At 60.4% G+C, this 113,350-nt stretch carries 110 protein-coding genes and 2 tRNA genes (2 of these 112 only partly in view); 56 read left to right on the top strand and 56 right to left on the bottom strand.

All coding sequences use genetic code 11. The features are described from left to right. From QQK16_RS15350 to QQK16_RS15460, 23 genes are all read right to left on the bottom strand, one after another. On the bottom strand, positions 1-998 hold the 5' portion of the coding sequence (locus tag QQK16_RS15350; protein WP_284197357.1) for a hypothetical protein. 439 nt of this gene lie to the left of the window's left edge; the window shows 998 of its 1,437 coding nt (coding positions 1-998); the start codon lies at positions 996-998; its stop codon lies beyond the left edge, outside the window. Continuing rightward, positions 983-1,660 (bottom strand): class I SAM-dependent methyltransferase, encoded by a 678-nt coding sequence (locus QQK16_RS15355; protein WP_284197358.1) that lies wholly within the window; start codon positions 1,658-1,660, stop codon positions 983-985. Before QQK16_RS15355 ends, QQK16_RS15350 begins: the two co-directional genes overlap by 16 nt. A gap of 44 nt (positions 1,661-1,704) precedes the next feature. Next, complete coding sequence (gene motB / locus QQK16_RS15360) at positions 1,705-2,616, bottom strand: flagellar motor protein MotB (RefSeq protein WP_284197359.1); 912 nt, start codon at positions 2,614-2,616, stop codon at positions 1,705-1,707. A gap of 28 nt (positions 2,617-2,644) precedes the next feature. Then, positions 2,645-3,499, bottom strand: coding sequence for a flagellar motor stator protein MotA (gene motA / locus QQK16_RS15365; RefSeq protein ID WP_284197360.1), 855 nt, complete (start codon positions 3,497-3,499; stop codon positions 2,645-2,647). 200 nt (positions 3,500-3,699) lie between these two features. Next, positions 3,700-4,281, bottom strand: a complete 582-nt coding sequence (gene rnhB, locus QQK16_RS15370) for a ribonuclease HII (protein ID WP_308447067.1) — start codon at positions 4,279-4,281, stop codon at positions 3,700-3,702. Between the two features lie 2 nt (positions 4,282-4,283). Further along, complete coding sequence (gene lpxB / locus QQK16_RS15375; protein WP_284197362.1) at positions 4,284-5,456, bottom strand: lipid-A-disaccharide synthase; 1,173 nt, start codon at positions 5,454-5,456, stop codon at positions 4,284-4,286. Between the two features lie 30 nt (positions 5,457-5,486). Then, a complete protein-coding gene (gene lpxA, locus QQK16_RS15380) occupies positions 5,487-6,263 on the bottom strand; it encodes an acyl-ACP--UDP-N-acetylglucosamine O-acyltransferase (protein WP_284197363.1) in 777 nt (258 codons plus the stop codon). A 7-nt stretch (positions 6,264-6,270) separates the two neighbouring features. Then, positions 6,271-6,816: a 3-hydroxyacyl-ACP dehydratase FabZ gene (fabZ, locus tag QQK16_RS15385; protein WP_439954241.1), complete on the bottom strand. Its 546-nt coding sequence runs from the start codon at positions 6,814-6,816 to the stop codon at positions 6,271-6,273. Then, positions 6,813-7,853, bottom strand: coding sequence for a UDP-3-O-(3-hydroxymyristoyl)glucosamine N-acyltransferase (lpxD, locus tag QQK16_RS15390; protein WP_284197364.1), 1,041 nt, complete (start codon positions 7,851-7,853; stop codon positions 6,813-6,815). The genes fabZ and lpxD overlap by 4 nt, the downstream gene beginning before the upstream one ends. A gap of 10 nt (positions 7,854-7,863) precedes the next feature. Further along, positions 7,864-8,355, bottom strand: coding sequence for an OmpH family outer membrane protein (locus QQK16_RS15395; RefSeq protein WP_284197365.1), 492 nt, complete (start codon positions 8,353-8,355; stop codon positions 7,864-7,866). Positions 8,356-8,396: 41 nt separating this feature from the next. Continuing rightward, positions 8,397-10,706, bottom strand: a complete 2,310-nt coding sequence (gene bamA, locus QQK16_RS15400) for an outer membrane protein assembly factor BamA (RefSeq protein WP_284197366.1) — start codon at positions 10,704-10,706, stop codon at positions 8,397-8,399. Between the two features lie 54 nt (positions 10,707-10,760). Further along, positions 10,761-12,104 carry an RIP metalloprotease RseP gene (gene rseP / locus QQK16_RS15405; RefSeq protein ID WP_284197367.1) on the bottom strand — a complete coding sequence of 448 codons (1,344 nt, stop codon included), beginning with the start codon at positions 12,102-12,104 and terminating at the stop codon, positions 10,761-10,763. Positions 12,105-12,182: 78 nt separating this feature from the next. Then, positions 12,183-13,370, bottom strand: coding sequence for a 1-deoxy-D-xylulose-5-phosphate reductoisomerase (ispC, locus tag QQK16_RS15410; protein ID WP_284197368.1), 1,188 nt, complete (start codon positions 13,368-13,370; stop codon positions 12,183-12,185). Positions 13,371-13,375: 5 nt separating this feature from the next. Further along, positions 13,376-14,194, bottom strand: a complete 819-nt coding sequence (locus QQK16_RS15415; RefSeq protein ID WP_284197369.1) for a phosphatidate cytidylyltransferase — start codon at positions 14,192-14,194, stop codon at positions 13,376-13,378. Further along, a complete protein-coding gene (uppS, locus tag QQK16_RS15420; protein ID WP_439954242.1) occupies positions 14,188-14,877 on the bottom strand; it encodes a polyprenyl diphosphate synthase in 690 nt (229 codons plus the stop codon). Before uppS ends, QQK16_RS15415 begins: the two co-directional genes overlap by 7 nt. Positions 14,878-14,953: 76 nt before the next feature. Next, a complete protein-coding gene (frr, locus tag QQK16_RS15425) occupies positions 14,954-15,511 on the bottom strand; it encodes a ribosome recycling factor (protein WP_284197371.1) in 558 nt (185 codons plus the stop codon). A 241-nt stretch (positions 15,512-15,752) separates the two neighbouring features. Beyond that, positions 15,753-16,472, bottom strand: coding sequence for a UMP kinase (gene pyrH / locus QQK16_RS15430; RefSeq protein WP_284197372.1), 720 nt, complete (start codon positions 16,470-16,472; stop codon positions 15,753-15,755). 136 nt (positions 16,473-16,608) lie between these two features. After that, positions 16,609-17,481 (bottom strand): translation elongation factor Ts, encoded by an 873-nt coding sequence (gene tsf, locus QQK16_RS15435; protein WP_284197373.1) that lies wholly within the window; start codon positions 17,479-17,481, stop codon positions 16,609-16,611. Between the two features lie 91 nt (positions 17,482-17,572). Further along, positions 17,573-18,295: a 30S ribosomal protein S2 gene (rpsB, locus tag QQK16_RS15440; RefSeq protein WP_284197374.1), complete on the bottom strand. Its 723-nt coding sequence runs from the start codon at positions 18,293-18,295 to the stop codon at positions 17,573-17,575. Positions 18,296-18,526: 231 nt separating this feature from the next. Beyond that, positions 18,527-19,312, bottom strand: a complete 786-nt coding sequence (locus QQK16_RS15445) for a hypothetical protein (RefSeq protein ID WP_284197375.1) — start codon at positions 19,310-19,312, stop codon at positions 18,527-18,529. After that, positions 19,309-20,271: an MlaD family protein gene (locus QQK16_RS15450; protein ID WP_284197376.1), complete on the bottom strand. Its 963-nt coding sequence runs from the start codon at positions 20,269-20,271 to the stop codon at positions 19,309-19,311. Before QQK16_RS15450 ends, QQK16_RS15445 begins: the two co-directional genes overlap by 4 nt. Further along, complete coding sequence (locus QQK16_RS15455) at positions 20,271-20,822, bottom strand: hypothetical protein (RefSeq protein WP_284197377.1); 552 nt, start codon at positions 20,820-20,822, stop codon at positions 20,271-20,273. The genes QQK16_RS15450 and QQK16_RS15455 overlap by 1 nt, the downstream gene beginning before the upstream one ends. Next, positions 20,819-21,529, bottom strand: coding sequence for an MlaE family ABC transporter permease (locus tag QQK16_RS15460; protein WP_284197378.1), 711 nt, complete (start codon positions 21,527-21,529; stop codon positions 20,819-20,821). The genes QQK16_RS15455 and QQK16_RS15460 overlap by 4 nt, the downstream gene beginning before the upstream one ends. 152 nt (positions 21,530-21,681) lie before the next feature. On the opposite strand from QQK16_RS15460, the gene trxB reads away from it, so the two are divergent. After that, positions 21,682-22,635 (top strand): thioredoxin-disulfide reductase, encoded by a 954-nt coding sequence (gene trxB, locus QQK16_RS15465; protein ID WP_284197379.1) that lies wholly within the window; start codon positions 21,682-21,684, stop codon positions 22,633-22,635. A 65-nt stretch (positions 22,636-22,700) separates the two neighbouring features. Further along, positions 22,701-23,333, top strand: coding sequence for a Smr/MutS family protein (locus tag QQK16_RS15470; RefSeq protein WP_284197380.1), 633 nt, complete (start codon positions 22,701-22,703; stop codon positions 23,331-23,333). Positions 23,334-23,359: 26 nt separating this feature from the next. Here QQK16_RS15470 and QQK16_RS15475 read toward each other — a convergent pair whose 3' ends face one another. After that, positions 23,360-23,761 (bottom strand): MAPEG family protein, encoded by a 402-nt coding sequence (locus tag QQK16_RS15475; protein ID WP_284197381.1) that lies wholly within the window; start codon positions 23,759-23,761, stop codon positions 23,360-23,362. A 128-nt stretch (positions 23,762-23,889) separates the two neighbouring features. Here QQK16_RS15475 and QQK16_RS15480 point away from each other — a divergent pair, with 128 nt between their 5' ends. The 3 genes from QQK16_RS15480 to waaF all read left to right on the top strand — a co-directional run bounded on the left by QQK16_RS15480 (position 23,890) and on the right by waaF (position 26,151). Beyond that, a complete protein-coding gene (locus tag QQK16_RS15480) occupies positions 23,890-24,810 on the top strand; it encodes a branched-chain amino acid transaminase (RefSeq protein WP_284197382.1) in 921 nt (306 codons plus the stop codon). A 67-nt stretch (positions 24,811-24,877) separates the two neighbouring features. Next, positions 24,878-25,081: a zinc-finger domain-containing protein gene (locus tag QQK16_RS15485; RefSeq protein WP_284197383.1), complete on the top strand. Its 204-nt coding sequence runs from the start codon at positions 24,878-24,880 to the stop codon at positions 25,079-25,081. A gap of 8 nt (positions 25,082-25,089) precedes the next feature. Further along, positions 25,090-26,151: a lipopolysaccharide heptosyltransferase II gene (gene waaF, locus QQK16_RS15490; protein ID WP_284197384.1), complete on the top strand. Its 1,062-nt coding sequence runs from the start codon at positions 25,090-25,092 to the stop codon at positions 26,149-26,151. An 85-nt stretch (positions 26,152-26,236) separates the two neighbouring features. Here the strand turns inward: waaF and QQK16_RS15495 are convergent, their stop codons facing one another. Together QQK16_RS15495 and QQK16_RS15500 are read right to left on the bottom strand one after the other, a co-directional pair. Beyond that, a complete protein-coding gene (locus QQK16_RS15495; RefSeq protein ID WP_284197385.1) occupies positions 26,237-28,432 on the bottom strand; it encodes a carbohydrate binding family 9 domain-containing protein in 2,196 nt (731 codons plus the stop codon). A 166-nt stretch (positions 28,433-28,598) separates the two neighbouring features. Beyond that, positions 28,599-29,084 (bottom strand): YajQ family cyclic di-GMP-binding protein, encoded by a 486-nt coding sequence (locus QQK16_RS15500; RefSeq protein WP_284197386.1) that lies wholly within the window; start codon positions 29,082-29,084, stop codon positions 28,599-28,601. Between the two features lie 104 nt (positions 29,085-29,188). On the opposite strand from QQK16_RS15500, the gene QQK16_RS15505 reads away from it, so the two are divergent. The 14 genes from QQK16_RS15505 to QQK16_RS15570 all read left to right on the top strand — a co-directional run bounded on the left by QQK16_RS15505 (position 29,189) and on the right by QQK16_RS15570 (position 48,211). Next, positions 29,189-30,685, top strand: coding sequence for a glycoside hydrolase family 13 protein (locus tag QQK16_RS15505; protein WP_284197387.1), 1,497 nt, complete (start codon positions 29,189-29,191; stop codon positions 30,683-30,685). 117 nt (positions 30,686-30,802) lie between these two features. Beyond that, positions 30,803-32,095 carry a GGDEF domain-containing protein gene (locus tag QQK16_RS15510; RefSeq protein WP_284197388.1) on the top strand — a complete coding sequence of 431 codons (1,293 nt, stop codon included), beginning with the start codon at positions 30,803-30,805 and terminating at the stop codon, positions 32,093-32,095. A 364-nt stretch (positions 32,096-32,459) separates the two neighbouring features. Continuing rightward, positions 32,460-33,458 (top strand): hypothetical protein, encoded by a 999-nt coding sequence (locus tag QQK16_RS15515; RefSeq protein WP_284197389.1) that lies wholly within the window; start codon positions 32,460-32,462, stop codon positions 33,456-33,458. Between the two features lie 159 nt (positions 33,459-33,617). After that, the gene (gene flhB, locus QQK16_RS15520) at positions 33,618-34,757 is read left to right on the top strand and encodes a flagellar biosynthesis protein FlhB (protein WP_284197390.1); all 1,140 of its coding nucleotides are present in this window, start codon (positions 33,618-33,620) and stop codon (positions 34,755-34,757) included. A 231-nt stretch (positions 34,758-34,988) separates the two neighbouring features. After that, complete coding sequence (gene flhA, locus QQK16_RS15525) at positions 34,989-37,070, top strand: flagellar biosynthesis protein FlhA (RefSeq protein ID WP_284197391.1); 2,082 nt, start codon at positions 34,989-34,991, stop codon at positions 37,068-37,070. 75 nt (positions 37,071-37,145) lie between these two features. Next, positions 37,146-38,729, top strand: coding sequence for a flagellar biosynthesis protein FlhF (gene flhF / locus QQK16_RS15530; protein WP_284197392.1), 1,584 nt, complete (start codon positions 37,146-37,148; stop codon positions 38,727-38,729). 6 nt (positions 38,730-38,735) lie between these two features. After that, the gene (locus QQK16_RS15535; RefSeq protein WP_284197393.1) at positions 38,736-39,626 is read left to right on the top strand and encodes a MinD/ParA family ATP-binding protein; all 891 of its coding nucleotides are present in this window, start codon (positions 38,736-38,738) and stop codon (positions 39,624-39,626) included. A gap of 348 nt (positions 39,627-39,974) precedes the next feature. Next, positions 39,975-40,721 (top strand): RNA polymerase sigma factor FliA, encoded by a 747-nt coding sequence (locus QQK16_RS15540; protein WP_284197394.1) that lies wholly within the window; start codon positions 39,975-39,977, stop codon positions 40,719-40,721. 75 nt (positions 40,722-40,796) lie between these two features. Then, positions 40,797-41,537: a flagellar motor protein gene (locus tag QQK16_RS15545; RefSeq protein ID WP_284197395.1), complete on the top strand. Its 741-nt coding sequence runs from the start codon at positions 40,797-40,799 to the stop codon at positions 41,535-41,537. 122 nt (positions 41,538-41,659) lie between these two features. Then, positions 41,660-42,403: a lysophospholipid acyltransferase family protein gene (locus QQK16_RS15550; protein WP_284197396.1), complete on the top strand. Its 744-nt coding sequence runs from the start codon at positions 41,660-41,662 to the stop codon at positions 42,401-42,403. A gap of 11 nt (positions 42,404-42,414) precedes the next feature. Continuing rightward, positions 42,415-43,341: an isoaspartyl peptidase/L-asparaginase family protein gene (locus tag QQK16_RS15555; RefSeq protein ID WP_284197397.1), complete on the top strand. Its 927-nt coding sequence runs from the start codon at positions 42,415-42,417 to the stop codon at positions 43,339-43,341. Positions 43,342-43,612: 271 nt separating this feature from the next. Beyond that, positions 43,613-46,060 (top strand): DNA translocase FtsK, encoded by a 2,448-nt coding sequence (locus QQK16_RS15560; protein ID WP_284197398.1) that lies wholly within the window; start codon positions 43,613-43,615, stop codon positions 46,058-46,060. A 352-nt stretch (positions 46,061-46,412) separates the two neighbouring features. Beyond that, complete coding sequence (locus QQK16_RS15565; RefSeq protein ID WP_284197399.1) at positions 46,413-47,297, top strand: sensor histidine kinase; 885 nt, start codon at positions 46,413-46,415, stop codon at positions 47,295-47,297. Positions 47,298-47,431: 134 nt separating this feature from the next. Next, the gene (locus tag QQK16_RS15570; RefSeq protein WP_284197400.1) at positions 47,432-48,211 is read left to right on the top strand and encodes a LytR/AlgR family response regulator transcription factor; all 780 of its coding nucleotides are present in this window, start codon (positions 47,432-47,434) and stop codon (positions 48,209-48,211) included. A gap of 47 nt (positions 48,212-48,258) precedes the next feature. Here the strand turns inward: QQK16_RS15570 and QQK16_RS15575 are convergent, their stop codons facing one another. After that, positions 48,259-48,732, bottom strand: a complete 474-nt coding sequence (locus QQK16_RS15575; protein ID WP_284197401.1) for a nuclear transport factor 2 family protein — start codon at positions 48,730-48,732, stop codon at positions 48,259-48,261. A gap of 99 nt (positions 48,733-48,831) precedes the next feature. Between QQK16_RS15575 and QQK16_RS15580 the strand changes: the two genes are divergently transcribed. Both QQK16_RS15580 and alaS read left to right on the top strand, forming a co-directional pair. Next, positions 48,832-49,800 (top strand): GlxA family transcriptional regulator, encoded by a 969-nt coding sequence (locus QQK16_RS15580; protein WP_284197402.1) that lies wholly within the window; start codon positions 48,832-48,834, stop codon positions 49,798-49,800. 173 nt (positions 49,801-49,973) lie between these two features. Beyond that, positions 49,974-52,592: an alanine--tRNA ligase gene (gene alaS / locus QQK16_RS15585; protein WP_284197403.1), complete on the top strand. Its 2,619-nt coding sequence runs from the start codon at positions 49,974-49,976 to the stop codon at positions 52,590-52,592. A 215-nt stretch (positions 52,593-52,807) separates the two neighbouring features. On the opposite strand, the gene QQK16_RS15590 is transcribed toward alaS, so the two are convergent. Genes QQK16_RS15590 through QQK16_RS15600 form a run of 3 tightly spaced genes read right to left on the bottom strand, consistent with a single transcriptional unit; the run spans position 52,808 to position 55,331 of the window. Next, positions 52,808-53,887, bottom strand: a complete 1,080-nt coding sequence (locus tag QQK16_RS15590) for an enoyl-CoA hydratase/isomerase family protein (protein ID WP_284197404.1) — start codon at positions 53,885-53,887, stop codon at positions 52,808-52,810. 30 nt (positions 53,888-53,917) lie between these two features. Next, complete coding sequence (locus tag QQK16_RS15595; RefSeq protein ID WP_284197405.1) at positions 53,918-54,598, bottom strand: hypothetical protein; 681 nt, start codon at positions 54,596-54,598, stop codon at positions 53,918-53,920. Then, complete coding sequence (locus QQK16_RS15600; RefSeq protein ID WP_284197406.1) at positions 54,555-55,331, bottom strand: enoyl-CoA hydratase; 777 nt, start codon at positions 55,329-55,331, stop codon at positions 54,555-54,557. The genes QQK16_RS15595 and QQK16_RS15600 overlap by 44 nt, the downstream gene beginning before the upstream one ends. Positions 55,332-55,446: 115 nt before the next feature. Between QQK16_RS15600 and QQK16_RS15605 the strand changes: the two genes are divergently transcribed. Next, positions 55,447-55,770, top strand: coding sequence for a hypothetical protein (locus QQK16_RS15605; protein ID WP_284197407.1), 324 nt, complete (start codon positions 55,447-55,449; stop codon positions 55,768-55,770). A gap of 101 nt (positions 55,771-55,871) precedes the next feature. Here QQK16_RS15605 and QQK16_RS15610 read toward each other — a convergent pair whose 3' ends face one another. From QQK16_RS15610 to QQK16_RS15630, 5 genes are all read right to left on the bottom strand, one after another. Then, complete coding sequence (locus tag QQK16_RS15610) at positions 55,872-56,495, bottom strand: GNAT family N-acetyltransferase (protein WP_284197408.1); 624 nt, start codon at positions 56,493-56,495, stop codon at positions 55,872-55,874. A 254-nt stretch (positions 56,496-56,749) separates the two neighbouring features. Beyond that, the gene (gene tldD, locus QQK16_RS15615; protein WP_284197409.1) at positions 56,750-58,201 is read right to left on the bottom strand and encodes a metalloprotease TldD; all 1,452 of its coding nucleotides are present in this window, start codon (positions 58,199-58,201) and stop codon (positions 56,750-56,752) included. A 46-nt stretch (positions 58,202-58,247) separates the two neighbouring features. After that, entirely contained in the window at positions 58,248-59,033 is a 786-nt protein-coding gene (locus QQK16_RS15620) for a substrate-binding periplasmic protein (protein WP_284197410.1), read from the bottom strand. Beyond that, positions 59,033-59,890 carry a carbon-nitrogen hydrolase family protein gene (locus QQK16_RS15625; RefSeq protein ID WP_284197411.1) on the bottom strand — a complete coding sequence of 286 codons (858 nt, stop codon included), beginning with the start codon at positions 59,888-59,890 and terminating at the stop codon, positions 59,033-59,035. The genes QQK16_RS15620 and QQK16_RS15625 overlap by 1 nt, the downstream gene beginning before the upstream one ends. Positions 59,891-60,055: 165 nt before the next feature. Then, positions 60,056-63,889, bottom strand: a complete 3,834-nt coding sequence (locus QQK16_RS15630; RefSeq protein WP_284197412.1) for a YhdP family protein — start codon at positions 63,887-63,889, stop codon at positions 60,056-60,058. 112 nt (positions 63,890-64,001) lie between these two features. Between QQK16_RS15630 and glnE the strand changes: the two genes are divergently transcribed. After that, positions 64,002-66,704, top strand: coding sequence for a bifunctional [glutamate--ammonia ligase]-adenylyl-L-tyrosine phosphorylase/[glutamate--ammonia-ligase] adenylyltransferase (glnE, locus tag QQK16_RS15635; RefSeq protein WP_284197413.1), 2,703 nt, complete (start codon positions 64,002-64,004; stop codon positions 66,702-66,704). An 8-nt stretch (positions 66,705-66,712) separates the two neighbouring features. Here the strand turns inward: glnE and QQK16_RS15640 are convergent, their stop codons facing one another. Next, positions 66,713-67,003, bottom strand: a complete 291-nt coding sequence (locus QQK16_RS15640; RefSeq protein ID WP_284197414.1) for a hypothetical protein — start codon at positions 67,001-67,003, stop codon at positions 66,713-66,715. On the opposite strand from QQK16_RS15640, the gene QQK16_RS15645 reads away from it, so the two are divergent. Next, positions 67,002-67,505, top strand: a complete 504-nt coding sequence (locus QQK16_RS15645; protein ID WP_284197415.1) for a hypothetical protein — start codon at positions 67,002-67,004, stop codon at positions 67,503-67,505. The genes QQK16_RS15640 and QQK16_RS15645 overlap by 2 nt on opposite strands. Before the next feature lie 63 nt (positions 67,506-67,568). Here QQK16_RS15645 and cysS read toward each other — a convergent pair whose 3' ends face one another. From cysS to surE, 5 genes are all read right to left on the bottom strand, one after another. Further along, positions 67,569-68,948, bottom strand: a complete 1,380-nt coding sequence (cysS, locus tag QQK16_RS15650) for a cysteine--tRNA ligase (protein WP_284197416.1) — start codon at positions 68,946-68,948, stop codon at positions 67,569-67,571. A 151-nt stretch (positions 68,949-69,099) separates the two neighbouring features. Beyond that, on the bottom strand, positions 69,100-70,062 hold the full coding sequence (rpoS, locus tag QQK16_RS15655; protein ID WP_284197417.1) for an RNA polymerase sigma factor RpoS: 963 nt from the start codon (positions 70,060-70,062) through the stop codon (positions 69,100-69,102). A 16-nt stretch (positions 70,063-70,078) separates the two neighbouring features. Beyond that, complete coding sequence (locus tag QQK16_RS15660) at positions 70,079-71,119, bottom strand: peptidoglycan DD-metalloendopeptidase family protein (RefSeq protein WP_284197418.1); 1,041 nt, start codon at positions 71,117-71,119, stop codon at positions 70,079-70,081. A gap of 80 nt (positions 71,120-71,199) precedes the next feature. Continuing rightward, the gene (locus QQK16_RS15665; RefSeq protein WP_284197419.1) at positions 71,200-71,856 is read right to left on the bottom strand and encodes a protein-L-isoaspartate(D-aspartate) O-methyltransferase; all 657 of its coding nucleotides are present in this window, start codon (positions 71,854-71,856) and stop codon (positions 71,200-71,202) included. After that, positions 71,853-72,593, bottom strand: coding sequence for a 5'/3'-nucleotidase SurE (gene surE / locus QQK16_RS15670; protein WP_284197420.1), 741 nt, complete (start codon positions 72,591-72,593; stop codon positions 71,853-71,855). Before surE ends, QQK16_RS15665 begins: the two co-directional genes overlap by 4 nt. 543 nt (positions 72,594-73,136) lie before the next feature. Here surE and QQK16_RS15675 point away from each other — a divergent pair. After that, positions 73,137-73,607: a glycine zipper domain-containing protein gene (locus QQK16_RS15675; RefSeq protein ID WP_284197421.1), complete on the top strand. Its 471-nt coding sequence runs from the start codon at positions 73,137-73,139 to the stop codon at positions 73,605-73,607. 153 nt (positions 73,608-73,760) lie between these two features. Here the strand turns inward: QQK16_RS15675 and QQK16_RS15680 are convergent, their stop codons facing one another. From QQK16_RS15680 to orn, 6 genes are all read right to left on the bottom strand, one after another. After that, positions 73,761-74,294: a Spy/CpxP family protein refolding chaperone gene (locus tag QQK16_RS15680; protein WP_284197422.1), complete on the bottom strand. Its 534-nt coding sequence runs from the start codon at positions 74,292-74,294 to the stop codon at positions 73,761-73,763. Between the two features lie 239 nt (positions 74,295-74,533). Then, entirely contained in the window at positions 74,534-74,929 is a 396-nt protein-coding gene (locus QQK16_RS15685) for a VOC family protein (RefSeq protein WP_284197423.1), read from the bottom strand. A gap of 71 nt (positions 74,930-75,000) precedes the next feature. Continuing rightward, positions 75,001-75,879 (bottom strand): Hsp33 family molecular chaperone HslO, encoded by an 879-nt coding sequence (hslO, locus tag QQK16_RS15690; protein WP_284197424.1) that lies wholly within the window; start codon positions 75,877-75,879, stop codon positions 75,001-75,003. Between the two features lie 15 nt (positions 75,880-75,894). Next, entirely contained in the window at positions 75,895-76,476 is a 582-nt protein-coding gene (locus QQK16_RS15695) for an MFS transporter (RefSeq protein ID WP_284197425.1), read from the bottom strand. Further along, complete coding sequence (locus tag QQK16_RS15700; RefSeq protein ID WP_284197426.1) at positions 76,473-76,973, bottom strand: CinA family protein; 501 nt, start codon at positions 76,971-76,973, stop codon at positions 76,473-76,475. The genes QQK16_RS15695 and QQK16_RS15700 overlap by 4 nt, the downstream gene beginning before the upstream one ends. A 125-nt stretch (positions 76,974-77,098) precedes the next feature. Next, positions 77,099-77,644: an oligoribonuclease gene (gene orn / locus QQK16_RS15705; protein WP_284197427.1), complete on the bottom strand. Its 546-nt coding sequence runs from the start codon at positions 77,642-77,644 to the stop codon at positions 77,099-77,101. 91 nt (positions 77,645-77,735) lie between these two features. Between orn and QQK16_RS15710 the strand changes: the two genes are divergently transcribed. From QQK16_RS15710 to QQK16_RS15755, 10 genes are all read left to right on the top strand, one after another. After that, entirely contained in the window at positions 77,736-78,989 is a 1,254-nt protein-coding gene (locus tag QQK16_RS15710) for a M48 family metallopeptidase (protein WP_284197428.1), read from the top strand. Positions 78,990-78,991: 2 nt separating this feature from the next. After that, positions 78,992-79,321: a low molecular weight protein tyrosine phosphatase family protein gene (locus QQK16_RS15715; protein WP_284197646.1), complete on the top strand. Its 330-nt coding sequence runs from the start codon at positions 78,992-78,994 to the stop codon at positions 79,319-79,321. A 37-nt stretch (positions 79,322-79,358) separates the two neighbouring features. Continuing rightward, entirely contained in the window at positions 79,359-79,673 is a 315-nt protein-coding gene (locus QQK16_RS15720) for a 4a-hydroxytetrahydrobiopterin dehydratase (RefSeq protein WP_284197429.1), read from the top strand. Next, positions 79,670-80,533 carry a ribosome small subunit-dependent GTPase A gene (rsgA, locus tag QQK16_RS15725; RefSeq protein ID WP_284197430.1) on the top strand — a complete coding sequence of 288 codons (864 nt, stop codon included), beginning with the start codon at positions 79,670-79,672 and terminating at the stop codon, positions 80,531-80,533. The genes QQK16_RS15720 and rsgA overlap by 4 nt, the downstream gene beginning before the upstream one ends. 137 nt (positions 80,534-80,670) lie before the next feature. Then, positions 80,671-80,883, top strand: coding sequence for a 30S ribosomal protein S21 (rpsU, locus tag QQK16_RS15730; protein WP_072427461.1), 213 nt, complete (start codon positions 80,671-80,673; stop codon positions 80,881-80,883). Between the two features lie 251 nt (positions 80,884-81,134). Continuing rightward, positions 81,135-81,575 (top strand): GatB/YqeY domain-containing protein, encoded by a 441-nt coding sequence (locus QQK16_RS15735; protein ID WP_284197431.1) that lies wholly within the window; start codon positions 81,135-81,137, stop codon positions 81,573-81,575. Positions 81,576-81,730: 155 nt separating this feature from the next. Beyond that, positions 81,731-83,623 (top strand): DNA primase, encoded by a 1,893-nt coding sequence (gene dnaG / locus QQK16_RS15740; RefSeq protein ID WP_308447057.1) that lies wholly within the window; start codon positions 81,731-81,733, stop codon positions 83,621-83,623. 215 nt (positions 83,624-83,838) lie between these two features. Further along, positions 83,839-85,779 carry an RNA polymerase sigma factor RpoD gene (gene rpoD / locus QQK16_RS15745; RefSeq protein ID WP_308447058.1) on the top strand — a complete coding sequence of 647 codons (1,941 nt, stop codon included), beginning with the start codon at positions 83,839-83,841 and terminating at the stop codon, positions 85,777-85,779. Positions 85,780-85,788: 9 nt separating this feature from the next. Then, positions 85,789-85,865, top strand: a tRNA-Ile gene (locus tag QQK16_RS15750). 174 nt (positions 85,866-86,039) lie between these two features. Beyond that, positions 86,040-86,115, top strand: a tRNA-Thr gene (locus tag QQK16_RS15755). 261 nt (positions 86,116-86,376) lie between these two features. Here the strand turns inward: QQK16_RS15755 and yiaA are convergent. Both yiaA and QQK16_RS15765 read right to left on the bottom strand, forming a co-directional pair. Further along, a complete protein-coding gene (gene yiaA, locus QQK16_RS15760; protein ID WP_284197432.1) occupies positions 86,377-86,820 on the bottom strand; it encodes an inner membrane protein YiaA in 444 nt (147 codons plus the stop codon). Positions 86,821-87,151: 331 nt separating this feature from the next. Continuing rightward, entirely contained in the window at positions 87,152-87,547 is a 396-nt protein-coding gene (locus QQK16_RS15765) for a GFA family protein (protein ID WP_284197433.1), read from the bottom strand. 196 nt (positions 87,548-87,743) lie between these two features. Here QQK16_RS15765 and QQK16_RS15770 point away from each other — a divergent pair, with 196 nt between their 5' ends. Then, on the top strand, positions 87,744-88,784 hold the full coding sequence (locus QQK16_RS15770) for a patatin-like phospholipase family protein (RefSeq protein WP_284197434.1): 1,041 nt from the start codon (positions 87,744-87,746) through the stop codon (positions 88,782-88,784). Positions 88,785-88,991: 207 nt separating this feature from the next. After that, positions 88,992-90,038, top strand: coding sequence for an isopenicillin N synthase family dioxygenase (locus tag QQK16_RS15775; RefSeq protein ID WP_284197435.1), 1,047 nt, complete (start codon positions 88,992-88,994; stop codon positions 90,036-90,038). 13 nt (positions 90,039-90,051) lie between these two features. On the opposite strand, the gene QQK16_RS15780 is transcribed toward QQK16_RS15775, so the two are convergent. The 4 genes from QQK16_RS15780 to QQK16_RS15795 all read right to left on the bottom strand — a co-directional run bounded on the left by QQK16_RS15780 (position 90,052) and on the right by QQK16_RS15795 (position 93,763). Further along, the gene (locus QQK16_RS15780; protein ID WP_284197436.1) at positions 90,052-90,873 is read right to left on the bottom strand and encodes a DUF5829 family protein; all 822 of its coding nucleotides are present in this window, start codon (positions 90,871-90,873) and stop codon (positions 90,052-90,054) included. Positions 90,874-90,944: 71 nt separating this feature from the next. Next, positions 90,945-92,735 (bottom strand): aspartate--tRNA ligase, encoded by a 1,791-nt coding sequence (gene aspS / locus QQK16_RS15785; RefSeq protein ID WP_284197437.1) that lies wholly within the window; start codon positions 92,733-92,735, stop codon positions 90,945-90,947. Between the two features lie 83 nt (positions 92,736-92,818). Then, complete coding sequence (locus tag QQK16_RS15790) at positions 92,819-93,460, bottom strand: DUF502 domain-containing protein (RefSeq protein WP_284197438.1); 642 nt, start codon at positions 93,458-93,460, stop codon at positions 92,819-92,821. 27 nt (positions 93,461-93,487) lie between these two features. Then, the gene (locus QQK16_RS15795; protein ID WP_284197439.1) at positions 93,488-93,763 is read right to left on the bottom strand and encodes an FmdB family zinc ribbon protein; all 276 of its coding nucleotides are present in this window, start codon (positions 93,761-93,763) and stop codon (positions 93,488-93,490) included. Positions 93,764-94,006: 243 nt separating this feature from the next. Here QQK16_RS15795 and QQK16_RS15800 point away from each other — a divergent pair, with 243 nt between their 5' ends. The 8 genes from QQK16_RS15800 to QQK16_RS15835 all read left to right on the top strand — a co-directional run bounded on the left by QQK16_RS15800 (position 94,007) and on the right by QQK16_RS15835 (position 99,836). Beyond that, on the top strand, positions 94,007-94,438 hold the full coding sequence (locus QQK16_RS15800) for a DUF2147 domain-containing protein (protein WP_284197440.1): 432 nt from the start codon (positions 94,007-94,009) through the stop codon (positions 94,436-94,438). A 193-nt stretch (positions 94,439-94,631) separates the two neighbouring features. Next, entirely contained in the window at positions 94,632-95,645 is a 1,014-nt protein-coding gene (locus QQK16_RS15805) for a hypothetical protein (protein ID WP_284197441.1), read from the top strand. 434 nt (positions 95,646-96,079) lie between these two features. Beyond that, positions 96,080-96,796 carry a TetR/AcrR family transcriptional regulator gene (locus QQK16_RS15810; protein WP_284197648.1) on the top strand — a complete coding sequence of 239 codons (717 nt, stop codon included), beginning with the start codon at positions 96,080-96,082 and terminating at the stop codon, positions 96,794-96,796. Positions 96,797-96,890: 94 nt separating this feature from the next. After that, a complete protein-coding gene (locus tag QQK16_RS15815) occupies positions 96,891-97,670 on the top strand; it encodes a sulfite exporter TauE/SafE family protein (protein ID WP_284197442.1) in 780 nt (259 codons plus the stop codon). A 118-nt stretch (positions 97,671-97,788) separates the two neighbouring features. Beyond that, a complete protein-coding gene (locus QQK16_RS15820; protein ID WP_284197443.1) occupies positions 97,789-98,574 on the top strand; it encodes an SDR family NAD(P)-dependent oxidoreductase in 786 nt (261 codons plus the stop codon). A 68-nt stretch (positions 98,575-98,642) separates the two neighbouring features. After that, positions 98,643-99,293, top strand: coding sequence for a TetR family transcriptional regulator (locus tag QQK16_RS15825; RefSeq protein ID WP_284197444.1), 651 nt, complete (start codon positions 98,643-98,645; stop codon positions 99,291-99,293). Between the two features lie 48 nt (positions 99,294-99,341). Continuing rightward, positions 99,342-99,542, top strand: a complete 201-nt coding sequence (locus QQK16_RS15830; protein WP_284197445.1) for a hypothetical protein — start codon at positions 99,342-99,344, stop codon at positions 99,540-99,542. Between the two features lie 90 nt (positions 99,543-99,632). Then, positions 99,633-99,836 carry a cold-shock protein gene (locus QQK16_RS15835; protein WP_284197446.1) on the top strand — a complete coding sequence of 68 codons (204 nt, stop codon included), beginning with the start codon at positions 99,633-99,635 and terminating at the stop codon, positions 99,834-99,836. A gap of 272 nt (positions 99,837-100,108) precedes the next feature. On the opposite strand, the gene apaG is transcribed toward QQK16_RS15835, so the two are convergent. Beyond that, complete coding sequence (gene apaG, locus QQK16_RS15840; protein ID WP_284197447.1) at positions 100,109-100,492, bottom strand: Co2+/Mg2+ efflux protein ApaG; 384 nt, start codon at positions 100,490-100,492, stop codon at positions 100,109-100,111. A gap of 121 nt (positions 100,493-100,613) precedes the next feature. Between apaG and rpe the strand changes: the two genes are divergently transcribed. From rpe to QQK16_RS15895, 11 genes are all read left to right on the top strand, one after another. Beyond that, positions 100,614-101,297 carry a ribulose-phosphate 3-epimerase gene (gene rpe / locus QQK16_RS15845; protein ID WP_284197448.1) on the top strand — a complete coding sequence of 228 codons (684 nt, stop codon included), beginning with the start codon at positions 100,614-100,616 and terminating at the stop codon, positions 101,295-101,297. A 34-nt stretch (positions 101,298-101,331) separates the two neighbouring features. After that, entirely contained in the window at positions 101,332-102,099 is a 768-nt protein-coding gene (locus QQK16_RS15850) for an SDR family NAD(P)-dependent oxidoreductase (protein WP_284197449.1), read from the top strand. Then, positions 102,099-102,767 carry a phosphoglycolate phosphatase gene (locus QQK16_RS15855; protein ID WP_284197450.1) on the top strand — a complete coding sequence of 223 codons (669 nt, stop codon included), beginning with the start codon at positions 102,099-102,101 and terminating at the stop codon, positions 102,765-102,767. The genes QQK16_RS15850 and QQK16_RS15855 overlap by 1 nt, the downstream gene beginning before the upstream one ends. Before the next feature lie 163 nt (positions 102,768-102,930). Then, positions 102,931-104,394, top strand: coding sequence for an anthranilate synthase component I (gene trpE / locus QQK16_RS15860; protein WP_284197451.1), 1,464 nt, complete (start codon positions 102,931-102,933; stop codon positions 104,392-104,394). Positions 104,395-104,500: 106 nt separating this feature from the next. After that, positions 104,501-105,070, top strand: a complete 570-nt coding sequence (locus tag QQK16_RS15865; protein ID WP_284197452.1) for an aminodeoxychorismate/anthranilate synthase component II — start codon at positions 104,501-104,503, stop codon at positions 105,068-105,070. Then, on the top strand, positions 105,063-105,497 hold the full coding sequence (locus QQK16_RS15870; protein ID WP_284197453.1) for a GFA family protein: 435 nt from the start codon (positions 105,063-105,065) through the stop codon (positions 105,495-105,497). Before QQK16_RS15865 ends, QQK16_RS15870 begins: the two co-directional genes overlap by 8 nt. Continuing rightward, positions 105,494-106,783, top strand: a complete 1,290-nt coding sequence (locus QQK16_RS15875; RefSeq protein ID WP_284197454.1) for an NAD(P)/FAD-dependent oxidoreductase — start codon at positions 105,494-105,496, stop codon at positions 106,781-106,783. Before QQK16_RS15870 ends, QQK16_RS15875 begins: the two co-directional genes overlap by 4 nt. Positions 106,784-106,913: 130 nt before the next feature. Beyond that, positions 106,914-107,942: an anthranilate phosphoribosyltransferase gene (gene trpD / locus QQK16_RS15880; RefSeq protein ID WP_284197455.1), complete on the top strand. Its 1,029-nt coding sequence runs from the start codon at positions 106,914-106,916 to the stop codon at positions 107,940-107,942. Between the two features lie 3 nt (positions 107,943-107,945). Next, a complete protein-coding gene (trpC, locus tag QQK16_RS15885; RefSeq protein ID WP_284197456.1) occupies positions 107,946-108,734 on the top strand; it encodes an indole-3-glycerol phosphate synthase TrpC in 789 nt (262 codons plus the stop codon). A 447-nt stretch (positions 108,735-109,181) separates the two neighbouring features. Then, positions 109,182-110,219, top strand: coding sequence for a porin (locus QQK16_RS15890; RefSeq protein WP_284197457.1), 1,038 nt, complete (start codon positions 109,182-109,184; stop codon positions 110,217-110,219). Positions 110,220-110,478: 259 nt separating this feature from the next. After that, on the top strand, positions 110,479-111,480 hold the full coding sequence (locus QQK16_RS15895) for a porin (RefSeq protein WP_284197458.1): 1,002 nt from the start codon (positions 110,479-110,481) through the stop codon (positions 111,478-111,480). Positions 111,481-111,671: 191 nt separating this feature from the next. On the opposite strand, the gene QQK16_RS15900 is transcribed toward QQK16_RS15895, so the two are convergent. Next, positions 111,672-113,147, bottom strand: a complete 1,476-nt coding sequence (locus QQK16_RS15900; protein WP_284197459.1) for a S41 family peptidase — start codon at positions 113,145-113,147, stop codon at positions 111,672-111,674. 31 nt (positions 113,148-113,178) lie between these two features. After that, positions 113,179-113,350, bottom strand: the 3' end of a protein-coding gene (locus QQK16_RS15905) for a murein hydrolase activator EnvC family protein (protein WP_284197460.1). It continues 1,160 nt past the right edge of the window; the window shows 172 of its 1,332 coding nt (coding positions 1,161-1,332); its start codon lies off the right edge, out of view; the stop codon is at positions 113,179-113,181.

Genomic DNA, 113,350 nt, shown 5'->3' on the forward strand with positions numbered 1-113,350 from the left:
ATGATCTGGTTGAAGGATGCACCACTCTGCCCCGCTTTTTGCATCTCGCGCAGGATATCGTTCAGCGAAGGCCGCGTCGGTTCCTGACTCGCGGCCCCAGTGTTGGCCTTGGCCTGCGGCTTGGGCCACTCACCCGGCAACATCACCAGCCAGCGAGCGGGCGCGAATATCTGGGCGTAAGGCCAGTCCTTGTGTGCAAAGTGCAGCATGGCCTTGCATACCAGTTCCCAGGCCTCAGGCTGTTCCACACCCAGGGTGTGCGCGGCAAGATGCAGATCTGTGTTCAGGCCCTCGTGCCACCAGCCCTGCTGCAATCGATCAGCCAGCCGCAGCGCAGCCTGTTGCAGCAAGCTCCGCTGGCTGGAAGCCGCACTGTCATCCAGCAGGGTATTGAAGACCTCGGGCAGCCGCCAGCGGGCAAACAAGGGCAAGGCCACGCTGCCCAGGTCGACCGGTGGCGCCTTATCCGGCAGGCCTATCTCCAGATAGCGCAGCATGCGCGGCAGGCCAGCCAGCAAAGCAGTGATGTAGATTTCATCGAGCCTGGCATCGTAGCGCAGCACGCCAAAATCGCGTGCCAACCTGGCGGCCAGGCGTGCGGCAGCAATATCGCGCAGCAAACCAAAATAGTGTGCCGGCTGCTTGGGCAGCAGCAGCGACTCCACGCTGGGCAAGCGGGCAAACTGGCCAACAAAGGCATCCACCCCCATCAGCAGCACGACACTCTCAATGGAAACAATATCGGCGGCCAAGCTGCCGCGCTCGCGCTGGTTGATCAGCCGAAGGGCATGGGCGGTGAGCAAAGGATCGCGCAACACCAGATCGACGATCTCATCGGTACGCACAGTCTCTACCCGTGCATTCAACCCCGCCAGGGCCGCCTTGGTAGACTGCAGTATCGGTAGCGGCCGGCGTGCCCAAAAGGCCAGCCAGGCTTCATTCCTGTCATCGTGCTTGGTCGCTGCTGCCGCTTTGTCGGCAATCAGGGCATTCGCCATAAATGTAGCCTTGCGCCCTTCCAGTCGTTAACTTCGATAATACGATCTGCCGTCACATCGGGCACGGCAAAGGTATTGCTGATCAGTAAACTGCCACTGGTCATTTCCTGCCTGGCCTTTTGCCAAACCGCCGGCATGGCAGCGGGTGAGAGAAAGGCATACACCACGTCAAAATCCTGGAGCGACACGGCCATCATATCGCCGCGCAACCAGGCAATCGGGCGGCCGGTCAGGCGCAAGCGGCACCAGCCCAGCAACCACGGCAACCATGCATGCTCCACCCCCGTCAGCTGCAGATCGCTACGCCGCCCTAGCGCCGCCAGCACCGTACCGGTGCCTGCGCCGATATCGAGCACGCTGGCTCCCTTGGGCAGCAGGGGCTCAAGGGCGGCCAGTGTTGCCTGGTTGCTCAGGTACAGCGGCACCCGGCTACGATCTATCCGGCCAAACAAAAGCCACGCCAGCGTAAATGCCAACAGGTATATCCAGGGCGGTAGATCCAGCCAGAGACCCAGCACGATGGCGGGTGCAAATAAGGCGTGTATCAGCAACCACCAGCGCGGTTGGCCCAGCTTATGTGCAGCCAGGACTGCCAACCCCACCTGCACAGGCAAGCAGTAGCCAACAGCCAACCAGCCCAGCCACACAAAGGACAGACTCACAAGGCTGGCGCCAGCCTGTACCAACAAACCTAGCCAGGCTGGTGTCACGGCGTCGCTGGTGCAGCAGCGGGTTCGGTCGCGGCTGCAACACCTGCCTGGATGGCACTTGCCGGGTCGCTCACGGCTTCTGCATCACCCGCCGCCTTACCCGCCAGCTTCATGATGTTTTCTTCGGCTTCCTTGTTCAACACGATGATGCTGATACGGCGATTCACCGGATTCGCCGGATTGACCACATCAAAGGGCACCGAATCGGCCAGACCAACCACGCGCAATATCTTGGTTGAGGCCATGCCACCGGTCAGCAATTGCCGCCGAGAGGCATTGGCCCTATCGGCCGACAATTCCCAGTTGCTGTAGCTGTTATCACCGGTAGAGAAACCTGCCGCATCGGTATGACCGGATAGTGAGAGGCGGTTGGGTACTTCGTTCAGGATGGTGGCGATCTCCTTGAGAATCTCGCCGGCATAGCCTTCCATCTGAGCACTACCGCTTTTGAACATAGGGCGGTTCTGCTGATCAATGATCTGCACCCGCAAGCCCTCTGGCGTGATATCGAGCAGGATCTGATCCTTGTACTGGGCCAACTTGCCGTCTATGGCCTGCTTGATCTTCTCTTTCAGCTCATCCAGACGCTTCTTTTCCTTGCCGCCGTCACCACGGCGCTGCTCGCCGGCCTTCTTGGAAAGATCCATGCCGCCACCCTGCAGCACGCTTTGCGACTCGCCAGCACCGGAACCACCACTCAGGGCGACCTTAAGCGGGTTCTGGAAGTACTCGGCAATGCCGCGCAAGTCACCCTTGGTGGAGGAGCCCAACAGCCACATCAACAGGAAGAAGGCCATCATGGCCGTCACGAAGTCGGCGTAGGCGATCTTCCATGCCCCACCGTGGTGGCCATGGCCGCCTTTCTTGATCTTCTTGACGACTATGGGCCGTTGCGAATCGTCGCTCATCGTCTCTCTCCGCTATAAACGCTGACGATCAGCCTTTTTTGTTCTTCACGAATTCTTCCAGTTCCAGGAATGAAGGACGGATACGGCCTTCCATGGCCTTGCGGCCAAATTCCACAGCAACCTGCGGCGCATAGCCATTCAGACTGGCCAGCAATGTCACCTTGATGGTTTGGAACACCCGCGTGCTATCGGCCGCCTTGCCATCCAATATCCAGGCCAGGGGGTTGATGAAACCGTAGGCTAGCAGAATACCCATGAATGTACCCACCAGCGCCGCGCCAATCAGCTTGCCCAGCTCGGTCGGCGGCAGGTGTAGCGAACCCATGGTATGCACCACGCCCATCACGGCAGCCACAATACCGAATGCAGGCAGGCCGTCACCCAGCTTCTGGAAGAAACCCACCGGAATTTCCGCCTCATGGTGGTGGGTTTCGATTTCCACATCCATCAGGTTCTCGATTTCGAAGGCATTGAGATTGCCGCCCACCATCAGGCGCAGGTAGTCGCAGATAAACTCGACGACATGGTGATCCTTGGCAATGCTGGCGTACTTGGCAAACATGGGGCTGGCGTCGGGGTTCTCCACGTCGCCTTCTATCGACATCAGGCCTTCCTTGCGCACCTTGGAGAGGATTTCATACATCAGCGCAAACAGGTCCATATAGAAGGCCTTGCCATAAGGCGAGCCTTTGAACAGCAGGGGAATGGAGCCGAAGATGACTTTAAGGTTAGGACCATAGGCCACCAGCATGGCGCCCAGCCCGCCACCGAAGATGATGACGATTTCAGACGGCTGCCAAAGCACCGCCAGGTGGCCGCCATGAGCGGCATAGGCGCCAAAAATACAGACGCACATGAAAACGTAGCCAATGACGACAAACATCGGATCCTGCTCCCATCAGCTCTTGAGGCCGGTTGGCGCGCCAGCGAGCGACGCAACGGTTGGATATTAGTTGTCGTACAGGGGTTATGACAAACCCAAACTTGAGAATAGCTGTTACAGCAGCGCTTGGTGCTTGTTTTGACAGGGTATTGCAAACCGGCATGGCCGGCTTGTCCAACACAAAACCAAACGGTTCTGCGCTACCAAAGATTGATCTGGCGCGCCTCTACCTGGGCACGCACTGGCGCAAAGCTACGCCGGTGCGCCACACAGGGGCCCAGTTCAGCCAAAGCGGCAAGGTGAGCGGGTGTGGGGTAACCCTTGTGTACGGCAAAGCCGTAGCCGGGGTAGCTTGCATCCAGCGCAACCAGTTCGGCATCCCTGGCGACCTTGGCGAGGATAGACGCGGCGGAGATCGCCGGCTCAAGTGCATCACCCCGCACTATCGCTCGGGCAGCGCAAGGCAAACCCGTTGGCACCCGGTTTCCATCTATCAGCGCCTCTGCCGGCAGTACCGGCAGGGCCTCAACCGCACGGCGCATGGCCAGCATGGTCGCCTTGAGAATATTGTGCTCATCTATCTCTGCCACCGTGGCACTGGCAATTGACCAGGCCAGGGCGCGTTGCTTGATGGCTTCAGACAATTGCTCACGCCTGCCTGGAGTCAGTACCTTGGAGTCAGCCAAGCCCTCGATACCATGATCGTCACCCAGTATCACGGCAGCGGTGAATACCGAGCCGGCCAGCGGCCCCCTGCCCGCCTCGTCCACTCCACAAACCAGCCTCACGACCTACCCCGAAGATAGGCCACCACGGCATCGGCCGCACGCTCGGCCGCATCCTGCCGCAGCGCCTCATGTTGCTCGGTAAACAGCGCATGCAGCGACTGAGCCAGCCGGCGATCGTCCACATAGTTGCCCAAGGCCTGCGCCAAGTTGGCAGGTGTTGCCTCATGCTGCAGCAACTCGGGCACGACAAAGCGTCCCGAAAGTACATTGGGCAAACCCACATAGGGCAGCCGCATCTTCTTCTTGACCAGCTTGTAGGTGGTATCAGACAGCTTGTAGGTAATTACCAGCGGCTGCTTGGCCAGCATGGCCTCCAGGGTGGCGGTACCCGAGGCCACCAGGTTGGCATCCGCCGCCTGCATGGCCTCCTGGGCGTGGCCAAACATCAGCCGCAGGGGTAGATCCAGCGCCTTGTACTTGTAGCGTGCCGTATCAAACAGATCGCGGGTCTCGCGCGTTACCAGCGGCACCAGGAACTGCGCCTGCGGGTAGCGCGCATGCAGCAACCTGGCGGTCTCGATAAAGAGTTCGGCATGAAACTCCACCTCGCTGACCCGGCTACCTGGCAGCATAGAGAACACCAGCTGATTCTGCGGCAAGCCTATGGTTTCACGCACCTCGGCACGACTCACGCTCAGAGGCATTTCATCGGCCAGGGGGTGGCCCACATAGGTCGCCTTGGCACCTACCGCGTCATACAGCGCCTTCTCAAACGGAAACAGGCACAGCACCTCGCTGGTGGCCGCCTTGATCTTGTGAATGCGCTCCCCTCGCCAGGCCCAGATGGAGGGGCTGACATAGTGGACGGTGGGTATGCCGCCATCCTTGAGCTTGCGTTCCAGCCCCAGATTGAAATCGGGGGCATCGATGCCGATAAACAGATCCGGGCGCTCGGCCAGGCAAGCAGCCCGCAACTGCGAGCGTATGCCCAGCAGCTCACGCAGGTGCTTGAGCACCTCGACATAGCCGCGCACCGCCAACTTATCCATAGGGAAAAGGCTGGTGGCGCCGGCCGATTGCATCTTGGGGCCAGCTATGCCAGCAAAGCGTACATTGGGCAAGCGCCGCCGCACCGCCTCTATCAGGCTCGCACCCAGCAGGTCGCCAGAGGCCTCACCAGCAACAATGGCAATACGCGGGCCTGAATGGCCATCGAACAAGGACTGCATGGGCAATGATATACCGATGAATGAAACAGCTTAGCGAATCAGACCGCGCGTCGCCGTCGGAAAGAAATCCACAAAGGCCTGCAACTCGGGCCGCGTCGATGCACGCGCCACGATCTCGGCACAGGCTTCCTCCAGGCTCAAGCCCTGGCGATACAGCAGCTTGTAGGCCCGCTTGATCTCGGTGATCTGCTCGGCGGTATAACCGCGCCGACGCAAGCCTTCGCTGTTGATGCCCGCCGGCGCCGCACGGTTGCCAGCCGCTGTGACATAGGGTGGCACATCCTGCGTCACTGCTGCCGTGAACGCCGTCATGGCATGCGTGCCGATCTTGCAGAACTGATGGATGGTGGTGAAACCACCCAGGAACACCCAATCACCCAGATGCACATGGCCCGCTAGCGTGGCGTTGTTGGCCAGTATGGTATGGCTACCGATGCGGCAATCATGCGCGATATGCACATAAGCCATGATCCAGTTGTCGTCACCCAGACTGGTCAGACCTTCATCCTGGGTAGTGCCGGTGGAGATGGTAACGAAATGGTAGACGCTATTGCCATCGCCCATGACCAGCTTGGTAGGTTCGCCCTGATATTTCTTGTCCTGTGGAGCGCAGCCTATCTGGGCCGATCCATGAAAAACATTGTTGCGACCGATGGCGGTGTGGCCATCGATCACACAATGCGGCCCTACCCGGCTACCCGCAGCAATGCTGACATGCTCGCCCACCACACTGAAGGGGCCAATCTCGACATCATCAGCCAGTTGGGCGCCTGGATGGACTACGGCGTTCGGATGGATACGGGCCATGCCTGCCTCACGCTGCCGCAGGGGCGGTGGCGGCCGGTTTGGTGGCCACCTGGGCGCACAACAGGTCTGCCTCCGCCACCATATTGCCCGCTACGCGGGCCACGGCCTTGTACTTCCAGATATTACGCATGCGCCGCTCTATCTTGACCTCGATCAGCATCTGATCGCCAGGCATGACCTGCGACTTGAAGCGCACATTATCGATGCCGGCAAACATGTAGAGGTAACCATCCTTGGGCTTGTCGCCAGTGGTGCGGAAGCTCAGCACACCGGCGGCCTGTGCCATCGCTTCTACTATCAGCACGCCGGGCATGACCGGGTACTTGGGAAAATGGCCGACGAAGAATGGCTCGTTGTAGGACACATTCTTCAGTGCGACGATGCGCTCGCCAGGCACCAGCTCGGTCACCCGGTCTATCAGCAGAAAAGGAAATCGATGCGGCAGATGGTCCAGTATGCCCTGGATATCCATGCTTTCGATGGTCTCGGCTCCGGTCGCGGTTCCGGTATCGGTTCTGGTCTCGGCTCCGGCTTCGATTTGCGCTTGGGTCATGACGTTGATTCTCCCGTGTTGGCATCATTGCGGCCAACTTTACGTTCAAGTTCTTTCAATCTCTTTGCCATGGCATCCAGCCTGCGCAGGTGTGATGCATTGGCCAACCAGTCTTCGTGCGATTGCACCGGGTACTGCCCTACATAAGTACCCGCCTTCAATATCGACTTGCCTATCAAGGTACCTGCCATGATGTTGACCCGGTCGGCAATCTCCAGATGCCCCAGAATCATGGCGCTGCCGCCAAAGGTGCAATAGGCGCCTATACGGGTACTGCCCGCCACGCCCACGCAACCGGCCATGGCAGTGTGCCGACCTATATGCACGTTGTGTGCTATCTGTATCTGGTTATCGAGCCTGACGCCATCCTCGATCACCGTATCGCCCAGCGCCCCCCGGTCTATGGTGGTGGAAGAGCCGATCTCCACATCGTTGCCTATGCGTACACGGCCTATCTGCGGAATCTTGTACCAGCCTTCGCCTGTCCAGGCGTTGCCAAAACCATCGGAGCCGATCACCGCATTGGCATGCACCACCACGCGCTGCCCCAGCAGGCAATCGTGGTAGATCACCACATTGGGGTAGAGCCGGCTGTCATCTCCAATCTCGACACCCTCACCCACCCGGCAACCGGCCTCGATCACCACATTGGCGCCCAATATGGCACCCTGACCCACGCTGGCATGCGGGCCTATGCTCACACCGGGCGCAAGGCGGGCATCGGGTGCCACCCAGGCGGTGGGATGCACACCCGCGGCAGGCATGCGCGGCGGGTTGAGCAGCGCAGAAACCTGCGCAAAATACAGATAGGGATTGGCAGCCAAGATACGCGGCCGCTGAGTCAGATCACGACTTTGCTGCCCCAGCACGACGGCTGCAGCCTGGGTTTCATCCAGTTGCTTGCGATACTTGGGGTTCGCCAGAAAAGCCAGTTCGTCGGGCTTGGCAGCCTCAAGCGTTGCCACCTGGCGTATCTCTGTATCATCACCGACCAGTTCGCCGCCCAGCTGGGCGACGATATCGGACAGTCTCAGCACCGATCAGGCCTTACTTGTCAGACAAGGATTTTAGGACCTTGTCGGTGATATCCAACTTGGGGTTCACGTACACCGCCTCCTGCAGGATGGCATCGTACTTCTCTTGCGCTGCGATCTGCTGGATGGTGTTGTAGACGCGTTCCTGAATGCCCGACAACTCCTCGTTACGGCGGGCATTCAGATCCTCACGGAACTCGCGCTGGATACGCGCCAGATCCTGATTCAGCTTCACCAGTTCGCGCTCCTTGTTCCGGCGCTCGGTCTCCGGCATCGTCAGCCCGCCCTTGTCCAACTCCACCTGGCGGCCCCGTACCTGCTCGGTCAGCTTCTTGATGTCAGCATCACGACCTGCAAATTCCTTCTCTATCTTCTTGACGGCTTTCACCGCCGGGCCGGACTCACGCATGATGCGATCCAGGTTGACGAAGCCGACCTTGATGTCCTGCGCAATGGCAGGCGTCATCAAACCGGCGGCAAGAATCAGGCTGAACAAGCGTTTCACGATTACGTCCTTTTGAACTGACTGCCAGGCAACAGCATGCATCAGAATATCTGGCCAAGCGAGAACTGGAAGCGCTGTAGTTTATCCCCATCCTTGGCATTGAGGGGCTTGGCGTAGCTGAACTTCATCGGCCCCACGGGTGCGAGCCAGCTGAAGGCCACGCCAGCCGACAAGCGCATGTCACCCAGCTTGAGCTTCTGATCCTCACCCCACACGTTACCGCCGTCTATGAAAGCCGACAAGCGCGTCGATTTGTCGGTCTTCATGCCGGGCACCGGCAACAGCAGTTCCAGGTTCGTGACCAGACGGCGATTACCGCCGGTTGCCTCATCCGTGGTTACGGTGCTGGTGCCGTTGGTGATGATGTTACGCGGGCCAAGGCTGGAGCTTTCATAGCCACGCACAGAGCTCACGCCGCCGGCAAAGAAGTTGGAATAGAACGGCAGTTTCTGGCCACCATAGCCGCCACCGATGCCCGCCTCAGTGTTCCACAGCAAGGTAAAGGTCTTGCTCAAGGGGAAGAACCACTGCTGCTGGGCGGTTACCTTGTAATACTTGACGTCGCCGCCAGGTAAGCCGGATTCGGCATTGACGGAGAGCAGCTTGCCACGGGTCGGGAACAGGGCGCTGTCGCGGGTATCGCGTGCCCAGCCTGCCGAACCCAGTATCGTGATATTGGTCTCACCGTACTTGTTGACGAAACGCTTGTATTCTTCCGGGCTGTTCTCGAACAAGGTCAGCTTGGAGCGTTTTGCCGACAGGCCCAGGTTAACGCCGTCGTACTCGCTGACCGGCACGGACCAGTGCAGACCACCGCCTACGGTGTCGTTGAGGTAGCTGCCCACCGACAGGTTATCTGTCTCCTCGCGCCGCTTGTACAAGTCAAAACCACGCGATACGCCATCAGGTGTGGCATAGGGGTTGGTGAATGACACCGCGTAGACCTTGTTGCTGGAGCTGGTATTCACTTCCAACTTCAGGTACTTGCCGCTACCAAAGATATTGGCCTGGGCGATGGAGCCCGACAGCACCAGACCATCTGATTGCGAGTAACCGGCACCCACCTGGATATTACCAGTCTGCTTCTCCGTCACCGTCACATTGACATCCACCTGGTCGGTACTGTCTGCGACCAGAGGGGTATCCACCGTGACTTCATTAAAGTAACCCAGCAGATCCAGACGCTCCTTCGAGCGCTTGATCTTCCAACCGGCGTAGGGAGCGGCTTCCAGCTGGCGCATCTCACGGCGTATCACTTCGTCGCGGGTACGGGTGTTGCCGCTGATATTGACGCGGCGCACATAGGTCTTGCGGCCAGGATCAACATAGAAGGTGAACGCCGCCTCGAACTTCTGCTTGTTGACCTCAGGCACCGCATTGACGTTGGCAAAGGCATAGCCCTCGTCCGCCAAGCGCTCGGAGATGATGGTGGTGGCCGCATTGATCTTGGCGCGGGAGAACACCTCACCAGCCTCTATGCCGATCAACCGGCGCAGCTCCGCCTCGGGCACAATCAGCTCGCCCGCGAACTTGACGTCGCTGATCTTGAACTGTTCGCCCTCGGTCAGATTGACGGTGAGGAAGATATCCTTCTTGTCGTCGGACAAGGCCACCTGCTGGGAATCGATATTGAATTCCAGGTAGCCATTATCGAGGTAGTAGGAACGTAGCGCCTCGATATCGGCCTGCAGTTTGGGCTTGGAATACTGGTCGCTCTTGGAGAACCAGCTGAACCAACCACCCGTGTCCAGCTGGAAGTAATCCTTGAGATCACCTTCGCTGAATTTCTGGTTACCTACTAGGTTGATCTGCTTGATGGTGGCAACCAGGCCCTCGGAGATATCGAAGGAAATCCCCACCCGGTTACGCTCAAGCCGCGTCACCGTGGTCTTGATCTGTACCGAGTACTTGCCACGGCTGTAGTACTGTTTCTTCAGTTCCTGCTCAGCCGAGCCCAGCAAAGCCTGGTCAAATGTACGGCTCTCCGCCAGGCCATTGTCGCGCAAGGCCTTGAGCAGTTGATCCGATTCGAATTCCTTGGCGCCTTCGATCAGGATATTGGCAATGATGGGGCGCTCATCCACGGCCACCACCAGCACATCCTTGTCAACCTCCAGCCTGACATCGCTGTAGAAACCGGTGGCGAACAGCGCCTTGACGGCGGCTGCGGCCTTGTCATTGTCTACACGGTCACCCACCTTGACAGGCAGGTAGTTGAAAACTGTGCCAGCTTCCGTGCGCTGGATGCCCTCTACACGGATTTCCTTGATGACAAAAGGCTCGAAAGCCTGAGCGGGTACAGATAGGCCGAATACGGCGAGTAGAGCGAGCGAGATCGAGGTCGGTTTCATAAACGAATCCGGCGGCGCAAGCGTGACACCGTCGATGGGATGGAGTTTGGGTGGCTAGCCACCCACCAGGCGCGTAATGTCATTGAACAGGGCAACGACCATCAACGCGGCGAGAAGTCCGACGCCCACGCGTTGACCAAGTTCCATCACGCGTTCCGACACGGGTCGGCCCCGCAAAAGTTCGGCGGAATAATACATCAAATGCCCGCCATCCAGCACCGGCACAGGCAGCAGGTTAAGCACCCCCAGGCTGATGCTGATCAGGCAGAGAAATTCCAGGTAGGCGCGCAGGCCTATCTTGGCACTTTGGCCGGCATAGTCGGCTATCGCCACAGGGCCGGACAATTGCTTGACTGATACATTACCCTGCAACATGCGCCACATCATGCGCAAAGACAAGGCCGAAGTCGCCCAGGTCTGTTTCAGGGCCCGGCCGGCAGCCTCCACAGGACCGTAGCGCTTCTGCTGCTGCAGACTCTGCAGCGCAGCGATATCCATCCCCACACCAGCGCCGATACGCCCTATGGTGCGGCCATTTTCCACTATGGCCTGGGGGGTCACTAGCAACTGCCTGACTTGCCCGCCACGCAACACTTCCAGGCGCGTAGGCAGGCCAGCCCTGGCCTGTATGGCAGCAACAAATGCGCCAGGGCCGGCAATAGGCTTGCCTTCAACCTGCAGCAATTGATCGTCGCCCTGCAATCCGGCCAATGCAGCGGCACTACCCTCGCGCACCTCGCCCACCCGCAGCACACCTAGCAACATGCCGATATGCTGGGTCAAGCGGCCGTCGACCGCTTCATTGCCAAGGCGAGAAAGATCCAGCACCAAGGTCTGACGCTGGCCCCGGCGGTCAACCTCCAGCGCAACTTGTGCCCTTGCTGCAGCACGGTCTATCAGGGCAAGCTGCACTTCGGCCCAACTATCCAGTTGTTCACCATCAATGCCCTGTATCGTGTCGCCAGCCTGTAAACCTGCGGTGGCCGCCACACTGCCGGGCACAACCGTACCCAGCCGGGGCAGCGTGATATCCACCCCGGTCATGAAAATGCCCCAATAGACCAGGATGGCGAGCAGGAAATTGGCGATAGGCCCTGCCACCACGATGGCCATACGACGCAAAGGTGTTTGCTGGTTGAAGGCGCGATGCAACTCGTGGTCAGCTACCGGGGCTTCACGCTCATCCAGCATCTTGACGTACCCACCCAGAGGTATGGCCGCCAATTGCCACTGAGTCTCTCCACGCTGCCAGGTGAGCAGGGGCTTGCCAAAGCCTATGGAGAAGGTCAGGACCTTGACGCCACAACGCTTGGCCACCCAATAGTGGCCATACTCATGGATGGAAACCAGCACCCCGATGGCGAGGGCGAAGGCAGCAAGGGTGATCAACAGCGACATGGGGCAGACTTCTTCAACGTAGGCAGGGCAACGGCATGGAAGCCAAGATGGTAGCGCAAGGCATGGGCCAGGGGCAGATTAACTGCGCCGGGATATCCACGTATCGGCAACACCGCGTGCCGCAGCATCTGCAGCAATCAGGCCATCCAACGTATTGGCGTCGAAATCCGGGCTTACCTGCTGCATAACCTGCTCATTCAGGCGAGCAATATCGGCAAAACCCAGCGTACCCGCCAGGAAAGCCGCCACTGCGACCTCATTGGCCGCATTCAGCACAGCCGGTGCCGCGCCCGCCATACGAAGCGCCTCGAACGCCAGCGCCAGGCACGGAAACCGGGCCGTATCCGGCTGCTCAAAATCCAACCTGGCAATCTGGAACAGATCCAGCGCCGCCACGCCCGCATCGATACGCTCAGGCCAGGCAAGGCCATAGGCGATGGGTGTACGCATATCAGGATTGCCCAATTGCGCCAGCACCGATCCATCGACGTACTCAACCATGGAATGGATGACGCTCTGCGGATGCACCACGACCGAGATACGTTCAGGCGGCAGATTGAACAACCAGCGCGCCTCGATGACTTCCAGCCCTTTGTTCATCAAGCTGGCCGAGTCCACCGATATCTTGCGGCCCATACTCCAGTTGGGATGCTTGACTGCCTGCTCCGGCGTCACGACGGCCAATTGCTCGGAGCTGAAGTGCCGGAACGGGCCACCGGATGCCGTCAACAGTATGCGCCTGACGCCCTGCCCTGCCTGATCGGAAAAAGGCTGCGGCAGGCATTGGTAGATAGCGTTGTGCTCACTGTCTATGGGTAACAGCGTGGCACCGCCCTCCCGTGCCGCATCCATGAACAGGCGGCCAGCCATGACCAGGGTTTCCTTGTTGGCCAGCAGCACCCGCTTGCCCTGACGTGCCGCCGCCAGGGTCGGGCGCATGCCCGCAGCACCAACGATGGCCGCCATCACCGCATCGACCTCAGGCAAGGTGGCAATGTGTTCCAGCGCCTCCAGGCCCGCCATGACCTCGATATCGCTCAAGCCGGCAGCCGCCAGCTTGCTACGCAACTCGGCCACTCGGTCAACCGTCGCCAGCACGGCATAGCGCGGCTTGTGCAACAGGCATTGCTCAACCAGCTTGTCGACCTGGCCGTTGCCGCTCAAGGCCACGACTTGGTATTTATCGGGGTGGCGGGCAATCACATCCAGCGTATTGACGCCAATGCTGCCGGTAGAACCCAGAACGGTAATGGAACATTTCGGCATGGTGCTCAAGCCATCCATAAGGCGTAGCCAAACAACAGGGCACTGGCTACCGGAATCAATGCCAGCAGACTATCTATGCGATCCAGCACACCGCCATGGCCGGGCAGCAGATTGCTGCTGTCCTTGAAACCCACCTGGCGCTTGAGCAGGGACTCAAACAGGTCGCCCACCACGCTTACGGCGGTCAAGGCCCACACCAGGGGCAGCAATACCGTGAGGGGTATCTTGGCAAACAGCGGCGCACCCGTAAAATGCAACGCTAGTGCATAGAGCGTCACACCTACCAAGGCACCATACACCCCTTCCCAGCTCTTGCCGGGGCTGATGCTGGGCGCCAGCTTGCGCTTGCCGAAAGCGCGGCCAGAAAAATAGGCGGCCACATCAGCCACCCAGGCTATGGCCAACAGAAACAATAAAGCCCAGGCGCCATCCTGCATCTCACGGAAACGGGTCACGCCTACCAGCGAAGCCAGCAGCAATAGCCAGCCTATCAGTGCGGACAACCATTTGCGCTTGAGCGTCCACTTATGGCGCAACCACATCGGCACCACCAGCAACCAGAACACCAGGGCCAGCACATCAACGATGGGTGCCCAAACGCGAGCCAGCGGCAGATACAGCCAGGCTGCACCCAGGCCCACAAAGCCCAGGATAAAGCAGACCATCTCGTCGCGCCGATAGCTGGCGAAGCGTGACCATTCCCAGGCCCCCAAGGACAGCGCAAACAGGGCAAACAGCCCCCAACCCCATGCTGGCGCAAAGAACAGGCAAGCCAGCACCAGCGGCAATAGGGCCAGCGCGGTCAGGATACGGGTCTTCAGCATGCCGAGCCCTTCAGTTGCTCGCTGGTACGGCCAAAGCGCCGCTCACGATTACGGTAGGATGAAATGGCAGATTCGAGCGCCGCCCGGTCAAAATCCGGCCAGTAAGCGTCGGTGAAATACAGTTCGGTATAGGCCAGTTGCCAGAGCAGGAAATTCGATACCCGCGCCTCCCCACCCGTGCGAATGAAGAGATCGGGCTCGGGTGCATAGGCCATGGCCAGGAAAGGCGCGAGATCCGCCTCGTCCAACTCGCCGCCAGCCAGTTCGGGCCGCGCCTTCAGCATGGCCTGGGTGGCCTGCAAGATGTCCCAGCGACCGCCATAGTCGGCCGCAATGGTCAGCGTCAGGCCGGTGTTGGCGGCAGTGCGTGCTTCTGCCGCCTCGATGGAGCGGACAATCTCGGCAGAAAAGCGATCACGCCGCCCTATCAACTTGAGCCGTATGCCGTTCTTGTCCAGCTTGGCGACCTCGCGCTCCAAAGCCGCCAGGAACAAGCCCATCAGGAACGACACCTCCTCGACCGGACGGCGCCAGTTCTCGCTGGAAAAAGCAAACAGGGTGAGATATCCCACCCCCAGCTCGGAGCAGGCCTTGACCGCCTCGCGCACAGTCTCGACACCCTGCTTGTGCCCTGCCACCCGTGGCAGGAAGCGCTGTTTGGCCCAGCGGCCATTGCCATCCATGATGATGGCAATGTGGCTGGGCACGGCAGCAACAGCAGGTACTTCGCGGGTAGAGCTTTGAAAGAGCTTCACGACCTTATACCGTCAGCAGCTCTTTTTCCTTGTCGGCGAGCTGCTTGTCGATATCGGCGATGTACTTGTCAGTCAGCTTCTGCACATCGTCGGTACCACGTCGCTCGTCATCTTCCGAAATCAGCTTGTCCTTGACGGCCTTCTTCAGCTGCTCGTTGGCATCGCGCCGCAGGTTACGCACAGCCACCCGGCTGTCCTCTGCCTCACCGCGCACGACCTTGATCAGATCACGCCGGCGCTCTTCAGTCAGCGCAGGCATCGGCACACGTACCACGTCACCCATAGAGGCCGGGTTCAAACCTAGGTCAGAGTCACGGATCGCCTTCTCAATGGCGGCCGCCATCTTTTTTTCAAATGGCGACACCGACAAGGTACGGGCATCCATCAGGCCTACACTGGCCACCTGGTTGATGGGGGTGGGGTTGCCGTAGTAGTCCACGGTGATATGGTCCAGCAGGCCTGCGTGGGCCCGACCAGTACGCACCTTGGCCAGATTGTTCTTCAGATTTTCCACCGACTTCTGCATCTTGGCTTCGGTGTTCTTTTTCACGTCGGCGATCATGCTTCTCGCTCCTGTGTTGCTTAGGTTGTCTTGGATAAAAAACGCCGGTCGTATGACCCGCGCAGGGATTCTTTGCCACAAGGTAGGCCACGGTACCGCGACAAATGCGATGTGCGTATGCCAAGGTGCGGAGGTGGGGAAATACGGAGCAATCAGGGACGGGCCCAATTGTCACCTCCGGCAGAACCCAACGGGTCCTGCCTGGCGCGACGGGTGGCATGCCTATCAGTGCGGCAGCAGATCAGCAGTGTACCAGCGTACCCTCGTCTTCTCCCAGCACCACGCGCTTGAGCGCACCGGCCTTGAAGATGCTGAATACGCGGATATTCATGTTCTGGTCACGACACAGCGCCAGCGCCGTCGCATCCATCACCTTGAGGTTCTTGCTGATGGCCTCGTCGAAAGTCAGGGCCGAGTATCGCACCGCATCCGGATTCTTCTTCGGATCATCGGTATAAACACCATCAACCTTGGTGGCCTTGAGCACGATATCGGCATTCATTTCCATGCCGCGCAAGGCTGCGGCCGTATCGGTGGTAAAGAAGGGGTTGCCGGTGCCGGCGCCAAAAATCACCACCTTGCCTTCCTCCAGATACTGAATGGCCTTGGGGCGTATATAGGGCTCAGCCACCTGCTGTATGGTCAGCGCCGATTGCACACGGCTGACCAGACCCTGCTGGCGCATGGCATCCTGCAGTGCCATGGCATTCATCACCGTGGCCAACATGCCCATATAGTCTGCCGTTGCGCGATCCATGCCGGCAGCAGCTGGCGCCACGCCACGGAAGATATTACCGCCGCCTATCACCACAGCTACCTGTATGCCCAGCTCAGCCACTTCCTTGATCTCGGCAACGATGCGCTCGACCGTAATCCGGTTGATCCCATAACTGTCCTCGCCCATCAGCGCTTCACCCGAGAGTTTGAGGAGGATGCGTTTATAGATGGGGGACTGGCTCATGGGCTCACCTTTTATGATGTGGAGAAATCGCTTCTTTGTAGCAGCCGCACGGCAAAAAGTTCGCACAATGCGTACGCTACTTGCAAAACAACCGCCCGGGTCACCCCGGACGGTTGTCTGATATTACGGGTACAGCTTATACCTTGGCGGCAGCGGCAACTTCGGCAGCGAAGTCGACAACCTTCTTCTCAATGCCTTCACCCACAACATACATGGTGAATGCGGTCACGCTGGCATTGTTGGCCTTCAGCAGTTGCTCGACCGACAGCTTGTCGTCCTTGACGAAGGGCTGGCTCAGCAGAGTGACATCCTTCAGGAACTTCTGCACGGTGCCTTCGGCGATCTTTTCCAGCATGGCTTCCGGCTTGCCGGCTTCCTTGGCGCGCTCGATGGCAACGCGGCGCTCGGTAGCGATCAGTTCGGCATCAACGCCCGAGGCATCCAGCGACTTCGGCTTGCAAGCAGCGATATGCATGGCAATGTCCTTGCCCAGCACGGCGTCGCCACCGGTCATATCGACCACAACACCGATCTTGGAGCCGTGCAGATAGGTAGCCAGCTGACCCTGGGTCTCGAAACGCACGAAGCGGCGAACGTTGATGTTCTCACCCAGCTTGGCGATGATGGCCTTGCGCAGTTCTTCCACGGTCTCGCCCGAAGCGGTCTTGACCGCGCCCAGGGCTTCCACGTCGGCAGGGTTGCCCGCAACGATGGCTTCTGCAGCTGCCTGAGCAAACGCCAGGAAGCCCGCATCCTTGCCAACGAAGTCGGTTTCACAGTTCACTTCGGCCAGGGCGCCGATATTGCCTTGCACGAAAGCAGCCACGGTGCCTTCAGCAGCGGTACGACCAGCAACCTTGGAAGCCTTGTTGCCGCTCTTGATGCGCAGCGCTTCTTCAGCTGCCTTCAGGTCGCCATCAGCTTCAACCAGTGCCTTCTTGCAATCCATCATGCCCAGGCCGGTCATTTCGCGCAGCTCGGCAACCATCTTTGCGGTGATTTCCGCCATGTTGGTACTCCTTGATCGTTCGATATTCGGTATTGATTTAACAAAAAGGGGCTTGTATGCCCCTTTTTGCTGACTTCATGTGACAGAGCGATTAAGCAGCTTGTGCTTCGCTACCGGCGGCAATGATTTCCTGAATGGCCAGGGCACGGCCTTCAAGGATGGCATCAGCCACGCCACGGGCATACAGGCGAATCGCACGGGCGGAGTCATCGTTACCCGGGATCACGTAATCAATGCCTTCAGGCGAGTTGTTGGTATCAACCACACCGATGACGGGGATGCCCAGCTTCTGGGCTTCCACGATGGCGCCCTTCTGGTAGCCAACGTCGATCACGAAGATGGCATCTGGCAGACCGTTCATGTCCTTGATACCACCCAGCGAGGTTTCCAGCTTCTCGACTTCGCGCTGCAGCATCAGCTGCTCTTTCTTGGAGTAACCGTTGTTGGCATCAGCCAGGGTCACTTGCAGCTCGTTCAGGCGCTTGATGGATTGCTTGACCGTCTTGTAGTTGGTCAGCATGCCGCCCAGCCAGCGGTGATCAACGAACGGGGTGCCAGCACGCAGGGCTTCTTCGCGAACGATCTCGCGAGCCTGGCGCTTGGTACCGACGAACATGATCGAACCCTTGTTGGCGGTGAGGCGACGCACGTAGGCCAGTGCGTTTTCGAACATCGGCAACGTCTTTTCGAGGTTGACGATATGAATCTTGTTGCGGTGACCGAAGATGAACGGAGCCATCTTGGGGTTCCAGTAACGGGTCTGGTGGCCGAAGTGAACACCGGCTTCCAGCATTTCGCGCATGCTGACGGACATAGGGTAACTCCAATGCAAGGGTTATGGACTTACCGCCCGCGACCGACACATCGTCCGGAGACGGATGCACCCTGGCTTGCGCGGACGGGTAAATTCTCTTCCCGGATTTGGGAAGCCAGCGATTATAGACACAAAACCCTGTTTCCCTCAAGCCGCACCGGCATTTACTCCCGCCAGCCACCTTCCAGACACCTTGAACACCTGCCTGGTTGAAATGGCGTTGCACGGCATTCAGGGCCGACAATACTCGGCCCCTGCCGCCTCACACACCCTTGCAGCACGCGCAGCAAGGGCCTGCGCCGTTGGGTCGGCGCGCAGGGCAGCCAGTTCGGCTAAGGCCCGCAGATCTGCAGCGATGCCGCCAGGGCGGGCCAGCTGCTTGTCCAACTGCAAAGCCGCCTCCAGCGCTTGCGTAGCCGCAGGCCAGTCCTGCAGGCGCATGGCCGCCTGCCCCTGCAGGCGCAGGGCATTGGCACGCTCACCACTGGCAGGTCCGGCCATAGTGAGTGCCGCGGCAGCATGTTGCCGCGCCCCCAGCCAATCACCAGCAACCCAGGCAGCGCGGGCGCGTAGATTGGCCATGGCAGCCCTGAGCTCGGCATCCTGGCCAGCATCCCGTTCCGCTGCATCCAGCAAACGACCGGCTGTCGCCCAGGCTCCCTGATCGGCCTTTAACAGGGCCAACTGATAACGCGCCTCTGCCTGCTGAGCCACTGGGTACACCCCTTCTTGCAACAGGCCATCGAGCAGGCGCGTGGCCTCGTCCTGGCGACCCAGGCGGTGTAGCGCCTGGGCCTGGCCCAGCGCGGCAATGGCAACGCCCTGCCCATCATCCAAGGCCAAATGCCGACGCGCCGCCTCTTGCCACAGCTGCGCAGCAACGCTCCACTTGCCCTCTCCACTGGCACGTGCGGCGACCTGGCTGGCGGTCTCTGCCTGCTTGCGCATGGCCGGCTGCGTGGGGCCGCTGGCACAGGCGGTCAGCAACAGCGCCAAGATCATCCATCCGTGTTTCATGGCGCCACCCCCTGACTATCGCTACGTGGTGGCTGGCTCGTGGGCGGCGTGATCAGCTTGTTCAAAGGCCACGCCCCCGTTACCGCATCGATGGTTTCATTGCCCTTGCGCGAGAGCTCCCGCCCTTCGTGCACCAGCCCCACCGCGTCCGGCCCTATCTGTTTCACCAGCTGATTGGTGGCATTCCCCGCCGCTTCCAGATGGCCCAGGGTACGGTCAGCCTTATCCAGCAAACCAGGCATGCGCTGCTCTATCTGCTGCAACGACGCATCCGCGCGCTCCAGCGCCTGCCGCGTAGTAGCCAAGGTCGCCGGCACCTCCTTGCCGGTGAGCTGGTTGACGCTGATCAGCACCTGATCCAGGTTGTTACGCGTCTCGTTCAGGCCGGCCGAGAAAGTACGCAGATTCTTCAGGGTTTGGTGCAGATCCCCCTGCGGGTCGTTCACCCGTTGAATCATGGTCTCCACCTCATTGATAACCGGCATGGCCCGATCACGCACCTCGCGCATGATTTCGTCCAGGCTCTTGGCCGGCACAAACTCCAACTCCGCATCGCGCTCTACCGGCGGCGCGGTGGCGCTACCAATACCTACATCGATATAACCATCGCCGATCAAGCCATCCTTAGCGATGCGCCCCACCGAATCAGGCTTGATCAGGCGCAGATGCCTGTCCTCCACCAGAACCGAGATACGCACCCGGCTGACCGGCCCATTGGCATCCAGGCTCAGATCAGTCACCTCGCCTATCTTGAAGCCAGAAAACTTCACCGCCATCCCCAGCTTTAGATCATTGCCGCTGTCGCTGATAAAGCTGATCGGTGTCTTGGCCTCGAAATAGCCCTGCTTGATGGCCAGAAACAGCAGAATGGCCGCCGAGCTGATCAAGGCAGCCAGCCCGAATAAAGCCAGCTTCCAGGGTAGCGCACGAAAGCGCGGGTCATTGTCACGCAGCAGCATCAGGATGCTTCCCGGTTGTCATCATCAGTAAATCCCCAGCAGGCAGCAGGCCGGCGGCCGCCCAGCACCAGCCAGGCACTATGCGGGCAATGCTCGGCAAACAGCCCAGCCAGATTCAGTGCATCCACCTCCTCCAGCTTGCTGAACCACTCGCTCTCAGCCAGCAACAGCGCCGGCCTGGCCAATAAGGCGCGCAAGCCACAGGTCAATCGGCGCAGTCTTGGCGTCAGACTGCCGGCCGGCGCTGCAGCAAAGGCCGCGCGTTCCGGTATCGACATCGCCAAACCATCCAGCAATCGCTGGAACAATGCCTCCTCCGCCATGGCCGGAGTCTTCCCAAAATAACTTAGCGGCAACAGGCAGTTCTCCCAAACGCGCAGATTGGCCACCAACCCGCCCTCGCTAGGCAGCCAGCCACGCGGGCCCGCCACCGTCGCCGCCGCAGTATCGAATAACTGTTCACGCTCATGCCCCGACACCGGCAACCACAGCCGCCCGCCGGACTGGAGGTGAACAGCCCCACCCTCATATGTCAGGCTGAGCAGACTCATGCGTAATACCTCACCACAATGAATACCAGGTCCAGCGCAAACACCGTCAACAAGGCACGTATCACCGCGCTGGAGGCAGCAATGGGAACATCGGTGCCGCTATGCCCCCCCGCCAGGCCGCGCGCGCAGGCAACAGCGGCGATCGCCGCGCCAAACGTCACTCCCTTGGCCAGGCATTGCAACAAGGTAGCTGGCGGCAAGACCAACGCCAGCCGCGTCAACTCCTGCAGCCATCCAAAGCCCGCCACCGCGATGGCTCCGGTAACCAGCGAAGCCGCAGCGAAGTAGAAGGTGAGTACGCCACAGGCCAGCATCATGCCCAGCACCCGAGGCATGACCAGGTACAGATGGATGCTTACCCCCATCCGGCTCAGACTGGTCAGCTCGCCATGAAAACGCATCAGTGCCAGTTCGCTGGCCATGGCTGAACTGGAACGTGCTGTCAGGAGGATGGCTGTCAGCATGGGTGCCAGCTCCCCCATGGTAATGGTAGCCAGTAATTGCAGGCTGCCCTCGCCGCTCTGGCCTATCTGGTAATGCAGTTGCGCCACCACTATGCCACCCACGGCCACGCCCACAAACAGCAGCAGCGGCAGCGCCTCAATACCGCAGAAGTACAATTGCTTCATTAAAACCCGCCGCACCGGCCAATAGCGCAAGGCCGGCAAGCCGCGCAGGCTAGCCCAGAGCAGGCCCGCGCTACTCATGCCACACCCCGTGGAACACGGTGGGCTATCGGATATATTGAAACAATCAATTTAATTCCTTTGCGATGCAGGACTTATACTATCGCCCAATTGTGACCGGCCACAGCCAGCCACGCCAGCTTTCCCAGTATCCAAACAAAAAGGAACCCGCCATGTCCAGTACCAAGCACAGCAGCCTGCTGATTCTCGGCTCCGGCCCCGCCGGCTACACCGCCGCCGTCTACGCCGCACGCGCCAACCGCAAGCCGCTGCTGGTAACTGGCCTGGCCCAGGGCGGTCAACTGATGACCACCTCGGATGTGGACAACTGGCCCGCCGATGCAGACGGCGTGCAAGGGCCTGAGCTGATGCAGCGCTTTGAAGCACACGCACGGCGCTTTGGCACTGAGATCGTGTTTGACCATATTCATACCACCAAGCTCGACGAAAAGCCCATACGCCTGATAGGCGATGCCGGTGAATACACCTGCGATGCCCTGATCATCGCCACGGGCGCCTCTGCCCAATACCTGGGGCTCCCCAGCGAAGAGGCCTTCATGGGCAAAGGTGTATCTGGCTGCGCTACCTGTGATGGCTTTTTCTACCGCAACCAACAGGTCGCAGTGGTTGGCGGCGGCAACACTGCGGTCGAAGAAGCCCTGTACCTGGCCAATATCGCCAGCCACGTCACCCTGGTACACCGCCGTGACACCTTCCGCGCCGAGAAGATCCTGATCGATCACCTGATGGAAAAAGTCGCCAGCGGCAAGATCAGCCTGCAACTGGATAGCACTCTGGACGAAGTACTGGGTGACAATACCGGTGTCAACGGCATACGCCTCAAGTCCACCAAGGATGGCAGCACCAAGGACCTGGCCGTGACAGGCTGCTTTATCGCCATTGGCCACAAGCCCAACACCGATATCTTTGCGGGCCAGCTGGAGATGGAGAACGGTTACATCATCACCAAGGGCGGCAATCAGGGCGGTGCCACCAGTACCAGCGTAGCGGGCGTGTTCGCCGCCGGCGATGTGCAGGACCATATCTACCGCCAGGCCATCACCAGCGCAGCCACCGGCTGCCAGGCCGCGCTCGACGCCGACAAGTATCTGGACACCCTGAAGTAAGCCTCACGCTTGCAACAAGGCCGCCTGCGAGGCGGCCTTGTCGTTTGTAGCAGGTAAAATACCGCATGGCCCGCCCCAAGACCCTACTTGCCGACCAACTCAAGCCGCTCGCCCGCACCCTCAAGGCAGCGAAAGCACGGCCTGTAGGCCAGCCTGCTAAACCGGTTGTCGAGGACGAGGCGGCGCTGTTCCGCAAAGCCGTGGCGGATGTCCAACCGCTGAAACACCCTTTGCCTTTCCTCCACCCCAGCCCGGCAGCCTCTCCCTGGCCGCAGCAACATCTGCACGACGAAGGACTGGTCATGCACGATGCCATGACGGACTTCTGGCCCTGGGACGAAATTGAAAGCGGCGAGGAGCTGCTCTACCTGCGATCGGGCCAGAAGCTGGACACCATGAAGAAGCTACGGCGCGGTCATTGGGTGGTACAAGGGCATCTGGATCTACATGGACTCAATACTGATGAAGCCCGCGCCGCCGTCGGCGCCTTTGTGCACGACTGTGTGCAGCAGGACAGGCGCTGCGTCCGCATCGTCCATGGCAAAGGTCTAGGCTCCAGGAACAAGGAGCCCGTATTGAAGAACAAGCTGCGCAACTGGCTGGTACAACGGGAGGAAGTACAGGCCTTCTGCCAGGCACGGCAAGTGGACGGCGGTGCCGGTGCCGTGATCGTACTGCTGCGCGGCCGCAAGCGCTAAGCCAACCCATCACCGCCCAGGCTGGGCTAGACCAACCGCAACGCCATCACGAACAGGGCGATCACACTCAACAGCCCCACCACCCAGCTCAAGGAGCGTGCACGGGGCAAATCCGCCAGATAGCAGACGCCATGCAGAATGCGCGCCACAATAAATACCACGGCCGCGATATTCACCTGCGCCGCCGGCACCCCCGCCTGCACCGCTATCAGCACGGCGACAGCGAATGCCGGCAATGCCTCGAAGGCATTCTGATGTGCCCCTACCGCCCTTGCGGCACGCCCATCCATCTGCGCTTGCTGCAACCGGGGAGTGTGATTGTTGTAGCGCAGCTTGCTGCCATCGGGCTGGCGGCCGAATTTGGCAAAGCAGATCCACACATAGGGCAGCAATACGGCAATCAGAATGCAGCTGTAAGCCAGGGACATAGCACGCCTCTCCATGATTAATGGGCCTGATATTACGCCATGCATGGAGCGCAGTGAGTGAAACCGCTAAAATGCTATCTTTGGCTGCAAACACCTGCCTGCGGCAGCACGACTTGAGGAGAACAAGCATGTCCATGTCCGATCGCGACGGCGTCATCTGGTATGACGGCAAACTGGTGGATTGGCGCGACGCCAATACCCATGTGCTGACGCATACCCTGCACTATGGCCTAGGGGTTTTTGAGGGCGTGCGCGCCTACGAAACCAGCAAGGGCCCGGCAATTTTCCGCCTGCAGGATCATACCGACCGCCTGTTCAACTCGGCCAAGATCCTCGGCATGACCCTGCCCTACAGCAAGGATGAGATCAACGAGGCCCACAAGCAGGTGGTGCGCGAAAACAAGCTCAAGTCGTGCTATTTCCGTCCCATGGCCTTTTATGGCTCAGGCAAGCTGGGTATTGCGCCACCGCTGGGCGACGTACATGTGATCGTGGCGGCCTGGCCCTGGGGCGCCTATCTGGGTGCCGACGGCCTGGAGAAAGGCATACGGGTCAAGACCTCGTCCTTCACCCGCCATCATGTCAACGTCACCATGTGCAAGGCCAAGGCCAATGGCAACTACATGAACTCCATCCTGGCCAATACCGAAGCCGTGCGCGACGGTTACGAAGAGGCCCTGCTGCTGGACGTGGACGGCTATGTAGCCGAAGGCTCGGGCGAGAACATATTCGTTATCCGCAAGGGCAAGATCTACACGCCCGACCTGACTTCCTGTCTGGCCGGCATTACCCGCGACAGCATTTTCCAGCTGGCAGCCGAGCACGGCTACGAAGTCATCGAAAAACGCATTACCCGCGACGAGCTCTATATCGCCGACGAAGCCTTCTTTACCGGCACGGCCGCCGAAATCACCCCCATACGCGAGCTGGATGGCCGCACCATAGGCGAAGGCAGCCGTGGGCCTATCACCACCCAGTTGCAGGCAGCCTACTTCGCGGCCGTCAAAGGCGAATCCGCCAAGCACCACGACTGGCTGAGCTGGGTCTGATCAACCACACCCGATATCCACTCCCGGCTGCCAACAGCGGCCGGGCGGTACGCAAAAAGGAAGCACCATGACACAACTCCAAGAAAACACCCGTAGCCAGATCGAAGTCGAAGCCAAGGATCTGCCCTTGTACTGCCCCATGCCCGATATGGTGAAGTGGAATGCCCACCCGCGCGTGGTCATCCCTGTGGGCAACACCGGCGAAGCACTGTGCCCCTATTGCGGCACCAAGTATATTCTCAAGGGCGGTCCCGTTGGCCACGGCCACTGAGCCTGGCAATGCCTGATCGCATTCTCGTAGTTGCGCCGGCCTGGGTGGGCGACAGCGTCATGGCCCAGCCGCTTTATCGGCGCCTGAAGCAGTACCAGCCCGACGCCCATCTCACCGTCATGGCGCCGGACTGGACCTTGCCACTGCTGGAGCGCATGCCCGAGGTGGATGCCACCCTGCGCAACCCTTTCGGCCACGGCGCGCTCAAGCTGGGCGCCCGCTACCGTTTGGGGCGTAGCTTGCGTGGCCAGTTCGACCAGGCCATCTTGCTGCCGAATTCACTCAAATCGGCACTGGTGCCTTGGTTTGCCCGCATTCCGCTGCGCACCGGCTTTATTGGTGAATCACGCTACGGCCTGCTCAACGATGCCCGTACCCTCAACCCCAAGGCCCTGCCGCAGATGGTGGAGCGCTTCGCCATCCTGGCGGAGCGCGTGCCCGGCAACCCCTTGCCACGCCCCATCCCGGCACCAAGGCTGACCATACAGCCCGAACAACAGCAGGCAGCCCTGAGCAGCCTGGGGCTGGATACCGAACGCCCCATCGTGGCGTTTTGCCCCGGCGCGGAGTATGGCCCAGCCAAACGCTGGCCAGCCCGTCACTTTGCTGAGTTGGCCCGCCGCCTGGTTTCACAAGGGTACGCGGTCTGGCTGTTCGGCTCGGCCAAGGATCAGGTCGAAACCCAAGCCATCAGCCGGCTGGCTGGCATCCCGCTGGTAGACCTGGCGGGCCGCACGTCGCTGGCCCAGGCAATAGACCTGTTGTCGCTAGCCCATATGGTGGTAACCAATGATTCAGGCCTGATGCATGTGGCTGCTGCGCTGGAACGCCCCTTGGTGGCACTGTATGGCTCCAGCAGCCCCGAGTTCACCCCGCCGCTGAGCGATAGGGCTGAAATCGTCTCGCTGGACCTCGAGTGCAGCCCTTGCTTCGAACGCAATTGCCCGCTCAAGCATTTCGATTGCATGGAGCAGCTGGACAGTAATCTGGTCGAAGCCGCCATAGCACGCACCCTGACCAAGCCACCCGGCACGCCCGCCAGCCCCTATATACCCATCGCGTCTGTCTAGACCGTCACCCCAGGCCTGCATGCCATGCATGCAGCGCCAGCGTGGGAGGGGTAGCCAGACGGAACGCCCGGCTACCTCCCCCTACTTACAGCGTCCAGGAGCCTTTCACGAACAACTCGTTCTGCTTGCGCTTGCCGCCATCATCGCGCGTATCCGCCAGGGTGGCGCCCAGATAGACAGCCTTGCCCAGGCCTTGCCGATGGGCATACACCAGCGACCAGGTATTGCACGTGTCATCGCGGTTCACCGCTCCCGTATAGGCAATGGGATTACGCTCGACCTTGGCATGTTGCCAGATGAATCGTGCCGTATCGCGGGCAGTGAAGTGCCAGATCGAATTCCACTGATAGGCCAGTTCCGAGTAAGCCCTTTCCTTGGTGACCGGGCCGCCATCAACCCAAACCTTGTCCAGTGTCTGCTCTACCTCCAGCCGCTCATGCAGGCGCATGCGGGCGAATAGCGAGACATACCCCCCCTTGCCTACCCGGCTGTTTTCGTAATCAATCTGGTCCCCCAGTTGCACGGTGGCGGTCAGCCGGTTCAACAGCTTGGATGGCGCACCATCTGCGAACAGATGCACATAGTCACGCTTGAGCAACGGGCCTCCCGCCTCCAGCCGGGTTTGCTGGTTGGGTCGCCACTCCAGGTTGTAAAAGCTGTCGTACGGCCCCGCCAGGAACAAACCAGGACGCAGCGTGCTGAACACCTTCTGCCCTTCCCTGTCCTCGACATACTCCGTGTTCAGGTAAGGATTCGTTTCACGCCAGGCGCCGGCATGTTCGAACATCAGGTTCATCTCGCTATAAAAGCTACGCACCCCGGTCTGGGTGATGAAACCATTATCCGCACGGAAGTCACGCCCTATGTCGCGCACCTGAGCGTAGATATCCCAAACGGCAGTCCGCTTGCTGAAATCGGCGTAGAAGGAATGACCGTCGCGCTTCTCACCACGCATCAGGGCATCCGCAGCCTGGTCGTACAAGGCAGTAGTCTGGCTGGCCAGCAGTTGTGTGCGCACGCGTGTCGTATCATCGACTTGCCAGGCTACGTCCCCACCCGCCACCCGGTTGTAGCCCCGGCCTTGCTCCAGGCTGCGATCGGTAAACAGCCCGCCCAACTGGGCACTGCCCAATCGCAGGCTGCCACGGGCGATAGTTGCCTGCGACTTAAAGCTCTGCTGAGCATAGCCATTACCGTATGCCCCCGGCACCACCACCAAGCCGCCACCGTCATCACGAGTCGTCAGTACCGTCGCATCCGCAGACTCGCCACGCCAAGTGGCACGGCCACCCCAGGCCGGGTCGGTAATGGCCCGGCTATGGATGGCACGGGTAGGCCCTTGCAGCAGGTCAGCACCTTCCAGAAAGAATGGTCGCTTCTCTGGTAGAAAGACGGCAAAGCGGCTATTGCCCGCCAGCACCGGCGCATCCAGCTCCACCTGGGAGAAATCCGGATTCAGCGTCATATCCAGCACCCAGTCCGGCCGTGGCCGCAACTTGATATCCACCGCCAGATCCACCTCGTTCTTGTGGGTCTTGCTGCCATTGGCGTGGGTTTTCTCGGCCCGGCTGGCCAGTATCTGCGGTGTAATGCTCCAGTTCATGGCTTGCTGGGGCGGTGTCATGCCAGTCAATGGCATGCTGTAGCACAGGAAGCAATTGGTATCGCCGGGCGCCTCTCCGCTGGTCAGCCGATAGCGGTCACCGCGTGTCAGGCTACGCAGCAGCATGACCTTCCAATCCTTGCTGCCGCCGTTGTAAGCCAGTGCTGAAAAGGGTATCCGCAGCTCCGCCGTCCAACCGGTGTCAGTGCGGCTGGCAGCAGCCTCGAAATCATAGTCGGGCGAAAAATCCTCGCCGCCCGTATCGGTAAACATGCCGTCACCAACAGCCCCTCGCGGATTCACGCGAAAGAACTGTGCGGCCTTGCCATCACCCGCCGGATCCAGATAGAAGACAAAGAAGTCCTGATCACCCAGCACCTTGTCTCGACGACTGAAAGGCTCACGCACCTCTTGCGGGTTAGGGTCTATCGCTTCCAGCGCCACATAGAGGTACTGCTTGTCATAGGCAATCCGCATGGCCGTGGGCTGCTCGGCCGGGCGCTTGTCACGCGGTGTGTGCTCATAGAAGGTGTCGTAACGCTGGGTAGTCTGCCAGGCTGCGTCATCAAGCCTCCCGTCCAGCTTGATGCCTTGCTGTGCACCCAGTTGCAATGCGTTGATGGCCGCCTGGCCAGGTAGGGCAAACGCCAGGGCAAGGGCATAGGCGAGCTTGTGCATGGAACTCCCGAAATATTGTTTATACCGTTGGAAGCGCGACAATACCGATCACCTTGAAAAGCATCGCCGCCGAGGCGACAAAGCGCAATCGGCGGCGACAACCGGGCAATCCGGGCGACGGGCTGCAAGGCACTGGTGCACATTGCCGCCCCAACAGATCAGCTAATCAATCACGGAAGTTCTGGTACTGCAGCGGAAACTCCTCAATGGACTTGCGCACCAGGGCTATAGTGTCCTGCAGCAAGTCCCGCTTGGCGCCACTCACCCGCACTGCATCGCCCTGTATGCTGGCCTGTACCTTGATCTTGGAGTCCTTGATCACCCTGACAATCTTCTTGGCCAGTTCGGTCTCGATACCCACCTTCACGGTAATGACCTGCTTGACCTTGTTGCCACTGATTTTATCTATCTTGGCTTCGTCCAGGCAGCGCACATCCACATTGCGCTTGGCCAGCTTGGCCAAAAGAATTTCCTTGACCTGCTCCAGCTGGAAATCATTGTCGGCAAACACCGTCAGCGTCTTCTCAGCCTGATCGATGCGGGCATCCGAGCCCTTGAAGTCAAAGCGATTGCCGACTTCCTTGTTGGCCTGCTCCACGGCATTCTTCACTTCTACTTCGTTGACCTCAGACACAATGTCGAAAGACGGCATAATTCGCTCTCCATAAGACCGGCAGGCAGTATTCGCGCAAGCCCTGAATACTTGGCAAACCGGCGCTGGTTTCCAATAAAAAACTGATTTTACCCGAGCACGCCATGAATACACCTGTCCAGCTTGATGATTTCACCCGCCAGACCGCCTGCCAGGTGGTCTACCAGATATTCCCGGAGCGCTTTGCCATAGGCAATGGCCTCAGCAGCGCCGACAAACTGGCCCAGTCGGCCTATGACATCCCCGGCGCCGTCAAGCGCGGCTGGGATGAATCCACGCTCAACCAGCCATGGGGGCAGCAGTTCTATGGCGGCGACCTCGATGGCATCACAGACAAGCTGGACTACCTGGCCGACTTGGGCGTTACCGGCGTCTACCTCACCCCCGTCTTCAGTGCCCCCAGCAATCACAAGTACGATGCGACCGACTTTTTCAGTATCGACCCCATGTTTGGTGGCGAATCCGCCCTGCAGCGCCTGATCACGGCATTGCATCAGCGCGGCATGAAGCTGACGCTGGACGCGGTGCTCAACCATGTTTCCGACCAGCATCCCTGGTTCCTGGCCGCCCAGGCGGGCGACACAGAAAAGCGCGACTGGTTTACCTTCCGTGCTGATGGCAGCTACCTGTGCTGGCAGGACTACGGCCTGATGCCAGAGCTCAACCTGGCCAACCCGGCAGTGCGCGATGTGCTATATCGCCACCCCAGCAGCCTGGTACAGCACTGGCTGGGCCAGGGTGTAGACAATTGGCGTTTTGACGTGGCCCAGGATGTCGGTATTCCCGTTGCCAAGGAAATGGCTGCCTGCGTGGCAGAACGCTATCCGCAGGCCAGCCTGCTGGGCGAACTCAATGGTTACTCCGCCAGTTGGTTCCAGGCAGGCGGCGGCTTCCACGGCATGATGAATTATTGGTATCGCACCGCCATACTGGCATGGCTGGCCGGCGAGATCGACGCAATACAAATGAACCGTGCCGTCGCGGATGCCCGCGAGGGCTACGGCCTGAAGGGACTGCTGTGCTCGTGGAACATGCTGTCCAGCCACGACACACCCAGGCTGATCACCACCGTTGGCAGCATAGAGAAAGCCCGCCTGGCCCTGTTGATGCAATTGACCCTGCCCGGCGTGCCCTTGGTCTATTACGGCGAGGAAATCGGCATGGAAGGAGGCGCCGACCCCGATTGCCGCCGCCCCATGCGCTGGGACGAGCGTGAGTGGAACCAAGCCCAGCGCGCCTGGGTCAAGCAACTGATCAGCATACGCCAAGCCAATCCAGCCTTGCAGTATGGCGATGTCACCGTACTGGGCGATCGCCTGCCAGGCAATGCCCTGGTGTTCCTGCGCCATACCGAGGTACCAGGCCAGGCCGCCCTGGTGATCGTGAATCTGTCTGATCAGCCATTAAAAACCAGACTGCTGCTGCCGTATTCGCACTGGTACGATGGTGTCCCATTGCGCGATGCGACAGGTCAGACCGCCAACACCCGGGTACAGGCTGCCAGCGTGCAACTCGACATAGCCCCGCATGGTAGTGCGATATATGAGGCCTTCGAGCCATACTCGAACTACACTTTCTTCAAGCCGCGCAATTGCGCTTGATACAATTTTCATAAATGGGCTGCCGGATACGGGTTTCCCGTTGCTTGGCAGTCACCATAAGAAATGGCGCCAAGCTGCCCCAATATGGCGAGGCCAGGCGAACAGAGGCAAAGATAGATGGCGGACACCACATCCCTATATAAACGCAAGGTCTACTTCCTGGCACAGACCTTCTTTATCAAGGACAACCAGGCAGAATTGCTGCTGTGCGCACACAAGTACGACTTCGACATCCAGTTCTTTGACCAGATGGCCGAGTTTGTCCGCACCGCCGTACAGGCAGATCCGGAAGACCTCTACGTGGTCGATCTGGACGTGCTCTACAACATGCAGTTGGACGACAACCGCACCATGTTCCTGGGCGACCTGCTTCGCCGCCTGCCGCAGCAGCATCACTATGTGTATTTGCAGACCGAGAAGCAGAGCGGCCGCTTCCTGCTGCAAAAGATGCTGGTAGACAACAACTGCCTCGCCTATGCCGAAAAACCCATCGCCAATGATGTGCTGGTCGACAAGCTGTTCAATCTGTTTGCCCAGCGCAAACGTGATGAAACCAGCGTGGTACTCTACCTGGGCGACCAGGTGCGCTTTGATGCAGCCTTGCTGGCGACGCAGCAGGTCAACCTGATACACCACCCTGATGTGCAGACCCTGCACCTAGCTGTCAAGCAGATGCAGCCTGACGTGGTGGTGATAGAAGATAGCCATTACCTGCGCACCGAGGTCATCGCACGGGTGCTCAAGAAGAATATCGAAGTCGATCCCAGCCTCGAGATAGTCCTGCTGCAAACCAGGCCCGATACAGCCCTGGCCCGCAAGGCGACGGACAGTGGTTTTGACCAGATACTGTCGCTTACCGACAGCGATGTCCTCACCCATCAGTTGCTCAATCGTATCAGCAAGATACGCACTGACAAGAACCTCATCAGCAAGGACCGGGCAACCGGCCTGCTCAACAAGATAGGCTTCAAGAAGCGGGCCCAGGATGTCATCCGCCGCGCCAGCCGCGACAAGGTAGCCCTTGCCCTGGCAGTCATCGACATCGACAAGTTCAAAACCATCAACGACACCTGGGGACACTACTTTGGCGACATCGTCATCAAGCGGCTATCGCTGGTAGTCGGTGCGCACATGCAGGAGAACGACCTGCTGAGCCGCTTTGGTGGCGAGGAGTTCGTCATGCTGCTGTGGGACTGCACCGTACAGACCGCACGCGAGCGGGTAGACAAGATGCGCCTCGCGTTTGGTGACATCGCCTTTGAAGTCTCCCAGATCGAAACCCGTCATTTCTCCTTTAGCGGCGGCCTGGCAGCCTATCCTGCGCTCAAGACCGAGAACGAATTGTTTCTGTATGCCGACGAACAGCTGTACGAGGCCAAGCAGAGCGGACGGAATCGGATTTGTGGTTAAGCGCCGCTAACAAAACCTTTCAGGCATTGTTGTGCGAGCTTGTCTTACCCACGTGCTGTCTGCCGCGCGCGCCAGCTGCGCGAGCCAGCGCTCGCACGCCTAGCCAGAACCGCTACGCTGGTTTTGTTAGCCATTCTTAGCACTGCTACAAGAGCCCTAGCAGTGTTGTTGCGCAAGCCTCCCGCGATAACACCGCCCTCTCACATGGCGCGCGACGAATGGCCGCCCCAGCACGGTGCACACTGCTCAGGCTAAGGGTAGAATGCGCGCCAATTTGCCCCAACCCTCCGACAACGATATTCGGGCAATCAGCGGGTCTGCGCCCCTATAAGGTGCAGACCAGTCCATCTGTAGTGGAGATCCCATGCGTCAACTGATACTGGCCGCCCTGCTGGCCACCGCCGGCATGCCGGCATTTGCTGCAACGGCCAAGGCACCTGCCAAGCAAGCTGTACAACTGGAAGTCAAGGTAAGAGACCTGTCGCCACTGTTCCTGGATTTCTACAAGGTCGCCAGTGCGCCTGTCGTCCAGACACCGGCCGCGCCCGCCACGCCTGCTGCTGATGGCAAACAGGCTGCTGTGCCGGCCGCACCCGCCGTACCTGTCGAGAGCGAGGACGATCGTCGCTGGCGCCTGTTCAAGAAAATTTATAACGTGAGCGCGCACGAAGACGATGCGGCCACCCGCGCTGCGCTTGAAACCGCCTGGCCTCGCTATGCTGCCGCGCTGCCGCAGATCACCGCTGGATTCGACGGCATCGCAGCTGAACCCGCCGAGGCCATCAACGCCCTGTCAGCCCAGTACTTTCTCGACAAGCCCTTTTCGGTACGCTGGATCACCTACGTCGGTGCTTTTGAAGGCCGCGTCTGGAGTCAGGAGACCGATGGCATAATCAACGTCAACCTGCCACTGGAAGTGGACGCCAAGACCCGTGCCCTGCCCCTGCATCGCATTCTGTCCAAGGTCATGCAGGACAAGAACGCCCATTTCGGCAGCCAGCCCCGCAACCTGGCTGAGCTGCTGATCTCCGAAGGCGTGCAGGCCCACGTACTGCGCAGCACCGTGCCTGGCCATACGGTTGAGACCTACCTCAACCTGAGCGCAGAACAACTGGCTCAGGCAAGCAGCAATCGCAAGGCAACCATCAGCACCATCATCACCAAGTTGGGCGATGACTCGGCCGCCACCATGGGTAGCTACGCCGGCGAACAACAGGCCCAGACCCGCTATGTGGGCTGGCTGCTGGTCGACTACCTAGTGAAGAAGCAAAAGGCACGTTATGCCGATCTGATCCGCCAAAAACCCGCCGATCTGGCCAAGGCAAGTACCAAGGCACTGGCTGTTATCAACGCTGGCAAGTAAGCTGGTAGTGCTGCAACGCTGATCCGAAAGACACGGTCTGCAGTCCAAAGGCAGACCGCGCCCATGCAAGCACTCAGAGCCTGTTCACTTTTTTTCACTCCGGCGAAAAGATCGTGAACAGGCTCTTAACCGGCCTACCCACTTCAGCTTGATGGTGCCATGGCAGAAGATAGCGATCTAGAACGCACAGAAGACCCCAGTCCCCGACGGCTGGAAGACGCACGCAACAAGGGCCAGGTCGCCCGCTCGCAGGAGCTCGTTACCTTCTCGGTACTGATGACCGGCGTGGTCGCCATGATCAGCTTGGGCGGCTCTATGCTGGAAGCGCTGAAACGTATCGTCAGCCGCAACCTGCAGTTTGATCGCGCCACCCTGGGCGATATGGATCAACTGCTGGCACATTTTTCCCAGTCCGCCTTCGATGGACTGATGGCCATACTGCCCTTCATGGCCTCTACCGCTGTCGCCGCCATCCTCGCCTCCATTGTGCTGTCGGGCTGGCTGTTCACGTTTGAAGCCCTTACCCCCAAGTTCGACAAGCTCAACCCCATGACGGGCATAGGCCGCATCTTCTCGGTGCGCAGCCTGGTAGAGATGGTCAAAGCCGTACTCAAATCCTCGCTGATCGGCGGTGTGGCCATACTCACCATCTGGTCAGAGAAGGAGGAAGTCATCCAGTTGATCGCCATGCCGCCGTTCGAGAGCCTGGCCTATCTTTACCAGATCGTGAAATTCACCTTGCTGGTGGTGGTGGGCTCCATGGCGCTAATCGTGCTCATCGACGTGCCCTTCCAGCTGTGGGAATACAAGCGCAACCTGCGCATGACCAAGGAAGAGGTCAAGCAGGAACATAAGGAGTCGGAGGGCGATCCGCAGGTCAAGGCCAAGATACGCCAGTTGCAGATGCAGGCCGCCCGCCAGCGCATGATGACCGAGATACCCAAGGCCAATGTGATCGTCACCAACCCCACTCACTATGCCGTGGCCCTGCAGTACGACGAAAAGAAGATGAAAGCCCCGCGCGTGGTTGCCAAGGGCTCGTTCCTGCTGGCAGAGCGCATTATCGAGATAGGCCGCGACAGCAAGGTGCCCATACTGCGGACCCCACCGCTGGCACGGGCGCTCTATCACCATGCAGAACTGGGCGAGGACATTCCCACCCCGCTCTACACGGCGGTGGCCGAGGTGCTGGCCTATATCATGCAGCTCAATCACTTCAAGCGACATGGTGGCCACGAGCCCGAGCTGGCGAAAGAGCTGCCGGTACCGACCGAACTGGATCCCGGCGGCGAAGCCTGATCTGAGCACGGGCATCACTGCCACAATGCCGGCACGACAGCTACGGTACCCCATCCCCATGGCGCGCACCAAAGGCGTGCTGATGCGCCTGTGTGATGGGTTTTTACGCACTCAACTCACGCCAACTGCATTCCCTGCGTGACAAATACAAAAAAATGAGATAATTCAAAGAAGAAGCGCAGTTTCTGAAACTGCTTTATCAAGATTCAAAGGCGACGGTAGTACAAACCCATGTTTGCACGGCTTAATTTATCCTCGCTGGCCGGACCCATCATCGTCCTGATGGTGCTGACGCTATTCATCCTGCCGCTACCGCCGCTCCTGCTTGATCTCTTCTTCACATTCAATATCGCAGTGGCCATCATCGTGCTGATGGTGGCCATCAACACCAAGGAACCACTGGACTTCTCGGCTTTCCCCGTCGTCCTCTTGATGACCACGCTGTTGCGGCTTGCCCTGAACGTCGCCTCCACCCGCGTCATCCTGACTTCCGGTCATGGCGGTGAAGCGGCAGCAGGCAAGGTGATCGAGGCATTTGGCCATTTCCTTATCGGCGGCAATATCGCAGTCGGTATCGTCGTGTTCGTCATACTTACCATCATCAACTTCGTGGTCATCACCAAGGGTGCCGGCCGTATCGCCGAAGTGAGCGCCCGCTTTACCCTGGACGCCATGCCGGGCAAGCAGATGGCCATCGACGCCGATCTCAACGCGGGCCTGATAGGCGAGGACGAGGCCCGGCGCCGCCGCAAGACTATCTCCCAGGAAGCCGACTTCTTCGGCTCCATGGACGGTGCCTCCAAGTTTGTGCGAGGGGACGCCGTTGCCGGCATCCTGATCATCGTGATCAACCTGGTGGCCGGGATTATCGTGGGCATGCTATCGCACGACATGCCGTTCGCCTTGGCCGGCAAGACCTATACCCTGCTTTCCATCGGTGATGGCCTGGTGGCCCAGATTCCCGCCCTGATCATTTCGACCGCTGCAGGCCTGGTGGTATCACGCGTCGGTGATGACAAGGATCTGTCCGAGCAGTTGCTGGGCCAGCTTTTCTCCAAGCCCACCACCCTCTATGTCACCGCCGGCGTTATCGGCCTGTTCGGCCTGATACCCAATATGCCCCATATTGCCTTCCTGCTGATGGCAGCAGGCCTGGCTGGACTGGCCTACTACATGGAGCAACGCGCCAAGATCAAATCCGAAGAGGTGCCGCAGGAAGTCCAGGCCGCCGCTCAGGAAGCCCAACGGGCGCAGGAACAGCAAGCGCAGGAAGTGGGCTGGCATGACGTCTCAGCAGTCGACCCTGTCGGCCTGGAGGTCGGCTACCGCATCATTCCGCTGGTCGATCGCAACCAGGATGGCGAGTTGCTGCGCCGAATACGCGGCATACGCAAGAAAATCGCACAAGATCTCGGCTTCCTGGTTCCGCCCATCCATATCCGCGACAATCTTGAACTCAAGCCCAATGCCTATCGCATCCAGCTGAAAGGCGTCGACGTCGGCAATGGCGAGGCCTATCTGGGGCAGTTCCTGGCCATCAACCCTGGACGCGTACTAGGTCCCCTGCCTGGCACCCCGACCACCGACCCTACTTTTGGCCTCCCCGCCATCTGGGTCGACGCTCACCTCAAGGAGCAGGCCCAGTCGCTGGGTTACACCGTTGTGGATGCAAGCACCGTGGTAGCGACCCATATTTCCAACCTGCTGCAAAGCCACGCCTCCGAACTGCTCGGGCGCGAGGAAGTCCAGCAATTGCTGGACCATACCGCCAAGGAATCGCCCAAACTGGTGGAAGACCTGGTACCCAAGGTGGTACCACTCAACATCCTGCAGAAAGTGCTGCAGAACCTGTTGGACGAAAGCATGCATATCCGCGATATGCGCACCATTCTGGAGGTGCTGGGCGAGCATGTCACCAAGACCATGGACGTGGACGAACTGACCTCGGCTGTCAGGGTAGGCCTGGGTCGCGCCATCGTGCACCAGCTATTCCCTGGAGAAAACGAACTGCAAGTCATTGCGCTGGACCCCGGCCTGGAGCAGGTCTTGCTGCAGGCCAGCCAAGGTCGCGGCGGCGGGCTGGAACCCGGCCTCGCCGAGACGCTGCTGCAACAAGCCAGCCAGCTGACTGAGCAGATGGAAAACCAGGGGCTCAACAGCGTGCTGATCACGCCCGCCCAGTTGCGACCTTTGCTCAGCCGCTTTCTGCGCCGCTCGATTCCGCAGTTCCGGGTTTTGGCCCACAGCGAGATACCCGACAACAAAACCATACGCATCATAGGCGTACTGGGCGGCCGTGCAGCGGCTGCCTGACATAAGCAGGTGGAGTGTGAACCGGAAGCCCGGTAATGCACCATAAGAAAGAATCGACCAGCAAAGGACAGGATCATGGTCGTCAAGAAATTCCAAGGGGCCAGCACCCGAGAAGTACTGAAACAGGTACGTGATGAGCTGGGGCCAGACGCACTGATATTGTCGAACCGGCAATTGCCGGACGGGCATATCGAGATCATGGCCGTCTCTGACACAGAGGTAGCCAGCTTGGGTAGCAGCAGTCTGGCCGCCAAGCCAGCGCCACGCGCCACGCTGACGCCACCCAAGGCACCAGCGGCAGCCAATCGCGCCGTGCAACGCACCTATGCCTTGCCGCCCGAACTGGACGATGATGACGAGGAGCCCACGCTTGCCGACATCCGGCCACCGGCACGCCCCGCCCCTACCACGCCAACCATGATGGCCATGCCCCGCCTGGGCGGCGATGTCTTACCGGACGACCACCCCGCCGTGGTCAGCCCAACCAGCTTTACCCCGCGCTATCGCTACGAACCGCCCGAGCAGGACCAGCCGCAAGGCCACAGGGTGGAGCCTACCCTGGCGCCGGCCGAGGCTGCGCCGGCTACAGCGCCCGTTCATGCCCCGCCTCCTGCCCCGCCCGCAATCACCCGCGAGCCAGTGCACCCCGTGCCGGATATGAGTGAGCACGGCAAGAAAATAGAGAACATCAGCCATGAGGTTGAAGACATCTCCAGCGAGATCAAGATGTTGCGCAGCCTGCTGGAAGGACAGTTGGCCGGTCTCGCCTGGAACGAACTCAAACGCCATGCGCCTGAACGGCTGGAGGTGCTTCGCCGCTTGCTGAGCGTGGGCTTCAGCCCTGCCCTCAGCCGCCAGATCGTTGAGCATATGCCCAGCGGTTACAGCACCGAGCGCGGCATGAAATGGGCGCGCACCGCCTTGCAACATAATCTGCCCACCGTCGGCCCAGGGGCCGATATCGTCGAGGCTGGCGGTGTGTATGCCCTAGTGGGCCCTACCGGCGTAGGCAAGACCACCACCGTCGCCAAGCTGGCTGCGCGTGCCACACTCAAGCACGGTGCGGCCAAGGTCGCCCTGATCACGACCGATGGCTACCGGATAGGCGCGCAGGACCAGTTACGCATCTATGGCAAGATATTGGGTGTGCCCGTCTACGCCGTAACCGATGAAACCGACCTGGCGCAGACACTGGCCGACCTGCGCAACCGCCACCTGGTCTTGATTGATACCGTCGGCATGGGCCAGCGCGACCAGCGCGTGGTCGAGCAGATCGCCCTGCTGGCAGGCCAGACCACCCCGGTAAAGCGTTTGCTCCTGCTCAGCGCCAATGCCCAGGGCACCACCCTGGACGATGTGGTACGGCGCTACCATGGCGAAGGCCTGTCTGGCTGCATCTTTACCAAGACCGACGAAGCCTTTTCGCTAGGCAGCGGCCTGGATGTCATCGTGCGCTACAAGCTGCCGCTGTACTACATCACCAATGGCCAACGGGTGCCTGAAGACCTTCACGTGGCCAGTGGGCTGTATCTGGTCGACCGGGTGTTCAAGACGCCGCCCGAAGCACCAGCTTACCGGCTCAAGAATGAGGAGTACCCGCTGTTTCTGGGGGCGCAGCAACCGTCGCTGGATTTTTCCTGGCGAGAAGCCGCCGCCTGATGTGCCATGGATAGGCTCAACAATATCGTTACCACAGTGGCAGCCGACCAGGCAGCCAGCTTGCGCAAGCTGGTCGGCGGGCCAGGCGGTCGGGCCGTGGCCCTTACCGGTGGCAGCGGCACGGGTGTGACCACGCTGGCGCTCAACCTGGCTGCCGCGATATCGGCACAGGATATGCGGGTCCTGCTGCTGGATGAGGACGACAGCCGCCACAACGCCATCAACCGACTGCAACTGCGCCAGCGCTATGCCTTCGAGCACGCCGCTGGGCGCGAGGTCCGGCTGGATGAACTGCTTCTTTCCGCTCCCGGTTTCGAGCTGATGCCCATCAAGCTGTCTGCCCCCCTGACCGGTCACCTGCCCCCTGGCCGCGCCAACCAACTGGCCGACGAGTACGACTCCCTGGTCGCCCGGATAGACTGGGTGCTGGTTGATGCCCGCCCGGTTGCCGACGACAACGCCCCTGGCTTGGCTTTGTCGGCTGACGAGGTCATCGTCGTCATCACCCCCTCGGGTGAGTCGATCACGGCCGCCTATGCCGCCATCAAGCGCTTGCATACCGAGTATGGCCGCCGTGATTTCCGCCTGCTGGCCAACCGGGTACGTACGCTGGACACCGCCATGGCCCTGTTCAAGCGGGTCAAGGAAGTCGCTGGCCGCTATCTGGATGTCAAGATGAAGCTGGTCGGTTTTGTCCCGGAGGACGAGCAACTGGCTCGTGCAGACAAGCTGGGCCAACCGGTAGCCCATGCCTTCCCACAAAGCGAAGCCAGCATCGCCTTCGCCCAGTTAGCTGCCGCCATGCGGCGCTGGCCCCGCAAACCGGGCAGTGCAGACAGGGAGAACCTGCTCTACCGCGCACTGGATGTCAGCCGCCGGCTGAGCAGCCTGCGCTAGCGCAACCGCCATCTCCTCGCCGGGCAAGCAAGCCACCGGCCGTATTGGTATATCGGCATGTGTCACCAGTGTTCAAGCGCCATCATCAAGTACCTCAATGACTTGCGCATGGCCCGCCACACCTCGCCCGCCAAGCCGGTTGCCAGCCTCCCGGGCTTGTCGTAAGTTTCGTTCCAAAGGCACCCGCGCCAGCAAAGCCGGCACTGGGCCTAAAGCCCATGAGGTGCCAGCCGGCTGCTCCATATAATTCAACAAAGCGCACGTCAGCTGTTAATCTTGGATTGCCACATTGGCAAACCGGCCAGCGTGGCGCATAAAGAAGCCATACCCTCCCACCTGATGTCGAGCATGCCCACGTCCCGCGCCATTGGTGCTTATCAGAAACACGCCACCGATCCGGTGGAAGAGCGCGTCAACAACTTTGCCCCGCTGGTCAAAAAACTGGCCTACCACCTGGTTGCCAGGCTGCCCGCCAGCGTGGAAGTGGATGACCTGATACAGGCCGGACTGATCGGCCTGATGGATGCTGCCCGTAACTTCGACCCAACCGCGGGGGTGTTGTTCGAGACCTATGCCACCCAGCGCATACGCGGTGCCATGCTGGACGAACTGCGCGAGGCCGACTGGCTGCCAAGGCAGCTACGCCGATCCATGCGCGATATCGAGGCAGCGCTGGTCAAGCTGGAGCACAAGCTTGGACGTGCCGCCAATGAGTCCGAAGTGGCGGATGCCATGAACCTGCCCCTGGCAGACTACCAGGAGCTGCTGGCCGATTGCCGGGGCCATCAGTTGATCTATTACGACGACCATGACAGCGAAGACGACAGCCGCAGCGCGCTGGACTCCATGGCGGCAGACCACAAGTCCGACCCGCTGAATGAGATAGATGACAACGCCTTCCGGCAGGTACTCATCGATGGCATAGCCAACCTGCCGGAGCGGGAGAAAATGGTCATGGCTCTCTACTATGAGCAGGAGCTGAACCTCAAGGAAATTGGCGCCGTACTGAATGTCTCAGAATCCCGCGTCTGCCAGTTGCACAGCCAGGCAGTCGCCCGTTTGCGGGTCAAGCTGCGCGATTGGACACAGAAGTAACCATGGCGTCACCAAGCAAGGCGCAATCTGCTATAAACGGCAGCAAACCAGATCACACAGAGATTACCCGTTCACATGGATAGACTGAGCATAATCGGTATCCTCCTCGGCATTGCAGCCATCGTTGGCGGGCAGGTGCTGGAGGGCGGCCAGATTTCTTCGCTGCTGCAGGTCACCGCCCTGTTGATCGTCATGGGTGGCACCATGGGTGCGGTACTGCTGCAAAGCAGCGCCGCCAGCTTTATAGGTGGCGTCAAGATGCTGCGCTGGGTCGTGGCACCACCGCTGGTGGAACTGGAACCCTGGGTCAAGTCCATGGTGTCCTGGAGCAACACCGCCCGCCGAGGCGGCCTTCTGGCGCTGGAAACCCCCTTGATGAACGAGAAGGACCCCTTCATCAAGCGTGCCCTGCAAATGCTGGTCGACGGTGCAGAACCCGAGGCCATACGGCATACCATGGAACTGGAAATCACCGCCTACGAGGAAAAGCACCGCGCGGCTGCAAAAATCTGGGAATCGGCTGGCGGCTATGCCCCCACCATAGGCATTCTGGGCGCCGTCATGGGCCTGATCCATGTCATGGAAAACCTGACCGACCCCGCCAAGCTGGGTTCGGGCATCGCGGTTGCCTTTGTCGCCACCATATACGGCGTGGGCTCGGCCAACCTGTTCTTCCTACCCATAGGCAACAAGCTCAAGCAGGTGATCGCCAGCGAGGTCAAGCGACGCGAACTGGTCACCGAAGGCCTGGTTGCCATCGCCCATGGCGAGAACCCGCGCATCATCGAAAGCAAGCTGCGCGGCTTCCTGGTCTAAGCCGTGCGGCGGCCATGCCTCCCGCCCCTCCGTAAGGCCCAGCTCGCCAGCCTGGCTGGCGCACCCATGCCTGCCAACCACACCCCTGGCCCTGGCTGGCTGGGCACACGGCTGACTACGTCATGATTGCCCTGTTGCGCCTGCTCTGGCGCGTACTGGCCATATTGGATTTCGTCCTATATACCCCCGTACTGCTGCTGTTGGCACAGCTGCCGCATGGTCTGATCCGGCGCATCTATCCACCGTTCTTCCATGCCTGGTGCCGCGCCTTTGTCCGCGCCCTGGGGGTGGAGCTGCGTTTGCACCAGCATTACCGTGGTCAACTGCCCAGGCACTATGTGCTGATTGCCAACCATCCCTCCGCCTTCGAGGATATCGGCATCCCCGCCCTGTTTCCGGTCCGCTCGCTGGCCAAGGCCGAAGTCGCCGATTGGTGGATAGTAGGCCGGGTCGCTGTCGCAGCAGGAACCCTGTTCGTCAAACGGGAATCGTCCGATTCGCGCAAGGCTGCTACCCAAGCCCTGATCGATGCCGCCCGCAGCGGTAGCTGCCTGGCGCTCTATCCCGAAGGCGGCTGCAAGGGTAGGCGCTTGGGTGGGCGTTTTTTCAGCGGCGCCTTCATCGCCAGCTTCGAGAGCGGCACCCCCATCGTGCCGGTGTTCCTGCACTACCAGGCCCAAGAGGCATTCGAGTGGGCCGACCAGCACCTTTTGTCGAAACTCTGGCAAATCGCCAGGTCGCCCAATCCCCGGGCCGACTACCATGTATTTGAACCCATAGACCCACGCAATTTCGACACCCCAGAGAGCATGAAGGACCATGCCTACCGGCTATACCAAGGCTGGCAGAAGCGTTTTCTGGAATAGCCGCCCCTGCCATGCCCATAGCCCTCGCCCTACACGGCGGCGCCGGCACCATACGCGCCGCCGACCTGACACCCGAGCTGGAAGCCGAGCTGATGGCCGGCCTGAGCGCCGCGCTGGATAGCGGCCTCAGCATCCTGCACGCCGGTGGCGCCGCCCTGGATGCCGTACAGGCTACTGTCACCGTCCTCGAAGACCATCCGCTGTTCAACGCAGGCCGGGGTGCGGTGTTCAATGACCAGGGTTTTATCGAGATGGAAGCCGCCATCATGGACGGCGCACTCCGTACGGCCGGCAGCGTCACCGGCGTCAGGCGCACCCGCAATCCGGTACAACTGGCGCGCCTGGTCATGGCCCATACCCCTCATGTCACACTGGGCTTCGAAGCTGCCGATGCCTTCGCAGCAAAGATGGGCCTGCCCCAGGCGGCCCCTGAATACTTCCACACCAGCAAGCGCTGGGATGCCCTGCAGTCCGAGCTGGCCCGGCTCAGGGCAGGTGGTAGCGATGCCGACGTAAGCGAGCAGGTGAAGCACGGAACAGTAGGCGCCGTAGCGCTGGATTCGGCTGGCCACCTGGCTGCAGCCACTTCTACCGGTGGCCGCACCGCCAAGATGGCAGGCCGTATAGGCGATACCCCGGTCATCGGCGCCGGCACCTGGGCGGACGACCTGGTAGCGGTATCGGGCACCGGCCACGGCGAGAGCTTCATACGCTGCTGTGCCGCCCACGAAGTCGCCAGCCGGATGCGCTACATGGGTCAACCGCTGAGCGATGCCTGTGATGAAGTGGTGTATGGCCAGTTGCTGGAGTTGGGTGGCAGTGGTGGCCTGATCGCGGTGGATTGGGAAGGCCATGTGACCCTGCCCTTCAACTGCGAAGGTATGTACCGCGCCGCCGTGGATGCCAGCGGCGAGCGCATAATCGCCATCTACCGTTAATATCAACCCCTAGCATGGCCATGCGGACTGCCAGCTTGTTGCGGGAATGGCATGTCTGGTCCCTGGGCTGATGGGCTATACATCGCCAGTTCGTGCCAACCAAAACCTCTTATGGTGTGGCGCTTGCTGGGTCTTGGCCGCGTTGCCGCCTGGCCTGAAGGTGTACATGGCAAGCGACAGAGTGTGAATAGGGCGCACTGCGCATCCGCATTCCTCCGTCATCAAATCCACCACGCTATAATCGCCCTCGATTCCCTTGCAGGCTGCATCCATGCTGTTCCAACGTCGCCCCAAGAACGCCCCCAACCCCGCCAAGCGTGAAGGCACGCCCTTGCCACCCCAGATCACGGCCGTATTGCGTGAGAGCTGGTGGTTGGCGGCGGTGGTAGCCGGCATCTATCTGGTTATCATCCTGGCCAGCTACAGCCCGGCCGACCCTGGCTGGTCACATGCGGCCAGCGATGCGGTAGTGCGCAACAAGGGCGGCGCCTTTGGCGCCTGGCTGGCCGACGTTTTGCTCTATCTGTTCGGTTTCTCCGCCTGGTGGTGGGTGGTGTTCTGCCTGGCCGCCATCCTGTGGGGCTATCGCCGGCTGGAGAAGGTGGAACACAACCACCGCCTGGCCTTTGTTGCCATCAGCGGCTATCTGCTGCTCATCCTCTCCAGCTGCAGCCTGGAGGCCTTGCGCCTCAATACCTGGCAGATAGACCTGCCCTATGTACCCGGCGGCATGCTGGGCCTGGCCCTGGGTGGGTGGTTGTTTCACGCGCTGGGTTTCAGCGGTGCCACGCTGATATTGCTCACCTGCTTTGGCATAGGGGTGTCCCTGTTTGCCGGCGTTTCCTGGCTGGATCTGATGGAGAAACTGGGCGGCTGGATAGAAACCGCAGGGCTACGCCTGTTCAATATCTGGCAGGCCCGGCAGGATCGCAAGATAGGCGAGGAAGCCGCCATCGCCCGAGAAGCACGCGTCACCGTCGAGAAGCAGCGTTTCGAAGATGCACCAGCCCTGCGGATTGAAGAACCACTGCTGGAGATTGCACCATCCAAGGCCGTATTGAAGGAAATCGAACAGGAACAGAAGGCCCAGGAGAAGGCCAAGCAGGCCGAGGCCCAGCCTTCGCTGTTCAGCAAGGAGGAACTCCCGCCCTGGGATGAAGCCACAACGGCACCGGCTGGCGTCAAACAAAAGACCGTCAGCAAGAAGACCCCGGCCCTGGTAAGCAGCAATCGCGCCGAGCTACCCAGCATTACCCTGCTGTCGCCACCACCACCTACACAGGAAGTCGTCAGCCACGAGACCATCGAATACACCTCGCGCCTGATCGAACGCAAGCTGGCCGAATTCGGCGTCGAGGTCAAAGTGGTGGCCGCCTATCCCGGCCCCGTGATCACGCGCTACGAGATCGAACCGGCGGTGGGGGTCAAGGGCTCGCAGATCGTCAATCTGATCAAGGACCTGGCCCGCGCCCTGTCACTGGTCAGCATACGGGTGGTCGAAACAATTCCGGGCAAGACCTATATGGGCCTGGAACTGCCCAACCCCAAGCGCCAGATTGTGCGGCTGTCCGAAATACTCGGCTCGCAGCCCTATCATGATTCGTCCTCGCTGCTCAGCATGGCCATGGGTAAGGATATCTCGGGCAAGCCGGTAGTCACCGACCTGGCCAAGGCGCCTCACATGCTGGTGGCAGGCACGACCGGCTCGGGTAAGTCGGTAGCCATGAACGCCATCATCCTGTCCTTCCTCTACAAAGCCACGCCAGAGGAAGTACGCCTGATCATGGTCGACCCGAAAATGCTGGAACTCAGCATCTACGAGGGTATCCCCCACCTGCTGGCCCCGGTGGTGACCGATATGAAGCATGCTGCCAACGCGCTCAACTGGTGCGTGGCCGAGATGGAAAAACGCTATCGCCTGATGAGCGCCATGGGTGTTCGTAACCTGGCGGGCTTCAACCAAAAGGTCAAGGAGGCCGAAAAGCGCGGCGAAAAGCTGACCAACCCCTTCAGCCTGACCCCGGACAGCCCGGAGCCCTTGGAGCCGCTGCCGTTGATCGTTGTACTGATAGACGAGTTGGCCGACCTGATGATGGTGGCTGGCAAGCAGGTTGAACAGTTGATCGCCCGCCTGGCACAAAAGGCACGGGCTGCCGGCGTACACCTGATACTGGCTACTCAGCGCCCCTCAGTGGATGTCATCACCGGCCTGATCAAGGCCAACATTCCCACCCGCTGCGCCTTCCAGGTATCCAGCAAGATAGACAGCCGCACCATCCTGGATCAGATGGGTGCAGAAAGCCTGCTGGGCCAGGGTGACGGCCTGTTCCTGCCGCCCGGCACCGGCTACCCGCAGCGCATACATGGCGCCTTTGTGGCCGACGAAGAAGTCCACGCCGTGGTGGAGTTCCTCAAATCCCAGGGCGAGCCTAACTATATCGAAGGCATACTGACCGGCCAGGTCGAGGGCGCAGAAGGCGGCACAGGGGAGTTTAGCCTGGGCGGTGGTGAGGGCGGAGAAGGCGACGATATGTATGATCAGGCCGTGGCCTTCGTGCTCAAGAGCCGCAAGGCCTCCATTTCGTCGGTACAGCGGCAACTGCGCATAGGCTACAACCGGGCAGCCAGGCTGATCGAGCAGATGGAGCAGGCGGGGCTGGTCAGCCCCATGGAAACCAACGGCAACCGCACCGTTTTGGTGCCTGCTCGGGAAGACTAAGAGCGGCTAACAACCCCAGCGTAGCGGTTCTGGCTAGGCGTGCGAGCGCTGGCGCGCGCAGCAGACAGTACGTGGATACGGCAAGCTCGCACAACAACGCCAGTAGGGTTTTGTCAGCCGCTCTAAGCAGGATCATCCCCTAGATGGGGGATAATCCTTGCTGCATTCTATCCGGCATAACTGCAAACCATGCCGCGCAGGCTGCCAAACATCCCTGCAGCATCGCCGGCTTTACGCCACTGCATTACCTTGGGCACATGGCGAGGCAATACTCGCCCGACCAGTGTTAAACGCCCACGGAGCAGGCCTTATGAATCTTCCCAACGAGAACACAACAACGATGAAAGACTCGATGCGCGAGATTTGGCAACTGACTGTCAAACTATGGTGGCAGTTCTTCGACTGGCTCGCCGTCGTTCCCAAGAAGACCCTGGCACTCAGCATGCTGATGGTGCTGATCATCTGCCGCATGCTGTTCAACGAAGCTGGCGCACTGATACCCATCTTCGCGATCTTGATCCTGATACGGGTTCTGGCGGGCGGCAAGCGGCGCGCCGAGTTGACGGCTGATGCCGCCAACAAGCGGGCGGACACCGAGCAACTGGAGCGCAATCTGCTGGAAGCAAGGATGGAAGCCCTGCAGGCACAGATCGAGCCGCACTTCCTGTTCAATACCTTGGCCAGCATAGACCAGTTGATCCAGACCGATCCGCCGCGCGCCTCACGCATGCAGCAATCATTGATACGTTATCTGCGCTACGCCATGCCGCAGATGCGCGAAGGTAGTCGGCCTAACCTGGGCCAGCAGACTGCACTGTCCAGCGCCTTCCTGGAAATCATGGCTATCCGTATGGAAGGCCGCCTGCAACCCGAGGTACTGGTGCCCGATGGTCTCAAGTCGGCGGTGTTCCCCTCCATGATGCTGCAGACCCTGGTTGAAAATGCCATCAAGCATGGCCTGGAACCCAAGGCCGAAGGTGGGCGGCTGGAGATCAAGGCGGAGATTCGCGATGGTCTGCTGGAAGTCAGCGTCACCGATTCCGGCCTGGGCTTCGCCCCCAAGGGCGCAGGGGGTGTCGGGCTGGCCAATATCCGGGAGCGCCTCAAGGTGTTGTACGGCAACAAGGCCGAACTGGTGATACTGGTACCACTGGACGGCGGCACCCGCGCCACCATCCGCGTGCCTTACGAGGTAGCGCCACAACAGGTTGCACCGGTACGCAGCGAAGGCAGCTGAACCCACTCGCCAGCGTGTGGCAAATCCATCGCCAGCGCTGACGTACCCCCCAACAGGTCGGCAATCATGTCGGCCTGTGCTATTTTTCACGCCATCTGCCTTCCAGAACAAAACCAGGACCAGAGGAAACCCACGTGAGCCACAAAGCCGCCCCGACCGCCGTGATCGCCGATGACGAAAGGCTGATGCGCGAACAGATCGTCTCCCGCCTCAAGGAGGCCTGGCCTGAACTGGTCATCGTCGGCGAAGCCACCAATGGGCTGGAAGCCGTAGCCATGGCGCGCGCGCAAGAGCCTGATATTGTCTTTCTGGATATCCGCATGCCGGAACTGGACGGTATCGGTGCTGCCCGCGCCTTGCTGGGGCAATGTCATGTGGTGTTTGTCACTGCTTACGATCAGTACGCCATCACGGCCTTCGAGCAAGGTGCAGTGGACTACCTGCTCAAGCCAGCAGACCCAGAGCGCCTCAAGCTCACCTGCCAGCGATTGCAGGAACGCCTGGCCAAGAACGAGGAAGAGCCCAACGATATGGACGTGCTGCTGGACCAGCTATCCCGTCGACTGGGCGGCGAAGGCAAGTCGCGTGACTATTTGCGCTGGATACAGGCCAGCGTAGGCAACAGCATACGGATGATCAGCACCCGCGAGATCCTGTTCTTCCGGGCCGAGGACAAATACACCCGGGTGCAGACCGAGGGCTTCGAGGCATTGATACGCAAACCCATCAAGGAGCTGGCCGACGAGTTGGACCCCGATGAGTTCTGGCAGATACACCGTGCCATTCTGGTACGGGTAGACGCCATCGACCAGGTCAGCCGCGATTTTCGTGGCCAGCAGATCGTGCAGATGAAGGGCAATAACGAAAAGCTGGAAGTCAGCCGCAGCTTCAACAATCTGTTCAAGCAGATGTAGCCGGCAGCTCCGGGGCCATCATGCTGCCCCGGGGGCCATTTTGATTATCAGTTAGCCCGCTTGCGCTGATAGGCCGCCAAGCCTGCCAGCGCCTGCTTGCGTATTGCCCCTTGCACCGGTGGCAGCCACCCCAGCAACACCCCCTTGCCACCCAGCGCCATGCGCGACCAGCGCCATAGATCAAAGACATCGCGGTGCCGCACGATCAGGCCATCCCTGAACTCGAAGCTGGCCCGGATATCATTCACCACCATGCGGCCTGTCTGACTGAACTCATAGCGGGCAATCCAGTGTGCGCTGCCGCCATGGTCATCGGCCACCACCTCATCGAACTGCAGTGAAAACTGCTTGGCACGGCTGCAAAGCATGCGCCACATATCGCCTGCATCCCGCCCCCGCAGGCCGATGAATACCGGGTCGTCGAATACCACATCCGGGTGATAGCAAGCAGCCATGGCCTCGGCATCCAGATGCTGAAAAGCCTGGTAAAAGCGTTGTATCAGTGCGGCATGGGGGTGCATGGGCTGGCTCCGTTGGGTGGTAGGCATGCCTGCATGATGGACTGTCCTGACACGAAAAGACAATGGCGATAAAGCCAATAAATATGTCATTATCGCCAAATGTCTGCCAGCCCCACGCTAAACATAGTCCTGCCTCTCTGCTCTCAGGTTGCCGCCGGCAGCCTGCTGCCCGCAGAGGACTGCTTTCTGCTGGCCAACAAACTGGCGCAAGCGCCCTTGTTTCATCTGCGTCGGGTGACCGTGGACGGGCAGCCCCTGCAACTCGCTGGCCTGACCATCAACAATCCGGCCGGTCCATCAGCTTTGGCCAATGCCGACCTGGTGCTGATTCCCGGCCTGGGCCAGCAGCCTGATCTGACGGAACCCCAGCTGGCTAACATGGCAACCCAGCTGCAAGCAGACCGGGACGGCCCCACCAAGCTTGCCAGCCTTTGCAGCGGTGCCTTTCTGCTGGCGGCCACGGGCAGGCTGGATGGCCGCCGTGCCACCACCCACTGGGCCCTGGCCAGCCGCTTCAGGCAAGCCTATCCCCGGGTCAAGCTCGACATCAGCGCCCTGCATACCGAGGATGGCGGGCTGTATTGCTCGGGCGGCGCCCATGCTGGCCTGGATCTTTGCCTGCACCTGATCGCCGAACATACCGGCCCTGCGCTGGCGCGGCAGGTGGCCAACGCCCTGGTCATAGACTGGCCCCGCCAGTCGCAAGCCGCCTATAGCGGCCTGCAGCTCGACACCCGCCATGGCGACACCGCCGTGGCCAAGGTGCAAGCCTGGCTGCACCGGCACTACGCCCAGGCAATCAGGCTTGAAGACCTGGCAGCCGAAGCCCATCTCAGCCCCCGTACCCTGCTGCGCCGCTTCAAGCAGGCTACCGGTGAGACACCCATAGGCTATCTGCAGCAACTGCGTATCGATGCCGCCAAGCGGCTGCTGGAAACCAGCAGCCTAAATGTGGATCAGATCATGGCCGCCGTGGGCTACGAGGACAGAGCCAGCTTTGGTCAATTGTTCAAGACGCTTGCCGCCTGCAGCCCGCAGCAATACCGCTTGCGGGTCCGCCCCGGCTGATGCAGTCGCGGCCTGGCCTAGTGCTTGGCCAAGCGGCAAACCGCCGCCTTGGCTGCATGCAGGCTAACCCTATTGCCGCATCGCAACATCTGCCGCGCAGCTTACGCAACGGCCCTGGGTTTCGGGCATAATTGACGGCTATTTACCGACTTCCCGCACGGAACCAACACCTCATGCGTACCGCAGAAATCCGTCAGAAATTCCTCGGCTTCTTTGAGAGCAAGAACCACCAGGTGGTTGCCTCCAGCCCACTGGTGCCTGGCAACGACCCCACCATCATGTTCACCGTGGCGGGCATGGTGCAGTTCAAGGATGTGTTCCTGGGCAATGAGAAGCGCAGCTATACCCGCGCCACCACCAGCCAGAAATGCCTGCGTGCCGGTGGCAAGCACAACGATCTGGAGAACGTGGGTTATACCGCCCGCCACCATACTTTCTTCGAAATGCTGGGTAATTTCAGCTTCGGCGATTACTTCAAGCGCGATGCCATCACCTATGCCTGGGAGTTTCTGACCAGCCCGGCCTGGCTGGGCCTGCCCAAGGAAAAACTGATGGTAACGGTCTACGCCACCGATGACGAGGCCTACAAGATCTGGAACGAGGAAGTCGGTCTTCCGCCCGAGCGCATCGTCCGCATCGGCGACAACAAGGGTGCACCCTACGCCAGTGACAACTTCTGGACCATGGGCGATACCGGCCCCTGCGGCCCTTGCACCGAGATATTCTACGATCACGGCGCGGATGTGGCTGGCGGCCCACCCGGAAGCCCCGATGAAGACGGCGATCGCTTCATGGAGATCTGGAACAATGTGTTCATGCAGTTCAACCGCGACGAAAGCGGCACACTGCACCCGTTGCCCAAGCCCTCGGTCGATACCGGCATGGGCCTGGAACGCCTCTCCACTGTGTTGCAGCACGTCAAATCCAACTACGAAACCGACATCCTCTCCAGCCTGGTGCGGGCTGCCGCACGCGAAACCGGCGTGCCTTACAGCCAGGACGTGCCTTCGCTGAAGGTCATTGCCGACCATATCCGCGCCTGTACCTTCCTGGTGGCCGACGGCGTGTTGCCATCCAACGAAGGCCGTGGCTATGTGCTGCGCCGCATCGTCCGCCGCGCCATACGCCATGGCTACAAGCTGGGCCAAAAAGGCCTGTTCTTCCACAAGCTGGTGTCCGATGTCGCTGCCACCATGGGCGATGCCTATCCGCAGTTGCTTGCCGATCAGGATCGCATCGTTGCTGCCCTGCGGCACGAGGAAGAGCAATTTGCCCGTACCCTGGATATCGGCATGGCACTGCTGGAAAAGTCGCTGGAAGGTGGCAAGAACCAGCTGGACGGCAAGACCGCCTTTACCCTGCACAGCACCTACGGCTTCCCTATCGACCTGACCGCAGATGTCTGCCGCGAGCGCAATGTGCAAGTCGATATGGCCGGCTATGAGCGGGAACTGGCCGAAGAGCAGGAGCGTGGCCGTGCCGCCGGCAAGTTCAATGCCGCTGCCAATGTCGAATACAGTGGCGCCGACACCGCCTTCGAGGGCTATGACAAAAGCCGCAGCGAGGCCAAGGTGCTGGCCCTTTACAAGGACGGCGCCGCCGTCGCAGCCTTGCAGGCTGGCGATGAAGGCGTGGTGGTGCTCGACAATACCGCCTTCTATGCAGAAGGCGGCGGCCAGGTGGGCGATACCGGCAAGCTGACTGCCGGCAACAATGTCTTTGAGGTAACCGACACCCAGAAGGTGAAGGCAGCCGTATTCGGCCACCAAGGCAAGCTCAGCAGCGGCAGCCTGAAGCTGGGCGATACCGTGCTGGCCAGCATCGACACCGACAAACGCCTGGCGACCGCACGCAACCACTCCGCGACCCATTTGCTGCATGCTGCACTGCGCAGCGTGCTGGGCACCCATGTGCAACAAAAGGGGTCGCTGGTGAACAGCGAACGCACCCGTTTTGACTTCGCCCATACCCAGGCAGTCACAGCCGAAGAAATCGCCCGCATCGAAGCCTTGGTAAACCAGGAAATCGCCGCCAACAATGCAGTTTCCGCCACCATCATGAAGCAGGACGATGCCTTGAAGGCCGGCGCCATGGCGTTGTTCGGCGAGAAGTACGGCGATGAAGTGCGCGTGCTGAAAATGGGTGAATTCTCCACCGAGCTTTGCGGCGGCACCCATGTGCAGCGTACAGGTGACATCGGCTTCTTCAAGATTGTTGCTGAAGGCGGCGTAGCGGCGGGCATTCGACGAGTTGAAGCCGTGACTGGCGCTGGCGCGCTGGCCTATGTTCAAGGACTGGAGCGCGAGGTAAAGAGCGCTACCCAGTTGGTGGGCGCGCAGCCAGGCGACCTGCTGGGCAAGCTGGAGAAACTGCAGGCCGAGCAAAAGGCACTGGAGAAGGAACTGGCCAAGCTCAAGGGCAAGCTGGCTTCCAGCGCGGGCGACAGCCTGGCCGACCAAGCCATCGAGGTCAACGGCATCAAGGTGTTGGCGGCTGCAGTAGAAGGCGCCGACAGCAATGCCCTGCGCGAGATGCTGGACAAGTTGAAGGACAAACTGGGCAGTGCCGCCATCGTGCTGGCCTCTGTCAGCGAGGGCAAGGTAGCGCTGGCAGCAGGTGTGACGGCGGACCTGACTGGCCGCGTCAAGGCAGGCGAACTGGTGAACTTTGTGGCCCAGCAAGTCGGTGGCAAGGGTGGCGGCCGCCCTGACATGGCCATGGCCGGCGGCACCAACCCTGCCGGCTTGCCTGCGGCGCTTGCGGGCGTGGCAGCGTGGGTACAGGCCAAGTAAACCTGAACTTCATCCAGCAAAAAAGCCGGCTTATGCCGGCTTTTTTGCTGGTACATCCAAGTTAACGGCGGCGAACCCAATTGCCAGAAACCTGCTTCGCCAAGCAAGACTTTGCCGGGGCAAAGAATGATAAAAAGTATGCGTTTGATATTTAATGATAAATTCTTATCTAGCGGCGCTAGCATTGCACGGTAAACAAGGCATTTTGGCGTTCTCTACTGCGGTGGCATAAAGAAACCTGCAATCAGCGCCTCATCGACCTCTGCCAGGCTAGCAGGTGACCAACGCGGCGTATTGTCCTTCTCCACCAGCAAGGCCCGGACGCCTTCAGCAAAATCCGGGTGGCGGCAGCATTGGCGCGACAGGTTCAGCTCCATGTCGAATACCTGCTGCAGCGACAGGTGGCGGGCGCGCTGCTGTGCCGCCACGATCAGGCGCATGGAGGTGGGCGACCCGGCAGCCAGCTTCTTCGCCCCGGCGCGCAGCCATTCGTCCGCCCCTTCGTAGCGGGTAATAGCCGCCACCATTTCGTCCACGCTGTCGTAATCGGTCAGCGACTGGATGGCATCGTAGTGGGCACGTATGGGCGATGGCGGCAGCTCCAGCTGGGTAAGGCGGCTAAGCTCGCGCAACTGGCTGGAGAGCAGGCGCTTGTCCTGCTCACCCTGCCCCGTCCAGGCAATGGCCGCCAACTCTTGGCACAGCTCATCGCGCAAGGCGCTGGGCAAGGCAAAGTCGGCCATGCCGGTGAACAGGGCATCGGCGGCATTGAAGCTGGCCCCGGTAAGCCCCAGGTATATGCCCAGCCGCCCTGGCAGGCGATTGAGAAACCAGGAGCCGCCAACGTCAGGGTACAGGCCTATGGTGACTTCGGGCATGGCAATGCGGGAGCGTTCTGTCACGACCCGGTGACTGGCACCCACCAGCAATCCCAGGCCGCCCCCCATCACGATGCCATGCCCCCAGGCGAGTATGGGCTTGGGGTAGGTATGGATGGCGTAGTCTAGGGCATATTCCTCAGTAAAGAAGGCATCGGTCGTCGCAAAATCACCATTGCGTATGGCGTCATGCATGGCCACCACATCGCCGCCGGCACAGAAGGCCTTCTCGCCAGCCCCCTGCAGCAGCACACAAACAATATCGGGATTGTCGCGCCACTCCAGCAGGGTTGGCGTCACCGCCCGTATCATCGCCAGGGATAGTGCGTTGAGCGACTTCTCGGCATGCAGGGTAATCACCCCGATCTGCCGGCCATTGGCGGTAGGGTGCAGTGCAAAAAGGGCGGGAGCAGTCATGGTAGTTAACGCAAGCGGTAAAAGTGGGAATCAGCAACCACGGGTGTGGTACCAGATATTGTAACGACCCTTGCTGTCACGCAGGGGCAACCAGCCCTCGAGCACGGCCAGGGGCATGGCCGGCTTGTCCTGGCAAGGGTCAGGCACCAGCCTTACCTGCAGCCACCAGCGGCGGCCCAGTTGGCGCTTGCCTATGATGCTGGGCACCAAGCTGTCATCGCCCTTGAACAAGGCATACTGCGGGCCGTCGGGAACAGACCACAGTCGCCTGTCCCAGCCTGGCGCAAAATAGTTCAGTTGATCCGGCCCCACCATGGCAGCCATGGGTTTGAAGCCAGGCGACTGTGCATCGGGCAGCCAAACCCAGCGTATGGGCTGGCCCTGCAAGGCCAGGCGCAACCAGCCTGGCTGTTGCTGGTAGACCAGCGCATCTGCTGTCTCGTAGCCGGTCTCCAGGTACTGCAACTTGTCGACAGCCAGTTGCTGCGTCGCAGCTGACTGCTGAGGCGCCGCATACACGGTCACCCGACCGGGCGATCCCCCCTCCAGCAGCCAGCGATCCAGTGCCGGTAGTTTGACCACACCTTCGGCGGCTGGCGGCGGGAAGTGCTCTGGCGCATAGCTGGCCGCTACCGCCACCAAGGGCAGCAGCAGTGCCAGACTCAGGCTAGCGGTTCTGCCAGACAGGTGGACGTTTTTCCAGAAATGCATTGACGCCCTCCTGTTGGTCCTGGGTGTCGAACAGGTCGACGAACATTTCACGCTCCATAGCCAGCGCCGACCACATGGGTTGCTTGCGGGCAGCCTGAATCAGCTGCTTGCAGGCCGCCACTGAGGAAGGGCTCTGCTTGGCCACCTTCTCGGCCAGTTCCAGTGCCTTCTGGCGGGACTCGCCGCTGGCCACCACTTCTTCCACCAAGCCTATCCTGAGTGCCGTCTGGGCATCCAAGCGCTCACCACACAGTATCATGCGCTTGGCCCAACCTTCGCCTACCAGCCAGGGCAGGTGCTGAGTACCCAGCCCGCCGGGCAGCAGGCCTACGGCAGCCTCGGGCAGGGCCATGACCGCGTGCTCCTCGGCAATGCGGATATCACAGGCCAGCGCCGCCTCCAGCCCACCTCCCATGGCGTAGCCATTGATGGCGGCGATACTGACGCCCCGGAACTGCGCCAGCGTCTCGAATGCCTTGCCGAAGAAAGTGATCATCTGCCTGGCGCGGGCCTTGTCCCCCCCCGCGAACACATTGAGATCAGCGCCCGCGCTGAAAAACTTGGGACCATTTCCCGTCAACACCAATGCGTAGATTTCGCGGTCTGCGTTCAGCTGCTCCACCATGGCCTTGAGGGCCGGCAGGCTGGTTTCAGTCCAGGTATTGGCAGGTGGGTTGTTGATGGTGATCAGCGCGGTATGGCCTACGCGCTCAAGCTGGAGCAGTTCGCTCATGGGGTCTCCTTGTTGGGCAGCCGACCCACACTATAACGTAGCCGGCCAAGATGATTGACGTCCACGTCAATTTATCGCGACACTTCCACCTTTGTCACCCACAAAGCAACTCAACATGAAATTCATTGCCCTGATCGCGGCCTCCCTGCTCGCCACCACCGCCTTTGCCCAGGAGGCCGCCGCCCCTGCGGCTGCGCCGGCAACCGCTGCGCCAGCCGCCCCCAAGCATGACTGCAAGGCCCCCAGCCACCCTGGCCGGAGCGCCAGCCAGATACGCATGGATGCCTTCAACAAGCAACACAAGGCCTATGGCGAGTGCATGAAAAAATACATTGATGAGCAGGTTGCCATTTCCAATGCAGCCGCGAGCACCGGCAATGCCGCCATCAAGGAATACAACGACTACGTGAAGGCATTGAACGAGATCAACGGCCAATAGTTCAGCAGCCACCTACTGGCAATCAAGCAAACGGCCCTCTTGACGGGCCGTTTGTCCTAGAGCTTTTTCAAAGTCTTTTCGCCGCGCACCGGCCCGCTGAGTCAATCAGGGCTATTGGCCAGATCACTCAGCCTGCCGCAAACCACACTGCTGGCCGCCAGCGTGCCCTCGGACCAATCCCTTACCCCCTGCCCAGCTGCATCTGCCCAGGTTTCCATGATCTCACTGGCCAGGCTGACCGGGCTGGCAGGATGGGGTAGCAGCCGGGCTATGCCTTGCCCTTCTCCCACGCTCAGTCGCATGCCCTGGTTGCGCGCCAGTTCCATCAACTCGGTGTTATAGGGCAGGAAGTACATGACCACCTCGACCACGCCCAGATTGCGGGCATGCAGGATGGCGCGCCCAAGCATGCGGCCCGCCAATCCCTGGCGGCGCTGGCCCGCGTCGACGCTGACGCCTATTTCGGCCGTCTTGCCTTGTCCATCCAGCGCCAGATGCGTCAGGCCTATCAGGCTAGGCTGGTCCTCACGGCCCTGCCATACGCCATAGTGGGCATCGCGCTCAAAATCCAGCCGACGCACGTAATCCCGTATGGAATCATCGCTGGCGGGCCGGGCAAAGCGTTGCACCCGGTCTGTTTCGTCCAGCCGCAGCAGGTGGGCCAGCATGGCAGGCGCATCGGCCTGGTTTAGCTGCCGCACCAGCATCATTGCAGTCGTTGACATAGCAAGCTCCTGTGTTGACCAGGGGTGCCGTGTTGTCTCCGTGCCGCGTGGCCTTGTGGGCTTTGTGCGCGGTACACGCTACTTTTAAGCGTGCAGCTTAAGGATTGCAAGTTGTAAGCCAATCATGTTGCATCGCAACAACCGTAGCCATCAGGTTAGGCCAGCAAGCAGTGCCAGCAAGCAAAAGGCGTGTCGCGCTGCCGCGACACGCCTTCAAGAGAGCGTTCCGAAACCAGCTCGCTCCATCAGCCTACTCAGGCCGTCCCTCCCACCGTCAGGCCGCCATCTATTCGTATGGTGGGCTGGCCCACGCCCACCGGCACGCTCTGCCCGTCCTTGCCGCAGGTGCCTACACCGGCATCCAGCTGCAGGTCGTTGCCTATCATGCCCACCTTGGTCAACACATCAGGGCCATTGCCTATCAAGGTCGCCCCCTTGACCGGATACTGGATCTTGCCGTCTTCCACCCAATAGGCTTCGCTGGCGGAGAACACAAATTTGCCGCTGGTGATATCCACCTGGCCACCAGCGAACTGGACGGCATACAGGCCGCGCTTGATCGAACTGATGATCTCTTCCGGCGACATGTCGCCATTCATCATGACCGTATTGGTCATGCGTGGCATGGTGATATGGGCGTAACTCTCACGCCGGCCGTTGCCCGTCGGCGCCACGCCCATCAGGCGAGCATTGAGGCTGTCCTGCAAATAGCCCTGCAGCACGCCATCCTCGATCAACACCGTACGTTGGGTAGGATTGCCCTCATCGTCCACATTCAGCGAGCCGCGGCGGTCTGGTATGGTGCCATCATCCACCACCGTCACCCCCTTGGCGGCCACCCGCTGGCCAACCTTGCCGGCGAAGGCGGAGCTGCCCTTGCGATTGAAATCACCTTCCAGGCCATGGCCAATGGCTTCATGCAGCAGGATGCCAGGCCAGCCATTGCCCAGCACCACCGTCATTTCCCCCGCCGGCGCGGGCCTGGCGTCCAGGTTTACCAGGGCCTGGCGCACCGCCTCTCGGGCATAGCCCTGCAGTCGCTCTTCGCTGAAGTAGCTGTAATCGTAACGGCCGCCGCCACCCACATGGGCCGATTCACGCCGGCCGTTGTGCTCGACGATCACCTGTACCCCAACCCGTACCAGCGGCCTGACATCGGCAGCCCGATGGCCATCGTGGCGGGCAATGTAGATCACCTCATACTCGCCGGCCAAGCTGGCCATTACCTGAATCACGCGCGGATCCAGGCTGCGGGCATAGCTCTCCAGCCGCTCCAGCAGCATGACCTTGTCGGCCTCGGCCAAGCTGCCCAAGGGGTCCAGGGTGGCATACAGCGGTTGCACCGCCGACGGCCGACGTGCTGGCCCTGCCAGCCCCTGTCCACCTTGCCGGCCTATGGCACGGGTTGCCTTGGCTGCGGAGTGCAGGGCCGCCAGGCTGATGTCGTCTGAGTAAGCAAAGGCCGTCTTTTCGCCGCTGACAGCCCTGACGCCCACGCCCTGATCGATATTGAAACTGCCCGATTTGACGATGCCTTCCTCCAGGCTCCAGCCTTCAGCTCGGCTGTACTGGAAGTAAAGATCGGCGTAGTCCACATCATGGCGCATGATTTCGCCAAAAACCTGGTCCAGTGCGGCATCATCCAGGCTGTAGGGATTCAGCAGATAATGTTCGGCCGTCTGCGTCGGCAAGGTAGTGCTGCTCATGTTTGTGCTCTTGTCATGGGTAGGCGCGCAGTGCGCCAGGCTGCCACTAGTTTGGCCTAGGACCAAGGTAGCGGCGCAGGATAGCGGTGAATTGTTGCTGCATGGGGCCGGCCAGCAGGGCTTCCCAGCGGTTCAGCTCGGCCGCGCCAAAACGCGACCGCGAAAAATACAGGCCCGCCCTGAGCTCATTGCGCTCAGGCGTCCAGTCCAGAGTGTGCACCTTACCATCTAGCGCGTAGCGCGGCAGCATCAGGCGGTACAGCATGGGGCTGGAAATCAGGGCGTTGATACGGCCGATTTTCATCTGGTGGTACAGACTTTCGATATCGGCCACTTCAATCAGTTCATCGCGTTCGCGCTGGCGGGCAATCAATTGCTCCCAAATCGTATCGCCGTATTTATAGGAACGTACGATACCCAGGCGAAACTCCGGTAATTCGTCCAGATCCGCCAGGCTTGCCGGCCGCCCCAGGCTTTTGAGCACCACCAGTTCATTGCCATTTCCCCAATAAGGCAGCGGCATGAACTGTCCAAAGCGATCGCGCTGCTCGGTAGGTAGGGCCGACAGCACCATGTCCGTCTCGCCCTGCTCGTACATTTTCCAGATCAACACCCGAGACAGCTCCGACACCTGAAAACGGCAGCCGGTCGCCTGGCTCAACGCCGCTACCAGGTCGGGGTCGATGCCTTGCGGCTGGCCCTGCGCGTCGCGCCAGTAAGCCATACCAAAAGGGTGGTACGCCACCCGCACGGCCCTGTCGGCGCAGCCGTAGTCTGCCGGTGCCGCATAAGCCAGGGTGGCGATCAGCAGTGCCAGGCAGTAGCGCAGCATCAGGCCAGCACTCGATGGCTCAACGCCGGCAAGCCCTGCCTCAGCCTGGCCTTGTAGTCGTGATCGATATCGGCCACCACGATGCCGGAACCACGCGGCAAGCGGTCCAGCACGATGCCCCAGGGGTCAACAATCATGCTGTCGCCATGGGTTTCGCGGCCATTGCGGTGAAACCCGCCCTGGGCCGAGGCAATCACATAGGCCAGATTCTCTATGGCGCGGGCACGCACCAGTGTTTCCCAATGGGCTCGTCCAGTGGTTTCGGTAAATGCCGCCGGCACGATGATCAGGTCCACTGGCTGCATGCGGCGGAACAGCTCGGGGAAGCGCAGATCGTAGCAAATAGCCAGACCGATCCGGCCAAAGGGCGAATCGAACACCACCACTTCATCGCCTGGGGTGATGGTGGCTTCCTCACGGTAGGTCTCCGTGCCCATCTCAAAGCCGAACAGATGGATCTTGTCATAACGCGCAACCTGGCGGCCCTGGTCATCGAACACCAGGGTGGAGTTCCGCACCTTGGCGGGGTCTTCAGTCCACAGCGGCACCGAGCCACCTACGATCCAGATGCCCAGCTTCTTAGCTGTCTTGGATAAAAAAGCCTGTATCTGCCCCTCACCCGGCTGCTCACGTACGGCCACCTTGTCAGTATCCTTCAGGCCCAGAATGGCAAAGTATTCGGGCAGGACCACCAGCTTTGCGCCCTGTTTGGCGGCCAGCTTGAGCAGAACTTCTGCCTCGGTCAGATTGGCCGATACGCTAGGGCCGGAAGCCATCTGCACTGCAGCAACCCGCAAGCCACCGCTGGTGGCGGCACGGGCTGCGGCCTGCTGGCTGGTATGAGCACGAGTCGACATGATGTGTCTCCTTTTTTGTATTTTGAAGGCGGTTCGCCACCCTGACGCCGCTTGGTGAACGCGCTCTGACGAGGCGCTTCCAGCAATCTCGCCTGCGCCTATCCCTACGGAGAGGCTGAAGCAAGGCTGCGGTGCTGGGCTATCCCCTTATTGCCGTCCGCACGGCTACTTGCTACTACCTGCTGCGCCTACCTTGCTGTACTGCGGGTCTGTCCAGGTGCCGGTGATATCGTACTCATAGGCCACCAGCTGCCCCAACGGGTCTTTCAGCACCCGCTGCAGCAAAAACGCCCCCACACCCACCAGCGGGTTGGCCAGTGCCACCCCAGCCCCCACGGCAAAGCTGTCGCCCACCGTGGGCACGATGCGCACACGTAGCTTCTGGGTTTCCCGGCCTATGTCGGTCTCGCCCCTGAACAGTACCTGTGCCGCAGGCCCGACTATGGTCAGATTGTCCGTCGTCATCACGCCTCGCACTACCTTACTATCGCCCTCGATACGGTCGAAGGCAAAGCCCTCGCTGAAGACATCGCGAAAATCCAGGGTCAGGCGCCGTTGCAAAGATTGGAGGCTGAGTATCCCCAGCAACCTGCCCACGCCGGGTTCTACTTTGGCAAATTGACCGGATTCGGCCTTGATGCTGAATTTGCCACTCATGCTGGGATAATCAGGCGCCAACGGTGAACCGCGCCACGCCAGATCGCCACGCAAGCTCCCTTCGCCCCGCCGCACCGTCTCGGGATAGCCAAACCGGCCCAGCAGCTTGCCCACGTTGTCAGATGCTATGTCCAGCCTTACCTTGGTGCCCGCATCCTCCCCGACTGGCTGCCACACCCCCTGCATACTGAGCCGTCCGTCGGGATTCGACAGTGTCAGGCTCTCTATCAGCCAGTTCTCCCGCTGCTGTTGCGCTTTTACGTCAAGCCGGCCCAGCGCATGCCCACGGTAGTAAAAGTCTTCGGCAACGATATCCAGTGCAGGCAGGGACTGATTGCTGAAGCCACTCCCGGTTGGTGTACCCGGCGCATCCGGCAAAGGCAGCACCAAGCGGGCAAACCGCGCATGCACCTTGCCCTTGGCCTGTGGCGACCAAGCCAGCCGGCCTTCGACCTGCTTGCCGCTGGCAGTCAATTGCCACGCCCCGTCTTTGCCCGGTACAGCGCGCAAGGCCAGATCATCCAGTTGGCTACCCAGCGCCATCAGTTTGCCTGCCCTGAGTTCTATGCCCGCCAATGCCATACCACTGGCGGCCTTGCCGCCCGCACCCTCCAACAGCGACAGCCACGGGTCCAAGGCAAGCTCAGGCAGGGTGCCGGTCAACCAGAGTCCGCGATTGGCGTTATTAGGCACGCCGCCACCCAGGCGCACTTCGCCTCGCTCCACTTGCCAATCCTGGTCAGTGGCGGCGGCAAGCTGGACTTCAGCATTCAGCTGGCTACCCAGCGCCACCTTCCAGTTCTCTGTCTGACCGGCATTGTCGAGCACCAGCCGCAAGGGCCTGACCTCGCCCATGGCTTTGCCCAACGGTGCCGGTAAATCCAGCCGCACATCCTTCAGCGGCGCATCCAACTGCACGCTCCAGCCTTGCTCGGGTAGATCAAGCTGTACTCGATAGTCCGTCATGCCCACCAGGCGATCCGCCAAGGGCAGGCTGTAGCGCTTTGCCGCCAGGCCCACGTCAGCACGGCCGCTGGCGCGCATCTGCACCACACCGCTTTCGGAGGTGGACAAGTCAGCCCGGAATGCACCACCCAGCGTGCGCCCCCGCAGGGCGCTGGCGCTGACCTTGCGCTCGGTAAAGGTCAGCTCTCCCTGCAGATCCGTCATTTCAGGCAGTTTTTCACCGACCTGAAGCTGATTGCCGGCAAAGCGGTAACTGCCCGCCAGCTTGGTCGCATCTACTTCCTCAAAAGGGATCTCCAGCTTGATCGACAGTTTGCCGTCGCCGGCGGCGCGAGCAGCACTACCCATGCCATCCAGGCTGGCATCCAGCGGACTCTGCGCGATATAGCGCAGGAACTCCGCTGTCTGCCCTTCGGCCGCGCCCTCTATGCGCACGCTGGGGCTCAGCTCCAGGTCATCGATCACAGCCAGTGCATTGCTTACCCGTGCCCCCAGTATCTGCCCCCCCGCCGCTACCGTTAGCCGGTTGCCAACGATACGTACCTCGCCGTCTATCCCGCTCATGGCAGGCCAGCCGTCGCTGTAGTCCAGCGTCACGCCCTTGGCCTGGGTGACCACCTCCCACACGCCCGCCTTGCCATCGGTGAACGGAAAGCCTGCCAAGGGGCCATTCAACGTAAAGCGCGCATCCCGTGCCTCGCCCGCAGTCAGGCTCTGGCGCAGCCAGTGGCGGGTATCGTTGCCCAGCGTGACGGGCAGGTAATCGGCCACCTTGCTGGCCGTGAGCCTGGGTACGGCAGCCTTCAAATCCAGGCTGCCCAGGCCCGTACCGGGCCAACGCCAGGTTGCCTGGGCCTGGGCCTCGAGATCAGCGTTGCTGGCGCTGAAATCACTGAGCTTGACGACCCATTGCTTACCCACCCGCGACCAATCCAGTGCCAGGCGGATGCGATCCAGATTGAGCGGCTGCTCAAACACCGTGCTGGAGGCCAACCTGAAGCGCTGGCCGCGCAGCGCCAGACTTCCCTTGGACTCACTGAAGGTCAACTCACCATCCACCGGCCCCAAGCTGGGCCAGGGCGCAGGTGCAAGCAGTCCCAGTCCACTGAAACCCATCCGGCCAACATAGGCCTGCGGCTCGCGCCAATCACCCTTCCAGCTCGCACTCAGACGATCCAAGCGACCACTGGGCTGCATGCCGCCAAGCGCATGGCGCAAGGCAGTGGGCAAGGGCAGCGATGGCGGGAGACTCGCCAATCCGGATAGTGTCACCCCATGGGCGCTGAACTGGCCACCGCCCTCCTTGTGCAAGACCAGCGTCGCCTGGCTGCCATCCAGCAGTTTGCCGCCATCGGCTCGCAGCTTCAGATCGCCCAGCGTCAACTCTCGTTCGCCGTCGCGGTCTCGCCAGCGCAAGGAACCGGACAAGGCATTGACCTCCAGGGGAGTCAGTTCGGGAGACAGGCGTACCACTACATCGCGCAGCGCCAAGCGGGCATCCACGGCCGTGGGGTGCAAGCCCTCGAAAGCCAAATCGAGTTCCAGCCGCCCCTGGCCGCGCCGCAGCGCTACCGGGTAGGGCAGCCACTGCCCCCAGGCCGCCATGTCCACCTTGTCCAGCACTGTGCTGACACTACCCTGCCACTGATCCAGCTGTGCCAGGTCATCCCCGCGCCAGCGGGCCTCAAGCCGGAATGGCTGCGCCAGCGCCCCAGGCGGCGTAGCCGACAGCTCAGCCTGATGCTGGCCAAACAAGCGATTTTCCAGGCTCAGATCCACTTGTTCCAATTGCAGCAATGGCGCCTGCCGCAGGTCATCGCGCCAGCTGATGCGGCCATCCACAATCGCAATATCATGCTGCCGCAATAGCCAGTCGGTCAGGCTGCCTTGCTTGCCTGTCTCGTTCAAAGGCAATCCCGCCAGCCTGATCATGCCGTCGGTATCACGGGTCAGCTGGAGATCGGGTTGCAGCAAGGTCAGCTTGTCAAAGCGCAAATCACCCAGAAGTAGTGGCCACCATGAAAGCGTGGCCTCAACCTCTGCCAGATTCAGGGCGGGGCGGCCATCGTTGTGGCGCAGGCTAAGCTGTCGAAACGACAAATACGGCAATACACCCCGCCAGCCACCTTCAACCTGCCCTATGCTGATAGGCCGGCCTACACGCTGGCTCAGCTCCGCCACCAGGCGTGGCCGGTACTCGGGCAGATGCGGGAAGAACCACCATTGCAGCCAGGCGGCGCCAAGCGCCCACAGCACGCCCACCGCCAAGGCCGCCCATATCAGGGCGCGGCTGTGCCAATGCAGCAAATGCAAGCATTTGCGGCGCAGCCAGATCAGGCGGGCTTGCAGGGGATGACGGTATGGCGCGGGCGACATTGCAGCAGTGAAACGTACGCCCGAACAGGCGGCTAGAATAGGAGCCTGGATTCTAGCTGTCCGCACCACACCGCGTCTCGCGCATTCACAGGGCTTTGCACATATTTACGACATGACAGACCGCCTCGCACCCGCCATCAGCCATAGCCGCTACCTGCAACGGCTGTTTGCCGCGCAGCCTGCCTTGCAAGCCGACACCCTGGCCAGGCTGGACCGTCCTTTCGATCGCAGCGCCATGCTGGCCATGTTGCCCATGGGCGCCGATGAAGCCACCCTCAAGCCCGCCCTGCGCAAGCTTCGGCAGGCCGTCATGGCGCGTATCTTCAGCCGCGATCTGCTGGGTCTGGCGCAATTGGACGAAGTCATTGCCACCGTCAGCGATCTGGCAGAAGTCGCCATCCTGGCTGCACTGGAATGCGTTACCCGCGCAGATGAGAGGCATGGCCAGCCCATCGGTGGCGAATCGGGCCAACTGCAGAAACTGATCGTGGTCGGCATGGGTAAGCTGGGTGGCCGCGAACTCAATGTCTCCAGCGATATCGACCTGATTTTTGTCTACCCCGAAGATGGCGAAACAGATGGCCCTAGGCCGATCTCCAATCACGAGTGGTTTGCCCGCGCGGGTAAGCGCCTGATTGCGCTGCTGCATGATGTTACTGCCGATGGCTTTGTTTTCCGGGTGGATATGCGTCTGCGCCCCTTTGGCGACGCCGGCCCACTGGTATCGAGCTTTGCCGCCCTTGAGAACTATCTGCTGACCCAGGGCCGTGAGTGGGAGCGCTATGCCTGGATCAAGGGACGTGCCATCACCGATGAAACCGGCCATTTCGGCCCAGCAGGCCCACAGGGGCTGGGGGGTGATGCTGCCGGCCTGATGTCGCTGGTGACCCCGTTCGTATATCGCAAATATCTGGATTACGGCGCCTACGCCTCCATGCGCGACCTGCACGGGCAGATACAGCGCGAAGTCGTACGGCGTGACTTTGCCGACAATATCAAACTGGGCCCAGGTGGCATCCGCGAGGTGGAGTTCATCGCCCAGGTGTTCCAGTTGATACGCGGCGGCCGGCGCCCCAGCCTGCGTATACGCCCCACCCGCGAGGTATTGCGCGAGCTGGTGGGCATGGGACAGCTGGAGGCACTGACTGTCGCCGAACTGACCGCCGCCTATGTGTTTTTGCGCGATCTGGAGCATCGCCTGCAGTACCTGGACGATGGCCAGACCCAGATGCTGCCCTCCAGCGACACCGACAGGGCCTTGATCGCCACTAGCCTCTGTCACCGCGACTGGGCCAGCTTCATGGCGGCACTGGATACCCACCGCGCCGCTGTCAGCCGCCACTTCGAGCAGGTATTCGCCCTGCCGCAGGCTGAGGGAGATGCCGTGCATCCCCTCGCTGGCGTATGGCTGGGCATTGCCGATGGCCAATCCAGCCTGGGCAAGCTGGCCAACCTGGGATACCAGCAACCAGCAGAGATGGAACGCCTGCTGGCCGCCATTGCCCAGGGTGGCCGCTATCAGACCCTGGCCGACAAGAGCCGCCGCCGGCTTGATGCGCTGATTCCTCCCCTGGTAGAGGTCTGCGCCCGCCAGCCCAACCCCGATGCCACACTGAGCCGCATCTTGCGCTTTCTCGATGCCATCGCCCGGCGAGAATCCTACCTGGCCCTGCTGGCCGAGCACCCGCAAACCCTCAGCCGGCTCGCCTCCTTGCACAGCGCCAGCCCCTGGGTGGCCGACTACCTGCATAGGCATCCCATCCTGCTGGATGAACTACTGGATGCCCGCCTGCTGTACTCCGCGCCCGACTGGCAAAAGCTGGGTGAACAGCTGCGCTCGGAACTGGCGCTGCATCTGGGTGATACCGAGGCTGAGATGGATGTGCTCAGGCACTTTCAGCACCAGCAGGTATTCCGCCTGTGCGCGCAAGATCTCGCGGGCCAGTTCTCCTTGACCACCTTGTCCGACCACCTATCCGATCTGGCCGACTTGATACTGGCGGTGACCCTGGAAAGAGCCTGGGCCGAGCTGCCAGGCCGCCATCGCGAAGAGGCAGCATTTGCCGCCATAGGTTACGGCAAGCTGGGTGGCAAGGAGCTGGGCTACGGCTCCGATCTGGACGTGATTTTCGTCTACGACGACGACCATCCCGATGCCGGTGAACTCTACGCCAAGCTGGCAAGGCGGATGATGACCTGGCTATCGACCACCACCGCTGCTGGCGCCCTGTATGAAGTCGACCTGCGCCTGCGCCCCAATGGCGCTTCTGGCTTATTGGTCTCCAGCATCGCCGCCTTGGCGCAGTACCAGCACGAAAACGCCTGGGTATGGGAGCATCAGGCCCTGACCCGCGCCCGCTATGCTGCTGGCGACAAGGCGGTAGGCGCCCAATTCGAGACCGTACGCCGCAATGTCTTGAGCCAGCGCCGCGATCAGGCGCGGCTATCGGAAGACGTCGTAGGCATGCGTGACAAAATGCTGGCCACCCACCCGGCACTGGCCGATGACGTCAAGCATTGCCGCGGTGGACTGGTGGATGTGGAATTCATCGTGCAGTACCTGGTACTCGCCCACGCCCACCATCTACCTGCCCTACTCGCCAACAGTGGCAATATCGCCCTGCTCAAGACTGCGGCCGAGGCAGGCCTGATTCCTGCCGGTCTCGCCGAAGATGCCCAGACCGCCTATCGCCGGCTACGCGAGCTGCAACACAAGGAGCGATTGAATGGCGCCCCCTCATCGGCCAGCGCACTGGAGGCCGTGGAGCCCTATTGCGAAGCCGTGCGCGGACTGTGGCGGGTGGTATTTGGCTAAGAGCCTGTTCAATGTCTTTTCGTCGTGTCGCTGATCTGGAAAATGGCCAGGCACACGGCGTGGTGCGCAGGCAATGACAAGTTGTTGCCAAGCGCCACAACGCAGTGAATGGCCGTTTTCCAGATCAGCCCTGCTGGGTTCGCATCCTTGCCGGCGAATGGCAGCGTTGCAAGCCGCTGACGGTACCCGTACCGCTGCGCGGCTTGCGCCTTGCCCTTCATCCGGCAAGGTTGCGAACGACACGGCGAAAAGACATTGAGCAGGCTCATAGCCATGCCTTCACCCCGAAAATCGATCATGCTCATCATCCAGCACATTGATACCTACTGGACCAAGGCCACACGCGGTATGCCAGGCGCCGGCCTGCGCAGTGCGCTGCCAGATGCCTATCGCCTGCCAGACTCCTTAACTGAACTGCCGCCAAACGGCGCTTTGATCCACCGTCTGCAGCGCAATGAAGGGCAGCATTTTCAACCTCATGCCCAAACCGAGATATTGCCTGTTCCAGGCAGCTATTGGCGTTTCCGCATCGGACAGCACAATGGCGAGATCACCCTATCCTTCTGCTACCACGCAGCCGACCATGGCCTGCCATTTCGGTACAGCAGATCACGTCCCCTCTTTAGCCTGGCGCTGGGTCAGCGTGGCGTCTTCCGCATCAATGGACGATTCGCTTCCTATTCAGGACAGTATTACCGCCAGCACACACTGCACTTTGCACACCTGGCAGCGCTTGATGCGGTTTGCTTTGTGGTCGGCCCACCACACCAGGTTCATGAGGAATTGGCGCATCTGTTTTGAGGGTGCGGCAAACAACAAGGGCGCCTGTTGGCACCCTTGTTGTTTGCTACGGTAGCGCTGGAATCAAGCCCGGCGCCAGGTTGTCCCTTGCGGCCCATCCTCCAGCACCACGCCGCCCTTCAGCAAGGCATCGCGGATACGGTCGGACTCGGCAAAGTTCCTGGCCTTGCGGGCCTCCAAGCGCGCAGCGATCAGCGCCTCCACCTGCTCGGCCCCAAACTCGTCGCCACTCACCGGCCCACCCTGCAGATAGGCTACCGGATCACGCTGCAACAGGCCCAGCACGTTGGCCAGCGCCTTGAACTGGGATGCCAGTTCGTGCGAACCACTGCGGTTGACCTCGCCTGCCATCTCAAACAGCACCGCGACCGCATCGGCCGTATTGAAGTCGTCGTCCATGGCCGTCTTGAAGCGGGTAGCGTAATCGCTATCCCAATGGATAGGCGCACGCACATCGTCCGGCGGGGTGTTCTTCAGCGCGGTGTACAGGCGATCCAATCCCGCCTTGGCATCGTGCAGCAATTCCTCCGAGTAGTTCACGGGGCTGCGGTAGTGCGCACGAATGATCAGGAAACGCACCGCCTCACCATCAAACGCCTTGAGCACATCACGTATGGTGAAGAAGTTGCCCAAGGACTTGGACATCTTCTCGCCACCCAGCTGCAGGAAGCCGTTGTGCATCCAGTAGTTCACATAAGTGTGATCATGGCAGCCTTCGGATTGGGCGATCTCGTTCTCGTGGTGGGGAAACTGCAGATCCTCGCCCCCACCGTGGATATCGAAATGGCTGCCCAGATGATGCTCGGACATCACGGAGCATTCGATATGCCATCCTGGCCGACCCGGGCCCCAAGGCGATGGCCAGCTGGGCTCACCTGGCTTGGCCGCCTTCCACAGCACAAAGTCCAGCGGGTCGCGCTTGTGCTTGTCTACCTCTACCCGCTGGCCGGCCTGCAGGTCGTCCAGCGATTTACCGGAAAGCTTGCCGTAGCCGGGGAACTGGCGCACTGCGTAATACACATCGCCATTGTCGGCAGCGTAGGCGCGACCCTTGGCAATCAGCTTCTCGGTCATGGCCACCATGCCATCCACATGCTGCGTGGCGCGGGGTTCATGGGTGGGCGGCAACAGGTAGAGTTGCGCCAGATCGGCATTCATCTCGGCGATGGTCTCGCTCACCAGCTCATCGGCGGTAATGCCGCGTTCGCCAGCGCGCTTGATGATCTTGTCCTCGATATCGGTGATATTGCGGACATAGGTCACCTGGTAACCCGAGGCATGCAGCCAGCGGTAGATGATGTCGAAAGCGCCCAGCATGCGGGCGTGGCCGATATGGCACAGGTCGTACACCGTCATACCGCAGACATACATGCGCACCCGGCCGGGTTCGATGGGCTTGAAGACCTGCTTTTCGCGGGCCAGGGTGTTGTAGACGGTAAGCATGCAATCCTCTTGGGGAATAAGTCCGGCTCATTCGAGCCTAAAACGGGATTCTAACAAAGCCAGCAGGTGCGGCCCAAACCGGGTAGCACAAGAGGCCATTAAAACAAAAAAGGCCGGAATCGCTTCCGGCCTTCCTGACTAAGGGTTGCGCTCAACCAAGCAATACGTCGCGCGACACACCTTGTCGGCGCAGGAGTCGCCGGAGACTCTCTAGCGCCTCGATCTGGATCTGCCGGACCCGCTCTCGCGTCAGCTGCAGGTGGGCCGCCAGATCCTCCAACGTACAGATGTCGTAGCCATTCAGGCCATAGCGGCGCTCTATGACCATGCGTTGCTTGTCATTGAGCTGCTTCAGCCATTCCCGCACATAGCGCTGTATCTCGGCATTCTGCAGCACCATTTCCGGGCCGTCGTGCTGTTCATCGGGGATGGATTCGCCGATGGATAGCATGGGGTCGATATCCAGCGGAGCATCCAGCGACGCCATGCGCTCGTTCAGGTTCATGACCCGGCGTACATCCTCTACCGGCTTATCCACCTGATAGGCGATTTCCTCCATGGTGGGCTCGCGCCCCATCTGCGCTTCCAGATGACGCTGGGCTCGCAGGTAGACGTTGAGTTCCTTGATGACGTGTACAGGGAGACGTATGGTGCGCGACTGGTTCATGATGGCGCGCTCTATGCTCTGGCGTATCCACCAGGTGGCATAGGTAGAGAAGCGGAAACCCCGTTCTGGGTCGAACTTCTCCAGTGCGTGCATCAGACCGATATTGCCTTCCTCGATCAGATCGAGCAGGGCCATGCCGCGATTGATATAGTGCTTGGCGATATTCACCACCAATCGAAGATTGTGCTCAATCATCTTTTGGCGGGCATCGAAATCACCCTGGACTACCAAGCGGGCCAGGCGGCGCTCCTCATCAGGCGTGAGCAGTGCGTTGTGGCCGATGTCATTGAGATAGATCTGGGTTACATCACCGGTCGATTCAACCGCATAGCGGCCCACTTCTTCGACCTGCTGGGCGTCTGCCTCAGCTTCTGGCTCCAGGCCTTCCTCATCTTCCTCCTCGTCCAGTAGATCTTCGTCCACTAGCTCTTCGTCGATGGTATCCATGGAGTCGCTCATGGTGTCAGCCCGCCGTCAGGTATTTGGTTGGATCAACCGGCTTGCCAAAGCGCCGGATCTCGAAATGCAGCTTGACCTGCTCTGCATCGGTGTTCCCCATTTCGGCAATTTTGTCTCCCTTTTTCACATTGTCTCCCTCTTTGACCAAGGACTGGCTGTTGTGCGCGTACGCCGACAAATAGGTCTTGTTATGTTTGACGATAACCAGTTTGCCGTAGCCACGCATGGTTCCAACATAGACAACTCGGCCGGCACTGGCAGCAAGTACCGGCTGTCCCAATTTGCCGCCTATATCAATACCTTTGGCAGCATCCGAGAACGGGGTGATGACCTTCCCTACCGTCGGCCAGGACCAATTCAGGTCCTCTTCGCCCAATACTGGGCTGGCCGGCTTGTTATCGGCAGGTTTTGGGTCGGGCTTAACATCGATTTTTTCGACGGGCTTGGGGTCGAGCGGCTTGATCGGCGCAGCACCAGCCTGGGCGGCCGTCTGCACCGGTCCCTCGGCCTGGCGCGCTACCGTGGCGGCATCCGTACCATGTGACAGCTTGAGCGCCTTGGGATAGCTCACCACTGCCGCCACGGGCGCTGTAGGTGCGACAGGGGTGACTACCACAGCCGGCGTATCAATCTTGACTGGTGCCGGCGCACTATCGGGACGCAGCGGCCGCACGACAACACCGGCAGTGTCGGGCGCGGCAATATCATTGGGGTCGGACAACAGCAGAATCTGGTCGATCTTGATCAGGTTGGGGTCAGCCAGATGATTCCAGGCGGCGACTTCCTTGTAATCAAGTCCATTTTCCAGGGCAATGCTATAGAGGGTATCGCCCACCCTGACGGTGTAATACTTGCCGCCATCCGGTGCCGTGGTAGCAACAGGACGCGCAGCACTGGCTGTGGCCGGCACAGGTGCAGGTTTGACCGAGGGCGCATTGGCAGGCCGCGTGCGGTCAACAACAGGTGCGGGTGAACGAACCGGGTCGCTCGCACAAGCAGCGAGCAGCAAGGCAGACATCACACCGGCGGTACGGACAACGTTCAACTCGTTACTCCCTTGTATTCGAATTGGTACGTAGCGAGTGGCGCAAAGCCTACAGCGCGACGATGACAGTTTTGCTGAAGCTAGGCAAGGCCCGGCAGCATAGGAACGAAGCGTACTTTTTCCAATTTGGTTTCAATAAAACCAGCTTCGGTACGTTCGATTATTCGTAATTCCTGATCGACATTGCCGATAGGAAAAATCATTCTGCCCCCAACCGCCAATTGTCCAAGCAGGGCTTCGGGTACGTAAGTGGGGGCTGCAGCCATGATAATGGCGTCAAATGGGGCGGCTTCGGCAATACCGACAAAGCCGTCACCGTGCCGCAGGCGGCTATTGCTGATACGTAAATCACGCAGGCGTTGGCGTGCCTTGTCTAGTAGTTGTGCTAGTCGTTCGACCGAATAAACCGTCTTGAATAGTTGCGCCAACACCACGGTTTGATAGCCACAACCGGTGCCGACCTCCAGCACCTTGTCGCGCCGTGCGGCGCCTGCTGCCAGCTCCACCATGCGCGCCACGATATATGGCTGCGAGATGGTCTGCCCCTGCCCTATAGGCAGGGAGACGTCGTCATAGGCACGGTGAGACAGGGCTTCATCGATAAAGATATGGCGGGGGGTGTTGGCCATGACGCCCAGCACCTCCTCATTGCGTATGCCTTGCTGGCGCAACCTTTCCACCATGCGGCCACGGGTACGTGCTGAAGTCATGCCGATGCCGGAAAAGTCGTGCTTCATGCCAGCCAGTCCGTCATAAAGTCCAGTTGCTTGAAGGCCGTCAGGTCTATCTGCAGTGGTGTAATCGAGACATAACCATGGGCTACCGCCCAGAAATCCGTGTCCTCTGCCGCATCCTGAGCCGCACCGAGCGGGCCTACCCACCATATGGTCTCGCCGCGTGGATTCTGGCTCTTGATCACTGGCTCGGCCTTGTGCCGCCGTCCCAGGCGGGTTACCCGCCAGCCCTGTAAGTCTTCATAGGGCAGATCGGGCACATTCACGTTCAGCAGCACGGCACCGCGAAAAGGATCGCGCTGTATCCGTGCAACCAGCTCCTGCGCCACGCGGGCCGCCGTATCGAAATGCCTGGGGGCGTGCTTGGCCAGCGAGATGGCCACGGCTGGCACACCCAGCAGATAGGCCTCGGTTGCCGCCGCCACCGTGCCGGAGTAAATCGTATCGTCACCCATATTGGCGCCGTGATTGATACCCGACACCACCAGGTCGGGCAGCTCGGTCAGCATGCCCGTCACGGCCAAGTGCACGCAATCAGTGGGTGTGCCGTTGACATAATGGAAACCCGAGGCCGCCTGCTTGAGGCTCAGGGGCCGATCGAGTGTCAGGGAGTTGGACGATCCACTGCGATCGCGCTCGGGCGCCACTACGGTGACATCACCCTGGCTGGCAAGGGCCTTCGCCAGCGCAGCCAGCCCCGGCGCAAAATAGCCGTCGTCATTGCTCAACAGGAACTTCATGCATCTCCCTAGCGCGTGTTTACGGTATGTCCACCCCGCAGCCACCCAGGGTTGCGAGATGCCGCCGCATCGTCTGGCTGGCATTCTACCGTTGCCGCAATCAAGCCGGAAATCTGATGGCGAGCAGTGTGCAGCTACAGCGCCCTTTTGCGCCGTGTAGTTAGAGCCTGTTCGATGTCTTTTCGCCGCGTCGCTGATCTGGAAAATGGCCAGGCACAAGGCGTGGTGCGCAGGCAATAACAAGTTATTGCCAAGCGCCACAACGCAGTGAATGGCCGTTTTCCAGCTCAGCCCTTTGGGTTCGCAGCCTTGCCGGCGAATGGCGGCGTTGCAAGCCGCTGACGGTACCCGTACCGCTGCGCGACTTGCGCCTTGCCCTTCATCCGGCAAGGTTGCGAACGACGCGGCGAAAAGACATTGAACAGGCTCTTGGTCCACAAAGCGCGCAATGACTTGGCAAAGCGTCAATAGTGCGGCTTTTGTAGTCGAACCATTGGGTCGATAATAAGCTCAAATCATTCATCCATCTTTTCGAGGTCCACCATGTTTTCCCTAACTTGCTCCCGCCTGCTACTGATCAGCGCCATGGGCACCACCGTTTTGCTCAGCGGCTGCGCCAGCGATCGCTCCGCTCGCATCTACAGCCCCTCCGAAGCGCTCAATGAAGCCCGAGTCCGCTCCGGCACGGTCGAATCAATCCGCGCCGTTCGCATACAGTCCGATAGCGAATTGGGCCAGTTGATCGGGGCTGTCATCGGCGGTATCGCTGGCAGCAATGTCGGCAAGGGCAGCGGCTCCAGCGTGGGTGCCGTCATCGGCGCCACCGTGGGTGGTGCAGCAGGCGGCGCGATAGGCAAGGACGTCAACGCCAAGGAAGGCATGGAGCTGGTGCTCAGGATGGAAAGCGGTGAAGTCATCGCCGTGGTGCAGGAAGCCGATATCGCCTTTGTGCCAGGCCAAAAGATACGCGTCATCACCCGTGGCCGGGTAAGCCGAGTTGTTCCGGCCAACTGATACGCGAGCAAGCCTCCCTCGCTGACCTGTGCCGTTGGGCGCGTTTCTGCCCCCGGTAGCGTAAACCCGGGCAAGACAAAGGCCGGTGAGCGATTGCTCACCGGCCTTTGTCTTGGGCAGACCTCGTGCCTAGCCAGTAATCCCCCAGCGTTTTCAGCTTTGCGTACGCTGGTGCTTCTGCCGCTGCTCTGCCCGTTCCTTGAACTTGGTGCGCAGTGCTTCCATGCGCGCCATCTTGTTCTTGATATGGGCGCTGACCGTACGCTTTTGTTCCAGCGTCAGGCTTTCGTAAGCAGCCAGCCATTTGCCACGTACCACATCATGGGCGGCACGGGCCTGATCGCGCATGGCATCCATTTCCCTATCCAGCTTGGCCAGATCCAGTATCTCTTGCTGCTTCTCCGCCGCCATCAGGCTGCGCATCTGCTCACGCTGCTGCTTGAGGCTCTCGCGGGCAGCCTTTGTCGCCGCCTCGGCCTCCGCCCACTTGGCATCCTGCGCGGCGCTCAGCTTCAGCTCGCCCTTGATGCGGGACAAGCCGGCAAACGGGCCTGCATCGCCCTTCATGGCATGCATGCCGTGATGCATGGGCCGGTGCATCCGACCCTCATGGCTAGCTGGTTCTGCATGGGCAGCGGTCACCAAGCCCAGCAGCGAAACGGTGATCAGTGTGTGTATCAGGCGCATGTCGTTCACTCCGGTTTAATCGCTGCATGGGGCAGCGCACGATTGCCACTCTACGTGGCAGAAGTAAACGACCGGTGTCCATACCGGCATGCAGTGTAAGCGTGTGTAAGCGTGGGGTGCCTGGGCAAAATCTATTTACAAATTGGGCGCAAAGCCATGCCGCATGACTCAGCCCAGGACAGTGCTCCAGGCGCTACTTGCACCACGCAGGCAATGCCACCAGCAAGGCACCATGGCTGTCAGCCGGGCAGATGCCCTGAAGGTGGCTCCCACAATTCCAGTCGGTTGCCCTCCGGGTCCATGACCCAGCCGAATTTGCCGAACTCGGACGTCTCGGTCTTTTCATCGACATTGCAGCCCTCGGCCTTCAGCAGCGCCAGCAAGGCGTGCAGATCGCGTACCCGGTAGTTGACCATGAAGGGCGCCTGGCTCGGGGCGAAGTAAGCGCTGTCTGCCGGGAAAACACTCCAGATCGTCACCCCCCCCTGCTCGGGCTGCCCCGCTCTTTGCCACTCAAAGGCCACCGCGCCCCAATCCTGTATGTCCATCCCCAGGTGCCGCTTGTACCAGTCACGCAGGGCGGCTGGGTCCTGTGCCTTGATAAAGATGCCACCGATACCGGTGACGCGCTCCATGGTCATATCCGCTACCCCGTCCTTGTTGAGCGATTCCGGCTCTCCGGCCACAGGCCATCAGCCCGGTCGCTTCAATGCCGCGTATCACCCGCTGTCGATATCGAATCCGTGGCAAACAGCTGCGCCACATCCACCGCATCAAAGCTGTAATGCTGATTGCAGAAATCGCAATTCACTTCCACCTTGCCGGCTTCAGCCAGAATGGAATCCGCTTCTTCGCGGCCCACCATCTTGAGCATATTGCCCACCTTCTCGCGGGAGCAGCGGCAGCCGAAATGCGGATGCTCCTCCGCCATCACCCTGACGCTCTCCTGATGGAACAGCCGGTATAGCAGGTCGCTCGGCGGCAGGTTCACCAGCTCCGAAGGGGTAATGGTCTCAGCCAGGGTAGTCAGGTGCTCCCAACCGTGCGGATCGCCGTGGCCTGCGGGTAGTTTCTGCAGCATCAGGCCGGCGGCCTTGCCATCTTCACACGACAGCCACAAGCGGGTATCCAGTTGCTCCGAGCTTTGCATATAGTGCTCGATGATGGCAGCGACGCTGGTACCGGTCAGCCCCACGATGCCCTGGTAGGTCTGCCCTGCCTCACGGGGATCGAGCGTAATGACGAACTTGCCATCCCCCAGCAACTCGGCCAGCGGCAGGTCGGGCAAGTCGCCCCCCTCTTCATCCCAACGGGCGGTAGCGCGGATGGTGAGGTCCGATTCGCACTCGATGACGATCAGCTTGACCCTGCCCTTACCATGCAGTTGCATGATCAAGGAGCCATCGAACTTCAGCATGGCCGTCATCAATACCGAAGCCGCCATCAGCTCGCCCACAATCTTCTGCAGCACGGGCGGGTAATCCCGACGGCTCAGCACCTCGCGCCAACTGTCATCCAGTTGCACGGCCTCGCCGCGCACTGGGGCAGCATCAAACAGAAAACGTTGCAGGGTATCTTTGCTCATTGCGGTCTATCTCGTTCAATTTTCAATCGTGGTCATATCCACCACGTGCAAGGTTAGCGGCAGCGACGATCCCACATCGAACTCGCAACCGGTTTCCACACCAATGCGGGCGATATCGGCTGCAGACATATCTGGGCGCTCGTAGACAGCGCGCATGGCACCGATGGCAAAGTCGCGGCCCGAGCCTATGGCCCAGAATTGCCGGTATTCATAGACTTCACGCATCGAAAACACGCCGAAGATGCCGTGAGGATTGGCAATCAGCACCGTCATCTGGCTGGACTCATAAGGATCATCCTCTTCCTCCTCGGTCTTGAGAAAGAAGTCCTCCTTCAGCTTGGGGTGCAGCTTGCGGAAGCTATCGAAGATCAGGGGTCGGCTGGAAAAATCAAGCGTACGCGATTTGGCCAGCGCAGCTTGCAGCACCAGGTCATGGGCTGCCGAACCACATATGCCAAAAACGCTCCCGTGCGACTGGAACAGCTTTTCCGGCCGCGCATCGTGCAAATGTCCCAGGCGGGTATCGCCAAAGGTCGATTGGGTATCCGCCGCCATGGCAATCTGATTGCCCTTGCGGACCGCAACTAGGGTCGTCATGCCAAATGTTCATCCTGATAAGGGGCACAGCGCGCCAAAAGGCCCGCCAATGCATATTGCACAGTCTGCAACCGTACACTGGCACGGTCACCGCTAAAATGGCGCGTCTCTGCGTCGGTACCGGTGGAGGTCGCCCAGGCAAAACAGACCATGCCCACGGGCTTGTCGGCACTTCCGCCGCTGGGGCCGGCGATACCAGATACTGCGACGGCAAGGTCGGCACCGGCAGCGGTCAAGGCGCCCTCAGCCATCTGGCGTGCCACCACCTCGCTGACTGCGCCATGTTGCACCAGCACAGCCGCTGGCACACCCACCAACTGCTGCTTAGCCGCATTGGAATACGTCACAAAGGCCATGTCGAACCAAGCCGACGAGCCGGGAATATCGGTAATGGCGCTGGCAATGCCCCCACCGGTACACGACTCCGCAGCCGTCACTCGCCAGCCACGTGCCAGCAATGCCAAACCCAGCGCTTCCGCCAGTGACGTTGTCGTCATGCTTACTTCCTGCCTTTGTGTTGTGGAGCCCGTCCTGAGCATAGGTCATGGATGGGTGGTGACGGGCTGGCAAGCACCACGGCAGCCCTGATGCTGGACGCCAGCGCCGCCTGAACCGCAGGCTCTTACATCTTCAGGAAATGCTCGCGGTAGTACTTGAGTTCGTCGATGGACTCATACACGTCGGCCAGTGCCTCGTGCCTGCCTGTCTTCTTGAGCCCCTTGGCCACCTCGGGCTTCCAGCGCTTGCACAACTCCTTGAGGGTGGAGACATCCAGGTTGCGGTAATGGAACCAGGCCTCCAGCTCGGGCATCCAGCGCGCCATGAAGCGACGATCCTGGTGTATGGTGTTGCCGCACATGGGCGATGCGCCCTTCGGTACATGCTCACCCAAAAAGGCCAGCAACTGGGCTATCACGGCGGCTTCGTCCAATGTCGATGCCTTCACCTTGTCTATCAGTCCCGATTTGCCGTGGGTGTTCTTGTTCCAGTCATCCATGGCGTCCAGCACGCTATCGGGCTGGTGCACCACCAGGACGGGGCCTTCGGCCACGGTGTTGAGTTCGTTGTCGGTAATCACCACCGCCACTTCGATGATGCGATCACGGTCGGGCTCCAGCCCGGTCATTTCCATGTCGAGCCAGATGAGCCGATTGGGGTCTTGTGCCATACTTCGCCGTTATCTTTCCGTCACTTGCTACACCCAGGGTGGGCAAGCGGCATTTGTCCTTGTAGATTTTCTTATTTTCGCACACACCGGCATGACCGCCCACGTATTCAGCCTCGTCTTTATTGCCTTCCTGGTTTTATCCACCCTCCTGCAGCTCTGGCTCAAGACCCGGCACCTGCGGCACGTACTGGCCCACCGCGCCGCCGTGCCTGCCGACTTTGCCAGCCAGATCGAGTTGGACGCCCATCAGAAAGCCGCCGACTACACTGCCGCCAAGATGCGCTTCGCCCGCATCAGCATAGTCTGGGAAGCCCTGCTGCTGGCCGCCTTTACCCTGGGCGGCGGCATAGGCTGGCTCGATGCCACGGCCCGTGAGCTGGCGGGCACCGGCATCTGGGCCGGGTTGGCACTGATCGCCGGCCTGACCCTGGTGAATGGCGTGCTGTCCTTGCCGTTCTCGCTCTACGCCACCTTTGTGCTGGAAGCGCGCTTTGGCTTCAACAAAGTCACCCCTGCGGTATTCGTGACCGACATGGTCAAATCCACCTTGCTGGGCGCTGCGCTCGGACTGCCCTTGATCGCCCTGATTCTGTGGCTGATGGAAGCCTCCGGCAGCCTGTGGTGGCTGTACGCCTGGGCCGTCTGGGTGGCCTTCGGCCTGGCCGTGATGGCCATCTACCCCACCTTCATCGCCCCCTTGTTTAACAAGTTCACCCCACTGGCCGATGCCACCCTCAAGCAGCGCATCGATGCGCTACTGAACAAGTGCGGCTTTGCCAGCAATGGCGTGTTCGTGATGGATGGCAGCAAGCGATCCAGCCATGGCAATGCCTATTTCACCGGCTTTGGCAAAACCAAGCGTATCGTCTTCTTCGACACCCTGGTCGAGCGCCTTACGCCGCTGGAAGTAGAAGCCGTACTGGCGCACGAACTGGGCCACTACAAGCGCAAGCACATCATCAAACGCATGGCTACCATGTACGGCCTGGGCCTGCTGACCATGGCGCTGCTGGGCTATATCAAGGACACCAGCTGGTTCTACGCCGGCCTGGGTGTGGCTGTACCTTCCACGGCAGCCGCCCTGATCCTGTTCTTTCTGGCCTTGCCGGTATTTACCTTCCCCTTTGGCTGGATAGCCAGCCGAGGCTCGCGCAAGCATGAGTACGAGGCCGACGAATACGCCGCCGAGGTCAGCGATGGCAGCGCCCTGGTCTCGGGCCTGGTCAAACTCTATCGCGACAACGCCGCCACCTTGACGCCCGACCCGCTGCACTCCCTGTTCTACGATTCGCACCCGCCGGCAGCCTTACGTATTGCTGCATTGCGCGGACAGGGCCGGGGTTGAGCGTGATACGTGCCTTGTTCCTTTGCAGCCAGAACCGCCTGCGCAGCCCGACAGCCGAGCAGGTATTCTGTAACTGGCCCAATGTAGAGACCGACTCCGCCGGCCTGGGCAACGACGCCACCGTACCGCTGTCGCCCGAGCAGATAGCCTGGGCCAGCGTCATCTTCGTGATGGAGCGCGCCCATCGCAACAAGCTCTCCAAGCACTTCAGGCAGCACCTGAACGGCAAGCAAGTCATCTGCCTGAATATCCCGGATGACTATGATTACATGCAACCCGAACTGATCAAGCTACTCGAAGTAAAAGTCGGCCCTTTTCTGCGCCTGCGCTGAAACGCCAACCATCGAGTCACAACTAAGGAACCCTTCCATGCCATTAGCCCAAGAGCCCTGCCCTGCTGTCGTCAACCCGCTCAGCGATGCTGAAACCCAAGCCCTGCTGGGCCAGGTAAGCGATTGGGCCATCGAATCCGGCAAGCTGGTCAAGACCTTCCGCTTTGCTAACTATTACGAGACGCTTGCCTTCGTGAATGCCTCGGCCTACATCTCGCACAAGGTGGATCACCACCCGGAGCTGCACGTGACCTACAACACGGTGCGCATCGCCTACGACACGCACTCGGTAAACGGCCTCAGCCGCAACGACTTTGTGTGTGCTGCCCGTACGGATGCACTGTTGGGATGAGTACAGTCGCCCGCATCGTCCAGTCGCACGGCAAAGCCTTTATCGTTGACCTGGCAGGGCGCCGCTATGTGGCAACGGCGCGCCGCAAGAAGACCGACTATGCCGTGGGCGACCTGGTGGAGATCGTGGTACTGAACGAGGAGCAGGCCGTGATCGAGCGCGCCCAGCCTCGCACCAGCCTGCTGTATCGATCGGACGAATGGCGCGAGAAGCTGATTGCCGCCAACGTGACCCAGATTGCCATCGTGCTGGCAGCCGTGCCCAGTTTCTACGAGGAACTGCTGAGCCGCTGCCTGGTGGCCGCCGAGGACGCCGATATACGGGCCCTGATCGTGCTGAACAAGGCCGACCTGCCCGAGACCGCTGCCGCACGGGATGTGCTGGCGCCCTATGCTGCATTGGGCTACCCCATGCTGGAACTGAGCGCCAAAACCGACATCACGCCACTATGGCCCTGGCTGGAAGGCCAGATCACCGTGTTTGTAGGCCAGAGCGGCATGGGCAAGACCACCCTGGTCAACGGCCTGCTGCCCGACGTGAACGCCCGCACCAACGAGATTTCGACGGCGCTGGACTCCGGCAAGCACACCACCACCCACGCTACGCTATACCGCCTGCCCAACGGCGGCGAATTGATCGATTCACCGGGCCTGCAGGAATTTGGCATGCGCCACCTGCGGGGCGATCGATTGATCAGCCTGTTTCCCGAAATGCGCCAATATGCCGGCCAGTGCCGCTTCCAGAACTGCCGGCATGACAGGGAACCCAGCTGCGCCTTGATCGCCGCCGCCGAGCGTGGCGATATCCTGCCGCAGCGGCTGCAACTGCTGCGCAAGCTGCGCAGCGAGTGCCCAAATTGATGGCTGGCAGCCCATCGCCAGCAGAAAACACCGCAAAAACAGTCTTTTAATTGCCAAACACTACCCAACCGGACTAGAATCGCAGTCCGCAGCATTTTTTATTTAACCCTTTCAGTTAGAAAGCAGGACTGATCTTCATGCCTAACGTACGCGTCAAGGAAAACGAGCCGTTCGAAGTAGCCATGCGCCGCTTCAAGCGCGCAGTGGAAAAAACCGGCCTCCTCACCGAACTCCGCGCTCGCGAGTTCTACGAAAAGCCGACCACTGAGCGCAAGCGTAAGCTCGCTGCCGCTGTGAAGCGCCATTACAAGCGCATTCGCAGCCAGATGCTGCCGAAGAAGTACTACTAAGCAGCGTTTTCCGCGTACCGTGACACGAGTGCCGTTGGCTCGTGAAACACGCGCTCAGGGCCGCCGGTTTACTGGCGGCTTTGTGTTTTTTGGGCGCAGCAGGCAAGCCCCGCCCTAGCGAGGCACGATGTACGAGGCCAATATGGCCACGGCCTTGGCAGCAGAGGGGCATTCCGCAACACCATGTCGCCATGCCCCAGCGCCAGCCGCCGCCCTACCTTCTGCCCAACTTCCATTGATAAGAGCCCACCATGAGTCTGAAGCAACGCATTACCGACGACATGAAAACTGCCATGCGCGAGAAGGATACCGCTCGCCTCGGTACCATCCGCCTGCTGCTGGCCGCCATGAAGCAGAAGGAAGTGGATGAACGCATCGAGCTGAGCGACGACCAGATCGTTGCCATCATCGACAAGATGCAAAAGCAACGCCGCGATTCCATCAGCCAGTATGAGAATGCCAAGCGGCAGGATCTGGCCGATATCGAAAAAGCCGAGATGGTGGTTCTGGAGGGCTATATGCCCCAGCAGGCCGACGAGACCGAAATCGCCGCCATTCTGGATGCCGCCATCGCCACCCACGGCGCCACCGTTGCCGCCATGGGCAAGATCATGGCCGAGGTCAAGCCCAAGCTGGCCGGCCGTGCCGACATGAGCAAGGTTTCTGCGCTGATCAAGGCCCGCCTGGCCTGATAGCTGCGCACTGCAGACCCATGGAATGACCAGAGGGATGCCCCGGCATCTCTCATGGCGCCAGATGGCAGCCCCAACCCTGCAAAGGGCGGGCGACATCCGCGCCCGGAAGTGCCCTACACTGCTTTACCGTCAGCCGTACAGTTGCTACCCCCATGGCTTTGATACCGGAAGAATTCGTCCAGGATTTGCTTAACCGCCTCGATATCGTCGAGGTGGTCGAGCGCTATCTGCCGCTCAAGAAAGCCGGCCAGAACTACGCTGCCTGCTGCCCCTTCCACAAGGAAAAATCGCCCTCCTTCACCGTCAGCCCCACCAAGCAGTTCTATCACTGCTTTGGTTGCGGCGTACATGGCTCCGCCATCGGCTTTGTGATGGAGCACGAAGGCTTGAGCTTTCCGGATGCGGTCGAAAAACTGGCCGAATCGGTAGGCATGCAGCTACCCAAGAGCGAAGGCCGCAGCAACGACGGCCCCCGGCGCATCCAGCAAACCAGCCTGGTCGATCTGAACACCCGGGCCATGCATTACTACCGCGAGCAGCTGAAAGCCAGCCCTCGCGCCATCGACTACCTCAAGCGCCGGGGCCTCAGCGGCCAGATTGCCGCCCGCTTCGGGCTGGGCTACGCGCCCGACAACTGGCACCCCCTGGCCGAGTGCTTCAGCGATTACGCCACCAACGCCCAGCTGAATGAAGTGGGCCTGGTGATAGACCACGCCGATAGCGGACGCCGCTATGACCGCTTTCGCGACCGGGTAGTGTTTCCCATCATGGATGGCAAAAGCCAGGTCATCGGCTTCGGCGGCCGCATCATTGACCAGGGCGAGCCCAAGTATCTCAACTCCCCCGAGACCCCTTTGTTCCAGAAAGGCCTGGAACTATACGGCCTGCCCCAGGCGCGTCAGGCCATACGGGCCAGCAATCGGGTACTGGTGGTTGAAGGCTATATGGACGTAGTGGCGCTGGCGCAGCTTGGTGTGGAGTACAGCGTCGCCACCCTGGGCACCGCCTGCACGCCAGAACACGTCAAGAAACTGATGCGCCTGGCCGACCAGGTGGTGTTCAGCTTCGACGGCGACAAAGCCGGCCGCCGCGCTGCCTGGCGCGCACTGGAAAACAGCCTGGCCCTGGCCAATGATGGCAAGACCCTGTCCTTTTTGTTTCTGCCGCAGGAGCACGACCCAGACAGCTATATCCGCGAGTTTGGCAAAGACGCATTTGAAACCCTGATCGAGCGTGAGGCACTGGGCCTGGTGGCCTTTATGTGCCGCGAACTGGCCAGCCAGGTCGATCTGGACAGCGACGAAGGCAAGGCCAAGCTGATGCACTTGGCCAAGCCACTGGTCGAACAGATCAAGGCGCCCGCACTGGGCATCCTGCTGCGCAAGAAGCTGGCCGAAATGGCTGGGATGGACGGCGGCGAAGCAGCACAGTTGCTGGGCGGCGTGGCATACGCCCCCCAACAGGGCCAGGCTGCGCGCCCAAACAAGCAGGAATGGGGTAACAAGAAGAAGCCTTGGAACAAGGACGGCGGGGGCTTCAATGGTGAGCGCGGCAGTTGGAAAGGCCGCGACCAGGAAAACCGTGGCGCCCCACCACCCGACGGCCCGCGCGAAACCCGCGACCTGGCATTCGAGCTCTTGCAATTATTGGTGGTCGCCCCCAAGTATGCCTTGGAGCTACCGCAGCAGGCACTGCCCGCCAATCCACACAACCCCACCCAAAAAGCCATTGTGCGATTGGTGGACTATGTTTGCGAGCAGGCCCAGCCCCCCGCCAGCGGCCACCTGCTGGAAGCACTGCGCGGCGATGACAGCCACGCCGTGTTGAACAAGGCCTTCGTCAAGAGCCGCGACAGCTATCGCGAAGGCGAGGATGCCGTGCTGGGCCAGGCCTGGAAGTTTGCCCTGGAGCGCTATCTCCTGATGATGGAAAAGCCCAGGGCAGCGCAACGACTGGCAGAACTGGCAAGACTGGACTTTGGCAGCATGACCCAGGAAGAGCGCGATGAATATGGCCGCCTGACCATGCTGGGACGCAAGACATAAATCCGGCAAAACACCGGGCAGCACACTAAACTGAGTGGTAATCGCGATGGTGTCAGGCACCATCGCCAGCAGCGCAGCGGTTTCGCCCCAGGCCTACAACCCGTGTTTCGGGCCTGCAGTGCGAAGTCGCTGTTTTCCTTAGCGGAATACCTGCCAAAAGCCGGTAGTCCGTGTTACAATTTGCGGTTTCCCCGTTCCAAATCGAGATAGCACAGATGGCGGCAGATCAAGAGCTCGACAAGTCCGAAGCCAAGCGCGACGCAGAACCGCGTCTCGACAATGAGGCCCGTAAGGCCCGCTTCAAGAACCTCATCGTGCTCGGCAAGGAGCGGGGTTACCTGACTTACGCCGAGATCAACGATCACCTGCCAGAAGACATGCTGGACGCCGAGCAGATCGAAGGCGTTATCAGCATGATCACCAATATGGGCATCCAGGTCTACGACGAGGCACCCGATGCCGAATCGTTGCTGATGTCCGACGCCGCACCGGCCGCAGTGGCCGATGACGACGTAGCCGAAGAAGCCGAAGCCGCACTGTCGACAGTGGACTCCGACTTCGGCCGCACCACCGACCCCGTGCGTATGTACATGCGCGAAATGGGTACGGTAGAGCTGCTGACGCGCGAAGGCGAAATCGAAATCGCCAAGCGTATCGAAGACGGCCTCAAGCACATGATCCAGGCCATTACCGCCTGCCCCACCACCATCAGCCACATCATCGGCATGGTGGACAAGGCCCTGGCCGACGAGATTCGCATCGACGAAGTCGTGGACGACTTCATCGACCCCAACGCCATTGAAGAAGAAGCCGCACCGCCAGAGCTGAGCGATGCCGAGAGCGACGAAGACGTTGCCCTGGAAGACACCGGCGACGACGATGACGAAGAAGGCGAAGGCGCCGCTGCAGCCGCCGCCGCTGCCAACCTTGAAGAACTCAAGAACAAGGCTCGCGAGCACTTTGAAGTGATCCGCGACCTGTTCGACAAGATGATCAAGGCATTGGCCAAGCACGGCCCGCACAGCAAGCAGTACCTGGCCCTGCAAGAACAGGTTTCGGCCGAGTTCCTCAAGATCCGCTTCTCTGCCCGCCAGGTCGAAAACCTGTGCGACAGCCTGCGCAACATGGTGGACGAGATCCGTGGCTACGAGCGCGAGATCATGGACATCTGCGTGCAGAAGGTTCGCATGCCGCGCGAGCACTTCATCAAGACCTTCCCAGGCAATGAAGACAACCTGGATTGGGTCAAGAACGAGATCAATTCCGGCAAGGCCTACTCCGGCATCCTGGAGCGCTACCAGCACGCCGTGATGGAAAAGCAATCCAAGCTGGCCGAGTTGCAAGCCAACGCCATGCTGCCGATCAAGGACCTGAAGGAAATCAACCGTCAGATGTCCACCGGCGAAGCCAAGGCACGCCGCGCCAAGCGCGAAATGATCGAGGCCAACCTGCGCCTGGTGATCTCCATCGCCAAGAAGTACACCAACCGCGGCCTGCAGTTCCTCGATCTGATCCAGGAAGGCAACATCGGTCTGATGAAGGCCGTGGACAAGTTCGAATACCGCCGTGGCTACAAGTTCTCGACCTACGCCACCTGGTGGATCCGGCAGGCCATCACCCGCTCGATTGCCGACCAGGCCCGTACCATCCGTATACCGGTACACATGATCGAGACCATCAACAAGATGAACCGCATTTCGCGGCAAATCCTGCAGGAAACCGGCCTTGAGCCCGATCCGGCGACCTTGGCCGAGCGCATGGACATGCCCGAGGACAAGATCCGCAAGATACTCAAGATCGCCAAGGAACCGATCTCGATGGAAACCCCCATCGGTGACGACGACGACAGCCATCTGGGCGACTTCATCGAAGACCAGAACAACCTGGCCCCGGTGGACGCTGCGGTCTACGCCAGCCTGCGCGACGCAACCCGCGACGTGCTGGACACGCTGACCCCGCGCGAAGCCAAGGTACTGCGCATGCGCTTCGGTATCGAGATGAACACCGATCACACGCTGGAAGAAGTCGGCAAGCAGTTCGACGTCACCCGCGAGCGTATCCGCCAGATCGAAGCCAAGGCCCTGCGCAAGCTGCGTCACCCGACGCGTTCGGAACGTCTGAAGAGCTTCCTCGACAGCCTGACCAGCGAAGGCTGATAAGTTTTTGGGCCTGTAGCTCAGTTGGTTAGAGCAGAGGACTCATAATCCTTTGGTCCACGGTTCAAGTCCGTGCGGGCCCACCAGTAGTCTCAAAGGCCTGTGTCGCAAGACACAGGCCTTTGTTACGTTCACCCAACCAAGCTACGACCAGCCAGCGGCAGCCCTACAAGCCCACCATAAACTCGCAAAAGCATATTCACAACCTGCCCCGGCATCGCTATACTAGCGGGCTGTATGTGAGCTGACACAGCTCAAGTGCCGGTGTAGCTCAGTTGGTAGAGCAGCGCATTCGTAATGCGAAGGTCGTAGGTTCGACTCCTATCTCCGGCACCACAGAATCAAGGGCTTAGCCGAAAGGCTAGGCCCTTTTCTTATGCTGCTATCGACCAAGTTTCAGTTCAGAATTATCGGCATAGAAACTGGTGGCGCCGGGCTGCAATAGCCCCCCCGTTTTGTAAGCGAATGAAAGGCCTTATATATGATTGGGCGGCCGTAGGTTCACCCCTATCCGGCGTCAGACTTCCGCTTCGCCGAAACAAAAACGCAAAAGCCACTCATCGAGTGGCTTTCTTGTTTTCCGTCCTGCAGGCCAGGCTACTCCAGCGGCTGCGGGCGGGTATCGCCTATGGGGGTAGTACCGCCTTGCAACAGGGCAACGTCGCGCACATTCTTCTGTACGGTGACTGCGGCAAACAGGCTCAGTATGTAAGCCATGGCATAGAAGCCTTTTTCGGCTGGGGCCAGCGTGGCGTTCCAAAGGCCCACTGCCAGCAGCAGCAGCGACAAGCCCACCGACACCCAGCACAAGCCAAAATAAAGCCCCGTCGCGGGGATGCCTTCCATGCGGTCGCGCACGGTTTTCTGCAAGGATACGGCCGAGAACAAGCCATACATCAGGATCACGAAGTAGTAACCCTTCTCGTTGAGCTGCATGGCGGCATTCCATAAGCCGGCCATATAGGTACCCGCTCCCACAAACAGGGCCACCCAAGCTGCGCCGACAAAGGCAGCAGTAGGACGTTGCAACTGAGGTTTCATGCGTTCTCCCTTATCCTTATTTGATTGTTCACCCTGCCAGCACCCTTGCTGTGCGTAAAGTGCCTGCATGCTGGCTTGCGCAGTAAAACGCAACGCCAGCCTGATGGCTTATTCAGTCGGCATAGTATAGCAAGCACCTGGCGGCGCAATATCCGGCCACTCCCCATGCCGGAGTTTGCGCACGATTACCGTTTCGATGCTGTCCATAGCGTGCTGCTTAGAGCCGCCAACAAAACCCAGCGTAGCGGTTCTGGCTAGGCGTGCGTGCGCAGACAGTGCGTGGGTACGGCAAGCTCGCACAACAACGCCAGAAGGGTTTTGTTTGCGGCTCTTAATGGATGTGCTCCGCATCAGCTGGCGGTACAACCCAGCTGTGCATGCGCTCCTCATAGACGGAGACACTAGGCGCAGGGAAGCCCGGATCGGCGAATGCCCCTACGGGAATGGCGAGGTACGCATCCAGCCCGCCCAGCTCGTAGTAGACCGTAGCACCGCAATGGGGGCAAAAGTGGAACCGGACCTGCGAGCCTTCATCCCCGATCCGCACATACTCGGTCGAGGTGCCTGCAAGCACTACCTGCTCGCGACGGAATCTGGCCTGCTGGCCAAAGACGCTGCCCGTCCTGCGCTGGCAGGCCAGGCAGTGGCAGATGGAGACGCGCACAGGTTCGCCGACGACCTGGGCCGTGAGCTGACCGCAACTGCATGATGCCAGGCGCTGGGACATAGGATCTAACCCTCCTCAAGGACAATGGCTGGATGATAGCGACAGCGGCAACCAGGGTCAGCACCCAGCCCCCACCGGACACACCCAGTCCTGGCAGGCATCCGGCAGTCACGGCTCAGTGTATATTGGGTAGCGACCATACATCATGCCAGCAACCGCGTTGCGATTCCCTTCCAACCCTGAGATTGCCGCCACCATGACCACAACCACCATCAAGCGTAAGAAAATCGATCTCGGCCTGCAGGGCGGGGGAGCACATGGTGCATTTACCTGGGGGGTATTGCACCGGCTGCTGCAGGAACAGGACCTCGACATCGTCGGCATCAGCGGCACCAGTGCTGGTGCCATGAATGCAGTTGTGCTGGCAGATGGCCTGGCCAAGGATGGCCGGGAAGGTGCGATAGCCGCACTGGCGCACTTTTGGCGCGGGGTCAGCAATCTGGGTTTGCTGTCTCCCTTCAAGCGTACTCCTTGGGATGTGCTGTTTGGGCGCTGGAGTCTGGATTCCTCGCCCTATTACGCCTTGTTCGACATGATGTCGCACCTGGTATCGCCTTATGACATCAACCCGCTCAATATCAATCCGCTGCGCAACCTGCTGGAAGACGCCGTGGATTTCGAGCGCTTGCGCAGCAGCCGTCAGCTCAAGCTGTTTGTCACGGCTACCAATGTGCGTTCCGGCGCTGCGCGGGTGTTCGAGCGCAATGAGTTGACCGCCGATACGGTCATGGCCTCGGCCTGCCTGCCCTACCTGTTCCAGGCGGTGGAAATCGACGGCGAGGCTTATTGGGATGGTGGCTACACCGGCAATCCTTCGCTATTCCCGCTGATACACGATACCCGTGCCGATGACTTACTGATCGTCCAGGTCAACCCCTTGCAGCGCGACGAAGTGCCGGAAGACACCCGTGCCATCCTGAACCGCATTAACGAAATCACCTTCAATTCCAGCCTAATCAAGGAGCTGCGGGGCGTTGCCCTGCTAGGCAGGTTGGCCCGCCGCAACGAGGTACTGGATGAGCGCTACCGCGAACTGAACGTGCACCTCATCCACGGCGAATCCTGTCTGGAGCGTATGTCGGCCTCCAGCAAGATGAATACCGAATGGGCCTTCTTCGAGCTGCTGCACGATATCGGCTTTGACGTCGCCAACAATTGGCTGGCCGAGAACGGCGAGCACATAGGACAAAAGTCCACCCTGGACTTTGGCGACGCGCTGTTCCGCTGGACAGACTAAACCTGGCCGCCCCGGCCAAGCGTAGCGGGATTACGTCACCCGCCCCGTTCGGCCAAGCGCACGCTGAACATTCCCCTGAGTGAGCAAGCGCATGTGTCACCTTATGCACATGCGTCGCCTTGGCACGTCATCAATAGACCATTTTGTTATTTTAATTTTTTCTGTGTTAGCATTTTGGAATAAACAACGCTTGCTACACAGACCCGTATGCATCCACATCAGCCAGCAGAACCCGCACTATCCACACCTAGCCTGCCCGTACTCGACTTCAGCCACTTCCATGCAGCAGAGCCCACCAGGCAGGCCTTTCTCGATCAGCTTCGCCGGGCGGCACATGAGATCGGCTTCTTCTATCTGACCGGCCATGGCATAGACCCGACGCTGCAGCAGCAGGTGTTGGCAGTCAGCAGGCAGTTCTTCAACCTGCCTGCAGCGGCCAAGCACGGCGTCAGCATGGTCAACTCGCCCCACTTCCGGGGCTACACCCGGATAGGCAGTGAGCTGACGCTGGGTAAACAGGATTGGCGCGAACAGTTCGACCTGATGGAGGAGGCCATTGCGCTCAGCAGCATTGCCAAAGACCAGCCCTGGCTCAAGCTGCAGGGCCCCAATCAATGGCCAGCAGCACTCCCCGACATGCGCGGCATTGTCCTCGTCTGGCAAGAGAGCCTGCGCAAGCTGAGCCAGCAGCTACTGCAAGCCTTTGCGCTGGCGCTGGGCCAGCCAGCCACGGCCTTTGATGCCTCGGTAGCAGAAGGGGCTTTTCAGCATCTCAAGCTGATACGCTACCCCGGCCGTGAGCAGACTCGGGATGATCAAGGTGTGGGTGCCCACAAGGATGCCGGCTACCTGACCCTGGTACTGCAGGATGAGCAAGCGGGGCTGGAGGTATTGCTAGACGACCACTGGCACACCATTGCGCCCATGGCCGGTAGCTTTGTGGTGAACATAGGCGAGCTGCTGGAGCTGGCATCATCAGGCTATCTGCGCGCCACCTTGCATCGGGTAGTCACGCCACCCGCCGGGGTGGAGCGCTATTCATGCGCGTACTTTATGGCGGCGCACCTGAACGCCACCGTGCCGGTCTTGCCGCTGTCCGGTCAGCTCGCCCTTGCCGCCCGAGGCCCCCAGCAGGAGCAGCACAACGCGCTGTACTACGAGGTAGGCCGCAATATCCTGAAAGGCCGCCTGCGCTCGCATCCGGATGTTGCTGCAGCACACTATGGCACCCTGCTGGCCCAGGCAGCCGCCTGAGATGTGGCCTGGTTCAGCCGGTAAACCGCCAGATGGCGCTGTCAGGCCGATCAAACTGCAATACCGACCCCGAACCAAACCGGTATTCGGTTTCGCCCTGCTTTTCCCGCTGCAGGCTCAGCCTGATGGCAATCACCCCTCGCCTCTGCCCGGTGGCCCTTTGCACACTTAGCACCATGTCAGGCCCGTGATAGGCCATGCCCTGCTCCGCCGCTGTGGCGGCATAGCCCAGCAGACAGAGCTGCTGCCCGAACAGTGCAGCCTGATCCGCAGGCAGGGCTAGCCTGATCTCGGTCACATCCTTCAAGTAGCGGCCTGGGTCGAAGCGCTGGGCATTGTATTCTCGCCGGCTGATACCCGTAGGTGCATCAGCCGCTGGCAAGCCACTACGCGCCAGATAGTCCCGCTCCACCTCCATGATCCAGGCACAGAAGGGTTCCGGCTCCCTCTCTGCCGCAGCGATCAAGGACAGATTCCAGAACCAGGGCACCTTCACCCCTTCAAGCTCCCGTTGCAGCAGTTCTACCGGGTAGTCCAGGCCTGCCTTTGCCAATACCTGCTTTGCCAGTTCAATGTCGCCCTCTGTCTCGGTGGCCAGCGCAATGCCGGCATCCCCCACAGCCTCCTGGCCATGGTCAGCAGGGCAAAACAGTTCGATATAGGTTTGCTCACCCGTCAGGTAGACACCTGTCCACTGCCTGCCGTTGTCCATCGCAGCGGTACTGACCGTCAGCGCGGCAAACTCCTGACGCATGAAGGGCGACGCCAAGATAGCGTCGCGGGTTGCTTGGTCCAGATAGAGATAAAGATGATTGAGCGTAACCAGGGGCTGCATGCAGGAATCCTCCGAGATAGATGCAAAAACGGGACGCCTGAGCGTCCCGTCCTTTGGCCTGCAGCTGGCGATCAAGCCACTTGCGGGTTGTTGCGCAGCTTGATGTGCAGCTCACGCAACTGCTTCTCGTCCACGCTGTTGGGCGCCTGGGTCAGCAGGCACTGGGCGCGCTGGGTCTTGGGGAAGGCAATCACGTCGCGGATGGATTCGGCACCGGTCATCAAGGTCACCAGGCGATCCAGGCCAAAGGCCAAGCCGCCATGGGGTGGCGCACCGTACTGGAGGTTTTCCAGCAGGAAGCCAAACTTGTTCTGGGCTTCTTCTGCGCCGATGTTGAGCGCTTCGAATACCGTGGATTGCATGTCGGCACGGTGGATACGCACCGAACCACCACCCAGCTCCCAACCGTTCAGCACCATATCGTAGGCACGTGCCTTGCACTTGCCCGGATCGGTCTTGAGGAACTCGATGTGCTCGACCTTGGGGCTGGTGAAGGGGTGATGGCAGGCCGTCCAGCGCTTGCTGTCTTCGTCGTATTCGAACATGGGGAAGTCCACCACCCACAGCGGCTTCCATTCGCGGGTGAAGAAGCCACCGGCCTCGCCCTTTTCATGGCCGATCTTGATACGCAAGGCGCCGATGGCTTCGTTCACCACCTTGGCCTTGTCCGCGCCGAAGAACACGATATCGCCGTTCTGTGCGCCAGTGCGCTCGACAATGGCGGCCAGCGCTTCAGGCGTCAGGTTCTTGACGATAGGCGACTGCAGGCCCTCTTCGTTGAGCTTGGTGACGTCATTGACTTTGATATAGGCCAGGCCCTTGGCACCGTAGATGCCGACAAACTGCGTCCAGGCGTCGATCTCGGAACGGGTGAAGGCAGCACCACCCGGCACGCGCATACCGACCACGCGGCCACCGTCCATATTGGCTGCGCCGCTGAACACCTTGAACGGCACGTCCTTCATGACTTCGGTCAGCTCGGTGAACTTCAAGGTCACCCGCATATCCGGCTTGTCCGAGCCATAGTAGAACATGGCGTCGTCGTACTGCATGCGGGGGAACTTGCCCAGGTCGACGCCTATGGCTTCCTTGAACACATGCACGGCCATCTCTTCCATGATGTCCATGATCTCTTCTTCGCCCAGGAAGGAGGTTTCCACGTCGATCTGGGTGAATTCAGGCTGGCGGTCGGCGCGCAGGTCTTCGTCACGGAAGCACTTGGTGATCTGGTAGTAACGGTCAAAGCCCGCCACCATCAGCAGCTGCTTGAACAGCTGCGGGCTTTGCGGCAGGGCAAAGAACTGGCCGTCGTGTACACGGCTCGGCACCAGGTAGTCGCGGGCGCCTTCCGGGGTAGAGCGGGTCAGCATGGGGGTTTCGATATCGATGAAACCACGGCTGTCGAGGAAGTTACGCACCAGCAGGGCCACCTTGTAGCGCAGGCGCAGGTTCTTCTGCATGGCCGGGCGGCGTAGGTCGATGACGCGGTGTTGCAGGCGGGTCATCTCGCTGAGGTTTTCCTCGTCGATCTGGAACGGCGGGGTATTGGCCGCGTTGAGGATGACAATCTGCTTGGCCAGGATCTCGATCTCGCCCGACACCAGGTTGGCATTGGCCGTACCGGCCGGGCGCTCACGCACGATGCCGGTCACTTCCACCACGAACTCCGACCGTACGGTATCGGCCAGGGCAAAGGCTTCCGGGGTATCAGGATCAATCACCACCTGCACCAGGCCTTCGCGGTCACGCAAGTCGATGAAGATCACGCCACCGTGGTCGCGGCGACGATGCGCCCAGCCCTTGATGGTGACGGTTTGGGAGAGGTAGCGCTTGTCGATCAAGCCGCAGTAGTCGGTACGCATGGCAGTTCCAGTAACAGATTGGCCCGGGTAGGGCCGGATTTTCTTGGATAACGGAAAACTAAACAGGTCAGGCGGTTAGCTGCCTAGCCTGGCAAATTTGGGCTGAGCTGCTTGCAGGGGGCATCGCCGTTGGCTTTGCTGCCGGGTGCAACCACGCCCATGGAAATCACATACTTGAGCGCCTCGTCCACGCTCATATCAAGCTCTATGGTGGCCGATTTCTTCACCACCATGAAGTAACCCGAAGTCGGGTTGGGGGTGGTCGGCACATAGACCGACACATGCTCCCCGTCCAGCTGGCAGGCCAGCTCAGGCGCGGGCGTACCGGTCAGAAAGGCCACCGTCCAGGCATCGCCGTGCGGAAAACGCACCAGCAAGGCTTTGCGGAAGGCGTTGCCGGAGTCGGACAGAACGGTATCGGACACCTGCTTCACCGAGCCGTAGATGGATTTCACCACCGGAATGCGGTTGAGGACTTCCTCCCAGAATTTCACCATCCGCTGACCCAGGATATTGGCGGTCAGCAAACCGGTCAGCAGCAGAATGGCCATGACCAGCACCACACCGAGGCCAGGGATGTGTACGCCTATCCAGTCGCGCGGGCGGTTACCATCGGGCAGGAGCAGCAAGAGGCTGTCCAATGCACCCACCAGGGTACTGATCACCCAGAGGGTGATGCCTAGCGGCACCCAGATCAGCAGTCCGGTAACAAAGTAGCGCTTCATCCGTGGCTTTCGGTATCGGTTATCAAATCAGGCGCAGCTACCGCAACCGCCGGTACCGCAGGCGTGGGCGCCCGCATCGGCCGTTGCCGTCTCGGTTTTTGCAGGCACACTGGCACTGCTGCCGCCCTTGAAATCGGTGGCATACCAGCCCGAGCCCTTCAGCTGAAAGCCGGCGGCCGAGAGTTGCTTGGCAAAGCTGGCCTTGCCGCACGAGGGGCAATCGGTCAACACCGGGTCGGACAGCTTGCGCAGTACTTCGGCACGATGGCCGCAATCAGTGCATTGGTAATCGTAGATCGGCATGTTCTCTCTCCTTCCTGATACAGGGAAAAGCCCAATCAAAGCCGCGCATTATAACGCAGCGCAGCAAGCGCGGTGAGGTTGAAAATGCGGGTAAACGTCTGGCAATTCAAGCGCTAGCTACACGAACGCAACACTTGCCCTCACCAGCCGGCCCCACCGCTTAACCCGCACCGGGCAACCATGGCATGCTATCGACCAAACCCCATTACATAGTGCGGTCGCAGCGCCGCCACGGAGACAACCATGCACCTGACCCGCCCCCTGCTTGCCAGCCTGCTGGCCCTGGCCATCAGCCCCGCCTTTGCCGATGCCAACAGCCCCATAGGCAGCTGGAAGAACATCAGCGACAAGACCAACAAGCCCGAAGCCATCATCCAGATATGGGAGGAGAATGGCGAGCTCAAGGGCAAGCTCACCAAGCTGTTCGAGAGCAAGGAAACCCTCTGCACCGCCTGCAAGGGTGACAAGAAGAACAAACCCTTGATAGGGCTGGAGATTATCTGGGGCGTCAAGAAAGATGGCGACGAGTGGGCAGGCGGCAAGATCATGGATCCGGACAACGGCGATATCTATAGCGTCAAGCTGGCCTTGGCCGATGGCGGCCAGAAGCTCAAGGTGCGTGGCTATATGGGTTTCTCGCTGCTGGGCCGCACCCAGACCTGGATACGCGAGTAAACGCCGGTTGTGGACTCAAGCCATGGACGACTGATGACGGGCTGCACCGGCACAAGGCAGCCTGAACCATCGGCAAGTATTGGCGCGCATGCCGCGCATTCATGGACCGACGCCGTCCCATACTGGAAATTTCACGTGTAGCGAGTAGGATGCGCGCCCCATACGCCCTCACTTCTCGCTCACGAGTTCAGCCATGTCTTTGTTGAAAATCCTGCGTCTACAGCCCTACGCCACGCTGGCTAAAGACCTGCCCACCCCCAGTGCCAAGGCGCTGCATGACAAGGTGGTTCGTGGCAATTTTGTCGATGCGGAGCTGATGTTCGGCAAACTGTCGGGGGAGGCCAGGGAGCGGGCAGTCTATGGCTACGCCAACCTGGGCGATGCCGTCGATGCTGCGGCAGCCTGGACCAAAAGCGCACCGCGCTCCGCACTCGCACACACGCTGCTCGGCGCCTCCCTGGTAATAGCAGGCTGGAAGATACGCGGCAGCAGCTATGCAGAAGATGTTGAACAAAACGCCTGGCGCCCCTTTATCGAGCACCTGGAAGCAGCCAAATCTGCCCTGGAAAAAGCAACCGAACTCGACACCAGTGCTGCCGAAGCACTGGCCTGGTTGATACATGTCGGCGTAGGCAAGAGCGAAGACCGGGAGCAAATAGACAGCTGGTTTGAAGAGGGCCTGCGCAGACAACCCACCCACTGGGCCCTGCACATGAAGTACTTCTATGTGACGACGGAAAAATGGGGCGGCAGTCACAATGAAATGTTCGCTTATGCCGCAGACTGTTCCGCCAAATCTCCGCCCGGCAGCATGCTGCACGCCCTAGTCGCCTTCGCCTACAGCGAATATGCGCTAGCGCTGAACTCAGGCCAAAGCAGCGCAAGTTTGAAAACCCTGCGCAATGATAAGAACGCCAAAGCGTTGGTCGCCGCACTGTACAAATGGGTAGGCGCCAAACCGGGTGAACTGGAAACCAAGCTGATGCGCGTATCCAGTCCGTTCAGCAGCGCTGGCCTCAACCACTTTGGTGCCGCGCTGTATCTCTGCGGTGCCACAGTTGAGGCCAAGATCGTACTGGCGGCCATGCGTGGCGAGATAGATTCAGTCCCTTGGGCCTGGATAGCAACCTCGACGAAGGAGAACGCCGCACCTGCTTTCGTCTATGACAAAGCCTGTCGCGAGCTGGGACTGGAGCAGGATTGGTAGTCGATGCGCCAGCCGTTTGCAACGCGTATCTATTAACGTTTGCGCAACCAGCACCTACCTGCCGGTTGCCCACAAGGCCGTTCTAATACCCCGAGAGCACAAAGTCCGAAGAAGCGCCCAGCGGCACTTATCAGCCCGGCGAAAACTCGGCTCCCCACGCTGGACAGGGATATCCCAGCATTGCGGCTGGCAGAAGCCGTGCAAGCACCACAAGCCGTCCACCCTGTCACCAGCAACCCTGCTAGCTTGCCCCGCCGACCACCAGCAGCTATGTATATCCGTTGCTGCCGAGCTTGCCGATCAATGGTCATCAAATTACGGTACATCCGTACAATAATGACCAGAGAGCGCGCTAATTGCATGGCATGTGGCCCCCGGCCCCCCACTTTTGTGGCAGGACAAAGATAAAACCTGCCGGGAAAATATTGTTGCAAATGCATACCGGTATCATTCCGGTAGAATTGATCGCCATGAACAACCTCACCATAGAGCACACAAGCAGTGCCACTGGCCGCAAACTGCAACGACGGGGCGAAGAGTCGCGCCGCCGTATACTCGACGCAACCCTAGTGTTGATTGCCAAGCGGGGGCTGCATGGCATCACCCATAGAGCGATCGCCGCCGAGGCTGGCGTTCCCCTGTCGCTGACCACCTATTTCTTCAATGGCATGAACGACCTGATCGAGCAGACCTTCGATCATTTCGTCCTGGTCGCCGCCAAAGACAATGTGGAGATGCTGAACCAGCTAAATCTCTATCTGTCCGACTTGCCGCCGGAGATCTTGCTGCGCTCGGGCGACGCACGCGTGGCGGTTCATCTCGAGGTCACCCGGCGGCTGGCCAACTTCATACGTATGCAGGCAGAGCTGCATTCCGTCGGGCTTGCCGTAGAGTTGAACTTCCTCTCGCTGTACCGGCTGGACCCACCAGTACGCGCCAAAGTGGTAGCCTATCGCGCCATGCTGGTTTCCGGCATCGCGCAACTGGCTCGCATGGTGGGTTCCGACCAACCGGAAGTTGATGCCTCGCTGGTGCTCAGTGTCATCCACCGCCTGCAGTTCGAATGCATGAACCTGCCACCACCGTGGCCCGAGAGCCTGCTGGAAGCAGAGATCGGCCGCATGCTAGCCCTGGTCTTCCGTCTGCACTGAACCCGCAATTGCAACAAGCACTGGCAAACCCTCATTGCCACGCCCCTTGGGCGGCAGGCAGCATGATAGGCCTGACCGTGACAGCCCCGCCCAAATGCAAGCAATAGAACTCCTGCCGCTGGTCCTCATCGCCTTCTCGGCAGGCCTCATCGATGCCGCGGTGGGCGGCGGCGGGCTGATACAGGTGCCGGGTCTGTTTTCCACCCTACCCCAGCACACGCCCTCCACCCTGTTTGGCACCAACAAGTTCAGCTCGGTATTTGGTACCGGCATGGCGGCATGGCGCTACGCCCGCAAGATCGATATCGCCTGGAAGCTGGTCATTCCCGCCGCGCTGACCGCCTTCGCCTTCTCCTTTATCGGCGCCATGGCTGTCAGCTATATTCCGCCAGCGTGGATGCGTCCTCTGGTACTGGCCCTGTTGCTGTTCATGCTGGGCTATACATTGCGCAAGAAAGACTTCGGCGCACTGCACCGGCCCAGCCATATTGGTCGCCGCGAACTGATCATTGCGCTGGCCATAGGCGGTGCCATCGGGTTCTATGATGGCCTGTTCGGCCCAGGCACCGGCAGTTTTCTGATCTTCCTGTTCATCCGCTTTTTCGGGTTTGACTTCCTCCGCGCCTCCAGCGCCGCCAAGATTGTCAATGTGGCCACCAACCTGGCCGCCCTCGTCTTCTTTATTCCTGCAGGCCATGTGTTGTACCACTATGCCATTCCCATGGCAGTGGCCAATATCGCCGGCGCTTTTATTGGTGCGCGCATGGCCATGCGTGGCGGCACCACCTTGATACGCAAGCTCTTCATCGGCCTGGTCAGTGTGCTGATCGCCAAACTGGCCTGGGATATCTTCGGCACATTGTTGGCGCGCTAAACACACAGGCTCACACGATCTACACACCGCAACCCGCTTGACAAATGACCGACGGTCACTTGTAATACACCCACAAAATGACCAATGGTCATATCAATCAGACGGGAATTAAGCAGGCATGGACAACATCAAGGGCAAATGGGCGTTGGTCACAGGCGCATCAAGCGGCTTCGGCATGGATTTCGCCACGGCCCTGGCTGAACGCGGGGCCAACCTGATATTGACCGCAAGGCGCACCGAACCCATGGAAAAGCTTGCCGCCAGCCTGCGCGCATTGCATGGCATCGAGGTGGTGGTAGAGGCGGCCGACCTAGCCGCCCCCGGTGCCGGCACTGCACTCAAGGCCCAACTGGACTGCCACGGACTGGCCGTGGATGTGCTGATCAACAATGCCGGTTTTGGTGTGTATGGCCAGTTTGTTGATCAGCCCTTGGGCAAGACCCTGGAGATGCTGCAACTCAATGTGGTCAGCCTGACCGAACTGACGCATGTATTTGCGGCCGACATGGTCAAGCGCGGTGGCGGACATATCCTGCTGGTGGCCAGCATCGGCGGCTATCAGGCCACCCCGACCTATGCGGCCTACGCAGCCAGCAAGGCCTATGTGTTGCTGTTTGGCGAGGCCCTGCATACCGAGTTGGCCCCCAGCAAGGTCAAGGTCAGCGTGCTATCCCCCGGCGTAACCGCCACGAGCTTCCTCGCAGTATCGGGCCAGCAGACCACGCCTTACCAGAGGCTGCTGATGATGCAATCGCGCCCGGTGGTGGATATCGGCCTGAAGGCGCTATTCAACGGCACCGCCAGCGTGATTCCGGGCGTAGGCAACAAGCTCACCATCTTCAGCAACCGCTTCGCCCCCCGCAGCCTGCAAAGCCGCGTGGCCTACCAGCTGATGAAAAACTAGTAGCAGCCCGGCCTGCAGATAGGGGCGCGGCAATTCAGCCGCTCCCCAAACAGGGTAGAATTGTGGCCATGACCCAACGTGCCCTTGATAGCGAGGACAAACAGGCCCGACGCGATGCCATCCTGGCAGCAGCGCGCGGACTGTTCCTGCAAGATACCCGCAACCTACCTTCCGTCGCCCGGATTGCCGAAGCCGCCGGCCTCGCCAAGGGCACGGTTTATCTGTACTTCTGCACCAAGGAAGAAATCTTCATGGGCCTGCTGTGGGCCGAATGGCTCGGCCTGCTGCAGGAAGTACACGACAGCTTCAGCCCGGAAGGCGGCAGCGCCGAGGTACAGCTGACGCGCTTCATGCAGCGCTATGTCTGCTATCTGGACGAGCACCCGGAGCTGATGCGGCTGGATGCCATGGCCTATAGCGTGCTGGAGCAGAATCTGGGGCTGGAGCAGCTGCGTGCTTTCAAGCTGGAGCTGACCCAAGGCCTGGTCAGTGCTGGCGCCGCCCTGGAAGCCGCCCTGGGCCTGCCGGCCGGCCGGGGGCTTAGCCTGCTGACACGCGCCTATGCCCTCACCCGCGGCCTGTGGCAATCGCTGGACTACCCGGACAGCCTTTGCCGTCTGCTCGATGAACCGGTATTTGCCCCAATACGACCAGACTTCCGCACCGAGCTGCTGGCCGCCCTGGGAGAGTACTGGCGGGGTGCGCTGGCAACCCCCTGACCCCCTGCGGGGGCCAGCCTGCGTGCAGGCAATAGCTGGCGATATCCGATGCCTAACGCTCGCTTAATACAAAAACCCGAACAGCATAAATATGCCTTGCAAGCCTTTATGCAGGCCAATATCCAAAGCCCGATCAATCGCCGCCAAAGAAATATTTATTTTTATTCATTGACTCAACCAGCAGAACTGCGTAAAACGGAGATGCAGGATCTTCAAGTAGAAAACCAGTTAGTTACTTTGTGCGTCTAAAGCTGTACCATTCGTGCTCGTTCCGTTCTCGACTCCTTGAATGTCATGCATATGGGCATGTGCCCAACACTACACAAAAGGATATTCAAGATGGAAACAGGTACCGTTAAGTGGTTCAATGACGCCAAGGGTTTTGGTTTTATCACCCCTGATGATGGCAGCAAGGATTTGTTCGCCCACTTCTCCGAAATTCGTTCGGAAGGCTTCAAGTCGCTGGCAGAAGGCCAAAAGGTCTCCTACGTTGCCGGCATGGGTCAAAAAGGCCCGCAAGCCACCAACATTCAAATGGTATAATCTGCTACTTGGCAGAATTTATATCTCAGCGAGACGTTTGATTCAGGCGGTTGGTTTGATACAGACCAATTAGCCTAAGATTCTGATTGCTGTAAAAAGGCAATTCCCCTCAAAAGGAATTGCCTTTTTGTATTCTGCGCGGGATTACCCTGGCTGCATTTAAAATGCAGCCTATGTTTGCACCATTGATTGCAAACTGTGCAGCGATTGCACCCCCTACAAGCATGGCGTGGGGGTAATTTCCATCATCAGCCGGCTACGCCCGACGTGGTTCAATGCAAGACCCTGGGAACCGACAGCACAAACTGATCGACGACAGCGTCAAAGCATTCACCATCCTCAGCACGGAACTGATAACTGCCGTGCATGGTGCCTACAGGTGAACTCAGTGCGACGCCACTGGTATAGCCATATGCCTGCCCCGGCTGGAGGCTGGGCTGCTCACCCACCACCCCCTGACCACGCACCTCCTGCACCTTGCCATCGGCCTCGGTGATGACCCAGTGCCGCGTGAGCAACTGGGCGGCAACGGTACCAGTGTTGACAATGCTGATGTGGTAGGCAAACACATGGCGATTCGCCTCCTCGTCCGACTGATCGGCGAGAAACTGGGTTTGCACGGTAACGGTGATGTCGTACTTGCGGGATTCGCCCATGGTGCCTTGGCGTAATGTGAGAGTGACGGACGAAGATTACACGCGAAAACGCAGTCAACGACAAGGCGCTCATCGGTTTCCGGTAAAATCTATACCTCTTCCCACCTCGCAGAGCACCGCCATGAGCCAGCCCACCTTCCGCATTGCCCCTTCCATCCTCTCTGCCAACTTTGCCAAGCTGGGCGAGGAAGTGCAGAACGTCATTGCGGCCGGTGCCGACATCATTCACTTCGACGTGATGGACAACCATTACGTGCCGAATCTGACCATAGGCCCCATGATTTGCGAGGCTATCCGCCCCTGTACCGACGCACTGATCGATGTGCATCTGATGGTCAAGCCGGTAGACCGCATCATCCCCGATTTCGCCAAGGCCGGCGCCAACATCATCACCTTCCACCCCGAGGCCAGCGAGCATATCGATCGCAGCCTGGGCCTGATCCGCGAACAGGGCTGCAAGGCCGGCCTGGTGTTCAATCCCGCCACCCCGCTGCACTACCTGGACCATGTTATGGACAAGCTGGACATGATACTGCTGATGTCAGTCAACCCAGGCTTTGGCGGCCAGAAGTTCATTCCCGGCACACTGGACAAGCTACGCGAGGCGCGTCGCCGCATCGACGAATACACGGCCAAGACCGGCCGGGAAATCTGGCTGGAGATCGATGGCGGGGTAAAGGTGGACAATATCGCCGAGATCGCCCGTGCCGGCGCAGACACTTTTGTGGCTGGCTCGGCCATCTACAACACACCGGACTACAAGGCCACCATAGACGCCATGCGCGCAGAACTGGCCAAGGCCTGACCCAGGCGGATATCCCACCAGCACAGAGCCATCTATGCACAACCGCCCCAATCGATGCTACATCCTTACCGGCGCCTCACGCGGCCTGGGCCTGGGCATCGCCCGAGCCATTGCAGCACAGGGCGACCACCTGATCGCGCTGGCTCGGCAGGAGACGCCCGAGCTGGCACAGCTGGGCGCCGCCCTGCCCGGTTACCGCTTTTTGGCCGTAGACCTGGCCAATATCGACCAGGTCAGCGAAATCGCCGAGGAACTACTGGGCTCCTTGTCGGCAATGGACTGGCAAGGCATCTACCTGATCAACAATGCAGGCGTGGTCGAGCCCATAGGGTCGGCAGGCAGTTATGGCGATGCCGAGATGGCCCGCTGCCTCACAGTCAACCTGACTGCTGCCATACAGTTCAGCAATGCCTTCCTGCGACACCTGCGCAACCGTGCCTGCGACAAGCGCATACTCCAGATCAGCTCCGGCGCGGGCCGCAATGCCTATACCGGCTGGAGCGCCTATTGCGCCAGCAAGGCCGGGCTGGATATGTATAGCCGCTGCGTGGGGCTGGAGCAGGATGGCCTGCCCCACCCAGTGCGCATGGCATCGCTGGCGCCCGGCATCATTGATACCGGCATGCAAGCCAGCATACGTGCCACGCCCGAGGGGGATTTCCCCTTGCTGGAGCAATTCAGGCAATACCACGCCAATGGCGAACTGGCCGACCCGGATAGCCGGGGACGTGCAATCGTGCAACTGTTGCATACCGACCATATCGGCCATGGCGCCGTACTGAATATCCGCGACTTTATCTGATGCCCATCAAAGCCATAGCCCTTGACCTGGACGGCACCCTGCTGGACACCATTGCCGACCTTGCCGCCGCGGCCAATGCCATGCGCAGCGACTTCGACCTGCCCGCCCTGGAACAGGACAGGCTGGCCAGCTTTGTTGGCGGCGGCATGGCGCAGCTGGTACACCGCTCGCTCACCGACGCGCGCGAGGGCCAGGCCGAGCCTGAGCAGCACGCAGCCGGCATCGCCGCTTTCTGCCGCCACTATGATCGCCTGCTGGCCGTCAAAACCCGCCCCTATCCCGGTGTCGTTGCCGGCTTGGAGGCTTTCAGGTCCATGGGATTACGGCTGGCGGTAGTCACCAACAAGCCTTTGCGCTTCACCGAGCCTGTGCTGGCGCAGACTGGCCTGCTGCCCTACTTCGACATCGTATTAGGCGGCGACAGCCTGCCAGAGAAAAAACCCCATCCCCTGCCCTTGCAGACGGTATGCCAGCAGTTCGGCATCACAGCGGCCGAACTACTGATGGTAGGCGACTCCCATTTTGATCGTGACGCCGCCAAAAATGCCGGTGCACCTTGTCTGCTGCTCGACTATGGCTACGAGGATGTGCGTGGACTACAGTGCGCCGGCATCATCTCCAGCCTTGTCGAGGCAGTGGATTTCGTGAAGAATGCTGGCTCGGATTGATGGCTTGCCTGCACTTGCAGGCCTCGATTCCGCCCCACACTATCCAGACGAACGACTTCAGACATCATGACAAGAGATTCCAAGCACTGCGGGCTGACCTGGCGATGGCGCTAATCGCGTCCTCCCGGTTTTTCACTTCACCCCTTTGCCAGGAAAGCTCGCCATGACCGAACTCGAATTCGACGCGCTCGCGCGTCAAGGCTATAACCGCATCCCCGTCGTCCAGGAAGGCCTGGCCGATCTCTACACCCCCCTGTCCGTTTATCTGCGCCTGGCCGATGCACCCTATTCCTATCTGCTGGAATCGGTCGTCGGCGGCGAGCGCTTCGGCCGCTACAGCTTTATCGGCCTGCCCGCACGTACCGTGCTGACGGTACGTGGGCGTCAGACCGAAGTCAGCGTCAACGGCGAAGTGGTCGAGCGTCATGAAGGCGATCCGCTAAGCTTTATCGGCGAGTTTGAATCGCGCTTCAAAGTACCCCAGTTGCCCAACCTGCCCCGCTTTGCCGGCGGGCTGGTCGGTTACTTTGGCTACGACACCATCAGGCTGATTGAGAAGAAGCTGGCTCAGTGCGACAAGCCCGACCCCATAGGCGCGCCAGATATCCAGTTGCTATTGAGCGAAGAGATTGCCATTTTCGACAACCTCAGCGGCAAGCTCTACCTGGTGGTCTATGCCGACCCCAGCCAGCCGCAGGCCTTTGCCAAGGCCCACTCGCGCCTGCATGCACTACGCATGCAGCTGCGTGATCCGGCTCGCCTGCCCCGTACCGAGGCCACCCCGCCCACCACGGCCAAGTCCGAATTCGGCGAAAGCAACTTTAAGGCAGCAGTGGAGAAGGCCAAGCAATACATTCTTGATGGCGACATCATGCAGGTCGTGTTGTCGCAGCGCATGTCCATGCGCTTCGAACAGCCGCCCATCACGCTCTACCGCGCACTGCGCAGCCTCAACCCTTCGCCCTATATGTTCTACTACCAGTTGGGCGATACGCATATCGTCGGTGCCTCGCCCGAGATCCTGGTCCGCCACGAAGGCGGCACCGTCACGGTACGCCCCATCGCCGGTACCCGGCCACGCGGCAAGAGCCGCGACGAAGACCTGGCCCTGGAAGCGGAGTTGCTGGCCGACCCCAAGGAAATCGCCGAGCATGTGATGCTGATGGACCTGGGCCGCAATGACGTAGGCCGGGTAGCACAGACTGGCACCGTCAAGGTGACCGACGATCGCGTGGTAGAGCGCTACTCCCACGTCATGCACATCGTCTCCAGCGTAGAGGCCGCCCTCAAGCCGGGCATGAGCAATCTGGACATACTGCGCGCCACCTTCCCGGCTGGCACCGTTTCCGGTGCGCCCAAGGTACGCGCCATGCAGATCATCGACGAGCTGGAACCCACCAAGCGCGGTATCTATTCGGGTGCTGTGGGCTACCTGGGCTTCAATGGCGATATGGATGTGGCCATCGCCCTGCGTACCGCCGTGATCAAGAACAAGACCCTCTATGTGCAGGCCGGTGCCGGCATTGTGGCCGATTCGGTGCCACAGTCCGAATGGCAGGAAACCCAGAACAAGGCCCGCGCCGTGCTGCGTGCAGCCGAAATGGCCCAAAAGGGCCTGGACGGCTGAGCCCCAGTACGCCGACGCAAGCGCAGCCGGGTGTACCCTGCCGGCTGCCTCTCTAGATCATGCGGCCTGCCCATGGCAGGCGGCCTAATCAGGTAGTAACGCCACCATGCTATTGATGATCGACAACTACGACAGCTTTACCTACAACCTGGTCCAGTACTTTGGTGAACTGGGGCAAACGGTAGAGGTTTACCGCAACGACGAGATCAGCCTGGACGAGATTGCCGCAAAGCAGCCCCAGTACCTGGTGGTCTCCCCCGGCCCCTGCTCTCCCAGTGAAGCGGGCATCTCGGTCGCTGCCATCCAGCGCTTCGCAGGGCAAATCCCCATCCTGGGCGTCTGCCTGGGCCATCAATCCATAGGTCAGGCTTTTGGCGGCAAGATCATCCATGCCAAGCAACTGATGCACGGCAAGACCTCACCGGTCAGCCACCTCAGCGTGGGTACCTTCAAGGATCTGCCCTCGCCCTTTATCGCCACCCGCTACCATTCGCTAGTGATAGAGCGCGACAGCTGCCCAGACTGCCTGGAAATCACCGCCTGGACGGAAGATGGCGAAATCATGGGGGTAAGGCATAAAACCTTGCCTATAGAAGGGGTGCAGTTCCACCCCGAGGCCATCCTTACCGAACACGGTCACCAGATGCTGGATAACTTCCTCAAGACCTATGCCTGACACCAGCCATCTCGCCACACCGCTTGAAGGGCATTGTTTCTGTGGCGCGGTGCGCTATCGCGTCACGGCACCCGCCAAATGGTGTGCCCATTGTCACTGCAGCATGTGCCGGCAGGCCCATGGCGCCGCCTTTGTGACCTGGTTTGGTGTACCGCTGTCCGCGCTCTGCCTCAGCCAAGGCGAGGCCGCGCTGCAGTGGTTTGATTCCTCGCACGCGGCCAAGCGGGGCTTTTGCAAGCATTGTGGTACGCCTCTGTTTTTCCATGGCCTGCGCTGGGCCGACGAGATGCATATTGCCCGCGCCAGCCTGCGCCAAGGCGAGGTGCAGCACCCTTCCTCGCATGTGTTCTATGACAGCCATGTAACCTGGGCCAACTGCGATGACGGCCTGCCGCGCTTCGACGCCAGCAATCAATTGATGCCGTGACGCCGCCCAGCCCATCCTGGTATGCCAGCCGCCAACCTGCACCCGCTGTACGCCCCTGCTGCAGCGGCAGGCTCGTGGCCGATGTGGGCATCCTGGGCGGTGGCCTTACTGGCTTGTCCAGCGCGCTTTACCTGGCAGAACAAGGCGTTTCCGTGGCCCTGCTGGAGGCGGATCGCATAGGCAGCGGCGCATCAGGCCGCAACGGTGGCCAGGCACTGCAGGGTTTTGCCGGCAGCATGACGGTTGTTGAACAAGCCGTCGGGCCTGCCATCGCCCGGCAACTCTGGGACATGTCACTTGAAGCGCTGGCCCTGCTCAAACAGCACATCGCCCGCTTCAATATCGCCTGCGATCTCAGCCCCGGTGGCTATGTCTACGCAGCCCTGCATGAGGGCCAGTTGGCAGAGCTGGCGCAATGGCAGCAACAGGCACGGCAGCGCTACGGTTATGTCGATCTGCAACTGCTGGACTGCAACGCCCTCCAGGCCCATGTCGGCAGCAGCCGCTATGTCGGTGGCCTGTACGACCCAAATGAAACACATCTGGACCCCTGGGCCTACACCTTGGGCCTGGCTGATGCAGCCGAGGCCGCTGGCGCGAAGCTCTACGAGCACAGCCCTGCCAGCGGTTGGCAGCGTGACGGTGATGGCTATTGCATCGCGACCCCGGCCGGTCAGCTGCACTGCCGCCAATTGTTCCTGGCAACCAATGCCACGGCCCTGACTCCACAGCTGGCCCGCCATTTTCTGCCGGTAGAGAGTTTCATCGTCGCTACCGAACCGCTCGACGCTGGCCTGGTGCGCTCCATATTGCCCAGCAATGCGGCCGTTGCCGATTGCAACCGGGTACTCAATTACTTCCGCCTCAGCCCCGACCATCGCCTCTTGTTTGGCGGTCGCGCTGCCGGCACAGCCACAGACCGCCTTGCCGATACTCAGGCGCGCATGCTGCAGGTGTTTCCGCAATTGGCCGACGCCCGGATCGAGCACGCCTGGGGTGGCCGGGTCGATGTCACACCCCACAAGCTACCGCACCTGGGCAGGCTCCCCGATGGCGCCCTGTTCGCCCAGGGTTTCAGCGGCCATGGCCTGGCCCTGAGCGGTCTCGTCGGCAAGGTCATGGCCGAAGCCATGCTGGGCCGGCCCGAACGGCTTGCGCTGTTTGAGCGCATACCCCAACATGCCCTACCTACACACCTGCCAGGCTTTACCCAAGCGGCCCTGACCCTGGGCATGGCTTGGTACCAGTGGCGGGACTGGCTGGATGCCCGCTGGCATGGCGACTGAGCTGCCGCCAGTACCGCCTCCCCACACAGCAGCCTGGAAAGTCATAAGGAAATAAGCCCATTTCCTTTGCTAGCCCCTCCGCTTTAGGTTGAAATCCCTACCCACCCTGTTTGATGCAAGCGCCCACGCCATGATCACGCCACAAGCCGCCCTCAACCGCCTGATAGACGGTAACGAATTGTTCTACGACGAGATGCTCTCCGTGATGCGGCAGATCATGACGGGGGAAATGACCCCCACCCAGACCGCCGCCATACTGATAGGCCTGCGGGTCAAGGTAGAGACCGTGTCCGAGATAGCCGCCGCTGCCACGGTGATGCGCGAGCTATCGAATAAGGTCTCGGTAAAGGACAGGCGCCATCTGGTGGATACCTGCGGTACTGGTGGCGATGGGGCCCATACCTTCAATATCTCCACCACCGCAGCCTTCGTCGCCGCCGCCGCCGGTGCGCGTGTCGCCAAGCATGGCAATCGCGGCGTATCCAGCAGCAGCGGCTCGGCCGATGTACTGGAGGCCTTGGGCGTCAATCTGGTGCTCACCCCGGAGCAGGTAGGCCATTGCATAGACGAACTGGGGGTAGGCTTCATGTTCGCCCCCAACCATCACGGCGCCATGAAGAACGTCGCCCCCATACGGCGCGAGCTGGGTGTACGCACCATTTTCAACATACTTGGCCCACTCACCAATCCAGCCGCTGCCGATAATCAGGTCATGGGCGTATTCCATCCCGACCTGGTCGGCATACAATGCCGCGTGCTGAAGGAGCTGGGTAGCCGTCATGTGCTGATCGTGCACGGCCGCGATGGCCTGGACGAAATCAGCCTGCGCGACACCACCCTGGTGGCCGAACTCAGGGAGGGTGAAATCAACGAATTCGTGTTCGACCCGCGCGAGCATGGTTTCAGCTTCTGCCAGGCGGCCGACCTGCACGCTGGCAACCCGCAGGAATCCCGCGCACGGATCGAAGCTGTACTGGCCGGTGAGGCAGGCCCCTGCCGCGATATCGTGGTGCTGAATGCCGGTGCAGCCCTTTATGCTGCCGACGTCAGCGCCACCCTGGCCGATGGTTTTGCCGCTGCCGCTGCCGCCATTGATAACGGTGCCGCCCGCGCCAGGCTCGATGCTCTGGTGAAACTGACCCAACAATACAAAGCCTGATCCATGTCCGACATCCTCAAGCAGATACTCGCCACCAAGATTGAAGAAGTCGCCGCCGCCCAACGGCATACCCCCTTGGCCTCCGTCCGCGCAGCAGCGGAAGCGCTGGGCGGATTGCGTGATTTCGTAGGTGCCTTGCGCAGCCAGTACGCTGACGGCCATGCAGCCGTCATCGCCGAGATCAAGAAGGCCAGTCCCTCCAAGGGCGTGATACGGGCCGACTTTCAGCCTGCGGCAATCGCTGAGGACTATGCCCAGCATGGCGCGGCCTGCTTGTCCGTACTGACCGACGAGCAGTACTTCCAGGGCCATGCCGATTACCTCAAGGTGGCCCGTGCCGCCTGCCGCTTACCGGTGCTACGCAAGGATTTCGTGGTGGACGCCTACCAGGTCTACGAGGCCAGGGCCATGGGTGCCGACTGTATCCTGCTTATCGTGGGCGCGCTGGAGACCGCGCATATGCTGGAACTGGAAGCCCTGGCACAGGAACTGGGCATGGCCGTCCTGGTGGAATCGCACGATGGCGCCGAACTGGAACGTGCAATGCAACTGAAGACCCCGCTGATCGGCATCAACAACCGGGATCTGCGCAGCTTTGAGGTCAGCCTGCAGACTACGCTGAACCTGTTGGACGATATCCCTAGCGATCGTATCGTCGTGACCGAATCCGGCATACTCAAACCAGCCGACGTCAATCTGATGCTGGAACATGAGGTATATGCCTTCCTGGTTGGCGAAGCCTTTATGCGCGAGCCTTCTCCCGGCAAGGCACTGAGCCGCCTGTTTGCCTGAACCTGGCCTCTCCTCGCAACAAGGCGCCCTTGGGCGCCTTGTTGCTTGTCGAGCCGCTAAAAACCCTTCTGCCGTGGTTGTGCAAGCTCTCCGTACCTGCGTACTGTCTGCGCTTCCGCGCCTGGCCAAAGCCGCTTTGCCGGGTTTTTGCCAGCGGCACTCAGCGCCTGTCACGATCAGGCCATGATTGCCCTGTTGCCTGCTCCGTCGTCCATGACCCATCACTGACTGGCGTTCATAACCGCCACTAGGGTGCTGCATTGCAGCAACAGCAGCAGCTTATGTAATTTGGGTGTCACTTGGCTCCCGTATAAATCGCGCCGTTGCCCAGGCGCCGAGCGCCCGGCCCACCGCCAGCAGCGACCGCTCCTCCCCTGTTTTGTCCAGGCATGCAGGCAGGCAGCGTCCTCACGGCGCTTCCCGATTCATACAACTGGAGCCTATCCAATGAAAAAGCAACTGCTCGCCATCGCCGTCCTCGGCGCACTCGCAGCCCCCGCCTTTGCCGCTGACAGCAATGTCACCCTGTATGGCCGCCTGGAAATGGGCTACGAGTTCTTCGACAACGGCGACACTGCTGCACTCAAGGGCGTCACTACCCAGCGCGTTGAAGGCTATGCCTCGCGTATCGGCTTCAAGGGCGAAGAAGACCTGGGCGGTGGCCTGAAGGCTGTGTTCCAGATCGAAACCAAGGTCAATCCCGACAACGCCGCCCAGACGTCCTTTGCCGACCGCAATAGCTATGTCGGCTTGAAGGGTGACTTCGGTACCCTGCTGATTGGCCGTCATGACACCCCGTTCAAGCAACTGAACAAGAACGTGGAGATCATGTGGGGCAATGCCGAGCAGACCGAAGTCGTCACCAACGGCAAGGCCTCAGGTGTCAGCCTGCATACCCGCCAGGACAACATCCTGCACTACACCTCGCCCAAGTTCAGCGATATCACCCTGCGCGCCTCGTTTGCCCCTGATGAAGCCAAGACCGGCTCCACCAACAAGCGCCGCTTCTCCGTCTCTGGTGAATTCGACAACGGTACCTTCAACGTCGGTCTGGGTTATGAGAACCAGGCCGACCAGGTAGCGGCAGGCAAGGATCGCCAAGGCCTGAAGCTGGTTGGCGGCTTCAAGCTGGGCGACACCACCTTTGGCGCGGCATACAGCCAGCTGGAAAACGAAACGGTCAAGGAAGTGGATACCTTCGCCCTGGCAGTCAGCCACAAGATAGGCGCCGTTACCCTGAAGGGTGCCTGGGCCACCGCCAGCGAGAACGATATCGGCAGCAACACCCAGGATGGCGTCGACATGTATGGCCTGGAAGTGGATTACTCCCTATCCAAGCGCACTGCCGTGTACGGCCTGTTCACCCAGATCAAGAACGAAACCAAGGCTTCCGCCGGCTTTGCCAACGGCACCTCAGGTGGCGCACCGATCGGTGCTGGCGCTGATCCACGCATCTTCAGCGTGGGTATCCGCCACAACTTCTGATCTCTGACCAAGGCAGGCATTTGAAGCGGATGCGGCAGCATCCGCTTTTTTATTGCCCACGCCCCATGCACATCCCCCGCAGAAACACCATACCTTGCTGGGTAGAGGCTGGCCATGTGTTGCAGAAAAAGCAGCAAATAGGCGCGATTTCCCTGATATCCGGGTAATCCCGATTGCGAGCACGCGCTCCAGGCGAGCAAACTTTTCCTGGCCTGAGTCCCGGACAGGCTCCCTACGATATCGAACAATGGAGAGAACTATGCGCAAGGCTCTGCTTGCCACGCTGGTAATGGGTGCACTGGCCGCTCCGGCTTTTGCCGAAGGTACGGTCACGGTATATGGCCAGATGAACGTCGGCGTGGTGTTCCACGACGAAGGCCCTGTCACCAAGACCAAGGTAGACAACCTCTACACCTCGTCGCGTCTGGGCTTCAAGGGCGACGAAAACCTGGGCGACGGGCTCAAGGCTTTCTGGCAGATCGAACAAGGCCTGCGTCCTGATGACGCAGCTACCACCAACTTCGCTAGCCGCGAAGGCTGGGTTGGCCTGCAAGGCGATTTCGGCAAGGTAGGCCTCGGTCGCGGCAAGACGCCCTACACCAATATGGTGGACTGGTTCGACATCTTTGACGGTGCCATCGGTGCCGCAGCGACTGCCTCCTACTCGGTCGACAGCATCCAGGATTCGCGTTTCAGCAACGCCATCCGCTATGACTCCCCGAACCTGAGCGGCTTCAACCTGTCCGGTATGTACAGCTTCGGCGAAAACAAGACCAGCACCACCGGCTCGTCCGATGGTTTCTCGGGCTTGGCCAGCTACAGCAACGGCCCCATCAAGGCCGGCCTGTCCTACGGTCAGCAGCGCAATCTGGCTGGCGTGAGCGGCAACAAGAAGTCGGCCTGGCAAATCGGCGGCATCTACACTCTGGGTGATCTGGGCCTGGGCCTGGCCTACCAGGCTGGTGAATGGCGCACTGCTGGGGTCGACTATGACCGCGATACCGTCACTACCACGGTGACCTACAAGATAGGTGCTGGCACCCTGCGCGCCGGTGCGCAGTTCGCTGCCGAAGCCGATGTCAATGGCAAGAGCGCTGCCGACAGCGACTTCACCCGCTACGCTATTGGCTACAAGCACGGCCTGAGCAAGCGTACCTATGCCCTGGTCGAGTACTCCGCCCTCAGCGCCGACAAGAGCATTGCTGGTGCCGCAGTGGCCGATCAACGTGGCCTGGCCGTGGGTCTGATGCACACGTTCTAAGCACCGGCTGACCTTGCCCGCTGCTCGGCAGCAAGGTCAGCAGCCGAGCGCTGCGCACAAAAAAACAGGCGGACATGGAAACCATGCCCGCCTGTTTTTTCATGCTTGCCGAGCACCTGTCATTAACTCAAGCTACGAGGGGTGACAGACTTTGCAAGCGCCAGGGCAGGCCTGGCGCTCGCCATCACGCTTTACTTGGTAGTGGTAGCCACAGCCACGCCACCCTCGCTCACCGGCGTCGTGCGGCTGACGATCTGCTGCACTTTCAGTACGTTGAGCGCCTGCTGCAGTTGATAGTCCTTCTTCAGCGAAATTTCGCCCGGGCGCAGCGGCTCTTCATCCTTCACCGGCTTACCATCCTTATCCAGCGCCTCGGGCTTAGCCTTGGCGGGCGCTGCTGGCTGGGGTGCCAGCTTGGCTTCAGGCTGCCCTTGCTTGGCCGGTGCAGTCTTGGTCTCGTCGCCGCCCTGCGGATTGCTCAGGTGGTGGTCAAGATCAGCCTCACGCACACGGAAGGCATCGCCAGTCACACCATTGAGCGTAGCCTCTTCAACCTCGATATCCGGCACGATGCCCTTAGCCTGGATAGAGCGACCATTCGGCGTGAAGTAACGGGCTGTCGTCAATTTGATGGCTGAGTCCTTGCCGACATTGATGATGGTCTGTACCGACCCCTTGCCGAAGGTCTGGGTACCGACCACCACAGCACGCTTGTGATCCTGCAGGGCACCGGCCACGATCTCCGAGGCCGAGGCTGAACCGGCATTCACCAGCACAACCAGCGGTACGGTCTTGATATCCTTGGGCAGCGGCTTGCCATCGCGAGGGAAGAACTCGCTGGACGAGTTGAATTTCTCGCTCGAACCCGGCGCCCGGCCCGTGGTGGAGACCACCAGCACATTATCGGGCAGGAACAAGGAAGACACGCCTATGGCGCCGGTCAGCACGCCACCCGGGTCATTGCGCAGATCCAGGATCACACCCTTGAGCGAACCCTTGTTTTCCTTGTAGAGGCCTTCCAGCGCGCGTGCAACATCCTCGGTGGAGCGATCCTGGAACTGGGCCAGTCGCACATAGCCATAGCCCGCTTCCAGCATGCGGGATTTCACGCTCTGCACCTTGATGACAGCCCGCTTGAGGGTGAATACCAGCGGCTTGGTCTCTCCCTTGCGCAGCACGGTGAGGACCACCGGAGTATTGGGCTTGCCCCGCATTTTGGCCACGGCATCGCTGAGCGACAAGCCGCGCACCGGCGCTTCATCGATCTTCATGATGTAGTCGCCCGCCTTGATGCCCGCCATGAAGGCAGGGGTATCCTCGATCGGCGAGATCACCCTGACCAGACCGTCCTCCAGATTCACTTCCAGGCCCAGGCCGCCAAACTCACCGCTGGTGTTGACGCGCAGATCCTTGAACGCCTCCGGATCCAGATAGGCCGAATGCGGATCCAGCCCCGTCAACATGCCATTGATAGCCTCGTTGATGAGCTTCTTGTCGTCCACCGGCTCGACGTAATCCTGCTTGATGCGGGCATAGACATCGGTAAAGGCACGCAATTCGTTGATCGGCAGGGGCGACAGGGCTTGCTTCTCGGCCAGTGCCGTGGCACCCGCCGTCAACAGTATTCCCAGGCCCGTACCGGCTACCAGCCAGCTGATTTTTTGCATATTCGCTTGCATTGCCAATTTCCTTTACCGGCTATTTCGCCCACACCAATGGGTCAAGGGCCTTGCCAAGATATCTTATCTCGAAGTATATGCCCGATTGCTCGCTGCCACCGCTATTCCCGCTAGTCGCGATGTCATCGCCAGCCCTGACCCGGTCACCAATCTGCTTCATCAGCGCATCGGCAGCCGAATAGACACTCATA

The sequence above is a fragment of the Chitinimonas prasina genome (assembly GCF_030160395.1).
Taxonomy (GTDB): domain Bacteria; phylum Pseudomonadota; class Gammaproteobacteria; order Burkholderiales; family Chitinimonadaceae; genus Chitinimonas; species Chitinimonas prasina.

What these genes read in the sequence shown, in the direction of transcription:
- motB (WP_284197359.1), bottom strand. Translation starts at nt 2,616, where the DNA reads ATGAGCGACGATTCGCAACGGCCCATAGTCGTCAAGAAGATCAAGAAA.
- motA (WP_284197360.1), bottom strand. Translation starts at nt 3,499, where the DNA reads ATGTTTGTCGTCATTGGCTACGTTTTCATGTGCGTCTGTATTTTTGGC.
- lpxB (WP_284197362.1), bottom strand. Translation starts at nt 5,456, where the DNA reads ATGCAGTCCTTGTTCGATGGCCATTCAGGCCCGCGTATTGCCATTGTT.
- lpxA (WP_284197363.1), bottom strand. Translation starts at nt 6,263, where the DNA reads ATGGCCCGTATCCATCCGAACGCCGTAGTCCATCCAGGCGCCCAACTG.
- fabZ (WP_439954241.1), bottom strand. Translation starts at nt 6,816, where the DNA reads ATGACCCAAGCGCAAATCGAAGCCGGAGCCGAGACCAGAACCGATACC.
- bamA (WP_284197366.1), bottom strand. Translation starts at nt 10,706, where the DNA reads ATGAAACCGACCTCGATCTCGCTCGCTCTACTCGCCGTATTCGGCCTA.
- rseP (WP_284197367.1), bottom strand. Translation starts at nt 12,104, where the DNA reads ATGTCGCTGTTGATCACCCTTGCTGCCTTCGCCCTCGCCATCGGGGTG.
- ispC (WP_284197368.1), bottom strand. Translation starts at nt 13,370, where the DNA reads ATGCCGAAATGTTCCATTACCGTTCTGGGTTCTACCGGCAGCATTGGC.
- QQK16_RS15415 (WP_284197369.1), bottom strand. Translation starts at nt 14,194, where the DNA reads ATGCTGAAGACCCGTATCCTGACCGCGCTGGCCCTATTGCCGCTGGTG.
- uppS (WP_439954242.1), bottom strand. Translation starts at nt 14,877, where the DNA reads ATGGATGGCAATGGCCGCTGGGCCAAACAGCGCTTCCTGCCACGGGTG.
- frr (WP_284197371.1), bottom strand. Translation starts at nt 15,511, where the DNA reads ATGATCGCCGACGTGAAAAAGAACACCGAAGCCAAGATGCAGAAGTCG.
- pyrH (WP_284197372.1), bottom strand. Translation starts at nt 16,472, where the DNA reads ATGAGCCAGTCCCCCATCTATAAACGCATCCTCCTCAAACTCTCGGGT.
- tsf (WP_284197373.1), bottom strand. Translation starts at nt 17,481, where the DNA reads ATGGCGGAAATCACCGCAAAGATGGTTGCCGAGCTGCGCGAAATGACC.
- rpsB (WP_284197374.1), bottom strand. Translation starts at nt 18,295, where the DNA reads ATGTCCGTCAGCATGCGCGAAATGCTGGAAGCCGGTGTTCACTTCGGC.
- QQK16_RS15445 (WP_284197375.1), bottom strand. Translation starts at nt 19,312, where the DNA reads ATGAAACACGGATGGATGATCTTGGCGCTGTTGCTGACCGCCTGTGCC.
- QQK16_RS15450 (WP_284197376.1), bottom strand. Translation starts at nt 20,271, where the DNA reads ATGCTGCTGCGTGACAATGACCCGCGCTTTCGTGCGCTACCCTGGAAG.
- QQK16_RS15455 (WP_284197377.1), bottom strand. Translation starts at nt 20,822, where the DNA reads ATGAGTCTGCTCAGCCTGACATATGAGGGTGGGGCTGTTCACCTCCAG.
- QQK16_RS15460 (WP_284197378.1), bottom strand. Translation starts at nt 21,529, where the DNA reads ATGAGTAGCGCGGGCCTGCTCTGGGCTAGCCTGCGCGGCTTGCCGGCC.
- trxB (WP_284197379.1), top strand. Translation starts at nt 21,682, where the DNA reads ATGTCCAGTACCAAGCACAGCAGCCTGCTGATTCTCGGCTCCGGCCCC.
- QQK16_RS15470 (WP_284197380.1), top strand. Translation starts at nt 22,701, where the DNA reads ATGGCCCGCCCCAAGACCCTACTTGCCGACCAACTCAAGCCGCTCGCC.
- QQK16_RS15475 (WP_284197381.1), bottom strand. Translation starts at nt 23,761, where the DNA reads ATGTCCCTGGCTTACAGCTGCATTCTGATTGCCGTATTGCTGCCCTAT.
- QQK16_RS15480 (WP_284197382.1), top strand. Translation starts at nt 23,890, where the DNA reads ATGTCCATGTCCGATCGCGACGGCGTCATCTGGTATGACGGCAAACTG.
- QQK16_RS15485 (WP_284197383.1), top strand. Translation starts at nt 24,878, where the DNA reads ATGACACAACTCCAAGAAAACACCCGTAGCCAGATCGAAGTCGAAGCC.
- waaF (WP_284197384.1), top strand. Translation starts at nt 25,090, where the DNA reads ATGCCTGATCGCATTCTCGTAGTTGCGCCGGCCTGGGTGGGCGACAGC.
- QQK16_RS15495 (WP_284197385.1), bottom strand. Translation starts at nt 28,432, where the DNA reads ATGCACAAGCTCGCCTATGCCCTTGCCCTGGCGTTTGCCCTACCTGGC.
- QQK16_RS15500 (WP_284197386.1), bottom strand. Translation starts at nt 29,084, where the DNA reads ATGCCGTCTTTCGACATTGTGTCTGAGGTCAACGAAGTAGAAGTGAAG.
- QQK16_RS15505 (WP_284197387.1), top strand. Translation starts at nt 29,189, where the DNA reads ATGAATACACCTGTCCAGCTTGATGATTTCACCCGCCAGACCGCCTGC.
- QQK16_RS15510 (WP_284197388.1), top strand. Translation starts at nt 30,803, where the DNA reads ATGGCGGACACCACATCCCTATATAAACGCAAGGTCTACTTCCTGGCA.
- QQK16_RS15515 (WP_284197389.1), top strand. Translation starts at nt 32,460, where the DNA reads ATGCGTCAACTGATACTGGCCGCCCTGCTGGCCACCGCCGGCATGCCG.
- flhB (WP_284197390.1), top strand. Translation starts at nt 33,618, where the DNA reads ATGGCAGAAGATAGCGATCTAGAACGCACAGAAGACCCCAGTCCCCGA.
- flhA (WP_284197391.1), top strand. Translation starts at nt 34,989, where the DNA reads ATGTTTGCACGGCTTAATTTATCCTCGCTGGCCGGACCCATCATCGTC.
- flhF (WP_284197392.1), top strand. Translation starts at nt 37,146, where the DNA reads ATGGTCGTCAAGAAATTCCAAGGGGCCAGCACCCGAGAAGTACTGAAA.
- QQK16_RS15535 (WP_284197393.1), top strand. Translation starts at nt 38,736, where the DNA reads ATGGATAGGCTCAACAATATCGTTACCACAGTGGCAGCCGACCAGGCA.
- QQK16_RS15540 (WP_284197394.1), top strand. Translation starts at nt 39,975, where the DNA reads ATGCCCACGTCCCGCGCCATTGGTGCTTATCAGAAACACGCCACCGAT.
- QQK16_RS15545 (WP_284197395.1), top strand. Translation starts at nt 40,797, where the DNA reads ATGGATAGACTGAGCATAATCGGTATCCTCCTCGGCATTGCAGCCATC.
- QQK16_RS15550 (WP_284197396.1), top strand. Translation starts at nt 41,660, where the DNA reads ATGATTGCCCTGTTGCGCCTGCTCTGGCGCGTACTGGCCATATTGGAT.
- QQK16_RS15555 (WP_284197397.1), top strand. Translation starts at nt 42,415, where the DNA reads ATGCCCATAGCCCTCGCCCTACACGGCGGCGCCGGCACCATACGCGCC.
- QQK16_RS15560 (WP_284197398.1), top strand. Translation starts at nt 43,613, where the DNA reads ATGCTGTTCCAACGTCGCCCCAAGAACGCCCCCAACCCCGCCAAGCGT.
- QQK16_RS15565 (WP_284197399.1), top strand. Translation starts at nt 46,413, where the DNA reads ATGCGCGAGATTTGGCAACTGACTGTCAAACTATGGTGGCAGTTCTTC.
- QQK16_RS15575 (WP_284197401.1), bottom strand. Translation starts at nt 48,732, where the DNA reads ATGCACCCCCATGCCGCACTGATACAACGCTTTTACCAGGCTTTTCAG.
- QQK16_RS15580 (WP_284197402.1), top strand. Translation starts at nt 48,832, where the DNA reads ATGTCTGCCAGCCCCACGCTAAACATAGTCCTGCCTCTCTGCTCTCAG.
- alaS (WP_284197403.1), top strand. Translation starts at nt 49,974, where the DNA reads ATGCGTACCGCAGAAATCCGTCAGAAATTCCTCGGCTTCTTTGAGAGC.
- QQK16_RS15590 (WP_284197404.1), bottom strand. Translation starts at nt 53,887, where the DNA reads ATGACTGCTCCCGCCCTTTTTGCACTGCACCCTACCGCCAATGGCCGG.
- QQK16_RS15595 (WP_284197405.1), bottom strand. Translation starts at nt 54,598, where the DNA reads ATGCATTTCTGGAAAAACGTCCACCTGTCTGGCAGAACCGCTAGCCTG.
- QQK16_RS15600 (WP_284197406.1), bottom strand. Translation starts at nt 55,331, where the DNA reads ATGAGCGAACTGCTCCAGCTTGAGCGCGTAGGCCATACCGCGCTGATC.
- QQK16_RS15605 (WP_284197407.1), top strand. Translation starts at nt 55,447, where the DNA reads ATGAAATTCATTGCCCTGATCGCGGCCTCCCTGCTCGCCACCACCGCC.
- QQK16_RS15610 (WP_284197408.1), bottom strand. Translation starts at nt 56,495, where the DNA reads ATGTCAACGACTGCAATGATGCTGGTGCGGCAGCTAAACCAGGCCGAT.
- tldD (WP_284197409.1), bottom strand. Translation starts at nt 58,201, where the DNA reads ATGAGCAGCACTACCTTGCCGACGCAGACGGCCGAACATTATCTGCTG.
- QQK16_RS15620 (WP_284197410.1), bottom strand. Translation starts at nt 59,033, where the DNA reads ATGCTGCGCTACTGCCTGGCACTGCTGATCGCCACCCTGGCTTATGCG.
- QQK16_RS15625 (WP_284197411.1), bottom strand. Translation starts at nt 59,890, where the DNA reads ATGTCGACTCGTGCTCATACCAGCCAGCAGGCCGCAGCCCGTGCCGCC.
- QQK16_RS15630 (WP_284197412.1), bottom strand. Translation starts at nt 63,889, where the DNA reads ATGTCGCCCGCGCCATACCGTCATCCCCTGCAAGCCCGCCTGATCTGG.
- glnE (WP_284197413.1), top strand. Translation starts at nt 64,002, where the DNA reads ATGACAGACCGCCTCGCACCCGCCATCAGCCATAGCCGCTACCTGCAA.
- QQK16_RS15645 (WP_284197415.1), top strand. Translation starts at nt 67,002, where the DNA reads ATGCTCATCATCCAGCACATTGATACCTACTGGACCAAGGCCACACGC.
- QQK16_RS15640 (WP_284197414.1), bottom strand. Translation starts at nt 67,003, where the DNA reads ATGATCGATTTTCGGGGTGAAGGCATGGCTATGAGCCTGCTCAATGTC.
- cysS (WP_284197416.1), bottom strand. Translation starts at nt 68,948, where the DNA reads ATGCTTACCGTCTACAACACCCTGGCCCGCGAAAAGCAGGTCTTCAAG.
- rpoS (WP_284197417.1), bottom strand. Translation starts at nt 70,062, where the DNA reads ATGGATACCATCGACGAAGAGCTAGTGGACGAAGATCTACTGGACGAG.
- QQK16_RS15665 (WP_284197419.1), bottom strand. Translation starts at nt 71,856, where the DNA reads ATGAAGCACGACTTTTCCGGCATCGGCATGACTTCAGCACGTACCCGT.
- surE (WP_284197420.1), bottom strand. Translation starts at nt 72,593, where the DNA reads ATGAAGTTCCTGTTGAGCAATGACGACGGCTATTTTGCGCCGGGGCTG.
- QQK16_RS15675 (WP_284197421.1), top strand. Translation starts at nt 73,137, where the DNA reads ATGTTTTCCCTAACTTGCTCCCGCCTGCTACTGATCAGCGCCATGGGC.
- QQK16_RS15680 (WP_284197422.1), bottom strand. Translation starts at nt 74,294, where the DNA reads ATGCGCCTGATACACACACTGATCACCGTTTCGCTGCTGGGCTTGGTG.
- QQK16_RS15685 (WP_284197423.1), bottom strand. Translation starts at nt 74,929, where the DNA reads ATGGAGCGCGTCACCGGTATCGGTGGCATCTTTATCAAGGCACAGGAC.
- hslO (WP_284197424.1), bottom strand. Translation starts at nt 75,879, where the DNA reads ATGAGCAAAGATACCCTGCAACGTTTTCTGTTTGATGCTGCCCCAGTG.
- QQK16_RS15695 (WP_284197425.1), bottom strand. Translation starts at nt 76,476, where the DNA reads ATGACGACCCTAGTTGCGGTCCGCAAGGGCAATCAGATTGCCATGGCG.
- QQK16_RS15700 (WP_284197426.1), bottom strand. Translation starts at nt 76,973, where the DNA reads ATGACGACAACGTCACTGGCGGAAGCGCTGGGTTTGGCATTGCTGGCA.
- orn (WP_284197427.1), bottom strand. Translation starts at nt 77,644, where the DNA reads ATGGCACAAGACCCCAATCGGCTCATCTGGCTCGACATGGAAATGACC.
- QQK16_RS15710 (WP_284197428.1), top strand. Translation starts at nt 77,736, where the DNA reads ATGACCGCCCACGTATTCAGCCTCGTCTTTATTGCCTTCCTGGTTTTA.
- QQK16_RS15720 (WP_284197429.1), top strand. Translation starts at nt 79,359, where the DNA reads ATGCCATTAGCCCAAGAGCCCTGCCCTGCTGTCGTCAACCCGCTCAGC.
- rsgA (WP_284197430.1), top strand. Translation starts at nt 79,670, where the DNA reads ATGAGTACAGTCGCCCGCATCGTCCAGTCGCACGGCAAAGCCTTTATC.
- rpsU (WP_072427461.1), top strand. Translation starts at nt 80,671, where the DNA reads ATGCCTAACGTACGCGTCAAGGAAAACGAGCCGTTCGAAGTAGCCATG.
- QQK16_RS15735 (WP_284197431.1), top strand. Translation starts at nt 81,135, where the DNA reads ATGAGTCTGAAGCAACGCATTACCGACGACATGAAAACTGCCATGCGC.
- dnaG (WP_308447057.1), top strand. Translation starts at nt 81,731, where the DNA reads ATGGCTTTGATACCGGAAGAATTCGTCCAGGATTTGCTTAACCGCCTC.
- rpoD (WP_308447058.1), top strand. Translation starts at nt 83,839, where the DNA reads ATGGCGGCAGATCAAGAGCTCGACAAGTCCGAAGCCAAGCGCGACGCA.
- yiaA (WP_284197432.1), bottom strand. Translation starts at nt 86,820, where the DNA reads ATGAAACCTCAGTTGCAACGTCCTACTGCTGCCTTTGTCGGCGCAGCT.
- QQK16_RS15765 (WP_284197433.1), bottom strand. Translation starts at nt 87,547, where the DNA reads ATGTCCCAGCGCCTGGCATCATGCAGTTGCGGTCAGCTCACGGCCCAG.
- QQK16_RS15770 (WP_284197434.1), top strand. Translation starts at nt 87,744, where the DNA reads ATGACCACAACCACCATCAAGCGTAAGAAAATCGATCTCGGCCTGCAG.
- QQK16_RS15775 (WP_284197435.1), top strand. Translation starts at nt 88,992, where the DNA reads ATGCATCCACATCAGCCAGCAGAACCCGCACTATCCACACCTAGCCTG.
- QQK16_RS15780 (WP_284197436.1), bottom strand. Translation starts at nt 90,873, where the DNA reads ATGCAGCCCCTGGTTACGCTCAATCATCTTTATCTCTATCTGGACCAA.
- aspS (WP_284197437.1), bottom strand. Translation starts at nt 92,735, where the DNA reads ATGCGTACCGACTACTGCGGCTTGATCGACAAGCGCTACCTCTCCCAA.
- QQK16_RS15790 (WP_284197438.1), bottom strand. Translation starts at nt 93,460, where the DNA reads ATGAAGCGCTACTTTGTTACCGGACTGCTGATCTGGGTGCCGCTAGGC.
- QQK16_RS15795 (WP_284197439.1), bottom strand. Translation starts at nt 93,763, where the DNA reads ATGCCGATCTACGATTACCAATGCACTGATTGCGGCCATCGTGCCGAA.
- QQK16_RS15800 (WP_284197440.1), top strand. Translation starts at nt 94,007, where the DNA reads ATGCACCTGACCCGCCCCCTGCTTGCCAGCCTGCTGGCCCTGGCCATC.
- QQK16_RS15805 (WP_284197441.1), top strand. Translation starts at nt 94,632, where the DNA reads ATGTCTTTGTTGAAAATCCTGCGTCTACAGCCCTACGCCACGCTGGCT.
- QQK16_RS15810 (WP_284197648.1), top strand. Translation starts at nt 96,080, where the DNA reads ATGCATACCGGTATCATTCCGGTAGAATTGATCGCCATGAACAACCTC.
- QQK16_RS15815 (WP_284197442.1), top strand. Translation starts at nt 96,891, where the DNA reads ATGCAAGCAATAGAACTCCTGCCGCTGGTCCTCATCGCCTTCTCGGCA.
- QQK16_RS15820 (WP_284197443.1), top strand. Translation starts at nt 97,789, where the DNA reads ATGGACAACATCAAGGGCAAATGGGCGTTGGTCACAGGCGCATCAAGC.
- QQK16_RS15825 (WP_284197444.1), top strand. Translation starts at nt 98,643, where the DNA reads ATGACCCAACGTGCCCTTGATAGCGAGGACAAACAGGCCCGACGCGAT.
- QQK16_RS15830 (WP_284197445.1), top strand. Translation starts at nt 99,342, where the DNA reads ATGCCTAACGCTCGCTTAATACAAAAACCCGAACAGCATAAATATGCC.
- QQK16_RS15835 (WP_284197446.1), top strand. Translation starts at nt 99,633, where the DNA reads ATGGAAACAGGTACCGTTAAGTGGTTCAATGACGCCAAGGGTTTTGGT.
- apaG (WP_284197447.1), bottom strand. Translation starts at nt 100,492, where the DNA reads ATGGGCGAATCCCGCAAGTACGACATCACCGTTACCGTGCAAACCCAG.
- rpe (WP_284197448.1), top strand. Translation starts at nt 100,614, where the DNA reads ATGAGCCAGCCCACCTTCCGCATTGCCCCTTCCATCCTCTCTGCCAAC.
- QQK16_RS15850 (WP_284197449.1), top strand. Translation starts at nt 101,332, where the DNA reads ATGCACAACCGCCCCAATCGATGCTACATCCTTACCGGCGCCTCACGC.
- QQK16_RS15855 (WP_284197450.1), top strand. Translation starts at nt 102,099, where the DNA reads ATGCCCATCAAAGCCATAGCCCTTGACCTGGACGGCACCCTGCTGGAC.
- trpE (WP_284197451.1), top strand. Translation starts at nt 102,931, where the DNA reads ATGACCGAACTCGAATTCGACGCGCTCGCGCGTCAAGGCTATAACCGC.
- QQK16_RS15865 (WP_284197452.1), top strand. Translation starts at nt 104,501, where the DNA reads ATGCTATTGATGATCGACAACTACGACAGCTTTACCTACAACCTGGTC.
- QQK16_RS15870 (WP_284197453.1), top strand. Translation starts at nt 105,063, where the DNA reads ATGCCTGACACCAGCCATCTCGCCACACCGCTTGAAGGGCATTGTTTC.
- trpD (WP_284197455.1), top strand. Translation starts at nt 106,914, where the DNA reads ATGATCACGCCACAAGCCGCCCTCAACCGCCTGATAGACGGTAACGAA.
- trpC (WP_284197456.1), top strand. Translation starts at nt 107,946, where the DNA reads ATGTCCGACATCCTCAAGCAGATACTCGCCACCAAGATTGAAGAAGTC.
- QQK16_RS15890 (WP_284197457.1), top strand. Translation starts at nt 109,182, where the DNA reads ATGAAAAAGCAACTGCTCGCCATCGCCGTCCTCGGCGCACTCGCAGCC.
- QQK16_RS15895 (WP_284197458.1), top strand. Translation starts at nt 110,479, where the DNA reads ATGCGCAAGGCTCTGCTTGCCACGCTGGTAATGGGTGCACTGGCCGCT.
- QQK16_RS15900 (WP_284197459.1), bottom strand. Translation starts at nt 113,147, where the DNA reads ATGCAAAAAATCAGCTGGCTGGTAGCCGGTACGGGCCTGGGAATACTG.